This window comes from Glycomyces buryatensis (assembly GCF_004912275.1).
GTDB lineage: Bacteria > Actinomycetota > Actinomycetes > Mycobacteriales > Micromonosporaceae > Glycomyces > Glycomyces buryatensis.
On the sequence record NZ_STGY01000083.1, the window covers coordinates 168,011 to 278,966 of the forward strand.

The following is a 110,956-nucleotide window of genomic DNA, read 5'->3' on the forward strand; positions in this document are numbered from 1 at the left end:
TTGGTCTCTTGTTGCAGCGTCGCGCCGGCGTATGAGACGCCGCCGACGATGAGGACCCAGATCGCGAGGACGAGCCATCGCAATCTGAAGGATTCTCTGCCCAGACGGTAGAGGAGGGTGGCCACGGTGGGTGCTCCATTCGTGCTTGATCACCGGCTCCGCCTGTACGGGTGTGTGGCGGCGGAGCCGGTCGGGTGGTGTTCGCCGACGTCATCGGCGGCGGGTTTCCTGGTTTCGATCCCGCCTGGGCGGGATCGGGGTCTAGCTATGGGATGTGGTTGTGGGTCCGGTGATGCCCTGGTCGATCAGGGCGAAGGCCTCGGTGATGGCCTCGGCGAGGGTGCGGCCGGCGGGATTGGCGATCCAGTGCTCGTTGGCGGTCTTCATCGCGATGAGCGCGTTGCCGAGCAGCAGCTTCGGCAGCATGTCCTGCGGGTCGGTGCCGGTGGCGTCCGCGACGATGCCGAGGGCCTCCTTGAACAGCTCCATGAACTGCCCGGCCTGGTACTTGATGAGCTGGGGCGAGTTGTGGATGAGTTCCTCGCGGCACTGCATCTGGGTCAGGTCGAACCGGTTGTCCAGGTCCAGTGCGATGCACGAGTCGCGGAACGCGTCCCAGACCCGCTGGTGGGCCACGCGCTCGCGCAGCCCGGCGAGGAGCAGGCCGGTGAGCTCGTTGAAGTCGTAGAGGAAGGCTTCCTCTTTGCTGGGGAAGTAGTTGTGGAAGGTGCGCGTGGAGACCCCGGCCTCGGCGGCGATGGCGTCGGCCGTGACCGCGTCGAGGCTGCCCTTCTCCATGGCGAGGCGGAGCGCGGCCTGGCTGAGGGCCGACTTGGTGGCGGCCTTCTTGCGTTCGCGGAGTCCCCGGACGTCTTCCATGCGGCAACCCTAATCGGGGTTATCGCCGTTTACAAGATTCCTTCAAGGAAATTTTGCACCAACTGCAAGTTTTCTAGGTGAGAGGCGCCACGCTGGAGACGCCGCCGCATTCCCACACCCGCACCGGCGCTTCTGCGCCGTTCGGGTCGACGCGCATTACCACTCCCCCGTGCTGGCACGCCACCAGCAGCGTCCCGTCGTCACCGAGGACCGCGTCACGCGGCCAGGAGGCCCCGACCGGGACGGATCGGATGAGCGCCGGAGCGGCCGGGTCGATGACGGCGACCTGGTCGGTGCCGCGGATGGTCACGTACACGAGGCCGAGCCGGGGGTCGGGCACGACGGCCGCCGGGTAGGGGCGCGGGGCGTCCTCGGGCAGGCCGATGTCCGGCAGGGCCGCCAGGTCGGCGGTGTCGGTGTCGGGCAGGGGGATCGACGGGCCGAACGAGAACGTCCCGAGTCCGGCGTCGAAGGTGCCGACGGCGACGGCGTTGGCCAGTTCCCCGGCGAGCACCGCCCGGTCGTCGATGAAGGCCAGGTGGCGGGGGCCGAAACCGGGTTCGAGCTCGGTGGAGGCCACCGGATCGAGCAGGCCGGCCTCGGTGAGGCGGAACGACCAGATCCGGTCCGAACCGAGGTCGACCACGAGGACGAACCCGCCGTGGCACACGACCTGGTGGGCGTGCGGCCCGGCCTGGCGCTCGGCGTCGGGCCCGGAGCCCACGAGTTTGTGGACGACGGTGGACTCGCCGAGCGAGCCGTCCGCCTCGATCGGGAAGACCGCGACCGATCCGCCGCCGGCGCTGCCGTAGTTGGCCGCCAGGAACCAGCGCCCGCTCGGATCGACGGCGGCATGGCACGGATTGTCCCCGCCGGTCGGGCGCGAGGCCCCGTTCCGGTCCAGGGTGAAGTCGGGTCCGAGGCGCCACGACGCCGCGTATCCCGGCTCGGTCTCGGTGAGGGAGTACACCGCCGAGTCGGTGACGCTCACCCACGAGGGGTTCACCACCGCCGCTGGAGTGCCGAGTCCGTCCGGCCCGGCGACCACCAGTCCGGGGCCGCCTTCGGTCGTGTAGTCGCCCAAGAGGTACCGCATGGACCCGATCATAGTGCGCCGCCCGACCGGCGGCACCGGCTCGCCGTCCCGAACCGACCTAGACTCGTAGGCATGAGCGATGACCAGTGGCGCGAGAAGCTGACCAAGGACGAATATCGAGTGCTGCGGCAGGCCGGCACCGAGGCGCCGTGGACCGGCGAGTACGTCGACGAGAAACGCCGCGGCGTCTACCGCTGCCGCGCCTGCAATGCCGAACTGTTCGCCTCCGACACCAAGTTCGACTCCCAATGCGGGTGGCCCTCCTTCTGGACCCCGATGGCCGGCGACCGCGTCCAGCTCATCGAGGACCGCAGCGCCGGCATGGTCCGGACCGAGGTGCGCTGCGCCAACTGCGAATCGCACCTGGGCCACGTCTTCTATGGCGAGGGCTGGGACAACCCCGAGGACGCCCGCTTCTGCATCAACTCCATCAGCCTGACCCTCGAACCGGAGTCTGCCGAGGGCTGAGCGGTGCTGGACCGGTGCCCGTCCCACGAATGCGGGCGGCCGCTAAGCTCACCTCTGCACACCCTTCCCCCACAAAAGCGAAGAGAGGGCCGAGGTGGAACTCGGAGCACTGATCGCGGGCCGTTACCGCGTGGAAGAACGGCTCGCAGCCGGAGGCATGGGCGAGGTGTGGCGCGGCACCGACATGCGGCTGAACCGCACCGTGGCCATTAAACTACTCCACTCGGGACTGTCCAGCAACGACCGGTTCCGGGCCCGCTTCCACCAGGAGGCCCAGGCCGTCGCCGCGCTCCAGTCGCCCGGCATCGTCGGGCTCTACGACTACGGTGAGGAGGACTCTCGCGAGGGCGTCGTCTCCTACCTCATCATGGAGCTGGTGCGCGGCCGCTCGCTCGCCGACATCATCTCCGAGCGAGGACGCCTGTCCCCCGCCGAGACGATGAAGATCGTGGCCACCGCGGCCGAGGCGCTCGACGTGGCCCACCAGGCCAACATCATCCACCGCGACATCAAACCCGCGAACCTGCTGGTGGACGAGACCGGCGCGGCCAAGATCGTCGACTTCGGCATCGCCGCGGGCGCCGCCCAGGCCGGGCTCACCGAGACCGGCACCGTCATGGGCACACTCGCCTACGCCTCCCCGGAGCAGCTCCAGGGCTCGCAGCTGACCGGCGCGACCGACATCTACTCGCTCGGCATCGTCGCCTACCACTGCCTGGCCGGCCGGCCCCCGTTCTCCTCCGCCGAACCGACCGCGGCCATCACCGGCCACCTCACCGGCACTCCCGCGCCACTGCCTCCCGACGTGCCCGCCCCAATCGCTCAGATCGTCATGCGCTGCCTGGTCAAGGACCCGCGCCAGCGCTTCGGCTCGGCCGGCGAACTCGCCCAGGTCTGCCGCTCCGGCGGCGCGGGCGGCACTGGGGGGACCACCGCGATCCTCCCGCCCGCCAACCCCTCCCCCGCCACCCGGCCCATCGCCGGAGGCATGGCGCCCGGCATGGCCCCCGCGAGCACCCAGATCATGGGCCAGAACGACTACAGCTCGCCGCCGAACGAGCGGCCCCTGCCGCCGCCGCGCGAACCGGAGGAGTCGCGCCGCAGCCCGGCCGTGCCGCTGGTCCTGACGCTGGTGGGGGTCCTGATCCTGGTGGTGGCACTGATGATCTGGCGGCCATGGGAGAAAGCCGAGGACACCCAGGCCGGTGGCAACGACCTCGCGACCACCGCCGAGGCGTCCCCGTCCGATGAAGGCGAGGACGAGGGCGAGGAGACCACCGAGGACTCCGAAGACGAGGGCCAAGAGGAGCCGGAACCGTCCACCGCCGAAGAGACCACCGAGGAGGAGTCCGAGGAGCCCGAGACGCCCACCGCGGTCCTCCCGGATGTGATCGGCTACGACCTCCAAGACGCGGTCGACGAGCTCCACGGACTCGGATTCACCGACGTCACGGTGTATTTCGTGGACGGCGAAACCGATGGGGAACTCTGCCTCGTCACCCAGCAGGAACTGTCGGGCGAAGGCGGCGTCGGCGAAGAGACGCCGCTCGACAGCGCGATCCAGCTCTACTACTACCCCGACGAGGCGAACTGCAACGCCTGACCCGGTACCTCACTACCCGGAGACGGCGTTGCCGTCGGCGTCCAAGACGAACCAGGCGTCATTGACGTTCTGGCCGCCCACGTCACCGGGAGCGACGTCGCTCGCCCAGTAGTACAGCGGGTGGCCGCCGTAGGTCACCTGGGTCTTGCCGTCGTTGCGCCCGGTCGTGCCGACCAGGCCGTCATCGAGGTCGTCTCCCTCGATGGCGGGATCACCCTCCGTCAGCAGCGGCGGCCACTGGCTCTCACAAGTGTCGTAGCAGGTCGAGGTCCCGGCGGTGTCCGCCGTGAACAGATACAGGCTCATGCCCGCGCCGTCGACCACGATCGGGCCGAGCGACGAGTCCGCCACGGACAGCGTCGCAGCATCGACCGCTTCGGAGGTGCCGCCGTCGGTTCGGCCGTACCCGCCGCCACCGGTGTCGGTACCGTCGCATCCGGCCAGTGCCGAGGCACCGAGCAGGATACCGGTCGCGGTAGCGGCGAAAACGCCGCGGATTTTCAATGTCCTACCCATATATCGACGCTATGCCTTACACCCCGTCCCGTCCGGCGAACGGGCCTCCTCGTCACCAAGCCACAATGTTCGACATGCCGGTCCTTCCCGAACTGCCGATCCGAGCCTCACTCCCCGAGCTGCTGCGCGCCGTCGAACGCACCGGGACGGCCGTGCTCGCCGCCCCGCCCGGCACCGGTAAGACCACGCTCGCGCCGCTGGCGCTGGCCGGGCTCCTGGATGACGGGGACCGGCCGCGCAGGGTGCTGGTGGCCGAGCCGAGACGGCTCGCGACCCGCGCGGCGGCGACCAGGATGGCGGCGATCCTCGGCGAGAAGGTCGGCGAGCGCGTGGGTTATCAGATCCGGGGCGACTCCCGGCGTTCGGCGGCCACCCGCGTCGAGGTCGTGACCACCGGGGTCCTGCTCAACCGGCTTCTGGCCGACCCCGAGCTCCCCGGCGTCGACGCGGTGATGCTCGACGAGTGCCACGAGCGGCATCTGGAGACCGACACCGCCTGCGCGTTCCTCATCGAGACCCGGCAGGTGCTGCGGCCCGACCTGGCGATCGTGGCCGCCTCGGCGACCGCCGACGTGGCCCTGTGGACCTCCCTGCTCGACGGCGCCCCGGCGATCGCCTCCGAGCCGATGCGCCACCCCGTCCAGATGCACTGGGCCCCGCCGAAAGAGCGCATTTCCCCGCCCGAAGGACTGCGGGTCGACCGCCGCTTCCTGGCCCACGTCGCGCACGTGGTCGACCGGGCGCTGGCCGCCGATGAGGGCGACGTGCTGTGCTTCCTCCCCGGCGCCGGCGAGATTCGGCGGGTCGCCGAACAACTCGCTTACCTCGATGTCGATATACATCAGTTGCACGGATCGGTGTCGCCCGCCGAACAGGACGCGGCCATGCGCCCCGGTAGGCGGCGCAGGGTGGTGCTGTCCACCGACATCGCCGAGTCGAGCCTGACGGTGCCGGGGGTGCGGATCGTGGTGGACGCCGGTCTGGCGCGGCGCCCGATCATCGACCACGCGCGCGGTCTGCCGGGCCTGACCACGACCACGGCGTCGCGGGCCTCCTGCGCACAGCGAGCGGGCCGGGCCGGTCGCGAGGCCCCGGGCGCGGTGTGGCGGTGCTGGAGCGAGGCCGAGCACGTGCGGCGCCCCGCCCAGCCGACGCCGGACGTGGCCTCGTCGGATCTGACTTCCTTTGCACTGCAAGCGGCCTGCTGGGGCACACCGGTGGCGGACCTGGCCCTGCCGGGGCAGCCGCCGACCGGAGCGCTGGAGGCCGCCGAGACGACGCTGACCTCACTGGGGGCGATCGAGGAGGACGGTACCGCGACCGCGCGGGGCCGGGCCCTGGCCAAGGTGGGCCTGCACCCGAGGCTGGCGCGGGCGCTCATCGACGGCGCCGCGCGAGTGGGGACCGAGAAGGCCGCGGAGGTCGCGGCGCTCCTCGGACTCGACGGCCGGGGCCGGGGCGACGACCTCCTGGCCGAATGGCGACGCCTGCGCTCGACTCGGGACCGGCAGTGGCAGAGCGAGGTCAAGCGGCTGAAACGCGGCGCGCCCGACGTCGAGAGGCACGTGAGCGACGACGAGGCGGCCGCGACGGTGATCGCCCTGGCGTTCCCCGAGCGGGTGGCGAAACGAACGGGGCAGGGGACGGCGCCCGCGCCGGTGCGCGGCACACGGCGGGGTCCATCGCAGTCCGGGCCGCCGCTCGCCCCGGGCCAGTGGCTGACGGTGGCCGGGACCGGGGCGGTCATCGCCGAGGGATCGTCGCTGGCGGGAAGCGAATGGCTGGCCATCGCCGACGCCGACCGCTCCCCCGTCCGCGCCGCGGCGATGATCCGGGCCGCCGTCCCGATCGACGGCGATCTCGCCCGCGAGCTCATCGGCGCCACCCGCACGAAGCGGGTGGAGTGGGACGCCGAGCGGCGCGACGTGGTCGCCCGGGAGGTGACCGCGCTCGGCGCGATCGAACTGGCGTCGAAGCCCCTGGCCAGACCGGAGCCGGCCCTGATCGGCGCCGCCCTCGCCGAGGGCCTGCGCGCCGAAGGGCTCGGTCTCCTGCGCTGGTCCGAGGACACGAAGCGGCTGCGGGCCCGGATGGCGTTCTGCCACCGGCAGATCGGAGACCCGTGGGTCGACGTGAGCGATGCGGCGCTGCTGGCCGGTACCGACTGGCTGGAGCCGTGGTGGTCGCGCGCTCGGCGCCGCTCCGACCTGGAGAAGCTGCCGGTGGGCCAGGCGCTGCGGAACCTGCTGCCCTGGCAGGCCGGGATCGACGAGACGGCGCCGGAGGCACTCGCGGTGCCGTCGGGCCGCCAGGCACGGGTGGACTACACCGAGGAGGGCCCGGTACTGGCCGTCAAGCTGCAGGAGATGTTCGGCGCCACCGATACGCCGCGCATCGCCGGGGCGCCGGTCCGGCTGCACCTGCTCAGTCCGGCGGGGCGGCCGCTCGCCGTGACCGCCGACCTCAAGTCGTTCTGGGAGGGCCCGTACCAGCAGGTGCGCAAGGAGATGCGCGGCCGGTACCCGAAGCATCCGTGGCCCGAGGACCCGTATTCGATGGAGGCGACCGCCAAGACGAAGCGGCGCTTGGGATAAGGCCCTAGACCGACTGGAGCCAGCCCCAGTCCTCGACGGGCAGCAGCAGCCAGGTCCCCCAGATGGCGGCCGCGATGGTCGCCAGGGAGAACAGGAATATCCAGCCTCCCGCGGGAAGCGCGGTGATGCCCGCGAGCTGGTCGGCGTCCGAGGCGCCGGAGCCGCGACCCCGGCGGCGGCGCGCCCCCAGTTCGAGGACCGGCTTGACGGCGCCGAGCAGCAGCAGCCACGCGCCCACATACGCCGCGACGGTCTGCACGATCGCATTGCCGTACCAGGTCGCGGCGAACACGCCCGCGCCGACCACCAGCAGCGCCAGGGCGCCATACCAGTTGCGGATGAACGCCAGCATGATCGCCAGCGAGATCAGGGTGATCCACAGCAGCGCCACGATGTAGCCGGCGCCGGTGAGGGCAGCCGCGCCGAGACCGATGGCGGCCGGAGCGATGTAGCCGGCGAAGAGCGTCATGGCCGCACCGAAGCCGGTGGGCTTGCCGCGCGAGAACGTCAGTCCCGAGGTGTCGGCGTGGAGGCGGATGCCGGTGAGGCGGCGGCGCATGAGGACTGCCATGAGCGCATGGCCGCCTTCGTGGGCGATGGTCACCAGTCCGCGGCTCCAGCGCCACACCGGCGCGTACAGCACCATCGCGGCGGCGGCCGCGAGGCAGCCGAGCATGACGCCGACCGGAGGGGCGGTCTGGGTCTGCGTGAGTTTGTCGATGACGGTCTCGAAGAATTCCACAGGGCCTCGCGGTGCTTGAAGAAAGGGGTGTAAATGGCGCGCGGTGAAGAATAACCATACGGGCCCACCCGTCGCCCACCCCCACCCGAATCGGAGTGAACTCTGCATCGTCCACCCGTCGCTCCCACCCCCCACCCGTACCGGAGTGAACACTGCATCAAAGAGCCGCCTCTCCCGCCACCACCCGAACCGAGGTGAAGCCGGTCCCCGCCGTCACCCGTTCGGGTCGCCGGGACCCGAACCCGAGGGAACGCTTTCCGGGCCGGACGTATGGTAGAAGGGGAAGATGAGGCACCTCCTGATGGAAGGACGGCCCACATGGGCACGGACGACCGCCCTGATCCGCATCTGAGCTTCCTCGAACTGACCGATCAGATCGTCGAAGACCTGGCGATGCACAACCTCAAGGCCCGCGAGAAGCTGCGGGAGGGGATCGCCTGGCTGGAGGCCCGCCGCGCCGACGCGTCCACCGCCGAGAACGCCGACATCGAGATCCTCCTCGCCCAATGCCATGACGGGTTGCGGCGCATGGAGTCCCTGCGCAACACCTATCAGGACGTGCGCGCGATCAATGCCGCCGCCCACGCGGAGCACATCGAGTGGCTGGAGAAGCGGATGCTCGGCGGCACCGAGTCCCCTGAGGAGCTGCGGGCGCGGTCGCGGCGGTTGGCGCGGTTGCGGACAGAGCGTCAGGACCGCCTCAATGAGCTGCGCGAGCACAGCCGCGAACGGCAGGAACGGCGCCCTGAACTCGACGACTGAATTGTCGATATTGACACATTTAGATGAGTTGCGGTAGAAAGAGGTTGTCCTCCTTCGAGAGAGCGCTCTCTCGATCCCACTCCACCTTGGGAGCAACCATGTCCACCGTCCAGCCATCCACGGCGGGGGCCGCACCCCGCAGACGCCGCCACCTCCTCATCGCCGCACTTGGCGCCTGCGCCGCACTCGGCGCCAGCGCCCTCGCCGCGACCGACGCGGGCGCCGACCCCGCGCCTCCCGAAGCGGCACAGGAATGGAACCTGACCTGGTCCGACGAGTTCGACGGCGCCGCCGGATCGCAGCCGTCCACTGACGACTGGCAGTACGACCTCGGGCACGGCTACCCCGGCGGCCCCGACAACTGGGGCACCGGCGAGATCGCCGCGCACACCGACGACCCGTCCAATATCGCTTTCGACGGCGAGGGGCACCTGTCGATCACCGCCCTGCGCGACGAAGCCGGCGCGTGGACCTCGGCGCGCATCGAGACCGCCCGCACCGACTTCCGGCCCGGCGAGGGCGGGGCCCTGCGCGTCGAGGGCCGACTCCAACTCCCCCAGGTCACCGGGGACGCCGCACTCGGCTACTGGCCCGCGTTCTGGGCGCTCGGCTCGCCCTATCGGGGCAACTACCAGAACTGGCCGGGCGTCGGCGAGTTCGACTTCCTGGAGAACGTCAACGGCCTGGACTGGGCGTTCGGAACCCTCCACTGCGGCACCGCCCCCGGCGGTCCGTGCAATGAGAACAACGGTCTAGCGGGCGAGACCTATTGCGGCGGTTCGTGCCACGACGGCTTCCACACCTATGCCTTCGAGTGGGACGAGTCCGGCGAGACCGCACAGCTGCGCTGGTACGTCGACGACGAGCAGTACCACTCGATCTCGGAGGCCGACCTGCCCGCCGACACGTGGGCGCAGCTGGCCGACCACGCCGGCTACTTCATCCTGCTGAACCTCGCCATCGGCGGCGCCTTCCCCGACGGCGTCTCGGGGACCGTGACGCCGACCGCCGCGACCGAGCCGGGCCACTCGATGCTGGTCGACTTCGTCCGGGTGTACAACCGGTAGATGGCAAACACTGATCACGGTCGGCCCACGTTGGAGGCCGTCGCCGCGCGGGCGGGCGTCTCACGCGCGACGGTCTCGCGGGTCGTCAACGGGCAGACCACGGTCGACCCGGGCCTGCGCCGGTCCGTCGAGGCCGCCGCCGCCGAACTGGGCTACGTGCCCCACGCGGCGGCGCGCAGCCTGGTCACCCGCCGGACCGACTCGGTCGCCCTGATCGTGCCCGAGTCGCCGACGCGGGTGTTCTCCGACGACCCGTTCTTCCCCGGCGTCATCCGGGGGGTCGCGGCAGAGCTCGAAGCGGAGGGAAAGCTGCTGGTGCTCATGACCACCGGGACGAGCACCTCGCACCGGCGGGTCGAGCGCTACGCGGCGGGCGGGCACGTCGACGGCGTCATGTTCGCCTCCGTCCACGACGACGACCCGCTGCCGGGCCTCGTCGCGCGCGGCGGCGTCCCGGTGGTGTGCAACGGGGCCGTGCCGGGACTGGATGCCCCGTATGTCGACGTCGACCACGTCGGCGGGGTCCGGCTCGCGGTGGAGCACCTGATCGCACAGGGTCGGGGGACGATAGCGACGATCGCCGGCCCCCAGGACATGGTGGCCGGGCGGCAGCGGCTGAACGGCTATATGGCCACACTGGCCGAGGCCGGACGGCAGCCCGTCCTCGCCGTCGGCGACTTCACCCACGAGTCGGGGGCGGCGACCATGCGGCGACTACTGGTCTCCGAGCCCGAACTCGACGCGGTCTTCGCCGCCTCTGACCTCATGGCCCAGGGGGCGCTCGCCGCTCTGCGCGCGGCGGGCCGGTCGGTTCCCGGCGACGTGGCGGTGATCGGCTTCGACGACATCACCTCGGCCTCCTATTCGGATCCGCCGCTGACCACGGTCCGCCAGCCGATCACCGAGATCGGCCGGACCATGGCGCGGAAGATGTTGAGCCTGCTGGAGGGTGAGGCGGTGGCGGCCGAGACGATCCTGCCGACCGAGCTGATCGTGCGCGAATCCGCCTGACCGCGGAGAGGAGGGCGTGCGAAACCGCACGCCCTCGCTCGCGGTCCCGGGGCTCGGGATCACGTGAACAGGCTGACACCCCCGGGTCCGACGAGTAGGCCGACGACGATGAAGACGATGCCCATCAGCAGTCGGCCGCGGAAGATGGTGTATATGCCGTAGACGACCAGGATGACCGCCAGAATCCACAGAATCATTTCCATGTGAGACGGTTACCCGCCCGCGCCCGGATCATGTTGCCGCGGCGCGTTTAATTGCGAGTCGATCGAGCTCGGCCGCCGTGCCCGCTTCGGACGCGGAATGTCGCACCCGCGTGCTCCACTTGAGGTATGACGGTCGCCGTAGTGCCCGGCCGGGGCGCCGAGGGGTGGACCATGAGCCTGCCCGGCGGGAGCATGGACTACCACGCCGACCTGGCCGCCGCCGTCACCGCGATCGAGGCCGAGCGCTCGCCGCGCTGGGTCATGGCCGAGGCCGCCCGCGACTATCCGCCGCTGCTGGAGGCCGGGGCGAGGCTCGGCCGGTGCCGGGACCTGCGGCTGTCCGAGCGAATCCTCTCGCGTGCCGAGGAGCACGAGGCACCTGCCCATGTCATCGAGACCGACCCCGACGCCGGGACCCTGTTCGAGCGCGAGCCCGAACCGGTCGACGGCCCGGCCATCCTCACCCGGCTCCAGGCCGTCTGGCTCGACCAGCAGCGCCGCGTGCGGGCCACCGAGATCCCGGGGCTCGGCATGCTCCTGGCGGCCGAATCCGCCGGCGGGCTCATCGCCGCCGAGATGAGCCGCACCGGTGTCCCCTTCGACACCGGCGTCCACGACGAACTCCTGCGCGAGCTGCTCGGCCCCCGCCCGGCGAAGGGCATGCGTCCGCGCAAACTCCAGGCCCTGGCGGACAAGGTGACCGACGCGTTCGGCCACCAGCTCAACCCCGACTCGACCAAGCAGGTCCTGGCGGCCTTCCACGCCGCCGGACTCGACGTCAAGACCACCCACCACTGGGAGCTCAAGGACGTCGACCACCCGGCCGTCGAGGCGCTCAAGATCTACAGGGAACACGCCCGGGTGTGGGGCGCGTTCGGCTGGAACTGGGCCGATGACTGGATTACGGAAGGCCGCTTCAAGCCCGTGTACATCGTCGGCGGCGCCGACACCGGCCGCTGGGGCACCGACGGCGGTGGCGCCCTCCAACTCCCCCACGCCGTCCGCGAGGCCATCCGGGCCGAACCGGGCTGGAAGCTCGTCGCCGCCGACGCCGCCCAGCTGGAGCCGCGCCTGCTCGCGGCGATCTCCGGCGACGAGGCCATGATCGCCGCCACCGTCGCCGACGACCTCTACACCGAGCTCGCCCCCGACCTCGGCGGCCAGCGCTCCAAGGCCAAGATCGCACTCATCTCCGCGATGTACGGCGGCATGGCCGGCGACGCGGCGGCCCTGGTCGCGCTCATGCGCGAGCGGTTCCCGGCGGCGTTCGACAAGGTCGAGTCCGCCGCGCGCATCGGTGAGAAGGGCGGCATCGTCCGCACCTGGCTGGGCCGCACCGTCCCGCTGCCGGGCCCGCGCTGGTGGTCGGACCTCAACTCCGAGAAGGGCGTCCAGGTGGCCAGAGGCCGGGGCCGGTTCACCCGCAACTTCATCGTGCAGGGCACCGCCGCCGAGTGGGCGCTCGTCGTGCTGGCGCTGCTGCGGCGGCGCCTGCATGAGGACGGCCTCGGTGAGCTCGTGTTCTACCTGCACGACGAGGTCATGGTGCACTGCCCGGCCGAGCACGCCGAGGCGGTGTCGGCGGCGATCGAGGCGGCCGCCGATGAGGCCACCCGGACCCTGTTCGGCGATATACCGGTGCGCATCCCCTTGCGGCCGAAGATCGTCGACAGCTACGCGGAGGCGAAGTAAGCACACCACGATCTATGCTCCGGCGATACGGCACACTCGCCCGGTTTCGTCGCTCACGCCACGTTCGTCCCCGGTTCCCCGCCGCGAGTCGTAGTACCGCGGTAGGAGGAGGCGGCCGCAAGTTCCGACCCAAACCCGATGGGAGAGCGACACGATCGCCGTACCGTTCAGACCATGATCGAAATCGAGCACTTGACGAAGCGCTACGGCAAGAAGACGGCCGTGAACGATCTGACGTTCACCGTCAAGCCGGGCGCCGTGACCGGATTCCTCGGCCCGAACGGGGCCGGGAAGTCCACCACGATGCGCACCATCATGGGCCTGGACGCGCCGACCGCCGGTATCGCCCGCGTCAACGGGAAGCACTACTCGGACTTCCGGGCCCCGCTGACCGAAGTCGGCGCCCTGCTGGAGGCCAAGTCGGTCCACTCCGGGCGCAGCGCCTACAAGCACCTGCTGGCCCTCGCCCACACACATGGGATCCCGAAGCGGCGCGTCCGCGAGGTGCTCGACACCGTCGGCCTGACCGAGGTGGCGGGCAAGCGAGTCGGCGGCTTCAGCCTCGGCATGGGCCAGCGGCTCGGCATCGCCGTCGCCCTGCTGGGCGACCCGGCCGTGCTGATCCTGGACGAGCCGGTCAACGGCCTCGACCCAGACGGCGTGCGCTGGATCCGCGAGCTCCTCAAGGGACTGGCCGCCGAGGGGCGCACCGTGTTCCTGTCCTCGCACCTGATGAGCGAGCTGGCCCAGACCGCCGAGCACCTGATCGTGATCGGACAGGGCAAGCTCCTGGCCGACACCACCGTCGACGCGTTCGTCAACAGTCGCGGCGCCTCCGTCCGGGTGGTCTCGCCCGAGTCCGCCAAGTTGGCCGAGACCCTCCAGGGGCCCGGCATCACCGTCACCAGCCCGGAGTCGGGCGTGCTGCTCATCGAGGGCACCGAGGCCGCGGTGGTCGGCGAGGCCGCCGCAGCGCACGGGGTCGTCCTGCACGAACTGCGGGCCGAGCACGCCTCGCTCGAGGACGTGTTCATGGAGATCACCGCCGGAACCGTCGAATACCACCAGAGCCAGGAAGGGGTGGCCGCGAAATGACCGCCGCAACCATGACCGACAGCCCGGCGATCTTCACGCCGCGAAGCGAGTACAAGCTCAGCGGCATCGGGCTGCTGCGCAGCGAGTGGACCAAGTTCTGGTCGCTTCGCTCCAGTTGGATCGTGCTGCTGTGCGCGGCCGTGTTCGCCGCCGGCATCGGCCTCGCCGTGGCCGCCACCTACAGCAACGTCGGGGACCAGGGGTCGATCCCCGCGGACCTGCGGGCCGAAGCCGCGCTCGGGACCACCATGTTCGGGGTGGCGCTCAGCTCGATGTTCGTCGCCGTGCTCGGCGTCCTCGCGATCACCGGCGAGTACTCGACCGGGTCGATCAGGTCCACGATGTCGGCCGCACCCAAGCGCCTCAGCGTGCTGTGGGCGAAGGCGGCCGTCTTCGGCGCTGTCGTCATCGTCATGTACACCGCGATGGTGTTCGTGACCTTCTTCGCGGCCAACGCGCTGCTGTCGGGCACCGACCTCGCCGGAGTGTCGCTCGGCGACGAGAACGTGGTGCGGGCCCTGTTCGGCTACGTCGCCATGGTCGCCTATCTGGGCCTGCTCGGCCTCGGCATCGGCGCGATCCTGCGCAACTCGGCCGGTTCGATCGGCTTCTACGTCGGCGTCATCATGATCCTGCCGAACCTGGCGACGCTCCTGCCGTGGAACTGGGTCTCGGATGTGGTTCCCTACACGCCCGGCAATGTCGTCAACTCGATCGCCTACATCGACACCAGCGGCCTGGACCTGTCGTACGGCGAGTCGTGGCTGTGGATGGGCATCTGGCTGCTCGTGACCTACGGTCTCGCGGCGTTCATGCTCAAGCGCCGAGACGTGTGAGAATGCTGCCGTGACAGGCGGCGTGAACCTCCCCCAGAAGCGGGGACTGTGGCAGCGGATGTCGGAGTATGACTCCCGGCATCCGCTGCTTTGGAATCTCCTCCCGATTGCGTTTTACGTCTTCGTTACCGGGCTGGCCATGATCGCCAGCAGTGACGCGCTTCGGCACCCGCTGCTTCAGGTCGCCGTGACGGTCGTCCTCATCGGCTCGCTTGCATGGCGACGCAGATACCCGTTCACGGTGGTGATGGTCCAGCAGGTAGGGCTCCCGTTCATCGTCGTCCTCGATCTGTCCGGCACAGACGCCGCACTCCTGGCCTCCGCCGGTGCCGTCGGATTCATCATGTCCCTCTTCAACCTGGTGCTGCGCAGCCCGGTGAAACTGGTATGGCTGGGCGTCGGTGTCTCGATGCTCGGATCGTTCGCCGACTGGTGGGCGAATGAACCCTCGCATTCGGCTCTCGCGCTGCTGGGAACCGTGTTCGAGTCGGCCTCCGTCATCGGACTCGTCGTAGCCATCGGCGCCCTGGTGCGGACGCGGCGGAACTATCAGGAATCGAATCGCGAACAGCACGCCCGCGAGGCGGTGGCCGAGGAGCGCACCCGCATCGCCCGCGAGATGCACGACATCATCGGGCACAACCTGGCGGTCATCAACGCGCTCGCGGACGGCGGCGCCTACGCGGCGAAGTCCTCACCGGACCAGGCCAAGCAGGCGCTCGAGGCGATCGGGCGGACCAGCCGGGAGGCCCTGGGCGAGCTGCGCCGGGTCCTGTCGGTCCTGCAGTCCGACGACGACACCGAGCTGGAGATGGCCCCGCAGCCGGGACTCGCGGAGCTGCCGGTGCTGGTGGAGCGCGTCCGGGAGGCCGGGCTGCCGGTGATGCTGCGGACCTCGGGCGAGCCGTGGGCGATGTCGGAGAACCAGCAGCTGGCGGTGTACCGGACCGTCCAGGAGGCACTGACCAATGTGTTCAAGCACGCCTCGGGCAACCGCCGAGCCGAAGTGTCGCTGGATTATCGCGACGACGGGCTCGGCGTCATCGTCACGAACTCGGGTTCCCATGTCGTGGGCAGTGGGGCGAATCGCGGTCTGGCGGGGCTGGCCGAGCGCGCCGCGGCCTTCGACGGGACAATGACGGCCGGGCCGCAGTCGGTCGGGGGCTGGCGGGTGGCCCTGTGGATGCCGAAGAACGGTTCGGATTCCGGCCCACAAGCTTCGCCGAGTGAGGGATAGACACCGTGACCACGTTGCTCATCGTCGATGACCACCCCTTGCAGCGCATGGGGTTTCGCATGCTGGTGGAGAGCCAGTCCGACTTCACGGTGCTCGGGGAGGCCGACAACGGCGCCGACGCGGTGCGCCGCGCCGCCGAGCTGGGGCCCGATGTGGTCCTGATGGACGTGCGCATGCCGGGTCTGGACGGCATCGAGGCGACCCGGCGGATCATCGCCTCCGGCGGGCGCAGCCGGGTGCTGGTGCTGACCACTTTCGACCTGGACGAGTACGCCTATGCGGCGCTGCGGGCCGGGGCGAGCGGGTTCCTGGTGAAGGACGCCCAGCCCGAGGAGCTGCTGGCCGGCATCCGGGTCGTGGCGGCCGGCGACGCGGTCGTCGCGCCGAAGCTGACCCGGCGCCTGCTGGACCGCTTCGCCGACCAGTTCCCGGTCGAGGGCGAGCAGGACACGGGTGCCGCCCACGCCAAACTGGAGGTCCTGACCGAACGCGAACGCGAGGTCCTGACGGCGGTCGGCAAGGGCTGGAACAATACCGAGATCGCCGAGCGCTTCCACCTCGCCGAGTCGACCGTGAAGACCCACATCGGCCGCATACTCGCCAAGATCGAGGCCAGGGACCGGGTGCAGGCGGTCATCTTCGCCTACAACACCGGCCTGGTGAACCCTGAGAACCGGTGAGGCCGTTCAGAGTCGGGTGAAGGCCAGCAGGTCGCACTCGGACTCGACCGGCCTGGGGACGGTCTCGGCGGCCGCATCGGCCTGCATCGCGGCGAGCCCGGCCTCGAACTCCTCGTCGCTCAGGTGCTCGTAGACCGACAGGGCCCGCATCTGCTGGCGCTCGACGTAGTCCGCGAGGCTGTCGGCGGAGCGGTGGTGGACCTCGGTGAGCGAGGCGAGCTCGAACCCCGCCTCAGCGAACAGGGCCGTCGTCTCCTCCAGGCTCGGGAACACCTCCCGGTCGATCTCGCGCGTGCGCGGGAAGTAGTCGTAGATCAGCAGGTCCTTGATCCGATCGGACAGCGTCGTCGCCATGAGCAGGCGCGCGCCGGGCGCCAGGACCCGCCCGATCTCGGCCAGCGCCGCGGGCTTGTCCGGTACGTGGTGCCAGACCAGAAACATCAGGGCGAGGTCGGCGACGCCGTCGGCGAGCGGCAGGTCGTCGGCCGAGCCCTTGACGTAGGTGACGGACGGGTGGGCGGACTCGGCCTCGGCGACCTCCCGCATCCGCCGGGACGGTTCGACCCCGATCACCGGGGCGGCGAAGCCCTCGGCGAGGAGCGGAGTGAACCGCCCGGTCCCCGAGCCGATGTCGAGGATGGTCCGCACCGGCCGCTCCCCCGCTTGGAGGGCGAAGGCCCGCAGCCAGTTGGCGCGGCTGACCGGCAGCAGCGCCCTGCCTCTGGCGTATCCGGCGTGCTGGGTGGTGTCGTAGTCGACCCGTTTGAGCATGTGCTGGTTCCTCCTGCCAAAGGAATTCGGGTCCCGCCGCCGCTTAGACGGTGGGCACCCAGAAGCGGAGCTTGTCGCCCCGCTGGTCTTCGAGCACTCCCCCGTTGCGTTCGATGGCCTTGCGCGAACCGACGTTGTCAGCGTCGCACGTGATGAGGGCCTTCTCGACGCCATATGCCGCGATGCGCGGCAGCGCGGCGGCCAGCATCGCGGTCGCGTGTCCCCGGCGGCGTGCGGTGGGCCGGATGTCGTAGCCGATGTGCCCGCCGATCTGGAGCAGGTGCTCGTTGAGATAGTGGCGCAGCGAGATGCGGCCCAGGTACTCGTCGCCGTCGACCCACCACAGCATCGTCATGGTGACGAAGTTCTCGGGCGGCTCGGTCTGCCAGCGCGCCTCGTCGGCCAGATACCGCTCCACCCACTCGCCGACCCATTCGCCGCCCCGGGCGGGGATGACGTAGTCGCGGATCATCTGCCCGGTGAGCGAGTGGTCGTCCTCGCTGCCGCGCCCTTCGGCGATGAATTCGTCGACGGCCTCGCTGAAGCTCGGGGCGAGGCGTGCGGTGGGCGAGATGAGTTCTGGCATGGTTTCGACGTTAGGACACCCACGGCACTGCGGGCAACCGCAATTCGCCCCGTTGTCGCGCCCGTCCATTGCACGCCGAAGTCGCCTGCGTGCGAAGAGAACGTAGCCTCCCGGTCACGTTCGGCAGGTACCGTTGCGGATCGGAATAGAGGAGGTGCGCATGGGCGCTGATGTGACGTTGTCCGCCGAAGTCTTGCTGTTCGACATGGACGGGACGCTGGTCGATTCGACCAAGTCGGCCGAGGACGCCTGGGTGCGGTTCGCCGCGCGCCATGGGATCGACGCCGAGAAGATCGTGGCCGTCTCCCACGGCCGGCCCACGATCGAGGTGGTCGCCCAGTTCGCGCCTCCGGGCCTGGACATCCAGGCCGAGACCGACCGGATCGAGAGCGAGGAGATCGACCGGACCGAGGGCATCACCGAGATCCCGGGCGCGGCCGCGCTGCTGGCGTCGCTCGATCCCGAGCGGTGGGCGGTGGTGACGTCGGCATCCCGGCCGCTGACGGTCAAGCGGCTGCCCGCCGCGGGACTGCCGCTGCCGAAGGTCCTCATCACGGCCGACGACATCGTCCGGGGCAAGCCCGATCCCCAGGGATATCGAATGGCGGCCGAGGCGCTCGGTTTCGACGCGGCGAACGCGGTGGTCTTCGAGGACGCCGAGGCCGGTCTGCTCGCGGGCAGGGCCGCGAAGGCGGCCACGGTCGTCGTCGGTGACTACAACGGCTTGGCCGCCGAGGGCCTGCCGAGGATCGCGGACATGCGGTCGGTCCGGGTCACCCCCAACGGCACCGGCCTGGGCGTCTCACTCGGATAATCCGAGACGTGGTCAGCCGACCAGTGCCGGTCGGTGCTCAGACGACCGACTGGGCGGCGTCCATCGTGGCGACTCGTGCGGCGCGCAGGCGCCCGGCCAGGTCCCGCGTCGGGCCGCCGCGCAGCAGCAGGACCAGCCACGGGTCGTCGTCCATGCGGGCGGCGCTGACCAGGGCCAGGGCCATGATGTGGGCGCACACCTCGCGGGTGTCGGAGCAGCCGCAGGAGGTCGTGATGATGTTGTGCGGCTCGGCGGCGAACTTCTTGGGCAGCAGGCGCATCCCGGCGCTGGAGAGCACTTCGTCAATGCGTTTCGGCAGGCGTCCGGCCAGCAGACCGGCCACACAGGAGGGCGACAGCGACAGGGCCGTCATTCCCGCGTTCCAGGTCGTGTTGTCGTACACGGGAATGCGGATCTCGGCCTCGAAGGTCCCGTTCGCGTCGGCGACGGTGCCCGAGACGGATCCGGGGTCGATCGACATCCCGGAGACGGCGCTGTGCCCGGCCAGGGCCCGGCCCTTGACGATGCGCTGGTCGGGGTAGTTCAGGCCGATGGTCTCCAGAGCTCGCCACCATTTGCGTCCCCACCAGGTCTTGCCGTACGGGTCGCTCACAGGTGGCCTCCGTCTTCGTCGAGCTCGATGAGCTTGCGCAGCTGGGTGTCGTCGAGTTCGCCGAGCCAGTCCTCGCCGTTGCCGACGACGGCGTCCGCGATGGCCCGTTTGCGGTTGAGCAGTTCGTCCACACGCTCTTCCAGGGTGCCGGCGGTGACGAGCTTGTGGACGTGGACGGTCTGAGTCTGGCCGATGCGGTGGGCCCGGTCGGTGGCCTGGTCCTCGACGGCCGGGTTCCACCACCGGTCGTAGTGGACGACGTGGCTGGCGCCGGTCAGGTTGAGGCCGGTGCCGCCGGCGCGAAGGGAGATCAACAGGATCGCCGGTCCCTCGATGGTCTGGAAGTCGTCCACGAGGTTGTCGCGGGCGTGCTGGTCGAGCCCGCCGTGCAGGAACGGGGCGGCCGTGCCGGTCTCGGCGGCCAGGTGCTTGGAGAGCAGCTCGCCCATCTGCCGGTACTGGGTGAACACGAGGGCCTTGGCCCCCTCGTCCACGACCTCGCCGAGCATCTCGGTGACGCGGTCGAGCTTGCCGGAGCGCTCGGCCAGTCCCCCGTCGCCGACCCCCACGGCCTGGGCGGGGTGGTTGCAGATCTGCTTGAGCTTGGTGAGGAGCTTGAGGACGCGGCCGCGGCGGGTGATGCCGTCGCCCAGGCCCTCGTCGAAGGCCTCGCTGATGGCCTCCTTGTAGAGCCCGGCCTGCTCGTCCGTCATGGTGCAGACGACGGTGCCCTCGATCTTCGGGGGCAGGTCGGCGGCGACCTCTTCCTTCAAGCGGCGCAGGACGACCGGGTCGATACGGGCGCGTAGGAGCGCGGCCGCGACCGGGTCGCGGCCGATCTCGATGGGGTCGGCGAAGCGGCGTTTGAAGTCGGCCTGGGTGCCCAGCAGGCCGGGGTTGACGAACTCGGAGATCGACCACAGCTCGGCGAGGTGGTTCTCCACGGGCGTACCGGTCAGCGCGACGCGGACGCGGCCGGTGAGGTCGCGGACGGCCCCGGCGGTGCGGGAACGGTGGTTCTTGATGGCCTGGGCCTCGTCGATGACGACCGTGTCGAAGCTGATCGAACGCAGCAGTTTGATGTCGCGCAGCGCGATCGAGTACGAGGTGACGACGATGTCGGCCTCCATCAGGGGACCGGCGTGCTTGGCGCGCTGCGGCCCGTGGTGGAGGTGCACGCGCAGCTGCGGGGCGAAACGGCCGACCTCTCGCTGCCAGTTGCCGACCAGCGAGGTCGGACAGACCACGAGGTGTGGTGCGAACTGCCGGAGCGAGACCCCGTCCGGTTCGGGTTGCGGGTCGAGCGACGGCTGCGGGCGCGCGCCCGTGCGGCGGACCAGCAGCCCGATCGACTGGAGGGTCTTACCGAGACCCATGTCGTCGGCGAGGATGACGCCGGCCCCGCCCTCGGCCGCCGCTTCGAGCCAGGCGATGCCGTGGGACTGGTAGCGGCGCAGGTCGGCATTGACGCGGACGTCGCCGGGGTCGGTGTGCTGGGCGGTGATGAGGCGCAGGTTGAGTCCGGAGTCCGAGCGCAGGAGTTCGGTGAAGGACTCCACGAAGGCGCCCACGGCGGCCTGCTTGGTCCACACGTGGTCCTCGGAGTGGACCGCCGAGTGGCCCTCGGCGGGCAGCTCCGCGGTGATCCGGTCGAGGTCGTCGAACTTGTCGTCGTCCACGGCGTTGGCAATGCGTGCCCACACCGCCACGGACTCGGTGATGTCGGGGCGCGAGGCGATCCGCGTCAGGTTGGCGACCACGGGACGGACCGGGAGCGCGACACCCTCGACCAGCCTCAGCTCACCGTCGAGATAGAGCTCCGCCTCGACCAGGTCGCCCGGCGGAAGTCCGAGTTCGGCCGCGGCCGCCTCAGGACGATCGCCACCATAGAACAACAGCCGCCCGTCGGAGGGCGCGGCGTGGTCGGGGAGGAAGGTGGCGTGCAGATCGCTGGGTGGCAACGAGGCTCCTACGGGTTCGCGGCAGACGAGCCATTTTGCCACAGGTCGGGGTGCTAACCCAAACGCCGAGGAGCGTACTGGACGGTTTCGGTCCCTTCGTCGCGAAAACGGGGCGGACCAAGGCGGTCCGCCCCGTCAACCCCAGAGCAAGGTCTTTCATGTTCGAACGCGTGGAGATTATCGATAAGTTCGAACACTGTCAATACATGAATTGGTAGGAAGGGGACCGTCCGGACGTCCTGCCCACGCTTTGGACGGGGCCGACGCGGATGGTCCGGGTCCAGGTCGGACCGGTAGTCTGGAAACCCCTTTCAGACACACCCGAAGCCCCACCCTCCGGCATCGCAGGCGATGCCCGCCCGAGAGTCAGGAGCCATGAATGGACGTGTTGTGCCTGGGTGAGTCGATGGTCGTGCTCGCCCCCTCCCCGGTCGGTTCGTTGCGTCACGCACGCGAGACGACCCTCGGAGTGGCCGGGGCCGAGTCCAACGTCGCGATCAGCCTCGCCCTGCTCGGCGCCGACGCCGCCTGGCGCGGCAAGGTCGGCGACGACCCCTTCGGCCACCGCATCCTCGACGTCCTACGCGAGGCCGGAGTGGACTGTGAGGGCGTCGTCCCGGACCCCGACCACCCCACCGGCGTCTACTTCAAGGACCCCGACCCGCAGGGCACCACCGTCCACTACTACCGCAAGGGATCGGCCGCCTCCACCATGCGGCCCGGCCACCTCGACGGCGAGCCGTCCCCGCGGATCCTCCACCTCTCCGGCATCACCGCGGCCCTGTCCCCCGAGTGCCACGCGCTCGTGCGCGAACTCCTCGCCGGCCACGCCGACGACTCGCCCCTGGTCAGCTTCGACGTCAACTATCGCCCGGCGCTGTGGCCGGTCGAGACCGCCGCGCCGATCCTGTCCGAGCTCGCGAACGCCGCCGGCCTCGTATTCGTCGGACTGGACGAGGCCGAGACCCTGTGGGGCTGCAAGACCCCCGACGACGTCCGAGAAGTCCTCCCCGACCCCCCTTACCTGGTGGTCAAGGACGGCGGCAACGGCGTCACCCTGTACTCGGGCTCCAGCATCCACTTCAGCGCCGCCGAACCGGTCGACATCGTCGAACCCGTCGGCGCCGGGGACGCCTTCGCCGCCGGATTCCTCTACGGCCGCTTGCAACACGCCTCCGAAGAGGCCTGCATGCGCCTGGGCCACCTGCTGGCCGCCGGCGCCCTCCAGACCACCGGCGACCTCGCCGCCCCTCCCAGTCCGCAGACCGTCCGATCCATCCTGGAGCAGCGATCATGAACCAAGCCGAGTACTTCGACGGCCTCTTCAAGGGCCAGCGCGTCATGGCGATCTGGCGGGGCCTGCCCGCCGACGAGACCGTCGGGCTCTCGAAGGCCATGTGGAAGGCCGGAATCGACCTGGTCGAGGTCCCGATCGGGCAGCCGGGCCAGGAGGCCGCCCTGGCGGCGGCCGTGGAGGCCGGGGCCGAGTACGGGCACCCCGTCGGGGCCGGCACGGTCGTCTCGACCGGGCATGTCGCCCGCGCCGCGGCCGCCGGTGCCGCCTACACGATCGCGCCGGGCCTGAACGCGGCCGTCCTGGAGGCCTCGCACGCGGCGGGGATGCCGCATCTGCCGGGCGTGGCCACGGCCTCGGAACTCCAGCGTGCGGTGGAGCTGGGCTGCAAGTGGGTGAAGGTGTTCCCGGCCTCGTCGCTCGGCGCGGACTGGTTCAAGGCGATGTCCGGGCCGTTCCCCGACGTGCGGTTCGTCGCCACCGGCGGCATCGGCCCCGACGAGGTCGACCGCTACCTGGCGGCCGGGGTGTCGGCGATCGGCATGGGCTCGGCGCTGTCGGACCCGGAGAACCTGAAGAAGCTCCTCGGCTAGCGGGCCGAAAAAGCAGACGGGAGGGCCGAGGGCCCTCCCGTTTCGTTTTGGGTGTCGCTCGTGCTCGCGGCTAGAGCTTGCCGAGCAGGGAGATGACCGGGTATCCGTCGAGGCGGTCGCGGCCGGAGAGGACGCCGATCTCGAGCAGTGCCGCGCAGGCGGCGACGGTGCCGCCGAGGCCTTCGACGAGTCGGATGCCGGCGGCCATGGATTCGCCGGTGGCGATGACGTCGTCCACGAGCAGGACGCGGTCGCCGGGGGCGACGGCGTCGGCGTGCATTTCGACGCGGACTTCGGCGTATTCGCCCCGGTAGTTCTCGACCGCGGCGCGGCGGGGCAGCTTGCCGGCCTTGCGGATCGGGATGAGGGGCTTGGCGGTGCGGTCGGCCAGGGGCGCGGCCCACAGGAAGCCGCGGGCGTCGAAGGCGGCGATGGAGTCGTACGGGTGGGCGTCGCAGGCCGATTCGAGCGCGTCGATCGAGGTGCGGAACGCCTCCGGCGAGGCCAGGAGCGGCGTGATGTCTCGGAAGCCGACGCCGGGTTCGGGGAAGTCGGGCACGACGGGCACAAATTCGGTCAGGTCCACGCAGGCAAGATTAGCCTGCGCGGACCCGGCGTACGAGGCACTGTGCCGTGCCCGACTCAGTTCGGTTTAGTAGCCGGGCTGCTGCTGGTAGCCGCCGCCCTGGAACTGCTGCTGCGGCTGCTGCATCCGCTGCTGGATCGCGATGACGACCTGGTTCTGCTGCGACTGCACGTAGATCGAGCTGAAGCCGATGAGGGCCAGGAAGGTGGCCAGACCGGTGCTGAACATCGGCTGGAGGCCGACGGCCTGCTGCTCGGCCTTGACCGAACCGCAGAACTTGAACCAGTTGATGATCGGCCAGATGTAGAGCGTGAACACGCCGAAGAACAGCGAAAGGATGACGTTGGCTCCCGTGCGGTTCTCCGGGTTCTGCGGGTTGATCGAGCGAACTTCCTCGGTCACCTTGTACATCCACACCATCCCGTAGATGCCACAGGTGATGATGGACAGGATCCACACGCCGAAGGGGCTGCGCGTTTTAGCTTGGGGCATAAGAATTCTTTCCTTTTTAAGACGGGAGGGGGACTGGCCGCGGAACTGCCGGGCGGGCGGTCCCGCGATTCGATTTGAACCCGGTTCAGACTAGCGGACGCTCGCACTATCAATTGTGGATGGTGCAGGTCAACCCTTCAGTCCGGTCTGGGCGACGCCTTGGACGAGGAACCGCTGGAGGAACAGGAAGACGAACACCAGCGGGAGGATCGCCACGGCGGCGGCCAGGAAGAGCTGGTTCAGGCTGACCGTCTGTGCGGTCATGAACGTCGACAGGGCCACCTGGACCGTCCAGGACTCGGGGTCGCGGCCGATGACCAGCGGCCACAGGAACGCGTTCCAGGAGCCGACGAAGGTGATGACGGCGATCGCGGCCATGAAGCCCTTGGAGTTGGGTACGACGATGCGCCAGTAGGCGCCCCAGTAGCTGAGTCCGTCGACGCGGGCGGCCTCTTCGAGTTCCTTTGGGAAGGACAGGAAGTACTGGCGGCACAGGAAGGCCACGAAGGCGTTGAACAGGGTCGGGATGATCAGGCCCCGGTAGTCGGAGACCCAGCCGAGGCTGGAGACCATCACGAAGCTGGGCAGGAAGGTGATCGCGCTGGGGATCATGAGGGTCGCCAGGATCGCGTAGAAGACCTTGTTCACGTGCTTGTAGGGGATGCGGGCGAGGCCGTATCCGGCTGTGGAGCACAGGAACAGCGTGCCGACGGTGGTCGCGATCGCGATGATCGCGGAGTTGAGGAGGCTGCGCGCCATCGGCACCGCCGGATTGTCGAACAGGGTCTGGAAGTTCTCCCAGTGCAGCTCGGGCGGGAACCACATCCAGCCGGGCGCGGTGATCTCGGCGTCGCTGGCGAGCGCGTTGCGCACGATCAGGTAGAACGGGATGAGGAACAGGATGGACAGGGCGCACAGGACGGCGAAGTTGACCGCCCTGGACGCCTTGGATCCCGCTCCGGGCCGGTAGCCGACGGGACGGCGTCCTTCCTTGACGATGGTCATGGCGCTACTGCCCTTCCGATCTGCCGAAGCCGAGGAACTTGCCCTGGAGGACCGTCACCAGGGCGATGAGGAGCGCCAGGATGAGCGCCCCGGCCGAGCCCTTGCCGAGGTCTTGGACGGTGCCCAGGGCGGTGTTGTACAGGTACATCAGCGGCGGTCTGGCGTAGGCCTGATTGCCGATGAGGTTGTAGAACTCGTCGAAGGCCTGGTAGGCGGCGATGAGGATGAGCATGAGGACGGCGACGGACGTGGCCCGCAGCTGCGGCAGCGTGATGTGCCAGAAGGTCTGCCAGCCGGGCTTGGCCCCGTCGACGTAGGCGGCCTCGTAGAGGTGCTCGGGGATCTGCTGGAGCGCGGCGATGAACAGGATCATGTAGAAGCCGCACTGGATCCAGAGCCTGAGGGTGACGATGACCAGCCAGTACCAGGGCGGGCTGGGGTCGAACAGCCAGGCGATGTCCTCGATGCCGAACAGGTCGAGGATCGAGTTCGCCATGCCGTAGCGGACGCCGTTGAAGATCGACATCTTCCATACCAGCGACGCGACCACGTAGGAGCACGCGAAGGGCAGGAAGAACACCGACCGGAAGAACGACCGGGCCAGCCGCACCTTGTTGAGCATGAGCGCCAAGGCGAGCGAGGAGGCGAAGGTCAGCGGGACGATGAAGGCCGCGAAGACGGTGAAGGTCCCCAGGCTGTCGATGAACGCGTCGTCGCGGAGCATCGCGACGTAGTTGTCCAGGCCGACGAAGTCCTCGGACGCCGGCGAGACGGTATTGCGGGCCTCGAAGAAGGAGAGGTAGGCGCTCCAGATGACCGGGATGTAGGTGAAGACCAGCAGCCCGGCGACGAAAGGTCCGACGAAGTACCAGAAGGTCAGGGTGGTCCGCCAGCGGCCCGCGCGGCGGGCCCGGGAAGTGCGCTCCCCGGTGCCCGCCCGATCGGCCGGGGCGGTCTCGGTTGAGACGGCCACGATTCCTCCGTCGCTAACCGAAGATCGAGTCGAGCTCGGTCTGGATGGTGCCCTGGGCCGCCTCGAACTCGGACTCGGGGTCGGCGCCTTCGAGGACGATGCGGGTCATCATGTCGTCCACGGCGGTCTCCATCGTGGGAGTCCAGTTGGGGTTCTCGGCCCAGCCGTACTCCTCGGAGATCCGCACGGCCTCGGCGGCCGGCCCGTCGGCGAGCGCCTCGGCGTTGGCGCGCATGGACAGCCGCGGCGGAATGTGGAAGCCGTAGGAGAGGTTCCAGTCGAGGATGTACTCCTCGTTGTCGATCCACAGCCACTTCGCGAAGGCCTTGGCCTCGTCCACGTGCTCCGAATTGGCGTTGACGAACGTGTCCCAGCCGCCGTTGAAAACCGTGGGGTTGCCGCCGTTGAAGCCGGGGACCGGCATGATGGCGACGTCGTCGCCGTGCGCCTCCTGGATCGCGGGCAGGGCCCACAGGCCGCACCACTGGATCGCACACAGCTCCTGGATGAACGAGGACGGGTCCCAGGCCTCGGTCGGGGCGCCGACCAGGAGGGAGCTCGAGTCGTGCAGCTCCTTGACCTTGAGGGCCCCCGCGAGCACGGTGTCGGCGTCGAAGCCGATCTGGTTGTCGTCGGTGAGCAGGGTCTGCCCCGCGCCGAAGACGATCGACTGGAACATCTTGGTGGCCGAGTCGTCGTTGCCGAGGAAGATGCCCTTGACGTCGCCGGTGGTCAGCTCGGCCGCGGCGGCGATCAGGTCGTCGAAGGTCTCGGGGACGCCCACGCCGGCCGCGTCGAACAGGGACGGGCGGTAGTAGAGGAACTGCGGGTCGTCGATCATGCGGATGCCGTAGACCTTGCCGTCGATCGTGTTGCGCGCCAGGTCGTCGGTGGTGTAGTCGTCCTTGACGTCCTCCAGGATGTCGTCGAGCGGGACGACCTGGCCGGAGTCGACCATGGAGCGGTTGAGGTGGCCCTCGAACACGTCCGGGTAGTCGCCGGGCTTGTCGGCGAGCAGGCCGGAGGACAGCACGGTCTCGTACTCGCCGGGCACCCAGTTGATGACGACGGTGGCGTCTTCGTACGCCTCGGCGTACTTCTTCACCGCTTCCTGGGTTCCGGCCTCGCCGTACTCGTGGTACCACTGGTAGAGCGTGATTCCATCGCCGTCGCCGTCGCCGCGACCGGTGTCGCCGCCGCAGGCGGACAGCGCGCCGGCGCCGGCGGTGAGCCCGCCGAGGGCCAGCATGCGGCGGCGGTTCATCGCCAGTCCTGCGAGCGCTTTCTCATATGGGTTGTTGCCTGAAGCCACCATGGCTTGCTCCTCGCTACGTTGAGAGGTCGGAAGGGTGCCGCTGCGACCCCGGATCTCGAACGACGCCGCTGCGGAAAATCGACAGCCGCCGATTCGACTTCCAGTCTTGCGAGGGCACGGGCCCTTTGTCAATGGGTTGATTTAAGTGTTCGGGTAACGATTTGTGTTCGAACTTGTTGAGAGCGGTCGTCTTTGTGATCCCGAATCCGGACATGGCACGACAAAGGCGGCCCCTCCGCTACTGGCGGAGGGGCCGCCGCAGTCTCATCAATGAGTCTAGGACGCAGGCTACTTCCGGTTGCGGGAACCGACCGTATTGATCAGGTTGAGGTGGCCCTCCAGGGCCAGCGCGGCCGCGCCGAGGCTCACCATGTTCCGTTCCTGGCGGTTGCGCAGTAGCCGCAGTGCGCCCAGCGGCGCGGCCATGGCCTGCTGCGGGAGCCGGCGTTCGAGCTCGGGTATGAGCGCGTCGCCCAGTACGCCGGTGACCCAGCCGTTGAGCACCACCAGGTCCGGATTGACCAGGTTCACCAGGTTGGCGACGCCCGCGGCCAGGTAATCCGAGACGGTCTCGACCGTGCGCAGCGCCGTGGGCTCCCCCGCCCTCCAGGCGGCGGCGAGGGTGGCCATGGCCTCGGTCTGGCTGCCCGAGTCGGCCCGTTCGTCGAGCTGGCCCCACTGCCACAGGATCGCGGGGGCGCCGACGTAGGCCTCGATGCATCCCTTCGCACCGCAGCGGCATTGCGGCCCGCCGGGGTTGATGGTGGTGTGGCCCCACTCCCCCGCCGAGTTCGTCGCGCCCCGGTAGAGCTGGCCGCCGAAGGCGAGTCCGGCGCCGACGCCGGTGCCCAGGACGAGGACGGCGAGGCGGTCGACGCCCCGGCCGTCGCCGAACCACAACTCGCCGACCGTGACGGTCTTGAGCGGGTTGTCCAGGTAGATCGGCACGTCCAGGCGCAGGCGTTCGCCGAGGAGGTCCCGGAAGGGCACGTCGTGCCAGTTCCAGTTCGGGGCGAAGCCCGACACGCCCCAGGTGACGTCGACCTGGCCGGGCAGGCTCACCCCGAGGCCGAGGATCGGCCGCTCCCCCAGGTGCTCGCGGACCACGTCCATGCCGGCCGCGATGTGGCCGATGACCTGGTCGGGGCTGTTCTCGGAGGGCTCCATGCGCTCCTCGACGCGTTCGATGACGGTCATGGCGAGGTCGTAGACCTCCAGGTGCACGTACGTCTCGGCCACGTCGACACCGATCAGGACGCCGCCGCCGACGTTCGGCGAGAGCAGCGCCCGGGGCCTGCCGCCGCCGGAATCCTCGCGCCCGACCTCCACCACGACGCCGAGCTCGATCAGGTCGGTCACGAGATTCGAGACGGTGGCGACGCTGAGATCGGTCTCACGGGCGAGCAGCTGCCGCGATGTCGGGGCGTCCGCGATGAGGTGCCTGAGCACCGAGAAACAGTTGCGGAGGCGGATATCGCGTGAGGTCGACTTCATAATGGAAGCCTACGGCGGACCGGCCACTTTGTAAATGGGTTATATGAAGTGCTTTGGGAGGCGTTGCGCGCAAATCCACCTGGTGGCCTACAAGAAAAATCCGCCTGGTCTTAGGCTCGCCGCATGGAACAGAGAGCACTTGGCAGAACCGCCACCCCCATCGGCGTCGTCGGATTCGGCGCATGGCAGATCGGCGCCTCCTGGGGCGAGGTCAGCGAGACGGACGCCGACGCGGCCCTGGAAGCGGCGGTGGAGGCGGGCGTGACCTTCTTCGACACCGCCGACGTCTACGGCGACGGCCGCTCCGAGCGGCTGGTCGGGGCGCTGGCGAAGCGCCACCCGCACTTGACCGTGGCCACCAAGATGGGTCGGCGCGCCGAGCAGGTTCCCGAGAACTACAACCCGGACAACTTCCGGGCCTGGAACGACGATTCGCGCGCCAACCTGGGCGTCGACACGATCGACCTGGTGCAGCTGCACTGCCCGCCGACGCCCGTCTTCGAGTCCGAGGCCGTGTTCGACGACCTCGACGACATGGTCGATGAGGGCCTCATCGGCGCCTACGGAGTCAGCGTCGAGACCTGCGAGCAGGCGCTCGCGGCGATCGCGCGGCCGCATGTGGCGACGGTGCAGATCATCCTGAACCCGTTCCGGCAGAAGCCGATCGAAGCGGTCCTGCCCGCGGCGAAGGCCGCCGGGGTGGGGATCATCGCGCGGGTGCCGCTGGCGTCGGGGTTGCTGTCGGGCAAGTACACCGCCCAGACCCGGTTCGACGCGGACGACCACCGGAACTTCAACCGGAACGGGGAGGCGTTCGATGTCGGAGAGACCTTCGCGGGCGTCGACTTCGAGACGGGCCTGGCCGCGGTGGAGCGGCTGCGTCCGCTGGTGCCGGAGGGCATGACGTTGGCGCAGTTCGCGTTGCGTTGGATCCTGGACCAAGAGGGCAGCACGGTGGTGATCCCCGGTGCCCGGAACGCGAAGCAGGCCAATGGGAACGCGGCCGCGGCCGGTTTCGCGCCGCTGCCCGAGAACGTCCACGCCGAGGTGCGGGCGGTCTACGACGAGCTGATCCGGCCCCACGTCCACGACCGCTGGTAGCACAGCCGCGACCGCCGATAGGACCGCACCACAACGTAAAACGGCCCGCGAACCACTCCCGGAACGAGGCGGTTCGCGGGCCGTGCTCCCTCAGAGTTCGGTCACGACGCGCCGGGCGGTGACCGCGTCGGGCGCGTGCAGCACGGCGGCGGCCATGGCGGCGCACTCGGCCAGGGTGCGGGTGGCGAGTTCGGCGCGGACCTCCGCGACCGAGCCGGGCGACATGGACAGGCTGGTGACGCCCAGGCCGACCAGGACGCAGGCGAGCTGCGGGTCGCTGGCGGCCTCCCCGCACACCCCGACGGGTTTGTCCAGTTCGCGGCCGGATTCGGCGGCCAGGCTCACCAGTTCCAGCAGCGCGGGCTGCCACGGGTCGAGCAGTTCGGCCAGGTCGCCGTTCATGCGGTCGGCAGCCATCGTGTACTGGCCCAGGTCGTTCGTACCCAGGCTGGCGAAGTCGCATCCGTCCAACACGAGTCCCGAACGAAGCGCGGCGGCGGGGACCTCGATCATGGTGCCGGCCTTGGCGATCCCGTGGGCGCGGCAGGCCGCGGCGAAGGCGGCGGCCTCGGCGGGCGTGGACACCATCGGGGCCATGACCCAGACGTCGGCCTCGTGCTTCGCGGCGGCGGCGCTGATCGCGGTGAGCTGGTCCTCCAGCAGCGCCCGGCCCGCGTCGGAGTGGTCGGCCAGCCGGATGCCGCGCACGCCGAGCGCGGGATTGGGCTCGTCGCCGTGGTCGACGAAGGCGAGGGGCTTGTCGGCCCCGGCGTCCAGGGTGCGCACCACGACCTTGCGGCCGGCGAAGGCCGCGAAGACCCGCCCGTACGTCTCGGTCTGCTCATCGACGGTCGGGGCGTTCTCGCGGTCGAGGAACAGGAATTCGGTGCGGAACAGGCCCACGCCCTCGCTGTCGATCGCGGCCGCGGCGTCCAGGTCGGCCGGGGATCCGAGGTTGACCATCAGTTGGACGGTGTGCCCGTCGGCGGTGCGGCCGGGTCCCCTGCTGGAGGCCAGCGCCTCGGCGCGGCGGCGCTCGAATTCCAGGGCGGTCTCGACCCAGCCGGGACCCGGATCGATCGTGACCATGCCGGTGCGGCCGTCGACCAGCACCTTGACGCCGTCGGCCAATCCGGTCGCACCCGCGCAGGCGACGACGGCGGGAATGCCGATGGACTTGGCCAGAATCGCGGTGTGGCTGGTCGGTCCGCCCTGCTCGGTGACCACGGCGACGACCTGCTCCGGGTCGAGCGTGGCGGTGTCGGCCGGGGCCAGGTCCGCCGCGACCAGCACGAACGGGTGGCCGGGGTCGGGCAGGCCCGGCATGGGCTGTCCGAGCAGCACGGCGACAGTGCGGTCCCGCAGGTCGTCCAGGTCGGCGGCGCGTTCGGCCATGTAGCCGCCGACGGCCTCCAGTGCGGCCCGGAAGAACCCGTAGGCCTCGATGACCGCGTGCGGCGTCGACTTGCCGCCGGCCAAAGCCTTTTCGACCTGCGCGGCCAGCGCGGGATCGCGCGGCATCATGGACTGTGCGAACAGGACGTCGGCGGACGGCCCGGTGGCCGCCGCCGCGCGGGCGTCGAGGTCGGCGGCGACCGCTTCGAGGGCGGCCTGGGCCGTCTCCAGTGCGGCGGCCGGGTCGGCCTCGGGCCCGGTGTCGGCGGGCGGGGCGGGCGTCGGGGCGAGCCTGGCTACCGGCGCGTACGCGGCGCCCGGGCTCACTCCGATGCCGTGGATTTCGACGGCCATGTCATCGCTCCTAGGCGTCGTGGTCGGTCTTCAGCTCGGCTTCGAGGGCGTCGAGGGCTTCCTCGGCGCCTTCCCCCTCGGCGGTGAGGATGACCTCGTCGCCGCCCTTGGCGTCCAGGGTGAGGATCATCAGCAGCGAGGCGGCGTCGACCGGCTCGGTGCCCTCCTTCGCGACGGTGACCTTCACCGGCTGCCTGGCGGCGGCCTGCGCGAACAGGGCGGCCGGGCGGGCGTGGAGGCCCACTTTGGAGCCGACTACTACGCGACGTTCGGACATTGCGGTTCCTTCCATTGCGGATCAGATGGCGAGCACGTGCTCGTCGGCCTCGGCGGCGGCCTCGGAGCGGGCGACGGACTTGAGCGCGAGCACGGCGATGCAGGTCGCGGCCGTCCCGGCGAGCAGAGCCACGAGGAATCCGCCCCAATTGCCGATGAGTCCGATGACCCAGATGCCGCCGTGCGGGGCCCGGAGCGTCGCTTCGAAAGCCATGGAGACCGCGCCGGCAACGGCGCCGCCGATCACGGTCGACGGGATGACGCGTAGCGGGTCGGCCGCCGCGAACGGGATCGCGCCTTCGGTGATGAACGAGGCGCCCAGCAGCCAGGCGGCCTTGCCGGCCTGCCGTTCTCCCGGCGTGAACCGCTTGGGACGCACGACGCTTGCGAGCGCCATACCCAGCGGCGGGACCATGCCGGCAGCCATGACGGCGGCCATGATGGTCAGGTCGCCGCTGGCGAGGGCGCCGACGCCGAACAGGTAGGCGACCTTGTTGACAGGGCCGCCGAGGTCGAAGCCCATCATGGCGCCGAGCAGCAGGCCGAGCAGGATCGCGTTCGCGCCGGAGAGCCCGGCGAGCCAGTCGGTCATGCCGTCCTGGGCCGCCGCGATCGGCTTGCCCACGACTACGAGCATGATGAACCCGACGACGAACACGCCCACCAACGGGATCACCACGATCCGCATGATGCCCTGCAATGCCTGGCCCGGCTTGATGAGCTTGAGCGCCATGACGACCGCACCGGCGAGCAGACCGGCGACCAGGCCGCCGAGGAAGCCCGCGCCGATGGCGACGGCCACCAGGCCACCGACGACGCCGGGCGCGATACCCATGCGGTCGGCCATGCCGAAGGCGATGTAACCGGCCAGGATCGGCACCAGCATGCCGAAGGCGGTCGCACCGAGGTACATCAAGACCCCGGCGATCCCGGCCTGCGTGAGGATGTCGGTCGGATTGGCGATGGCCTCGTAGGTGACGCCTTCGAACTCGCCGCCATAGACCTTTTGGTTGACCTCTGCGCCCCCGATGACGAAGGCGAGCGCGATGAGAATACCGCCGGCCGCGACGAACGGCAGCATGTAGGACACACCGGTCATCAGCCACAGGCGCAGTTTCGCGCCGGGGCCGAGTCTCGGCGCGGCCGCCGTCATCGGGGCGACACTCGCCGCGATCTTGGGGGCGGGTGCGGCTTCGGCCATGGCCACGGCCTCTTCGACCATGGCGGCGGCGTTGTTGATGCCCCGCTTGACGGGGCCGGAGACGGTGGGCTTGCCGGCGAAGCGCTCCTTGTCGCGCACGTCGACGTCGGCGGCGAAGATGACCGCGTCGGCCTCGGCGATGTCCACCGGGTTGAGCGCTTCGGCGCCGGCGGCGCCCTGGGTCTCGACGTGGATTTCGTGCCCGGCCGCGATGGCGGCCTGTTCGAGGGCCTCTGCGGCCATGTACGTGTGGGCGATCCCCGTGGGGCACGAGGTGACTGCTACGAGCTTCATTGTTCGAGCACCTTCTTCTCTGCTTACGGCCGTAGGGCCTCGGTGATGAGGATGGACACGGCGGCGGCGTCGGGCGCGCCGCGCAGCGAGTCCTTGAACGACTGGTGGACGAGTTTGCGGGCGAGTTTGGCGAGGATGGTCATGTGCTCGCTGCCGCCGCCTTCGGGGGCAGCGATGAGGAAGACCAGGTCGGCGGGACCGTCGGCGGCGCCGAAGTCGATGCCCTCCTTGGTGGCCCGGCCGAAGGCCAGGCTGGGGGCGGTGACGTGGGCGCTGCGGGCGTGCGGAATGCCGATGCCGCCCTCGATGCCGGTGGGCATCTGCTCTTCGCGGGCGCGGACGTCGGCGAGGAAGCCGTCGACGTCGGTGACGCGCCCCGCGTCGGCCAGGAGGCGCGCCAGTTTGGCGGTGGCCTCGTGGCGGTCGGCCCCGGTGAGGTCGAGGTCGATCAGTGCGGCACTGATGAGATCGACGGTGTCTTCGGACGACATATGGTGTCTCCTTCGTGTCTCAGCTGAGGATCCGGCTCGCGGCCGGGGCGGCGGTGGTCTCGACGGCGTCGAGGTCGATGTCGTGGGGCGCGGGCATGATGGAGCCGGGCAGGGCGACGGCGGCGGTCCCCCAGGCGACTGCGGCCGCGAGCGCGTTCGGGCCCTGCCCTCCGGCGGCGAGGAATCCGGCCAGGGCGGCGTCTCCGGCGCCGACGGTGCTGGCGACGGGGCGCGCCAGGGGCGCCTTCGCGTGCCAGACTCCGCCCGCTTCCACCAGGATCGCGCCGTCGGCGCCAAGGCTGGCCAGCACGGCTCCGGCTCCGGCGTCGCGCAGTGCCTCGGCGGCCTTGACCGCGTCGCCGAGCGTGGCGATCGGCATCCGGGCGGCCTCGGCGAGTTCTTCGAGGTTGGGTTTGACCAGGTCGGGACCGGCCGCGAGGCAGGCCTCGAAGGCGGGCCCGGAGGAGTCGACGACCGACTTCGCCCCGGCGGCGTGGGCGCGGTCGACCAAGGTGGCGTAGAAGCCGGTGCCGACTCCGGGCGGCAGCGAGCCGCAGCCGGCGATCCAATCGGCGCCGGAGCGGGCGGCGGCGTCCAGGAGCGCGGCGGCCTCGGCCGCATCGAGCACCGGCCCGGCCTCGTTGAGCTTGGTGACGGTGCCGTCCGCTTCCGCCAGGGTCAGGTTGGAGCGCACGCCCCCGGCCACCGGAACCTCGGTGACGGGGACGCGGGCCGCATCGAGCAGTGCGATGAGCTCGATCCCGGCATGGCCGCCCGCGGACAGCACCGCGCGGGTGGCGCGTCCATTGGCGACCAGGGCACGGGAGACGTTGACGCCCTTGCCTCCGGCGTCGACGCGGGCGTTCTGGGCGCGCTGTACCTCGCCGCGCCGCAGCCGGTCGACCTCGATGGTCCGGTCCAGGCTCGGATTGGCGGTGACGGTGACGATCATGCGCGCACCACTTTCAGGTCGGCGGCCTCCAACTCGGCGACGAGGTCCGCGTCGAGACTGGAGTCGGTGATGAACGTGTCGACCTGGTCGAGCGTGCCGAAGCGGGCGAGGCAGTCGTTGCCGACCTTGGTGTGGTCGGCCACTACGACGGTCTTGCGGGAGGCGCCGATCATGGCGCGCTTGACGGCGGCTTCGCCGGTGTCCGGAGTGGTCAGGCCGCGTTCGACGGAGATCCCGTTGGCACCGATGAAGGCCACGTCCACATAGGTGTCGGCCAGGGCGCGCAGCGCCCAGTCGTCGACGGCGGCCATCGTGCGGCCGCGAACCTTGCCGCCGACGATGAGGACGGTGAGGCGGGGCTTGGCGGTGAGGAGGGTGGCGATGGAGACGGAGTTGGTGACGACGGTGAGTTCGCGGTCAGCCGGGAGTGCTTCGGCGATGCGGGCGGTGGTGGTGCCCGAGTCGAGCAGGATCGCGCCCTCTTCGGGGACTTCGGCGAGGGCGGCGTGGGCGATGCGCTCTTTGGCGTCGGTCTGGACGGTGTCGCGGGCGGCGACGGTGGGTTCGAATCCGAGGCGCTCGAGAGGGATGGCGCCGCCGTGGACCTTCTTGACCACGCCCTGGTGTTCGAGGGCGGTCAGATCGCGGCGAATGGTCTCGGTGGTGACGTCGAAGTCGACGGCCAGAGCGCTGACGTCCACGCGTCCATCGGTGCGGGCACGTTCGGCGATCAGCTGCTGTCGCTCTTCTGCGAACATGTTGTTTCACCCCCGTTTCATCTTGATTCATTTGGTTATACATGGCTTCATGTGGCATCGTCAAGCCTCGGGGGACGGACTTGGCGATTGGGTCGGGGTTGAATTCCCCTCTGACCTCGAACGTTACTGCCCCGCAGGGTTCTAGGTTGCAAAACAGCCACGGTCGAACCCGAGCCGTGACCACATGTTTCAATGCGGGGTATGCCGATCACGATTCAAAGCGGGGACATCACCGAGCAGCGCGCCGACGCGATCGTCAACGCCGCGAATTCGTCGCTGATGGGCGGCGGCGGGGTGGACGGCGCGATCCACCGGGCGGGCGGGCCGCAGATCTTGGCCGAGTGCCGGGAGCTGCGCGATTCCCAATACGTGCAGGGCCTGCCGACGGGCCAGGCGGTCGCGACGACCGCGGGGAACCTGAAGGCGCGCTGGGTAATCCACACGGTCGGGCCGGTGTATTCCACGGAGGAGGACCGGTCGGCGCTCCTGGCCTCGTGCTACCGGGAGTCGCTCCAGGTAGCCGACACTCTCGGCGCGGATTCGATCGCCTTCCCGGCCATTTCGGCCGGTGTCTATGGCTGGCCGGCGGAGTCGGCGGCCCGCATCGCGATCGACACGGTCCGCGAGGCGGACACGTCGGTGACGGACATCCGCTTCGTCCTGTTCAACCGCGCGGTCCTGGACGCCTTCCAACGCGCCGCCGCCGAATCCTGAGCATGTCGGACCCCGCCGGTACGGTCGAAGGCCCGCGCAGGGACCGACCGAAGGGGTTTATCCATGACATCGCTGACCAGGGACGCGTTCGAGGCCGCCGAACGGTACATTGCCCTCAATGCCAGGCTCATCGACCGGCTCCGCTTCGCCTCCCGCTTCCATGACGCCGCGGCCGACCCGGTGCTGGAGGCCGTGCGCGCCTACCAGAACCCCGACGGCGGCTTCGGCAGCGCCATCGAACCGGATCTGCGTGGCGCGGGCAGCCAGCCCCAGGGCATCGAAATGGCTTTCTGGGCACTCGACGAAGCCGGCGTCTTCGACGAGTCGACCGTGTTGCGCGCCTGCGATTGGCTTCAGGCGAATGCCACCCCGGAGGGCGGTGTGCCGTGGGTGCTGCCAAGCGTCGTCCACGACCAGCGCGGCCCCTGGTGGCAGCCGCAGGGCGAGCGGCCTCCGGCGGCGCTGAACCCGACCGCGCCGATCGTCGGGCTGATACAGGCCCACGGCGTCGAGCATCCTTGGGTCGAGGCCGCCGGCGAGTTCTGCTGGCGGGGAATCGCCGCGCTCGACGAGATCGGTTCCTATGACACAATGTGCGTCCTGGCGTTCCTCGAACGCACCCCCGAACGGGAGCGAGCCGAGTCCGAGTTCAAGCGGCTGAAGGCATCGCTCCGAGCCACAGCGGCGCTCGACCCGGACGCGCCGGGCCATGTCCACTCCCCGCTCGACCTCGCCCCAAGCCCGGATTCCCTGGGCCGCAGCCTCTTCACCGGTGCCGAGATCAACCTTCATCTCGACGCGCTCATCACCGCCCAGGGCGAAGACGGCGGTTGGGCGCCGAACTTCGAGATGTGGACTCCGGTCGTGGCCCACGAATGGGGCGGCTACCTCACCCGCATGAGGCTCACGACGCTCCAGGCCTACGGCCGCATCGCCTGAGTGCGCAACGCCCTCAACGGTCAGTCGCCTTCTTCGCCGCGGGGCCTGGCCATGACGATCACGGCCACGACCGTGCCGGCCAGCAGGATCACCGCGACGTAGATCGGTTCGACCGATAGCAGCGCGCCGATTGCCGAGGCCAGGAATGGCGCCGCCATTGCCACCAGCACGACCAGCGCGATCCACCGTGCGTATCGCCGCATTCCCTGCATTCGGTCCCCTTCCCGATTCCGTTCCCGAGCTTACCCATACGACCCTGAAGGACACCTGAAGTCCGATCGCGCCGCATTGTCGCCGCAGGGCGGTCGCGTCCGCTATGTTCGCCGGATGGAGCGAGCATCGAGCGATCTGGGCCCGGGGCCACCGGTCCGGCGGCGAGTGGTCGTCCACGGCCGGGTGCAGGGCGTGTTCTTCCGTCAGGAGTGCCGGAACCGGGCCGAGTCGCACCACGTGAACGGCTGGGTCCGCAATCGACCGGACGGCACCGTGGAGGCCGTCTTCGAGGGCCCGGCCGCCTCGGTGGAGGCGATGGTCGATTGGACCCGCGGCGGGCCGCCGCTCGCCGAGGTGGTGCGGGTCGAGGTGACCGAGGAGGAACCCGAAGGCATGCCGCACTTCAGCGTCCGCCACCGGTGACGGCCGCCCGGCGGCGTCCTCAGTCGACCCAGTACGTGTCGTGGTACTCGAAGAACGCGCGGCGCTCTTCCTCGCTCAGGTCGCCGAGCGTCGCCAGGCCTTCGAAATAGCCCTCGCGCGGCGCGCCGGGCGCGAACAGGAGCAGCATCGAGGCCGGTTCGCCCGACTCGTTGCGGAAACCGTGGATGCCGCCCTCGGGCACGAACAGGAAATCGCCCTGCTTGGCGTCGACCCACTTGGTGCCGTTAAAGAGGCTCACCGTGCCGGAGAGAATGTAGAACGACTCCGAAATGGTCTTGTGGAAGTGCGGGTCGGGACCGGAGCGGTTGGCGCTCATGTTCCATTGGTAAAGCCCGAACTGCCCGCCCGTGGAGGCGCCGGTGGCCAGGTAGTCGGCCGAGCCGTTCACCTTCGCGAACACCAGGTTCGCCGCCTCGTCCGCCGCGCGGAAGACAGTGTTGATCTCGCCGGTGTCGCCGTGGTACTTCGGTTCTGGATAGGACACGGGGCCTCCTGACATCGGTGCGGATGATCGGTCCTCATAATACGGATCGGCGCGCCCGGAAGCCGGGCGCGCCGATCGAATTCGAGGTCATCGGCGGTGAAGCAACGCCAGCAGCCGGCCCGTCTCGGCCCGGCGGGCCCACGCGATCGCGACGAAGAGTGCGCACAGGACGGCGGTCGGGGTGAGCATGGCCAGGGGCGCGTCCATCACGACGAGGTTGGTGTAGCTCGCGCACACCATGACCAGGGCCAGACCCCCGGCGGCGAGACTGGACAGTCGCGGGATCACCAGTCCGATCGCGCCGGCGAGTTCGACGGCGCCGGTCAGGATCCGGAACCACGGGGCGGCGCCCATCGCTTCGAACCCGGCGACGGCGGCCTCGGCACCGGCCAGCTTGGGGACGGCGGCCCACACGAAGAAGGCCGAGAGGAGGACCTGGAAGGCCCAGAGCGTGATGTTCCAGCCGCGGCGCGGAGTCCGGGCGACGGCATTGACGGTGGCGGTGGTGGTGGGGTTGCCGATGACGGTGAACGTGGCGTTGGCGGTCTGCGCGGTCATGATGATCGTCCTTTTGGAGAGGTGCTGGTTTGCGTACACCCCTAGGTCGATCGGGCCGACCGCGTTTCGACACCTCGGCAGAAGTTTTCTGGAAAAACTTCTGCCGGCTCAGTTCGTACGCGTATTGGGCAGGTGATCCCCCAGGTAGCCGATCCAGACCCGGCCCGTCGTCCCGCCCGCGTCGTCCAGAAAATGCATCCTCGGGGCCGGCGAACCGACCTGCTGGAGCTTGATGTGGGAAGGCATGTAGATCCGGCCCGACGGATCGATCGACTCCGGCACCCGGAACGTGCGCGCGTCGCGGAACTTCGACCGGCCGCTGACCGTCTCCGATTCCTTCATGGACACCATGGTCGGCGTGATCGCCGGTTTCCCCGGCAGCGGACGGCAGCACCAGTCATAGAACCCGCCGGTGAAGCGCCCCTCCGCGCGGGCGGCCGCGTAGGCGTCGAGGGCGCGCAGGGCGTCCCAAGTCTTCGCGGTCCAGCGCCGCCGCAACCGGGGATGGGTGACATCGAGCTTGGCGACCTCGGCGTCCAGCGTCTCGGGAAGTTCGAGGTGCTCGAGCCTCGCGCGAGCACGCAGCACCACCTCCATGAGGCTGTCAGCCTCCCACACCTCTCCTGGCTGCTCGACCCCGTAGACGGGATCGGCGTGCTCGGCCAGGCGCGCCTCCAGCCACCGAATGCGTTCGACCCCACGGCGTTCGGCATCGAGTATCAGCTTGTACTCGGCTTCGAGCTGGTCGTACTCGCGCCGCAGCCGGTCGAGTTCACGCTTGTGGTGATCGCCGCGGCTGCGCCTGTCGCGCAGCACATTCGTCTCATCTATGGCACCGACCAGCGCCTCCATCTGCGTCGACAACCCCCGGACGAGCCGCGCGGTCTCCGTGTCACCGGATCCGATATCGAGCGCATTGAGGATGCCGTCCTCGAGTTTCCCGGTGACCAGGTCGCTGACTCGGTCCGCGATTCGATCGGCCTCGCGACTTGGAATCTCCGAAGACGCGGACGTCCCGGCCGGTTCCGGCAGGTCTATCTGGGTCGATTCGGCCGCTTCGGCCTTCCTCGGTTTCGGCACCGGCGATTCATTGTCTGCGGCGGAGACCGGCGGGCCCGATTCGGCGACGCTGACCCTCGGTTCGGCGCTCATCGGCGCCGGCGCCTTCGGATTGCGGGCCCGGATGAGCTCGGCCGGGTTGGGCGGGGCGGCGTGAAGCTGGTCGGGCGCGAGTTCTCCGGCGAGGACCCGGTCGATGCGGGCGTCGGCCTGGCGTACGTCGGTCGGCAGCGGTCGGTGGACCGCGAAGTCGATGACGCCGTCGAAGACCACCTCCAGTGCCCGGGCCCCCTGGTCGCGCAGGGCCTTGCCGCCGCGAGGCTGGTGGCGCATCGGGTAACGCTCCTCGCCGGGTCGCAGCCCGGGCAGGTAAGTGCGCAGCCCGCCGCCGAACACGGTCAGGTCCGCGCCGAGGCGCCGGTTGAGCAGGTCTTGGGCGGAGACGTCATAGAGGCGGGCCACCACCGCGATGCCGGCGAGGCGCTCGGCCAGCAGGTCCGCGTGGCCGGCGACGATCTCGGCGTCGGAGCGGTCGACGGTGAGGACGATGACCGGGACATTGCGGCGCGGGTTCACGAGCCAGTTCAGCAGCTGGTCGACCTCGTCGCGTCCGATGAGGTGGGCGGCGGCCTCGAGTGGAATGGCCCCGTCGGTGGCGCGCCCGGACTCCAGGAAGCGCGGGAGGAGCGCGGGTGCGCGGACCGGTTCCGCGTCCTCGGAGAGCTCGCCTTCGATGGTGAAGGCGACCCATCCGCCGCCGCGGGCGTCCTTGGCCCAGGTAGCGGTGGTGCGCAGCCGTCCCGGCCCGGTGGGGAGGTCTACGCGATAGCGCCCGCAACTCTCGGAATCGGCCAGCGCGATCCGGGTCCGACCGCGGGAGAGTTCGACGTGTGTCGATCCGTCGTCGTCGAACGGGACCCATTCGGCGAAGCGCCCGCGCAGTCTCGACCCGAGTCGGTCGCCTCCGTCGCGGAGGACTGCCTGGTAGTACAGCGTCACGGTGCCTCCCCATGTGCATGCTGAGGGCACATGCTAGTCCAGCGGGGCTCGTGAGTCGTCCCCCAATTCTAATAGGGACAGTGGAAGAGTCGTGGTCCGACCGCCGGTAGGTCGTCGGCGGGGTGCTGCGGCGTTCGGCGTACTCGTCCACCGCTGAACGCACTCTGACGGGGCCGCTCGAGTCCCGCGACCCACCGCACATTCCGCTCAGTGAGATGAAGGTTGTTCGCTCAGGTCGGGCAATCCTAGAATTCCTACTAGATTGATCAAATATATCGGATAACTAGAAGATCGAGGCCCAATGAACACTGTCAGACGACGCAGCGTCCTCGCTGCCGCAGGCACCGCCCTCACCGCAGCCCCGGTGCTGGCCGCCTGCGGTTCGGACGACGCCTCGGGCGGCGAGGGCGCAGGCGGCGTCATCCGGCTCGGATACTTCGGCAACATCACCCACGCCCCCGCCCTCGTCGGGCTCCAGGCCGGCGTCTTCGAGGACGCCCTGCCCTCGGAGGTGACGATCGAGACCGAGGTCTTCAACGCCGGCCCCTCGGCGATCGAGGCGCTGTTCTCCGGCGCCATCGACATCTCCTACATCGGACCCAACCCGGCCATCAACGGCTGGGCCCAGTCCGGCGGCCAGGCCCTCCACATCGTCGCCGGATCGACCTCCGGCGGCGCCGGACTGGTGGTCGGCGAAGGCATCACCTCCGCCCGAGACCTGGAGGGGAAGTCCGTCGCCACCCCGCAGCTGGGCAACACCCAGGACGTGGCGGCCCGCTACTGGCTGCGGGAACAGGGATACGAGACCGACGAGAACGGCGGCGGCGACGTCTCCGTCGTCCCCATCGACAACTCCGAGGTCGCCGCGGCCTTCGACGGCGGCACCGTGCAGGCCGCCTGGGCCGTCGAGCCGCGCTACTCCGAACTCGTCCTCGACCATGGCGCCCACATCTTCCAGGACGAGCGGGAGCTGTGGGAGGGCGGCGAGTTCGTCACCGTCCACATCATCGTCGCCACCGAATTCCTGGAGAACAACCCGGAACTGGTGAAGGCCTTCATCACCGGGCACCTCGCCGCGATCGACTACATCACCGACTCCCCCGAGGAGGCCCAGACCGCCGTCAACGATCACCTCGAAGCGCTCTCGGGCAACCGGCTCACGGACGAGGTCGTCGCCTCCGCCTTCACCACCCTCAGCTTCACCGCCGACCCGATCGCCGCCTCCCTCAAGGGAAGCGCCGACCACGCCACCGAGGTCGGCCTCCTCGACGAGGTCGACCTCACCGGCATCTACCGCCTCGACCTCCTCAACGAGGCCCTCACCGAACGCGGCGACGCCGCAGTCTCGGCAGGTGACCTCGCATGAGCCTCACCCGGCAAGCGACGCCGGCGGCGACGGCCCGGGGCGCGGCCGTGGCACTCCACGATGTCGTCAAACGCTACGGCCGCGGCCCCGGCGCCGTCACCGCCCTCGACGGCGTCTCCCTGAACGTCGAGCCCGGCCGGTTCACCTGCCTGCTCGGCGCCTCCGGCTGCGGCAAGAGCACTCTGCTCTCCCTCGTCGCCGGACTCGACGAACTCACCGCCGGCTCCATCGACCACGTCGACCGGCCCGTCGCGATGATGTTCCAGGAATCGGCGCTGTTCCCCTGGCTCACCGTCTCCGGCAACGTCGAGATCGCCATGCAGGTGAAGGGCGTCGGTCGGGCGGAACGACGCCGGCGCGCGCGGGAACTCCTCGAGGTCGTTCGGCTCTCGGGCTTCGCCGACAAGCGCCCGCACGAGCTCTCCGGCGGGATGCGCCAGCGGGTCGCCCTGGCGCGGGCGCTCGCGCAGGACGCCTCGGTGCTGCTCATGGACGAGCCGTTCGGCGCGCTCGACGCGATGACCCGCGACCTGCTCCACGATGAGCTGGAACGGATCTGGCGCGAGCGGAACCTGACGGTCCTGTTCGTCACCCACAACGTCCGCGAAGCGGTGCGCCTCGGCGACCAGGTGGTGCTGCTCAGTTCACGTCCTGGCCGGGTGCTCGAGACCTTCGATGTCGGCATCGAGCGGCCGCGGCGGATCGACTCCGCCCCGGTGGCCGAGCTGGCCGCCGAGATCACCGATGCCCTGCGAGCGGAGGTCTCCCGCCATGCCTAGTAAACAGGAGGCACTGCAACCGGACGCGCTGGAACCGGACACATTGGAATCGGAACCGCAGGACCGGTCGGCCGAGTGGGTCTCCGGGCTCGATGAGCTGGATCGGGTTCCGGTCACCGAGACGCGTCTGGGCCGCGTCGGGGCCGGGCTGTGGGCGGCGACGTGGCCGAAGGTCCTCGCCCTGGCACTGGTGATCGCCGCCTGGCAGGTCATCTTCGAACTGGAGCTCAAACCCGCGTGGACGCTGCCTGCGCCGCTGACGGTCTGGGAGGACCTGTCGTCGTTCGTGGTCACGGCCGAATTCTGGACGGCCATCCGGATCACCATGTGGCGGGCGCTGACGACCTTCGCGCTGGCGCTGGCGGTCGGGACGGTCCTGGGGATCGCGGTGGCGCGGTTCAAGCCGCTGCGGGCGGCGATCGGCTCCCTCATCACCGGGCTGCAGACGATGCCCTCGATCATGTGGTTCCCCTTGGCGATCCTGCTGTTCCAGATCTCGGAGTCGGCGATCGCGTTCGTGGTGGTCCTGGGCGCGGTGCCCTCGATCGCCAACGGCCTGATCTCGGGGATCGACTACGTGCCGAAGGAATGGCGCCGGGTGGGCGCGATTCTGGGAATGCGGGGCCTGACCCTGTACCGGCACGTGATCCTGCCGGCGACGCTGCCGTCGTACGTTTCGGGTCTCAAGCAGGGCTGGGCGTTCGCTTGGCGCTCCCTCATGGCCGGTGAACTGCTGGTGATCGTGGCGGGGCAGGGCTCGATCGGCGCGCTCATGCAGGGCGCCCGCGAGTTCAACAATGCGCCGCGGGTCCTGACTTGGATCATCGTGGTCCTGCTCATCGGCATCGCCGTGGACGCGATCTTCAGGACCGCCGACAGCCGCATCAAGCGGAAATGGGGCCTGGCCGAGGTCCGCTAGCGCTTCCCCGCCGGGCGCCACGGGGGCCCGGCGGGGGCTGCCCAGTGCGGGGCGATCGCGGCCGCGGGCCGCGATGGTGTCGACAAAGTACTCGCCGTCCGATTACGCTCAGTACCGTTCATGCATATACCCCTTCAAACCGCTCCGATCCACCCGGAAAGGACACCCATGCCCCACCTTTCAACCCTCAACGGCGGCAATAAATCCCGAGCACGCCTACTGGCCGCGATAGGCGCCGCCCTCCTCCTCGCGGTGGGCGCCTGCACCGATTCGGGCGGCGATGCCGCCACCGGCTCCGGGTTCGAGGACTGCGAATCCGAGCCCACGACCTGCAACTCCGGTCCCCGCCGGGACGGCGGCGACCTGGTGTGGGCCGTCGGCGGCGCCTGGGAGGCCTGGGGACAGGCCGACGTCTACGGCTCCAGCCTGGCGACCTCGATCATCAATCAGCCCCTGCGCCCGACGGTCTTCACCTATGACCAGAACGGCGAGATCCACTACAACGACGGCATCTACTCCGAAGGGCCCGAACTGCTCTCGGAGGAGCCGCTCCAGGTCGCCTACCATCTCAAACCGGAAGCGACCTGGGGAGACGGGACGCCGATCGGCATCGACGACTTTCTGTGGCACTGGAAGGCCACTTCCGGCGACGAGGCGCAGTGCGCCGAATGCGCGCCCGCCAGCGACTACTACGGCTCGAACGTCGCGAGCATCGAGGAGGGTGGGGAGAACACCGTCGTCGTGACCTATAAGGACGGTTTCCTCGACGGCGAGTGGTTCGCCATGCAGGTGATCACGCACCCGGCCCATATCGCCGAGGCCCGCGGGTACCCGGACTGGCGGACCGACCCGCAGCAGATGGCGGACTCGATCGCGGACTTCTCCCAGAACCCGCCGCTGGACTACAGCGCCGGGCCGTTCAAGATGGTCGACGCGAAGCTCGGCGAGTGGGCCGAGTACGAGCCCAATCCCGAATGGACGGGATCGCAGCAGACCACGCTGGACTCGTTGACGCTGCGGTACATCGAAGGCGCCGAGGCGATGGTGACCGAGTTGCGGCAGGGCACCATCGACGGCGCCGCGCCCTCCAGTTTCGATCCCGAGCTGCTCGATCAGCTCGCGGGCGAGGAGGGCGTGCGCTACAACGTCGCGCCCCAGTCGGGTTGGTCGCACATCGACGCGAATATCAAGAACGAGTTCCTGTCCGACGAGGCCCTGCGCCTGGCGGTCTTCACCGCGATCAATGCCGACGAGGTGAACCAGCGGGCCTACGGTGCCGCATACGAGGACATCGAGACCATGAAGAGCGTGCCGTTCCGGCCCGAGTCGCCTTACTACACCGACCAGATCGGGGATTCCGGGCTCGGCTCGGGCGACACCGACGCGGCGCGCGCCATCCTGGAGGACGCCGGTTACACGTGGGAGGACGACGTGCTGCACACCGCCGAGGGCAAAGCGGTGACACTGACCTACCGCGCCGGCCTGGACGGCAATTCGTTCGCCCCGATCATTCTCGACCAGGTCATCGCGACCCTGGAGGGCATCGGCATCGCGGTGGAGAGCGATCCCGTCCCGGCCGGGGGTCTGAATACAGTCCTCACCGAGGGCGACTTCGACCTGGTCCAGTTCGACTACATCGAGACGCCGCTGTTCACATCCGCGGCGGCCGACTACTGGGGCGAGGGCAACTACCTGGGCTACCAGAACGACGAGGTCGACGCGATCGTGGACGAACTGGCGACCACCCTCGACCTGGACCGGGCGGCCGAGCTGACCAATGAGGCCGCGACGATCGCCCTGGGCGACGCCGTGCAACTGCCGCTCGCCTGGGCACCGGCCCTGATCATGGTCAGCGACGACGTCGTGAACGTCCGCGACAACTGGGCGACCACCATGCGCGCCTTCTCCAACGTCGGCGAATGGGGCTTCCGAGACGAGGAGGCCGCCGAGGAATGAGACGGCGATCGCCTCGGATCTGGCCGCGCGAGGATCGTGCGCGGGCATGATCTCGGCGTCGACCGGGAAGGCCGTTACTCCGACCGGCTAGCGCCAGAACGCAACGGGGAAGCCGCCTTCGGGACTCGAACGAGACCTGAAGGCGGCTTGCCGCGTCCGCGGGAAACCTCAGGTGCACTGTTCCTGGAGGATCGACCGGTCGAACCGGCGGGCGGTCAGGTCCTCGGCGGTGATGAACCAGTAGGCATGCGTGTAATCACCGCACCAGAGCTTCGTGTCAGCGAATGGGAAGAATTGCAACAGCAACCGCCAGCGCGCCATTTCAGCCGTCACCGCGGCCTCGCCGCGGTCCTCCCCCTCGAACACGCCATATTGGACCAGCTCTTCGAGGGTGTCGTTCTGGAGTGAGAAGTGGTGACCGCCCAGGTGGGTCCCGGCATTTCCCCAGAGTTCTAGGTCGATATTGAAATCGTCGCCTTCGAGCACCGCCAGTACATCGGTGTCGGAGTCACCGTAGCGCTCGAACCAGGCATGTGCGGGCATCCAGGGCCCGCTCAGGGCGATCCGGGCCGTCAGTGGTTCGGCCTCGGCCACGCAGTGCAGCCGCGCCGGATGCGGGCGGGGACTCACGGGAGTGCCTTCGGGCAGGTAGACGACCCGGTGCGAGTTGTGGTCAACGCCGTCGGTGTAGCCGATGGGGGTCGCCGAACTTTCCCAGAGCTGGCCGTCGGCCAGGAAGAACAGCAGCTTTCCCGACTCGGGCAGGTCCAGGTCCAGGTCGAGGCGTGGCAGGGCCGCGCAGTCGATCGTCGCCCACAGCGTCAGCGGACCGTATTCCTCCCATTCGGGCCAGGCCATCTCCTCGGGAAGGAATGCCTCGCCGCCGAGATATCCTACTGTGGAGTCGCCGTCGGCTGCGTGCTCGAGATAGACGGCCGGTTCGAGCAGTTGCCGCCAGCGTTCGTGCGCGGACTTGGGCAGGTGGGCCTCGCCGATTTCGATCAGCCTGTCGCGCTTGGTCTCAGAGTTCATGGCGTCCATTCAATCGCACCCCTGCGACAATCCCGTCAGGGGCGACTGCGCTCACCTTCAGACCTCCGGCCTACTGCGCTCACCTTCAGACCTCCGGCCTGAAGCGGTACCCCATGCCCGGCTCGGTCAGCAGATGGACCGGCCGCGACGGGTCCGCTTCGAGTTTGCGGCGGAGCTGGGCCATGTACTGGCGCAAGTAGTTCGTCTCGCGGTCGTACGACGGGCCCCACACGCGGTGAAGCAGCTCGCGCTGACTCACCAGCTTGCCCGGGTTGCGCAGCAGGATCTCCAGCAGCTGCCACTCGGTCGGCGTCAGCCGCACCTGCTCCCCCGCCCGCCGCACCTGGCGCGCGGCCAGGTCGATGACCGCGTCACCGAGTTCGGTGATCGGCTTCTCGGGCTCGCCGCCGCCGCGCCGGGCCACCGCGCGCACCCGCGCCAGCAGCTCGCCGATGTCGAACGGCTTGGTCACGTAGTCGTCGGCCCCGGCGTCCAGCGCCGCGATCTTGTCCGTGCTCGCCGCCCGGCCCGACAGCACCAGGATCGGCGCCTTCGTCCAACCGCGCAGGCCCGCGATGACCTCGGTGCCGTCCATGTCCGGCAGGCCCAGATCGAGCACGATCAGGTCCGGGAGCACCGCCGCGGCCTGCCGCAGCGCCTGCGCCCCGTCGATCGCCGTGCTGACCTCGTAGCCGTGCGCGGCGAGATTGATTCGCAAGGCCCGCAGGATCTGCGGCTCGTCGTCGACCACCAGCACCTTGATCATTCGTCCCCGCCTTCCACGGACTCGCGCTCGACTCGATCTGCCGGGGCCGGTCGCTGCGGCAACGTCAGCACCATCGTCAATCCGCCGCCCGGCGTCGCCTCCGGGACCAGGGAGCCGCCCATCGCCTCCGCCAGGCCCCGTGACAGCGCCAGCCCCAATCCGACGCCGGTCGTATTGTCCCGGTCGCCGAGCCGCTGGAACGGCGTGAACATGAGCTCCTGATCCTCCTCGGGCACGCCCGGGCCGTGGTCCGAAATGCGCAGTTGCACCAGTTCGCGGTGGGCGCTCGCGCCCACCTGCGGGGCCCGGCCCTCCGGGCTGAACCGCAGCGCGTTGCCGATGACGTTTACCAGGATTCGTTGCAGCAGACCGGGATCGGCCATCACCTCGGGCAGGTCGGCCGAGACCCGCACCGCGACGTCGGCGGCCGCCTCGCCCAGCTCGTCCAGGGCCGGCGGCACCGCCTCGTCCAGCGCGATCGGCACCGGGCTGGCACCCAGCACTCCCGCCTGAAGGCGGCTCATGTCGAGCAGGTTGTCCACCAGGCCCGACAGCCGCGCCAGCGACGCCTCCGCCGCCTCCAGCAGCTCGTCCCGCTCGTCCGCAGTGAAGAGATCCCCGGTGGACTTGAGGCTGCTCACCGACACCCGCGCCGACGCCAGCGGCGTGCGCAGATCGTGCGAGACGGCCGCCAGCAGCGCCGTCCGCAGCTTGTCCGTGTCGGTCAACCGCTGCACCGCTTCGGCCTGCCGCTCCAACCGCTCCTGCTCCAGCGCCGCGGCCGCGTGCATCGCGAACGCCTGCGCGATCCGCCGGTCCGGCGCCTCCAGGGTGTGCCCGCGCAGCGCCAGCGCCAGGTCGTCATTGATCGGAATGTCGTTCTCGGCCACGCCCGGGCTCTGGCACGGCGCGCCCGCGCAGGCCAGGGCCCGCCACGACTTGGCGTCGTGCCGCTCGGTCGGGCCCGCGCCCGGTTCGACTCGCTCCAGCAGCGTCACCGAGTCCAGCGAGAACGTCACCCGCAGCTGTTCGAGCAGGTCGGACACGCGATGGTGGGAGCGCAGCACGTTCCCGGCGAGGGTCGCGAGGGTCTGGGCTTCGGCGCTTGCTCGCGCGGCCAGCCGGGCGCGGGCCGCCGAGAGGTTGACGACGCTCGCGCCGCCGATTGCCAGGGCCACGAAGATGACCAGAGAGACGATGTGCTCCTGGTCGGTCATCTTGAACGTGTAGTAGGGGACGGTGAAGAAGAAGTTCAGCAGGAAGAACCCGGTGAGCGCGGCCAAGAGGGCGGGCCACATGCCGCCGGTGAGGGTCAGGCCCATGACGGCGGTGAGGACGATGAGGATCATCGTGGTCAGCGACAGGTCCTCGCGCAGCGGCACCAGTGCGGTGACGAGGGCGGGGATGCCCAGCAGCGCCAAGGTGATTCCGGTCCAGCGGCGGCCGGATCCGATGAGGCCGCGGCCGGCCCGGACCCGGCGGGCGCTCGCGACCTTCTCGTGGGTGACGAGGTGGACGTCGATCGGCCCGGATTTGGCGGTGGTGGTGACGCCGACACCGCGCGAGAGCACCTGGGCGAAGCGGCCGCGGCGGGAGGCGCCGAGGACGAGTTGGGTGGCGTTGGCGCCGCGCGCGAATTCGAGCAGCGTCTCGGGGATGGAGTCGCCGACGACCTGGTGGTAGGAGCCGCCGAGGTCTTCGACGAGGCCCTGTTGGCGGGCCAGGTTGCGGGCGTGGCGGGCGCTGGTGAGGCCGTCGCCCGAGGCGATGTAGACGGCCTTGAGGTCGGCGCCGCCGCTTCTGGCGGCGATGCGGGCGGCGCGGCGGACGAGGGTGTCGCCCTCGGCGCCGCCGGAGAGGGCGACGACCACGCGTTCCCTGGATTCCCAGGTGGCCTTGATGTCCTCGGCGGCGCGGTACTTCTCCAGTTGGTCTTCGACCTTGTCGGCCAGCCACAGCAGCGCGATCTCGCGCAGCGCGGTGAGGTTGCCGACGCGGAAGTAGTTGGCGAGCGCGGCGTCGATCTTCTCGGGCGGGTACACGTTGCCGTGGACCATGCGGCGGCGCAGCGCCTCGGGGGTGATGTCGGCCAGTTCGATCTGGTCGGCGCGGCGGACGACCTCGTCGGGGACGGTCTCGCGCTGGGGTACGCCGGTGATGGCGGCGACGACGTCGTTGAGGGATTCGAGGTGCTGGATATTGACCGTCGAGATGACGTCGATGCCGGCGTCGAGGAGTTCGTCGATGTCCTGCCAGCGCTTGTCGTTGCGCGAGCCGGGAATGTTGGAGTGGGCGAGTTCGTCCACGAGGGCGATGCGGGGGGCGCGGGCGAGGACGGCGTCGACGTCGAACTCTTCGAACTCGGTGTCGCGGTAGGCGAGGGTTCGCCTGGGGGTGGTCTCGAGGTCCTTGATGAGCGCGGCGGTCTGGGGCCGGCCGTGGGTTTCCACGAAGCCGATGACGACGTCGGTGCCGCGTTCGGCGCGGCGGTGGGCCTCCTCGAGTGCTGTGAAGGTCTTGCCCACGCCGGGGGCGGCCCCGAGGTAGATCCGAAGTTGGCCACGTGTCACAGCCATTAAGAATCCTCCGTCTTTCTCGGGGCCGCCAGTCGGTCGTGCGCTCAGGTGAGCGGGAACTCTTCGTCGAGGGCCAGGTTGAGTTCGAGGACGTTCACGGCGGGTTCGCCCATGAAGCCCAGGAAGCGGCCGTCGGTGTGGTCGTCGATGAGGTCCAGGACGGTGCCGGAGTCGGTGCCGCGTTCGGCCGCGATGCGCCCGGCTTGGAGCTCGGCGTATTCGGGGCTGATGTGCGGGTCGAGGCCGGAGGCGGAGGCGGTGACGGCGTCGGCCGGGACGGCCGGGTCGCCGCCCGCGTCGCCCGCGATGGGCGTGACGATGGCGGCCGAGTGGTCCTCGCCGTATTCGGCGCACTCGACCTCGGTGCCCTCGTAGACGGCGAGGAACGGGGACTCGACGGTGCCGCACTGCTCGTTGAGGCTGACGACGCGGGTGACGTCGCCGCCGGTGCCTTGGGAGTAGTAGACGCCGAGGACGGCGCCGACGGCGCTCTCACCTGAGGGTGTGCAGTAGGGGCGCGAGCCGTCCACGCCTTCGCGGGCGCCGATGGTGAACGAGCGCTCGCACACCTGCGTGAGCAGGCTCTGCGCGGCGTTCTCGTCGCCGTCCCAGCCCAGGGCGGGGTCCGGCTGTGCGTCCACGACGTCTTCGGGGCCGAGGTTCGACGCCGAGGTGGTGAGGGGGTCGTAGCCGTCGCCGGCCGCGGAGGGCCGCGATTGGAAGTAGGACAGGACGGCGTCGCCTTCGTCGTCGGTGAAGGACTGGCCGAGGAGCGAGGAGCCGATGACGTAGCCGTCCTCGTCGTAGACCAGGGAGCCGTCGGCTTTGTCCGAGAGGCCGGGGAGCTGGGCGACGGCGAGGATCGCCAGCGGGTAGAGGATGCCGGTGATGACGGTCAGCGCCAGCAGGGCGCGGAAGGCGGCCAGGTGCTGGGTGATCCAGCGGGGGAGACGTTGCATTAGGCGATCCCGGGAATGAGCGCGACCAGTAGGTCGATGAGTTTGATGCCGATGAACGGCGTGATGATGCCGCCGAGGCCGTAGACCAGGAGGTTCCGTCGCAGCAGCGACGAGGCCGATCCGGGCTTGTACGCGACGCCCTTGAGCGCCAGCGGGACCAGGGCGATGATGATGATCGCGTTGAAGACGACCGCCGAGATGATCGCCGACTCGGGGCTGGCGAGGCGCATGACGTTGAGCGCGTCGAGTCCCGGGTACACGGCCGCGAAGATCGCGGGAATGATCGCGAAGTATTTGGCGATGTCGTTGGCGATGGAGAAGGTCGTCAGGGCGCCGCGGGTCATCAGCAGCTGCTTGCCGATGGCGACGATCTCGATGAGCTTGGTCGGGTCGGAGTCGAGGTCGACCATGTTGCCGGCCTCTTTGGCCGCGGAGGTGCCGGTGTTCATGGCGACGCCGACGTCGGCCGCCGCGAGCGCGGGCGCGTCGTTGGTGCCGTCGCCGGTCATGGCGACCATGCGGCCGGCGTCTTGTTCGGACTTGATCCGCTCCAGCTTGTCCTCGGGTGTGGCCTCGGCGAGGAAGTCGTCGACGCCGGCCTCCCCCGCGATGGCCGCGGCGGTGCGCGGGTTGTCGCCGGTGACCATGACGGTGCTGATGCCCATGGCGCGCAGTCGTTCGAAGCGTTCGGCCATGCCCTCCTTGACGACGTCCTTGAGGTAGATGACGCCCAGGACCTCGGCGGGCGAGCCTTCGCGGTGCTCGGCCACGACCAGCGGCGTGCCGCCCTCGCGCGAGACCTGGTCGACCAGGTCGTCCACGCGCGGGTTCGGGGAGCCGTCGTGTCTCTTGACCCATTCGATGACCGAGCCGGCGGCGCCCTTGCGGATGCGGTGCGGGACTTCGGTTTCGGCGAGGTCGACGCCGCTCATGCGGGTCTGGGCGGTGAACTCGACCCAGTCGGCGTGCGAAAGTTCGCCCGTGTGCCTTTCACGCAGGCCGTAGCCCTCCTTCGCGTAGACGACGATCGAGCGGCCCTCGGGGGTCTCGTCGGCGAGGCTGGACAGCTGCGCGGCGTCGGCCAGGCGCTGTCCGGCGACGCCGGGGACCGGTAGGAACGAGGAGGCGCGGCGGTTGCCGTAGGTGATCGTGCCGGTCTTGTCGAGCAGCAGCACGTTGACGTCGCCCGCGGCCTCGACGGCGCGGCCGGACATGGCCAGCACATTGCGCTGGACGAGCCGGTCCATGCCGGCGATGCCGATGGCCGACAGCAGGGCCCCGATGGTGGTGGGGATCAGGCAGACCAGCAGCGAGACCATGACGATGCCGGTGACGCCGTCGCCGTCGAGGACGGCGGTGTCCGGCGCGGCGGCCATGTACTCCTTGGAGTAGATCGCGACCGGCTGCATGGTGACCACGGCCAGCAGGAAGATGATCGTCATCGCCGACAGCAGGATGTTGAGCGCGATCTCGTTGGGGGTCTTGCGCCGTTCGGAGCCTTCGACGAGCGCGATCATGCGGTCGAGGAAGGACTTGCCCGGTTCGGCGGTGATCTCCACGACGACCCAGTCCGACAGGACTTTGGTGCCGCCCATGACGGCGCAGCGGTCGCCGCCGGATTCGCGGATGACCGGCGCGGATTCGCCGGTGATCGCGGACTCGTCCACGCTGGCGATGCCGGTGACGACGTCGCCGTCACCGGGGATGATCTGCCCGGCCTTGACAAGCACCAGGTCGCCGCGTTTCAAGTCGGGGGCAGCCACTTCGAGCACGTCGACGTCGAGCGAGGCGATGTCCGTGTTCTGCGTCTTCAGTTTGTATGCGGGCGTGTCGGTCTTGGCCTTGCGCAGGCTGTCGGCCTGGGCCTTGCCGCGGCCCTCGGCGATCGCCTCCGCCGCGTTGGCGAACAGGACGGTCAGCCACAGCCACACCGTGATCAGCCACGCGAACACGCTGGGATCGACGATGGCGAGCAGCGTGGTGAACACCGCGCCGATCTCGACGATGAACATGACCGGGTTGCGCCACATCAGGCGCGGGTCGAGTTTGCGGAGCGCCTCGGGCGCGGATTTGATCCACTGTGCTGGATCCAGGAGGCCGTTGCGGGTCTTCGGCGCCACAGTTGCCAGGTTCGACATTTGCGGACCTCTCTATTGCAGTCCCTCGGCCAGGGGGCCGAGAGCCAGGACGGGCAGGAAGGTCAGCGCGACGAGAATGACGGTCACGCCGACGACCATGCCGACGAATAGCGGTTGGTGGGTGGGGAACGTCCCGCCCGAAGCCGGGGTGGGCCTCTGCCTGGCGAGCGATCCGGCCAGGGCGAGCGCCAGGATGATCGGCAGGAACCGGCCGAAGAGCATGCACAGTCCCAGCGCGGTGTTGAACCACGGCGTGTCGGCGCCGAATCCGGCGAAGGCCGAACCGTTGTTGTTCGAGGCCGAGGTGAAGGCGTACATCATCTCCGAGAGCCCGTGCTGCCCCGAGTTCGCCATCGACTCCAGATTGGAGGGGACGGCGATCGACGCGGCGAGGCCGATCAGCAGCAGCGCCGGGGTGACCAGGAAGTACATTCCCGCGAGCTTGATCTCGCGGGCGCCGATCTTCTTGCCCAGGTACTCGGGGGTGCGCCCGACCATGAGGCCCGCGATGAACACGGTGATGACGGCGAGCACGAGCATCCCGTAGAGCCCCGCGCCGACGCCGCCGGGGGCGACCTCGCCGAGCATCATGTTCAGGATGAGCATCCCGCCGCCGAACGCGGTGTAGGAGTCGTGGAACGAGTCGACCGAGCCGGTCGAGGTCAGGGTCGTGCCGGCCGCGAACAGCGCCGAGTCGGGGACGCCGAAGCGCACGTCGCGTCCCTCCATGGCGGCGGTGACGGCCTGCGGGACGGTGCCGTCCGCGAACGACTCGAAGCCGACGACCAGTCCGGCAGAGACGATCGCGATGACACCCATGGCGGCGGCGATCGCCAGGCCCTGGCGCTTGTCGCCGACCATGCGCCCGAAGGTGCGCGGCAGCGAGAACGGGATGGCCAGGAACAGGTAGATAATGATGAAGTTCGTCCACGACGTCGGATTCTCGAACGGATGCGCGGCGTTGACGTTGTAGTAGCCGCCGCCGTTCGTGCCGAGGTCCTTGATGGCCTCCTGGCTGGCGACCAGGCCACCGGTGATGATCTGGGTGTCGCCCGTGGCCGTGGTGGCCGTGGTGAAGTCGCTCAGGTTCTGGACCGCGCCGCCGGCGATCAGGACGATCGCACAGGCCGCGCTGATCGGGATCAGCACCCACAACACGATGCGGGTCAGGTCGACCCAGAAGTTCCCGAGCTTGTCGGTCAACTTGCGGGCGAACCCTCTGACCAGGACGATGGCGACGGCGATGCCGACGGCCGCGGACACGAAGTTCTGCACCGCCAGACAGGCGGCCTGCACCGCGATGCCCATCGTGGCCTCACCGGAGTAGGCCTGCCAGTTCGTGTTCGTGGTGAAGCTGACCGCGGTGTTCCATGCCAGCGGTGCGGGGACGCCCTCGAGGCCGTTGCTGTACGGCAGCAGCGACTGGAGCCGCAGGAAACCGTAGAGGAACACGACGCTCACGGCCGAGAACGCCAGCACGCTGCGGGCGTAGCCGCCCCACCGCTGCTCGGTGTCGCGTTTGACGCCGACGAGCCGATAGATGCCGCGCTCGATGGTGTTCTGAAAGCAGGGCCGGTCGTGCTCGCGGGTGACCGTGCGGTAGATGTAGTCGCCGAGGGGGCGGTAGGTGGCGGCGAGGGCCGCGATCATCGCGACGATGAAGATGACTCCGGCCGCGCTGGTGCTCGTCTCGGCCATCAGCGTTTATTCCGGTTCGGGGTGCGGGTGGGGCGACGGGTGCGGGCCATCAGAAGCGCTCCGGCTTCAGCAGCGCGAAGACGAGGTAGACGCCGACGGCGATGGCGAGGATGCCGCCGATGAGGTTGGCTGCGCTCACAGCTTCTCCGCCGCCTTGACGACAAGGCCCAAGGCGATGAATCCAATCACCGTCAGCGCCAGATAGGCAAGATCGGGCATTGCTTCCTTCTTCTCAATGGACTTCGGGGGGCGCGGCGTATTCCCGCGTCACCGTTCGAGGAGGTGTCCCGACCGGCGAAACCGAGTGAACGCCGCCGCGCGGCCGCCGCCCACAGGTCTGACGCCTTCAATACGAGGGCCGCGCGGATCTTGACGCGCTCTTGACGGGTCGGGTCCCGCATCGTGACCCACTGAACGGTGCACTCGTCCCAATGCCGGGACACGCCTGTTTTGCGGTGTTAAAACCGACTTGTGCGCCGCCGACTCCGGCGGCCGACGCAGAGGGGGAAGGTCCGCATGAGCAAACTGATCGCCGTGGCGTATCCGGACGTGGCAACCGCCGATACGGTGCTGTCCAAGCTCGCCGACATGCAGAAACGCGAACTGATCCGGCTCGACGACGCGGTCGTGGTCGAGCACCGCGAGAACGGCAAGATCAAACTCCACCAGTCGAACTCGCTCGTCGGCGTCAGCACGGCGGGCGGGGCGCTGTGGGGCGGCCTGATCGGGCTGCTGTTCTTCGCCCCGCTGCTGGGCATGGCCGTCGGCGCGGCGGCCGGTGCCACCGGTGGGGCCATGACCGATGTGGGCGTGGACGACTCGTTCATGAAGAACCTCGGCCGGGAACTCGAACCGGGCGCGGCCGCGCTCGTTCTCCTGGTCCGCTCCGCCACCGAGGACAAGGTCCTCGGCGAGCTCGGAGGCCAGTACCAGGGCCGGATCATCCAGACCTCGCTCTCCAGCGAGGAGGAGCAGCACCTGCGCGACCTGGTCGAGGCCGCGCGGCAGACCGGCTGACGGCACACCGTGGCGGGACCGGATACCCAGATCCGGCCCCGCCACGTCGCACGTCCCCCTCCCCGAATCCCCATTCGCGCCCCGTGCCCGCTTAGCGCGCTTACGCTCGCTCTCGTGAAGGCGACCGGGCGCACCGAGGGCGACATGCAGGGCTACCTCAGGTCCTACGTGCTGCCCGAAACCCCGTGGCACCGCATCGCCGCCGGGCACCCCACCACCGTGCTGTGGCTGCGGCTGCTGCCGCTCATCCTCCTCGCCGTCACCGTGCCGATCGCCTTCGTCACCCCGGTCATGATCCCGTACGCCAACTACGCGCTGGTTCTGTTGCCCGCGTTCACCGCCCTGGTCAACGGCCCCGTCGCCACCACCGCCGCCACGCTCTTCGTCATCGCGCTCGTCAGCGCCGGATCGGGAGCCCTGGGACTCCTCCCCTACCCGCAGAGCGCCTGGACCGACCTCCCGCCGATCGCGTTCGTCGGCCTCCTGTGCGCCGCACTCGCCTGGATCAGGAACCGGATCGTGATGCGGCTGCTGGAAATGACGCTCGTGGCCGAGACCGTCCAGGGCGCCATCCTCCCCGAACTCCCCGAGCACGTCGGCGGGCTGCGGGTCGCCGTCGCCTACCGCACCCACGAGGGCAGTCCCGGCCTCGTCGGCGGCGACTTCTACGAAGTGCAGGACACCGACCAGGGCATCCGGGCGGTCGTCGGCGACGTCCAGGGCCACGGCCTCACCACGGTCCACCTCACCGAGGCGCTCCTGGGAACCTTCCGGGAACGCGCCCTCGACGACCCCGACCTGGAAACCCTCGCCGCCCACATGGAACGGCGCGTCCGTCTCCACAACCGAGGCCGCGACGACTGGGAGCAGTCGTTCGCGACCGCCGCGCTCATCGAGATCACCCCCGGGCACGACACCGTCCGCATCGTCCTGTGCGGACACCCCGCCCCGCTGCTCGTGCGCGACAGCGCCACTCCGCTCAACGTCCGGCCCATGCCGCCGCTCGGCCTGGCCGACTTCGGACTCCAGCGCACCGAGGTCCGCGAGGCAACGCTCATGCCCGGCGACCTCATCGTCGCCTTCAGCGACGGGCTGATCGAGGGCCGCAATGCCGACGGGCAGACGTTCCCGCTGATCTCCATGCTCAACGCCCACATCGCCTCCGGGATCAGCGACCCGGACCGGCTGCACCACAAGCTCAAGGCCGACTTCCAGGGCGGCGGCTACGTCCGCACCGACGACCTCACCGTCCTCATCGTGCAGGTCCCCCGGCCGGGCCGTCGGTAGCGCCGCCTAGGTCTCTTAGTGGGCGGTACCCGCCGATCAGGCGGTCTTCCCGTACGGGAAGAACGACGCCAGTCCCTCGGAAAGCGGCGCTTCGGTCCGGATGAGCTCCCATTCGGGGAACCGCTTCGCGACGTCCGCGGTGAACTCGCGTCGGCGCACGTGTCGGGCCGTCAGGCTCCCCGGGAAGTTCGTGGAGTAGGTGAGCACGAACCGATCAGCGCTGCCGAAAAGCTTCGACAGGTAGGCGTCGTAGTCGGTGTCGACTGGGAAGTGGAAGAGCACGTCCATGCTCAAGGCGAGATCCCGGCCTTCCGAACGGTCGATACCGTCCGCCAGTTCGAAGCGATAGCAAGGCTGCGCCGCAAACCGCTCGCGCATGCGCCGCACAATGGTCTCGGAGACGTCGACGCCCAGGTACGAGGCGCCGTGCAGGTCGATCTTCTCGAGGACCTGACCGTCTCCGCAGCCCCAGTCGATCACACTGGCAATCTGCCGCTCCTTGATGAGGTCGCTGACATACTGCGCCTTGTGGGCGCCCTGTTCGCCGCGCGATCCCTCGTCTGAGTCCTTGCGCCCCGGTAACGCCGCTCCCAGTAAACGGTTGGGGTGTAGCCCAGCCGCTCTCGGAGGCGGTCCGATCGCACGCTGCGCGTCAGCCGCTCCGTCAGCGCCCGGTCCGAGAAATTGTCGGCGAGGTAGGACCAGGCCGACGACTGCTGCGACGCATACCGGTCCGGATCGGACATCAGCGCCTCCGCGATGGACGCGACCTAGTCGGGCTCGCAGTAGACCGCGGCGGGCCCGAACGTGGACCGGAACCGCGGGTCCATGATGACCTGCACGCCCGCGGCAATGGTGCCGAAGTGGTGGGAGGTCCAACCGGGCGGTATCGCCCCGAGGATGCGTTCGATCGCCTCGTGGCCTCCCAGCATGTGAACCTCCAGGTCCGCGGCGGTGGGTTAGGCGGCGCGGAGCCGCTTGGCCATGTTCGGGAACTTCGTGATGTGGTCGCGGCTGTGCCGCCCGATCCGGAGCGGATCGTCCTCCCGCCGGAGCCTTCGGTGTTTGGGCGTCCACTCGGCGATTTCGATGGTCTCGTACCAGAAGTCGTCTGCCAGTTCGATTCCGGCGAGCTCCACACCACATGGGCCCCCTCGCGGGGCCCATGTGTTCGTCTGTGACCGCTTGTGAATGGCCGTGACCGTTCTCAGGCCGGTACGACCGCTGGCTATCGCGGTGTGGACGTTCGACTCCGATTGTGCGTTCACCTGGCGGATTTCGGCCCTGTGCGCGCGGACGCGCCGGGGGCTTCTTCGTAAACGGCCGAGCCGGTCTCGGTCTTCGGGGAGCTCGCGCCCGAACGGCTCCTGGCATGCGCGCGGGCCCAGACCGAGGACGAGCAGGCCTTCAGCGATCCGTTCTATGAGCACGCCCGCGAAGGGGCGATCGAACGCTACGAGCAGTTCCTGGCCGCCTATTGTCACACTGGTACTCGGGTGATTCGCAAAAGCCCGCCCTTGAATTACGCAAAGAGCACGTGAAGGTGCCGCCTAGCTTCGGTTGAAACTAGGCGGCAGCGGCCGTTTGCGTTCGCGGTCAGGAACGGACGGTGAACTTAAGCCTGTTGCTCTCCCCGGCGCCGTTGGACACCAGGATCTGCCCGCCACCGGCGGGCAGGCCCTGCGGGACCCGCACCTTCACCTGGTGGTCCTCGCCGCGGTGGACGATCTCGCCGCGGCGAGAGTCATGCCCGATTTGGAAGGTGCACTTGTCCACCGATGCCAGGTGGTTGCCCCTGATGGTGATGGTGTCGCCCTCCCTGCCGGACTCAGGCGACGCCTGATTGATGTCGGGCGCCTGGTAGGCGACATCTTCGTTGGGTCCGGGTCGCTGCTGTGCCTGTGTCATCTTGTTCCCCCGTAATCGATGACCGACTCTGGATGATCCGAGAGTCGCTCACATCAGAGTCTGCGGGAGGAGGAAGCCGGCGCGGCAAAACCGTGAAACTCGAACTGTCAGAAATGCGACACAACCATCCCATGCCCGCCCACCTGCGCTAGCCGATCCCCGTCCTCGGTCATGCCGCCGAGGACTCAATCGCCCGGAACCCTTGGCGAGCCAGTGCCGGGTCTCTACAAGCTCCGTCAGGTCCAGATCATGAGTTTTCCTTAGAGCGATACGGTCGCCAGTGAGCTGCTGGTCCCCAAGGTCCCCTGCGCTTGTGGCCGCTCCTTACTGTCCATTATGGATCATTAAACCAAGAGCCGTTGGAGTGGACAACAAGGGTCGACGAGGGCTCTTGACAGAGCGCATCATCTGGCCCCGAACTGGGCAGGCGCTTCTTGAACAGGGATGCCAAATGGGTTTTGTCGGCTTCACACGCGAGGGTCCACTGGTTCGATCCCAGTATCGACCACTTGTGGACCCCTGTGTCCGTTTGTGACCGGCTGTGTAGGGCTGTGATCGGCCAGTGGGGTCGATGTTCGAGCCGGCGTTTGTTCCGGACGTGACCTGTTCGGTGGACTGTCCCCGTGGCTCGCGGCCGGTATCGTCAAGGCATGGTGACGGCCCCCTTCGCCCACTCCTTGCCCGATCACCGCGATGCTATGCGCGCGGGGACGATCCGTTGCCGAATCTGCAAGCTCGGGCTTGCCGGACCCGTAGCGGTCGGCTGCGCGGTAGCGGTGGTGGGGCCGTGATCGAGTTCGGTGCGCTCGCCGGATCGGCGGCGAAGTCCCTTGTCCAGCAGTTGGCCCGTGGCGTGGTCGCGGGTCGCGGTCGGCAGCGGTTGCGGGCCGGCAAAGATTCCTCGGATCTGCAGAAGGCCCTGGTCGCGATCGATAAGGACGGTGTCGATGATGCCGCTCAAGAGCTGTTCACCGATCCCGAGGAGCAGGAGAGCTTCCGCCGCGGGTTGATCGATCAGGACCGGGGAGCGTGGCCGCTGGTAAACGGCACCTATCCGGGAGATCTGGTCGCCGTGGCCTGCGGGTGGGTGGCGCCGCTGCTGGCCGCAGTCGACGAAGGCGGCCGTGTTCCGGCCGTCCGATCCGATCATCCGTGGGTAGAGGCGGTATCGGTAGCGATCATGGGGCGGTTGCAGCATTGGGCGTTGCGCGGCGACAGCGCCGTCACGCCCATGTGGCAGGCGTTCCTGACCGAGACCGAAGCGGCAGAGGTCTTCGACCCGGGCAAGGTCCCGCCGCGGCTGGAAGAACTGCATCGGGAGTCGCTGTTCGACATCCTGCAGTTCAAGCACCGTTCGGTGCAATTCGTGACCGAAGGGCTCCATGATCGCGAAGCGGCGGCAACGATCACCTGGGTCCGGGATGGTGAGGGGGAACCGGGGATAGCGGTCGGGGTGATCACCGGTTGGGCCGGGACCGGCAAGTCGCGGTTGGCCGCTGAAGCCTGCGACCGCCTGGTCGATGCGGCGCCGGAGTGGCAGGCCGGGTTCGCAGACTACGCAGCGCTACCCGCAGTGGCAGTGCCGCAGCGGCCGATGCTGCTGGTGTGCGGCTACCCCTAAAAGGCCACCAACAAATGCCACCGAAATTCGGACTCGGCGCCGAAGGTGGCCGGGCGGCGGATCGCGCCGACGTGGTCGCACAGGTACTCCCACACCTCGTGGGTGCTCTCATCGGCGCCGGATACCAGCTCCTTTCGGTCTCAACTCCCCGTCCTGAGCTGGAAGACCCTCCGCGTCTTGGAGCTGGCGCCCCGCTTGCGTTCGAACTTCGGGAGCGATTCAAGCAGGCCCTCCGCGTCGAAGGCGGAGGTGCCGATCGAGGTCGCGGTGTGTTGCTGCGAGCTGCCGGCGTTCGATTCGGTGTCGACGCTCGGTGTGCCGTGTAAACCCGACCCGCCTTCAGCGCCATCGATGATCTCCTGCGCCGTCTCAACAGCTTGGGCAAGAATCGACTTCACCCCGTCGACCTGGCCGGCTAGCCCGCTCATGTGTCGCGCGTCAGTCTTGAACCCGAGTGCCCCAGTCTCGCTCACCAACGTGAAGTGGCCGACCCTCGAGCGGACTCGCCAAGCTCGCCAACGACTGAGCCGCGTCGGCACGGCCCCGCTGTCGGAACGCCGGGAACGGGGCGTTCGGCCGTCCAGGCCGCGAACGCCTATCCGGCGGCGAGGACCTTTCGCAGCACCGGCGCGAACGCCTCCGGCTGCTCGGCGAACCCGGCGTGCCCGCCGGGGAAGCCGACCGGCTCGACACCGAGCAGGTCGGCCAGCGCAGTCGAGGTCGGGAAGGTGGTCAGGCCGTGCGAGTGCTCGCCGATGCCGACGACGATTCTCGCCTTCCGAAGCGCCTCGATGTCCGGCTCGTACCGCACCGTGTGCAGCAGCTCGTGCGCGAAGAACCGGGAGCCGTTGGCGATGTCCTGCTCCGAGGGCTCCTGCTGCGGGGGCGGAGCGTCGTCCTCGCCGAAGCCGGCGTCGGCCATGAACCGCCCGAACGCCGCGCCCAGTCCGTCGCGGTGGAAGATCTCGACGTTCTCCCGGGTCGAGGCCAGCCGGTCCTCCGCGTCCGGCAGCAGCGTCAGCAGCGGCGGCTCGTGCGCGACGACCGTGCCCACCCGGTCCGGGTGCCGGGTCGCCAGCGCGAGCGCGGTGACCGCGCCGCCGCTGGAGCCGAGGACGTCGGCCCTGTCCGCTTCGAGGTCGTCGAGGACGGCCGCGACGTCGTCGGCGCGCAGGTCCGGTGTCGAGTCCTGCTCGGGATCGTTCAGGCGGCTGTTCGAGATGCCGCGTGGGTCGTGGGTCACGACCCTGTACCGGTCGGACAGGAGCTCGGCGATGGGCGCGAAAGCGGCGGCCTCCATCGGGGACCCGAGCGCGAGCAGCACGGGGCCTGAGCCGCGGACCTCGTAATAGAGCTCGGCGTCGCGGACGGCGAGCGTCTTGGCGGTAGTCATGAGATGTTGCACCTTTCTGGTCGTCCTCTCTAAGGGCAGACGACGCGGCCGTCTCGGATTCATCGGTGCGCCGGATACGGACTTCGAAACCTACAGCGCTCGAGCCTTGGGGTTACCATTGCCAACTCGGTTCCCTGCCGCTTAGCCTGGTCGAATCCCGCGGAGGCAGGGCGGCGAGCGGAGGCGCTGGCGGCCGCCGAGCGGGCGGTGGCGATGCGCGAGGAATTGGCCGAGGGCAACCGCGCCGCTTACCTGCCCCACCTGGCGCGGTCGGTGTGGATGACTGCCCATGTCCGGCAGGTTCTCGGCGTTGAGCTGGACGCCGCGCTCGTAATACTGCGACCGCGGGATCGGCCACTACCGCGAACTGAGCGAGGCCGAACCCGACGTTTTCAGCGACGACCTCGCGGCGGTCGAAGCACTGCGACGGACCCTGATCGAACAACGCGTCGAGCCCGCCGACGCCGGTGAAGCGCCTATGTGGCGCTTGCAGACGGAGCGGACCAGCCGCTTGACACTGCGGAGACTGATCTGAACCCTCTCCGTTCAGATCAGATCGCCCGAGTTCGAAGCTGCAGCCCTGACTTCCGGGCGTTCGCGATCAAGCGCTTGACACTTCGGTCGCTGATGCCATACTGGACAGCGAGGGTCTTCTGCGGCACGCCGTGGTTGTACGCCATAAGGATAGCTTCACGCTGTTCAGCTGTGAGCCGCCGATTCAGTGATCGCGGGGGCACCGGTGGCGCATCGTCAAGGGCGGGCTCGCAGTCGGAACGCGGCTCCCATGAGGGGCCTGAATCCGAGAGCCAAGACTTGACAGGCTCCGCGAGGCGATCCAGTGAGCCGTCTAGCTGGGGGTTTGGGTTCGCATAAGCGTGCAGTACCTCCACCCCGCACCGGCCCCCTCATGGTGCCCATGTGATCGCCTGTGACCGGCTGTGGCCGGCAGTGGCCGGTCACAGGCGATCATGTTTCGCGGCTCTTGTTTGCCGCATCTCAATGCCGGCGGCGGGTTCGATTGCCTTGAAGTCCACAACCAGACATTCAGGCAGTAACATCTCATGACAGATGATCCAGGTTTGGTTATCACTGGTTACAACCAAAACTCCCCCACTGCACCCCTCCCCTTCATCACCCTGAGAAGGAGGGTCCCGGCAAAGTTGGTGGAGGGTGATGGATTCCGTTGGGACGTAACGGAAGGGCAGGTTCCTCATTAGGTGAGGTGTTCTCACACGGCCGCGCCGAAGGATCCTGCCGTGGCCGAATCCTCCACCACCCCTGAGCTGATCGCAACTCTCGCCGAGTCCGTCGAAGGCCTGAACCTCGCCCCTGGCAGCCTGCTGGGGCTCTATGACCTGGTCGAAGACCCGCGCAATCCACGCGGAGTGCGTCACCCGATCGGGTTGCTGCTGGCGATCGCGACCGCGGCAGTGGCCTGCGGCAACCGCTCGTGGGAAGCCATCGCCCAGTGGGCGACCGAAGTCGCTCCCGACCGCATGGACCTCACCGCCTACCGGCACGGCATCCCCGACGAATCGACCTTCCGCCGCACGCTCTCCGAAGTCGACGGCCAAGCGGTCGACAACGCCCTCGGCTCCTGGATCTGGGCGCACCTGCCCGAAAGGCCCGGTCTGCGGGCGGTGGCCTTCGACGGCAAGGCCACGCCGAATCCGCGATCCGGGACGAGTGCTAACGGTGCTGGCACCGCTCGGCCGCCACGATGCGGGTAGGCCGGGCACTTCCACTTGGCGTTAGGAGGTTCGGAGCCACTTGTCGATCCGTCCGATTCCGGGCGGCAACACGCCGGACGGCCGTCTGAATACCCTGATCGCGCCCATCGGCACCCGTAGGATCGGCACATCCACCGAGCACCTCAAGTCGTTCGAAGGAGCCGCAGTGAGAGTAGTGAGCGTCGTAGGGGCACGACCCCAGCTGGTGAAGCTCGGGGCGATCGCGGCGGCATTCGCCCACGATGTCGACGAGCACCGCATCGTCCACACCGGCCAGCATTACGACGCCGACCTGTCCGACGTGTTCTTCGCCGGACTCGACATCCCCGCCCCGGACTACTCGCTCGGCGTCGGATCGGGCAGCCACGGCGCCCAGACCGGCGCGATGCTCGCCGCGCTCGATCCGATCCTCGCCGATGAGCGCCCCGACTGGGTTCTCGTCTACGGCGACACGAACTCGACCCTGGCCGGCGCGCTGGCAGCGGTCAAGCAGCACCTGCCCGTCGCCCATCTCGAAGCCGGGCTCCGCTCGTTCAACCGCAGGATGCCCGAGGAGCACAACCGCGTGCTCACCGACCACTGCGCCGACCTGCTGCTCGCCCCGACCCCGGAGGCCGTTCGGCACTTGCGGACCGAGGGTCTGGCCGACCGGTCGGTGTTCGTCGGCGACGTCATGGTCGACGTGTGCCTGCGCAACCGCGACGCCGTCCTAGCCGACACTGAGATGCGGCCGCGCCTGCCCGCCGGCATCGACCCCGACGAGCCGTTCCTGCTCGCCACCCTGCACCGGGCGGAGAACACCGATGACCCCGAGCGGCTGCGCGAGCTGCTTGACGCGCTGGCCTCGCTGCCGCTGCCGGTGGCGCTCTTGGCGCACCCGCGGCTGGTCGCCAGGGCGGAACAGTACGGGCTCGACCTCGGCGCGGGAGCACTGCGAGCTGGACGTCCACTGCCGTATGCGCAGCTGGTGTCCGCGATCCTGGCGTCGGTCGGCGTGTTGACCGACTCGGGCGGGCTCCAGAAGGAGGCGTTCCTGCTCGGCCGGACCTGCACCACTCTGCGACGCGAGACCGAATGGGTCGAAACCCTCGCCGACGGCTGGAACGTGCTGGCGCCCGATCCGGGCGACGTGACGGCCGGTAAGTGGGCCGCACTCGCCACCCGACCCGCGCCGGACGTCAGACCGGCCTCGCCCTACGGCGAGGGCAAGGCGGCGTGGGAGGTCCTCGACGTGCTCCGCGGCGAGGCCCAGGGAGGCCGGGAGCTCGGGTGCGTCTGATGACCGGCCGCAGCGATCTCGCCGACGCACTGATCGAAGACCGCCATGGCATTCCGTCCGCGTCTTCTCCACAAGAGCTCGATCGTCGTGGTCGCGAATATCGCAAGAGGACGTCCGCGAGGTAATCGCACCGCCAGACGCCGCCGTGTCCAAACCGAGAGACGACATCCAATGCCGAGTTTCCCAGCCGGATCGACGCTTCTGCACGTTGGGCCGCCGAAGACGGGCACCACTTCGCTGCAAGACGCGCTCGACGCCGCCGACGAACGACTCCGTGAACTCGGGGTCGCCCTGCCCGGCGGCTGCAGCAATCCCACTGTCGCCGTGAACGGCGGAACCGGGGTGTTCAAAGGCCCCAACTACGATCAGGCCTGGCGGGGACTCGTGGACGCGGTGAAGCGGAGCGAGAGCCGCATCCAGGTGATCAGCAGCGAGCACTTCGCGCACGCACGTGCCGACGACGCGCGGCGAATCGTCGAGACGCTCGGCGGTCCGACGGTCCGCGTCGTCATCACGCTGCGACCGCTGCAGGAGATCCTCCCGTCGCTGTGGCAGCAGTTCGTCCAGTCCGGTGAGGCCGACCCCTTCCCGATCTGGCTCAAGCGGGTCCTGTCCGACCTGCCGACCGATGAGCACAGTGACCGGTACCTGACGCAGATCTGGCAGCGGCAGTACATCGAGCGCTGGGCCGCCGCGGCTGGGCCCCAGAACGTCACCGTGGTCGTCGTCGACCGGCACCGGCCCGAGGACCTGCTGCGCCAGTTCGAGACCATGATCGGCGTGTCCGAGGGGCTGCTCACCATCCCCGAGCGACGCCGCAACGAGTCGCTGAACCTCGCGGAGGTCGAGCTCCTCCAGGACTGCTACGCCGAGCTCCGCGATCTGGGATGGGCCAAGCACGACGCCCGCCGCTACCTGCTGTTCGGGGCCGCCACGCGGATCCGGACCACCCAGACCCAGCGGCCGACGGCACGCGACATCGTCACCCCGGACTGGGCCCAGGAGCGGGCGGTGGAGCTCGGGACCGAGCTCGCCGCGCTGCTGCCGACGATGGGCGTCGACGTCGTCGGCGATCCCACGAGGCTCAGAGGGGCCGTGGTCAGGAAGAGCGTCGAGCCCATCCCGCTCGACTCCTCGGCCGCGGTCCAAGCCGTGATCGGCGTCCTCCAGATCGCCGCGGAAGACCGCGACCTCGCCGCCAGATCACGCGAAGGGGAACAAAGCGAGACCGATCGGGCGCTCCGAGCCGCGACGACCCACTCCAAACGCGTCGAGCGCGAGCTCCGAGCGGAGCGGGCCAAGGTTGAGGAGGCCTTGAGGCAGCGGGACGCGCTCGCTGCCATCCCGGACGCCGTGCGCACCCGTTCAGCGGAGCTGCTGCGCATCCTGCGGCGCCGCGCCATCCGGAAACTCTGGCCGCGAGCTCGTTGAGGACCCGGCGCGTCGCCCGGCGAGACGCCGGATTGTCGCGCCGGCTCCATGGCTGAGGAACGACCGACGGGGGCCTCAGCCCTCGATGGAGTTCAACGCTCACCGTCGAGGAACCGGCCGAGCACCGCGGCCGTCAATCGTCCATCATGGACGACACGTGCGTAACGGGTGGAGGCCCGGCCGATCTCGCGAGCGCGATCCCGGTCCTCCAGGAGCGAGAAGAGCGCCTCGGCCAAGGTCGGCGGGGTCGCGTTGACGATCGGCAGTTCGGGCCCGTATCGCTCGGCGGAGGTCTCGCCGATGTAGGCGATGACCGGCCTGCCGGCCGCCATCGCCTCGCAGCCGAGCGTGCCGTAACTGCCGATGCCAATCTGATCGATGACGATGTCGGCGGCGGCGATGTGCTCGCGCATCCGCGAGTGCGGCACGTTCTCCAGCATCCGGAATTCGATCACACCCCGCTCGTGCAGGTCGCTGAGCACCGGCATGGCCTCCTGGGTGCCCTTGGTCCAGCGTCGTGACGGGGCGTGCAGCACCACCGGGACGGCGCGTTCCATGACCGGGGACGAGCACTGCCAGAAGTCGACGTCCACCACCAACGGCGCCCAGACCGCCTCGGGCAGGTCGTCCAAGAGATCCGGGGTCGTCACGTAGATCGGGCAGCCACTCTCACGCGCGACCTCTCCATTATGTCCGGTGATCGTCACCAACTTCTGAAAGAGGTCGTCAGGGGCGTGCCGAAAGGCCGACCACTCGTGGCGCTCCAGGTGCTCCCGGGGCCGCCGCACCTCGCTCCCGTGGGAGAGCAGCGCCGTGGTCATGCCCATATTGCGCAGCATCGGCAGATCGGCGCCGAAGTCGTGGCCGTTGAGCCGCCCGAAGGCGGGCCGGAAGGCGTCGATCAGCAGGTGGGTATATGAGGCGACCCGCTGCACCTGTTCGAGCTGGTGGCTCTCGGTGAACATGGTGGCGCGATCCACCCGGACGTCGGCGGGATAGCCCCGTGCGTCCCCTTCAGTGACGATCTCAACGCCAACTTCGGGCCGGGCTTGGCACAGTGCTCGGGCGAAACTGCTCAGCTGGCCGGCGAAGTTCGCGGTCCCCATGCCCAGTCGAACCTCACGGTGGCCTGTCGGGGGCCACGGTGTGGCGCTGCCGAGTCGGAAGTCGGCGGCCGCGGCGGCCAGCTCGTAGCTGCCGGCCAGGGCTTTCTCGACCGCCATGGCGAGGCTGCCCGGATCGTCCGCCGTGTAGAGCTCACCGACTCGGTAGTGCGAGAACAGCCGTTCGACAGCCTCGGACCGGGCGACGACTACCGGGGTGCGTGCCTGCACGAAGCGGTAGACGGCCGGCGGCACCTGTCCTTCCGGCACCGAGGTTCCGACGATCCCGACGTCGGCCGCGGCGAGCAGCTCCCGCGGGTCGCCGTCACGGGTGACCGGGCGGATCCGTTCGTCGAGACCGGGATATTCGGCGCCGTCGATCGAATGAATCGTCATCAGGCGCCCCGTCGGGAGCTTTTCGAGCGCGGCCACGGCTGTCCCCAGCGCGTCCTCGTTCTCGAGTTCGCCGTACACGGCCAGGAGCGGCACATCGTCGGGACAGTCAATCGTGCCGCGGATGCCGCGCGCGACGTCAACAGCGTGGCGCTGCTCGACCTGGGCGAGGCGGACGGCGGCCCCGTGACGCGGGCGGCACCCGAGTCGCTCGTAGAGCTCGCAGTAGCGCTCAACCTGCCGCTCCCAGGAACGATCATCGAGGACCGCTGGGTTCCGGTAGGCGCTTTGGTAGGCCTGCTTGTCGCTGATGACCTTGCGCAGCGCGGCGGCCAGGGAGGCCGGTTCGGAGGGGTCGAAAACTTCGCCGTGTCCCAGCTCGGCGATCTCGGCGGCCATAGCCGGAAGGTCCGATACGACCAGCGGCAGACGGGCGTGCATGTACTCGAAGTACTTGTTCGGCAGTGCGACCTCGTGGTTGAGGATGCCCGTTCGCATCGGGTGGATCCCGACGTCGGCGGTGCTCATGAACCGGGGCAGCACCTCATACGGCACATAGGTCATGAGGTGCAGCCGATCGGCGAGGCCGCTCTCGTCGCCGAGTTCGATGAGCGACTTCATGTAGGGGGAAGTCAGGGAATTGACGATGAAGGCCATGTGGACTTCGGGCAGATCCGTCAGGGCCTCGATGATCACCTCGAGGTTGCGCTCGGGGTTGGCGCCGCCGCAGTAGACGGCCAGCGGCGTCTCGGAGTCCAGGCCGCAGGCGGCACGCACGTCGGGGAATTCGAGGTCCGCATCGTCCTGGTCGCCGCATGAACGGTTGGCGGCATTGAGCACCACGGTGGGTCGGCGCTCCAGGTCGTACTCGCGCTCCAGCATCTCGGCGATCGCCGGCGAGACCGTGACGACCTCGTCGGCGAAGCCGATGTGCTCGCGCTCGTAATCGGAGAGGGCGGCGAGCTGGTCGGGAGGGAAATTGTCGCAGCCGGGGATGTATTCGTGCGCGTCATAGACGATCTTGACCGGCTTCCCTTCGCGCTCCAAGTGGATCTTGACACGGGCGGCGATGCCGAGGGGACGAATGTCGTGGGCGTGGATGACGTCGGGTTCCAGGCGCAGTATGGCGCCGCGCAGGGCCAGTTCGAAGCGGCGGTTGACGTGGTCGATCGCGCGCCACGAACGCGCGCCGGTCAGCGTCCTGCGGGTCCACAGCTCGAGCCGGGAGATCAGTGGATGCGGCACGCGGCCGAACTTGAGGGCGGCGGCGGTCTGCCTGGTGCGGAGGTCGAGCCAGCTCCGCTCGAGCTTGCCGCGGGCCTGGGCGGCCAGGGCGCTGGTAGGGCCGGTTCTGACACCGCGGGTGCGCCGCACCCGCATCCGACGTCCGTATCGGAGAGCTTCGACGTCGATCCAACCCAGTCGCTTGCGCCTCTCGGCGAGCGTCACCTCGGCCCAGGAATGGTAGGCGAGTGGGTAGCGCATGTGCTTGGCATGGTCGGCCCACCGTTTGGGAGGGGGCAGTTTCGGGATGGGAAGTCGCAACACGTGGACGTCTCCGTGCTGGTATTCCTCGGTGCGATTGCCGGTGGTGACGCCCAGGAGGTGAACCTCCAGGCCCTGTTCGGCCAGCGATCGCGCGGACTTCTGCACTCGCGAGTCGCCCTCGATTCCGTTGGCGACCACCATGACGACCCGTTTCATCTGAGCTCGGTCCTCTGCCATAACCCGATCCCTCCATACCGTCGCCATCGCGCTTTCCCCGAAGCGTGGACGACTACCCCATTAGATGTGAGTGATAATCATTCGATTTCGTTGACGAGCTTCGTCGGTCATCGACCCTTCTCTCCGAGTACCTTGCGGTACAAGCTGTGCAGATGTGCCGACTGCTTCTCCCAGGTCCATTCGTCCACCAGCCCCGGCCGCTCATAAGCAGCGCGGTAGTGGCCGGGGTCCGAGAGCACCGTCTTGACGGCCCGCACGAAGTCCTCGGTGTCCCCGGCCCGGAAAACCTCGCCCTGGCCGGTCTCTCGCACCGTCTCGGCGATGGTCTTGACGTCGCTGACGACGAGCGGGAGCCGTGCGTGCGAGTAGTCGAAGAACTTGGTGTTCAACGAGATCTCGTGGTTCTGGTGGTGATGGTTGGGGCTGACGCCGATGTCCGCCGCGGCAATGAAGGGCACGATCTGCCGGTGCGGCACGTGGGGAAGCACGTGCAGCCGGTCCGCGACACCGAGCCGCTCGGCCTGGGCCACCAGGCCGCGCACGTACGACCAGTTGTGGTGGGAGACCACAAGCGCGGCGTGGAGGTTCGCGACCGCCGGAAGGGCGTCGACCATGATGTGCAGCCCGCGCTGGACGAGCGGTACGCCGCTGTAGACCATCAGGGGCGTGTCCGGGCCGATCCCGCACAGGCCGCGCAGGTCCGGTATCTCCTCGTCTTCGCCGGGGCTTTCGCTCAGGTCGGGGGCGTTCATGACCACCGTCGGCCGCTCGGTCAGGCGGTGCCGCTCCACCAGGAGGTCTGCGAGCGGTTCGGAGACGGTGACGACTGCGTCGGCCCAGGGGGCGTATTCGTTCTCGTGCGCGATCTGGGCGGGCTTCCACCAAGGATGGTTGACCCAGGGTTTCATGCCCGGCAGGTATTCGTGGACGTCCCACACCAGTTTGACCGGGCGGCCCTTCGCGCGGGCCCGGACCGCCTCCCGAGCGCCGACGCCGAGCATCTGAAAGTCGTTGGCGTGGATCAAGTCCGGTTTCAGTTGATCGATGACGGGGCCAAAGGCGAGTTCGAAGTCCCACAGGCCCGGATCCAGCCGTCGCCACGCTCGGTCGCCCATGACGATCTTCCAGAATGCCATCGACAAGTGGTCGAGTGGCGCGTTCAATTCCTTGCGCCGCCGGCGCAGCCGCTCGGTGCGGCGGGCGCGCAGATCGGCCCAGTCCCCGGCCAGACGCACCGTCACCCGCCTGGGAAGGAGCGCCGCGCGGCGCAACCGGGCGGCCACCGGGCTCTGGCGACGCGTGGCGATCACCTCGCGCGCCTTCATGAGATCGATCTCGGCACGCCGTGCCTCGAGCTGACGCTGCCGGTAGATCTCCATGGGCCCCAACGGGTATGCGATGGGGTCGCGCAGCCAGTGGCTGCGCAGTTCGTGGCGGCGGCGCGCGAGACCGCGCCGCATCGGGACCAGCCTCACCTCGGCTTCACCGAGCCGCCACATCCTCGGCTCGGTATCCGGCGAACGGCCGAGCAGGACGACCTCCCAACCTGCGGCGGCCGCGTGCTGCGCCTCCTTCTGGACCCGTGAGTCACCCTCGACCCCGTTCTGCACCAGCATCACAATGCGGCCCCGGCTGTTGTCCATGGCGAAACTCCCGTTAGATGGCATCGGCAGTCTCGCAGCGTATCCACACAACGGCCCACGAGAGTGAAGACACGCGCGGCGCCGAATTTCGATAGCCGAACGGGAATAGAGCCCTACCGGTCCCCCATGTCGTCGGCGAAGCGACGCTGCCACGTTTCGAACCGCGCATCACCTGTGATCTCGAAGAGCGCAGCCTGTTGCTTCACAGTTCGAGCCGGGCCATAGTCGTCATGGCACGGCGGCGTGAGGTCGTAGCAGTTGATCTGCCCGGGCCGCCGGAAGGCCGGGAGATAGGCGAGTACCGACTCGGCACCACGCAGAATCGCGTCCTCGAGCGTCGGGTCGCGGTCATGCCGATCCCATAGGTAGTAAAGCCCGGTGACGGCATGGATGTGACCATTGAGGATCATTGACTCGGTTTGCGGGACCTCCTCATACCAACGGAAACCCTCCGGAGTCTCGCGGGCGAACCACAGGTCCTCGCGTGGGCCCTCGACGCCGTAGGCGGCCGCCAGTTCCCAAGCCGTGTCGAGGTACCGGCTGTCGGGCCAACATTCATGCAGCATTACCGTGCCTGCGATCACGCTGCCGTTTCCCAGGCCAGAAGTCCATCCGCGAGGGATGGTGACACCCTCGTAGTTGTGTTCGAACTTATAGACCACGAATCGTGCGCCGTCGACCACTTTGGTAAATTCGAGCATTCGATCGAACAGTTCCTCAGCGATTCTTTCGGCATTCTCGCTGGGCGGGTTGTCCCGTTGCCATGCGCACAGTAGTGCGGCGTTGCGGACGTAGTACCACGGCGCGAAAGGTTGCTTATACCCTTCAGGCCAAGGCATCGGCAGCGCTTCGTCGAGCGGATCGTCGGTCGGCTGCCAACCCGTTGGTGCTTCGGCCGACGCCAATTGCTCCGGGTCCTCTCCCGGAACAAGCTCGAGTTCGCCGACATCCGCAGGAGCTGCCGCCCGCAGCGCCTCATCCGCATCAGACGAGCAGCCACCCGAAAATACCAGTAGCGCAACGATTGCAATCGTTGCGGAGACAGATATTCGCAAAGAACTCTTCATGATTGCACCCACTTGACTGTCAGCGGCAAGAAACTGGATGAAGCGATTTCAGTGGCCCATTATAGATAAAACGCATCGCCGTGAGGCTATCGTCGAGGCCGTGTCTATGAATTCGGTGTCCAGTCGCGGATGATCGCCAGCTGGATCTGGAAGTGCTTGTCGAACGAGCCCATGCCGATTTCGGCGGCCTGGGTGACCTCCTGGCCCCGTTCCAACGAAAGGCCTCCCATGGCGAAGCGGACCGAAGTGATCCTCATCGACGACATCGACGGCAGCCCCGCCGAAACAACGGTCAAATTCGGCGTCGACGGACAGCTCTACGAGATCGATTTGTCCGGAGCTAACAACGATGAACTCCGCCGCGGGTTGGCGAAATTCATTCTGAACGGAACACGTCTCGGCAAGGTCCAAGCAGCTAAGAACCGCGGCCCCGTTCCCACTGGGATCCGTCAGCCGGCCGGTATCAACCGCGGCAGGAACATCGCAATCCGCAACTGGTGCAAGCAGCAAGGCATCGAAGTGAACTCGCTCGGGCGAATCCCGCAGGCAGTCATTGCCAAGTTCGACGCTGCCCACGCGGCCTGAGTATTAAGAGCATGTCCTGACTGGCGCCGCACAGTTCGGAAGGACGTGTGGCTCCAGCATGGGCCGTGTAGGTTCGGTGCACTGCGCGAGAGGCGGTGATGGGGCATGGGTCCGGCCGACGAGTCCGTCTCCCTCGGAGTGGGACACCAGACCGGCAGTTCTCGGGTGATGAGGGGCCAATACGAAGCACTGAGAGCCACGTACGAGACGACCCCAGTCCAGGTCCCGCGTCCCCCGCGCGACAGCAGCCTGGTCGAAGTTCGCTGCGACCATTGCGATGCCGTGCTGTCGGTGCTCGTCCTCAGCGTTCGCCGCACGATTCTGAAGCGGTGGCTCTGGGCGACGATGATGGCTCTCGGCCTGCTGCTCATTGCCTGGCTCCTCTACGAAGGGTTCTCGAACCACTTCGATGGGGACCGTCGCTTGGTCGTCGGCTCCCTGGTCGCCCTCCTGGCCGGGTGCACGGCCACCGGCACCGGTCTCGGCCTACTGGTGATGGAGCACGGACTCCGACTCGAGGCCTGCTCGTCGCATGATGCTCCGCATGCACTGCTCAGCCGTCACGGTGGCGAGCTCGGCACTGTCACGCGCAGCGGCGAGGTGCGCGGGGTCATGGGCCTGCGTCGCGGTCGCCGCTGAAGCCGAACGGTCCAAAGTCGGCAACTCACTGCCGGTCGTAGTCGTCGACCTGGACTCCAGCGATCTTCTGGGCTTCCTGGACGGCTTTCACCCATGCCCGTTCAGGGTCGCTCATGCTGCGCATGACCGGCCGCAGGCCCGTGTTGATGACGCGAAGTCGAGTGGTGGTCCGGGATCCGCTCATGGCTTCGTCCTCCAGGGGGTGCGGTGAGGCCGCCATCCGATCCCGCGTACGGCGGCCCCGGGGGGTCAAGTCTGGGAGGCGACAGTTTGCCTGCCCGGGTATCCGCCATGGTTTCATGTTTTCAACGAATTCATACGGGCCAGTTTCGCTGACCTCGAATCCGGTGAACCGGACTCCGTTGCGGTCGCTGTGGCCACGGCGCGGCCCTGAAGGTGTGATGGCCCCACTCAGTTCGGATCAGGCCCAGGGCGATGGTGCTCACTGGACACGATCCGTCCATCACGGCAAGGTCCTTCTGCGCCACTCCGTGGCTGTACGCCATCACAATCGAAACGCCGCTCCCATGAAGGGCCCGAATCCGAGATCCGTGGCTCGACAGGCTCTGCGAGGCGATCCAATGCGTTGTCTATCTGGGGATTTAGGTTCGCATAAGAACGCAGTACCTCCACCTTGCCGGGAATGGCTCATTGAAGGTTCGTGGGTTCGAGTCTCGCACGGTCGGCCTGTCGCGGTCGATGCTCGTGAAGTGCGTCCCCGCGCCTCATGCGAGCACTGGCCTTCGCGTGTCTCGGGTGTCCGTTCAGTCCGTCCCCACTCACCACCACCCAGCACGACCGCAGCAGAATGAGCAGGTCCAGCCGCAGGCTCTGCGTCACCGAATACATGAGATCGTGATCAGTACGCCTGTCCCAGTCGAGACTGTTCCGACCTACCGTCTGCGCCCATCCCGTCAATCCCGGTAGCACGGCGAGCCTCCCCAACTCACGGGAACCATAGCCCTGGGCCCGTTCGGGCAGATGCGGACGCGGACCGACCAGGCTCATCTCTCCCCTGGCGACGTTGATCAGCTGCGGCAGCTCGTCAACCGAGAGCCGTCGCAGAATCCTGCCCACCCTGGTGATCCACGCGGCGTCGGGGACCTCCGACTCCGGTGCCGCGCAGGTGCTCATGGTCCGGAGCTTCAGCATCCTGAACGGTCGGCCCCGCAGGCCGATGCGAACCTGACGGAAGAAGACGGGCCGCCCGTCCTCGCAGAGGATCGCCACTCCGGCGACGGCGACCACAACGAGAGCCGGTATCGCGATGAGGCACAGCACCGTCCAGTCCAACAAGCGTTTGCCCCTATAGGAGTGGGGAGCGAGTGGGACGAGCGTTCGAGAATCGACGGCTGCCGGTCGACGCCTTGCCGCCCGCTTCCCTAGACGTTTTGACGCGCACATTGAACAAATTCCTCCAAAGTCGAGTGTTCTGCCTACTAGCGACACTGCTCAACTTATAGTCCCTTCTACGCAAAAGGGTCTGAATACTTCGGTTGGTGGGCGACGGAAAGGGCACAGCGGTCGTGTCGGATGGAACGAGAACTGCTTTCGGAAATCCTGAACGTGAAGGGATGCGGCTGGGTGTCATCAGCCCCTGTTACGACCCCGAGACCGGTTCGGCGGCAGTCGCCGGAGGGATCTGCCGTTCCCTCGCAAAGCTCGGCCACGACGTGCATGTGCTCACCGGTTTCCCCAACTACCCGACCGGCGCGATCTATCCCGGCTACCAGATGAAGCGCTACCTCTACGAGCACCGGGCCGGCGTGCACGTCCACCGGGTCCCCCTGCTGCCGAGCCACGACCGCTCGGCTCTCAGACGGGCACTCACCTACCTGTCCTTCGCGGCTTCGGCGTCCGCGAAGTGGAACGTCCTGCGCTCGATGGACGCCTGGCTGGTGATCTCCTCGCAAGCCACGGTGGCCTTCCCGGCCATCCTTGCGCGGCGGCTCTTCGGCCGCCCTTACGTGCTCTACATACAGGACCTGTGGCCCGATACCGTCCTCGCAAGCGGGTTCATCCGCCAGGGCCGACTGCTCGACCTGACGGCGCGCGCCATCAGCGGGTTCTGCGAGGCCTCCTATCAACGGGCCTCGGCCGTCGCCGTGACCGCTCCGGGGATGGCCGCCGTCCTGCGCCAGCGGAGCGTCCCCCCGGAGAAGATCACGGTGGTGCCCAACTGGGTCGACGAGGGGATCTTCCGTCCCGTTCCCCGCGATGAGCGACTGGCAGCCGAAACCGGCCTCGACGGGTTCGTCGTCATGTACGCCGGCAGCCTCGGAGATGTTCAGGGTCTCGAGACCGCCATCAAGGCACTGAAGTTCCTTCCCGATCTGCCCGACCTCCGCTTGGCGTTCGTCGGCAGCGGTGTCGCAGAGGCGAGGCTGCGCGCGCTGGCAGAAGGGGACGAGCGGGTGCGCTTCCTCGGTTCCCACCCCGTCGAGCGCACGGTGCAGCTCATGGCGCTCAGCGACGTCCAGCTGGTCAGCCTGCAGGACCGACCGCCGTTTCACCACATCCTGCCCAGCAAGCTTCAGGCCGCGATGGCCTGCGGAAAACCGATCATCGCCTCCGCCCCCGGCGATGCCGCGCGCGCCGTCCTCGAGTCGCGCGCCGGTCTCGTGGCGCCTCCTGGCGACCCCGCTGAACTTTCATCGGCCATGCGACTGCTGCACGGCTTCAATCCCCTGATCCGCGAGGCGATGGGGCACTTCGGAAGGGAGTACTACATGGACGAGATGTCGGCTCAAGTGGGCGGCTCGAGGCTGTCGGACCTCGTGACCTATGCGCTCGGAGGGAACCGGGGATGAAGGAGGATCTGGCTGGCAAGACGGTGCTCATCACCGGCGGCACAGGAACGTTCGGCAAGACGATGGTCGCTCGGCTGCTCGCCTCCGACTGCGCCGAGATAAGGGTGCTGAGCCGCGACGAGGCCAAGCAGGACGACATGCGGCTGCGGCTCCGCGACGAACGGCTGCGCTTCTACATCAGCGACGTCCGCGACCACGACGGTGTCCTGCGTGCCTGCACGGGCGCGGACCACGTCTTCCATGCCGCGGCGTTGAAGCAGGTGCCCTCCGGCGAATTCTTTCCGCTCGAGGCGGTGCGCACCAACGTCATGGGCAGCGCGAACGTCATCGACGCCGCACGGGCCGCGAACGTGCGCAGCGTGGTCTGCCTCAGCACCGACAAGGCCGTGTACCCGATCAACGCGATGGGCATGTCGAAGGCGCTCATGGAAAAGGTCGCCCAGGCCTACGCCCGCATGGTGTGCACTGGTGACACGGTCGTCTCGCTGGTGCGTTACGGCAACGTGCTGTGCTCACGCGGCTCGGTGGTACCGGCGTTCGTGCGGCTCATCAAGCAAGGGTCGCCGCTGACCATCACCAACCCGAACATGACGCGCTTCCTCATGTCGATCAATGATGCGATCCGACTGGTGGAACACGCATTCAACGCCTCACGACCCGGCGATCTCTACGTGCACAAGGCCCCGGCGAGCACCGTCGAGGACATCGCGCGGGCGGTGGCGCGCATCTTCGATGTCGAGCTCAAAGCCGACATCATCGGCACCCGCCACGGCGAGAAGCTGTTCGAGACGCTGGTGGGCGACGAGGAGTCCGCGCGGGCGGAGGACCAAGGCGAGTTCTTCCGAATTCCACTCGACCAGCGGGGTTTGAACTACTTGCCGACCGGCGGCAGCGGCCGTGGAGCTCCGGAAGCAACTGCCGTGGGCTACACCTCCCACAATGCCAGGAGACTCGACGAGGACGCCGTCGTCAAGCTCCTGCTGCAGACCCCGGAGTTCCGGTCCGAGATGCCGACCCAGCGCGTCCCGGAGACGGTATGAGGATCGCCGTCACCGGACCCGAGGGATTCCTCGGCTGGCATCTGCGCTGCCTGGCATTCAGCCGCGGCATCGCATGCGTCCCCATCGCCAGGTCGCTGCTCGGCGACCCGGAGCGGCTCGACGCCGCACTCGACGGCGTCGACGCCGTCATTCACTGCGCAGGCGTCAATCGCGGCACCGATGCGGAGGTCACCGACGGCAATGCCGAGGCGGCCGGCCGCCTCGCCGAAGCCGTGCGGCGCCTCGATCGTCCGGTGCGGGTGGTCTACGCCGATTCGGTCCGCCGCAGTGACGACACCGCTTACGGGCGGGCCAAGCGCCGTGCCGCGGCGACGCTCGCCGGGACCGGTGACACCGCAGCGGCGTTCTCGGACGTCGTCCTGCCCAATCTGTACGGCGAGCACGGGCGGCCGCACTACAACTCGTTCGTTGCGACCTTCTGCCACGAGTTCGCCCAGGGACGGCGTCCGACGGTCGTCCAAGACGGCGAAGTCGCGCTGCTGCACGCCCAGGAGGCGGCTGCAGTGCTGCTCGAGGAGGCGGGCGCGTCGGGGCGCCGGTTCGTCGAGCCGAAAGGCGAGCCGCGATCGGTGACCGAGACGGCGGCACTGTTGGAGGAGTTCGAAGTCGAATACCGGGACGGCAATCTGCCGGAGCTCACCGGCCGGTGGCGGACCACGCTGTTCAACACCTACCGTTCGCACCTGTTCCCCGCCCGCTATCCGGTACCGCTCACGCAGCACGTCGACGGCCGCGGCGCGCTCGTGGAATGCGTCAGAGTCTCCGCTGCCGGGGGCCAGGCGTTCGTCTCCTCGACCGTCCCCGGGGCGGCGCGAGGCGAACACGTGCACTTGCGAAAGTTCGAGCGCTTCGTGATCGTGTCGGGGAAAGCCGAGATCGCCGTGCGCCGGCTCTTCTCCGACCGCATCGTGCGGTTCCAGGTCGACGGCGCCGATCCCGTGGCCGTGGACATGCCGACGATGTGGGCGCACCGGCTGACGGCGTTCGGGGACCAACCGGCCCTGGGGTTCTTCTGGAGCAACGAGCGGTACACACCGTACGACGCCGACACCTTCGCCTGCCCGGTCGACGACCCGAGCGAGGCGACATGACCAAAGTGCTCACCTTCGCCGGGACGCGGCCCGAGCTCATCCGCCTGTCGCGGGTGATCGACCGTCTCGCGGCCACGCTCGACCACAAACTGGTCCACACCGGCCAGAACTGGGACCCGCTGCTGCGCGACGTCTTCTTCGCGGAACTAGGGCTGCCCGAGCCGGACCACCAGTTCGCCGTGGACCCGTCCACGCTCGGGCGCGCCCTCGCCGACATCCTCGTGAACGCCGAGCAGGCCATCGCCGCCGAGCGGCCCGACGCGGTCCTCGTGCTCGGCGACACCAACAGCTGCATCGCGGCGCTCATGGCCCGCAGGATGCGGATCCCGGTCTACCACATGGAGGCCGGTAACCGGTGCTTCGACCTGAACGTGCCTGAAGAGACCAACCGGAGCCTCATCGACCATGTCGCCGACTTCAACCTGGTCTACACCGAACACGCGCGACGGAACCTGCTCGCCGAGGGGATCCATCCGCAGCGGATCCTCCTGACCGGTTCCCCGATGCGCGAGGTCCTGGACCACCATCGCGCCTCGATCGCGGCCTCGGACGTGCTGCGCCGGCTCGGCGTCCGCAGCGGCGAGTACTTCGTGGCCAGCGCCCACCGGGAGGAGAATGTCGACGATCCCGGCCGGTTGCTGAGCCTCATCGCCTGCCTTCGCTCGGTGCACGTCAAGTGGGACCTGCCCGTACTGGTGTCGACCCATCCTCGGACCCGCAAACGGATCCAAGACCTGGTCGCCGACGCCGAACTCGACGGCGTGACGTTCTGCGAGCCGTTCGGCTTCTTCGACTACATACGGCTGCAACAGGAGGCGCGCTGCGCGCTCTCGGACAGCGGCACCGTCAGCGAGGAGTCGGCGATCCTGGGCTTTCCGGCGGTGACGCTCCGAGACTCAATCGAGCGGCCCGAATCGCTCGACGCCGGGTCGATCGTCGCCACCGGGCTCGATCCGGCCGGGGTGGTCGAAGCGGTCGCGACCGTGGTCGCGCAGCACTCCCGGGAACCGGTCGGCTGCGCCGCGGAGTACGAGATCGACGACACCTCCAGGCGCGTCGTCAACTTCATCCTGTCGACGGTTCGCAGGCACCACGAATGGGCCGGGATCCGCACACGAACAGAGAGGACGGTGCATTGAGCGGAGTGCTCCTCGACACCGCCGGGGGCGGCGTCGGCGGCGCCGCCCGCTGGCGGCGCGAGCTCGACGACTACCTCGCCGGCGCCACGACGCGGCCAACCGTGATCGGACGTTCGCAGTACCTGACTCCGGCCTGGCTGGTCCGTCGCGAGTCGAAGGCCAGAGGCGCCGACGTCGTCGTGGCGGCGAACTCGGCCTCGTTCGCCCTCAGCGGCACGCAACGCCGGGTGCTGCTGCGTAACGCCCTGCACTTCCTGTATCCGCATGAGGAGCACCTGCTGCGGCCGATGCCGCGCAGTTTCAAGGCCCAGATCCCGGTGATCCGCGGGCTGCTGTCCCGGGCGGACCTGATCGTCGCGCCCACTTCGGTGATGGCGGAGCGGGTCGTACACCACGTGCGCGGGGTGCGCGGCCGGATCGTGGTCCGCGCCCATCCGACGAGTCCCGCCGGGCCTCGGCGTCCCACCGACCGGCCGTTCGTGCTCGTGCCGGTCATGCCTGCCCCGTATAAGGATCTGGTGTCGGAGTTGCGGGCCCTGCTGGAGGCGGTCGACCGCACCGGGCGGGATCTGCGGGTCGTGGTCACCGCCGCCCCGGAGCAGCTGCCGACGGACGTCGCCGCCCACCCGACGGTGGAAGCACTCGGGACGGTGCCGACGGCCACTACGGCTCGACTGTGGAGGTCGGCGGCGGCCGCGTTCTTCCCGTGCACTGTGGAGGCGTTCGGCTATCCGCTCGCGGAGGCCAGGGTCCACGGCGTGCCGGTGCTGTCGCCGGACGGCCCGCAGGCCCGCGAGATCGCCGGCCGCACCCTGGTCCCCTATCGGTCGGGTGACCGCAACAGCCTGGCCGACGCTCTGGAGCAATGCGCCGAGCCGGTCGTGCCCGAGCCCCGCGCCTTCGACGCCGAGGCCTACTTCCGGTGGCTGCTGGGGGAGTCCACCGAAGCCAAGGGCGGCAGGACATGACCGCTTCGACCGGGATCCGCGGCGGTTTCGCCCGATCGGTGGCCACCACGGCGGCGTGCAATGTGGCCACCGCCGTGGCGTCCGGCGTGGCGGGGATCCTCATCGCCCGGGCGCTCGGCCCGTCGCTTCGCGGCGAATACGCGGCGATCATGGCCTGGTTCGCAGTCGTCCTAGTCGTCGGCCAGCTGGGCCAGACCGCCGCCACAACGTACTTCGTGGCCCGGGTTCCCGATCGCGCCCGCGACTACCTCGCGACGTCGCGCAACCTCATGGTGGCCTCGGGCTCGGTCACGCTCCTGGCCGGAATCGCTTGCGCCCCGCTGCTGGCGCCAGAGGACGACACCGTGGTGCTGGCCTACCGGCTGATGTTCGCCACCTGCCTCGCCAGCTTCGCGGGAGCGGGCTACGTGTTCGCGCTGCACGCCGCCCGACTGCCCCGCTGGAATCTGGTCCGGATCATGCAGCCGCTCGCGTTCCTCGCCGTCGTCGGCGTGCTGCACCTGTCCGACGAACTCGACCTGCTGACCGTGGCGGCGGCGCTGTCGGCGACGGTGGTGGCGCAGTCGATTCTGGCCTATGTGCTGTGCCGGGGCCTCGGGCTGACCGGCGGCCGCAGCGAGTCGGCGCTGGCCGCGCCCATGTGCCGTTATGGACTCTCGCAGCTCGCCGGAAGCGTCCCCGCGGCGATCACCGCCCGCCTCGACCAGATCGTGCTCTCGTTCCTCGCGGCCTCTGCGGCGCTCGGCAACTACGCCGTGGCCGTCTCGCTCACCGCCATCGCCGTGCCGCTCGTCGCCGCATTCGGCAACGTCGCGTTTCCTCGGCTGGCGTCCCGGGTCGGTGCCGCGTCGCGCCTCGACGCAATGCAACGGCAGACGCTACTGGCCAGCGCCGCGGTCGGAGTCGTGGTGACGGTGCCGCTGGTCGTGCTGGCCCCGACACTGATCCCCGCGCTGTTCGGACCCGGGTATGCCGAGGCGATCCGCTTGCTGTGGCTGCTCGCGCCCGGCGGGGTCCTGCTCGCCTGCGCCCAGGTCGGCGCCGACCTGCTGCGTGGCCACGGTCGGCCGCTGGACGTCGCACAGGCGCAGTGGATCGCCGCCATCGTCATGATCGTGCTGCTCGTCGCTCTGGTCCCGACATGGGGGGCCATGGGCGCCGCGGTCGCTTCGAGCGCGGCCGCCGCCACTGCGCTGCTCCTCATGCTCCGTTCGCTGGCCCGGAACAGCTCCGCAGCCGAGCCCGAACTTGCCACAACCGAACTCACCAGGAGGACGCGATGACACCGACACGACAGACGGCGACCTGGGCCGTCGACACGCTCGGCGCCGTGATCGGACGGCGGCAATTGGTGCGAGCCGCGCGCTTCGCACTGCACCGCGCCCGACTCGATGTGCCGAACGATCCCAACCGCAACGGCGAATACGCACTCCAACGCTGGATGCTCGACGCGACCCGGCCGGACGCGCCGATCACGGTGCTCGACGTGGGCGCCAACGTCGGCGCCTGGTCGCAGTCCCTGCTGCGACAGGCCGCGCTCACGGGGCGACTCGAGCGGCTGCGCTTGCACGCCTTCGAACCCGCTGGGCACACCCATCAATTGCTCTCCGAGCGGATCGGTGAGCAGGCGCAGGTCAACCGGCTCGCTGTGTCCGATCTCTGCGGGACAGCGACCCTGCACGTGGTGGCTCCCGGAGCCGGGACCAATTCGCTGCATGGCGACCTGGTTGCGCCCATGTCCACCGAGAAGGTCGAGACCACCACTGTGGATGCCTACATCCGAAACCAAAACATCAAGCATGTCGACCTGATCAAAGTGGATACCGAGGGACACGACTTCGCTGTCCTCTCAGGCTGTCTGCGCACACTGCAGACCCGGGCCGTCTCACTCGTGCAGTTCGAGTACAACCACCGCTGGATACAGGCCCGTCAATATCTCAAGGATGCGTTCGAGCTGTTGGAGCCGCTCGGCTACCGGATCGGGAAGCTCACGCCACGCGGCATGGAGCCCTATCTGGGATGGGACCCGGACCTGGAGACCTTTGTCGAAGGGAACTACCTCGCCGCCACCCCCGAGACCGCCAACCGGCTGCCGCAGGTCGCATGGTGGAAGCCACGCTGACGGCGCTGCTGCCGAATCCATTGACGCCAAGAATGGAGAACACCATGCACATTGGAATGATCGGCCGCCGCGGCCCCGACACGTTTCAGGCCAACATCGGCGACGGCCTGGTGGCCATGGGCCACCGAGTGACATATCTGGGCCTCGGCCGACCCCAGGTCAAGAGTCGCATCGTGAACCGGGCCGCCGACCTCGCGGCGTTGGCCGTGGACCGGCTTGACGAGCGCCTCCAGCGCGGCCTGGTGCGCACCGCCCTCGAGTCCGAGTGCGACGCTGTCATCAACACCTATGGCGGCCTGGCGGCCGGCACCGTCGCCGCGCTGCGCCGCCACGGACTGCCCGTGGCCCTGTGGTTTCCCGACGCTGTGTCGAACCTCGGCCGGCAAACGATGCTCATGGCGCCGTACTCGGCAATCTTCTTCAAGGACGAGCTGCTGGTCAGGCGGCTGCGAGACACACTCGGTCTGCCCGTGTGGTACCTCCCTCAAGGCTGCAATCCGCGCTGGCACCGACCGATCGGCGAACCGGGGGCCAGGCGCGTCATAGCCGTGGTCGGCAACTGCTACCCGAGTCGTGCGGTGCTGCTGCAACGGTTGCACGATGCCGGCATTCCCCTCGTGATCTATGGCGCCAGGCCGCCCAAGTGGGTTCACGGCTCACTGCCGCTGCGGGCCCACACCGGATTCCCAGTGGTGGCCAAAGAAAAGGCGAGGGTCTTCCGAGAAGTGGCCGGAGTACTGAACAACCTCCACCCGGCCGAGATGGACGGCGTCAACGCCCGCCTGTTCGAGGCCACCGGATCAGGAGCGGCCGTGCTGTGCGAGCGACGCCCCTCACTCGGTGACCTGTTCGATCTCGACTCTGAGGTCCTGCCGTTCACCGACTTCGACGAACTGGTACACCAGGCCAAGCGCCTCCTCGACGACTCGGACCTGACACGGCAGATCGGCGACGCGGCCAGCAAGCGCGCCCATGCCGAGCACACCTACGAGCAGCGCCTCCCGGAAGTCCTGGAGCGCCTGTCATGACCGCGGCATTGCGGGCGCAGCGCGATGAGCCGGTGCGCGCCGCCCTCGTCCTCGACCATCCCGCGCAGTACTTCGCGCCCGCCTTCCGGCTCCTGGCGGCCGACCCTAGGCTCCGCACCCGCGTCTACTACTGGAACCACGCCCCCGACGGCACCTACGACCCGGGGTTCGCCCGCCACGTCCGATGGAACACCGACCTGCACGGCGGATACGACTGGTGGTCCTCCTCGCGCCCGGCATCCGACTTGGGCCGTGCCGCGGATCTGCTGCGGCACCTCGGCCGCGACCGACCCGAGGCCGTCCTGTGCTTCGGATGGGCGACCCCGGCGGCGCGCCTGGGCATCGTGCACGCCGCGGCCACCCGAACGCCGCTGCTCTACTTCGGCGACACCAATCCGCGATCACCGGTGAAGGGCCGCCTCCGGCGCCTCCGCGGCCTCCTGCTGCGCGTCATGTTCCGCATCGCGGCCGGCGCCGTCGCAACGGGCGCATTTAACCGCGAGTTCTATCTCGCCCACGGGATGGCGCCCGACCGCGTCCATCCAGGCGTCTGCCCCGCCTACGTCGACCGGTTCGCGGCGGCGCAGCGCGTCCCCCGCCGCATCGAGGAGGCCCGGCCGGTCGTCATCGGATTCGCGGGAAAGTTCACCCGGGTCAAGGGGGTCGAAGACCTGGTAGCCGCCGCGCGACTGCCCCGCGACGAGCCGTGGGAACTGCGGCTCATCGGCGACGGTCCACAGCGGCCGGAGATCGAGGCGCTGGTGGACGAGCACGGCCTGCGCGGCAGGGTCCGGTTCCTCGGTTTCAAGAACACCGACGAGCTGCCCGCACTCTTCAGTGACATCGACATCATGGTCATGCCCTCGCGCTTCGAGCCCCGCGGCCTCGTGGCGATCGGGGCCATGGCCGCCGGCGCCGCAGTGATCGTCAGCTCGGCCACCGGCGTCTGGGAACCGGGGGACGCCGTCGAACACGACCGGTCCGGACTGGTGTTCCCCGCCGCCGACGTCGACGCGCTCGCCCAGTGCCTGCAGCGGCTCATGAGCGATGGAGCGCTGCGAACCCGATTGGCACGCGAGTCACAGGCGCGTGTCGTCGACCTGGGACCCGACGGCTTCGCCGCCACCGCGGCCGCCGCCCTCCTCACCGTTGCGAAGGACCGCCGATGACACTCCTGGACGCGTCGGCGCCGACGCCCACCCGATCGCACAAGGCCAGACTGCTCGGTGTCGTCGCGCTGGCGGTGGCGGCTGGAGCGATGTTGCTGCCAAGCGGATTCTTCCCGCTGGGCGTCCGCGACGAGCTGGTGGTCCGGGCCTTGTCGGTCACCCTGCTGGCGTTCGCGGCGCTCCTGCTGATCACCGGCCTCCCCGGCAACGAACAGGGGATCAGCCGCTGGAGGCTCGGGCCCTGGTATCTGCTGTGGTCGGGCCTCGCCTTCGGGCTGGCGTCCCTGACCTGGTTGGGGCCGCAGACCGGCTCGGCCACCCGGATCGCCCTGCCCAGCGTCGTGGAGGGACTGGGAGTGCTGGGGCTGGGCATCGTGGCCTGGACCGCGGGATATGTGCTCGGTCCGCCCCGCGGACTCCGCGACGCGGCCAGGAGCGGCCTGTCGACGGTGCTGCGCGGCACCGGCACCACCGTCCGCGGCGGCCTGCTGCCTTGGGCGTTCTACGCGGTCGGCTCGGCCGCCCGGCTCACCGGGGCGCTCCTCACCAACAGGTTCGGCTATGTCGGTGACCCGAGCGAGCTGGTCACCTCCGCGAACGCCTACAGCCAACTGCTGAGCCTGCTGTCCACATTCGCGCTCTTCGGCATCGCGGCCGCGGCGTACCGCGTCTTCAACCCGGCGATCCGCAGCGGCAACATCACACTGTGGACACTGGTCGCCGCCGAGGTCGCCGTCGGAGCCGTCGCCGGCAGCAAGGGCGCGGTCTTGCTGGCGCTGGCAGCGGTTCTCATTCCCTATGGCGCACTGCGGGGCCGGATGCCGCTCAAAACGCTCCTGATCGGCGCCGTGCTGTTCCTCTGGATCGCCGTCCCGTTCAACGACGCCTACCGCCAGGCGGTCCGCGGCGACGTGAATTTGACTCCCTCGGAGGCCGTCACCGCCGCGCCGCAGATCCTGACCGACACCATGACGGCCAAGTCGCCGGTCGAGACGGTCGGCGATTCCGCGGAATCCATGCTCAGGCGCGTCCGCGAGATCGACAGCATCGCGATCATCACTCAGCTGACGCCAGAAACGATCGCCTACCGCAGTCCGTGGGAGTTCGCGGTCGCTCCCGCGGTGGGGCTCGTGCCGCGCGTGATCTGGCCCGACAAACCGATCTTCGCCAACGGCTACGAGTTCTACCAGGAGTACTACGGGGGTTCCCGCACCACATACACCTCCACGGCGATCACCGGCCTTGGCGACCTGTACCGGCATGGCGGACTGTGGACGGTGGCGGCGGGGATGATCATGCTCGGAGTCGGATGCCGACTCTTCGACCTCGTGATCCGACCCGAAGCCGATCCGCGGGCGCTGTGCTTCACCATCTGCTTCCTGCCCGTCGTCGTCAAGTCCGAGATCGACATCGGCCTGCTGCTCACCGGTATCCCCGGCGGCATCCTCGTCGCCGTCGTCGGAGCCCGACTGATATGCCGCCGCAGCCCGATCACCGCCGAGGAGAGCCGATGAAACGCACCGTCCTACTCGTTGCCCCGTCCCGCGGCCTCGGCGGCGGCATCGAACGCTACGCCGCCGCCATCGAGGCCACCCTGCAGACCAGCGGGATCGCCTGCAGGCGAATGGATCTGCGCGCCCCCGATCGACTCGGGGGATTGACCTCCAAGGCCCGGTTCCTCGGCGAGGTCGGCCGGGCGGTCCGGTCGAGCAGCACCCCCACCCGGCTCGTCCTGGCCCATCGCAACCTGCTGCCCGTCGTCTATCCGGCGGCCCGACAGCGCCACTACGAGGGCACGACCGTGATCCTCCACGGACACGAGACCTGGTCGGACCAGCGGCGACGGGCGTGCCGGATCATGCGCCGCGCCGATGTGCGCGTCGTCGCCGGCAGCAGTTTCACCGCCGGCGCCATCGCCCCGGTCTGCCGCGCGGGTGTGCTCCACCCGGGCATCGCCGCCGACTGGTACCGGACGCTCGTCGACGCGGCACGACCCGAACGCGCGCATACCGGACGCTTCGACCTGGTCACCGCATTCCGCCTCGGGGACTGGAAAAGCAAGGGGCTGCCGACCCTCCTCGAAGCGCTCGAGCTGCTCGGCGACGACCGCGTCCAGCTCACCGTCTGCGGGACCGGGGAGGTCCCGTCCGATCTGCGCGACGCGCTCGCCGCGCGCCCGTGGGCCACGCTCGCACCGAATCTCACCGACGGCGAACTCGCCGAGCGACTGGGGCGAGCGGACCTGTTCGTGCTGGCCACCCGTACCCGGTCTGGAGCGTCCGCGAGCGGAGAGGGATTCGGGCTGGCGATGCTGGAGGCGCAGCTTGCGGGAACGCCGGTCGTTGCCCCCGCATACGGGGGCAGTCACGACGCGTTCCAGCAGGGATTCACCGGACTGTCCCCTGTCGACGAGTCGCCGCAGGCGCTCAGATCGGCGATCGCGACGATCCTGGACGACGACCGTCTGCGATCACGCATGGCGCGGGCCGCGGCCGCGTGGTCGCGGAATCGATTCGACCCGGCCCACTACTCCGAGCAGCTGATACGAACGCTCCTCGGCAATTGCAACGACAAGATCGGAGACTACCGATGAATGCCAACAAAACCCTGGGACGCCAGGTGCAAGCGATCCCGGTGGTGGGTCCGGCACTCGCCCGAACCGTCATTGCGGTCCGCGACGGCCGGTTCCCCGGATCGGCCCAGTACTGGGAGCAGCGTTACGCACGCGGTGGCGGCTCGGGGGAGGGGTCGCGCGGCATGCTCGCCGAAAGCAAGGCGAAGGTGCTGAATCGACTCGTCGCCGAGCAACGCTTCGAGTCCGTCATCGAGTTCGGCTGCGGCGACGGAGACCAGCTCGCACTCGCCGACTATCCCCGATACCTCGGGCTCGACGTGTCGCCCACGACGCTGCGGCGCACCATCGCCAGATTCACGGACGATCCCTCGAAGAGCTTCGCGCTCTATGACCCGGAATGTTTCGCCGACCGCGCCGGACTCGTCACCGCCGACCTGGCCCTCTCGCTGGACGTGATCTACCACCTCGTCGAAGACCATGTCTACGAACTGCACCTGCGGCACGTCTTCGCCGCCGCCCGCCGACAGGTGGTCCTGTTCACGAGCGACGCCGACGATCCCTGCGTTGCAGGGACGTTCGCGCCCCACGTCCGCCATCGGCCGGTGGCCCGGGACGTCGCGGAGCGCTTCCCCGAATGGCGACTGCGTGAACGCATCGAGAACCCGCACGCCTACCGCAAGGTGGGCCCGTCGGGCTCGTTCGCCGACTACTTCGTCTACGAGCCCGACGGCGCCTCAGCCGAAACGGCCCGGAGCGACGGCGAACAGGTCCGTCGGTGACTCGGCAGGAGGGTCGAGCGGATGCAGCCGTCCACGGCCGTCGGGCCGCATGAAGGTGTAGCCGTGCTCGCGGAGCAGCTCGGCCACCGGAACCCGGGACGCGGAGAGCAGACGTCGGCTCATGGAGTTCCATTCCAGTTGCAGCACAGCGATGCGCCGCTCGCTCAGGGCCCTTTGGGCGCCCTCGAGGACGAGCCGCTCCGCGCCCTCCACATCGACCTTCACGCCGGCGGCGCACCGGTCGCCGAGCACGTTGTCGAGCGTGTCGACCGCGATCTCCTCTCCAGGCTGGTCTCCGTCGCGCACCAGGTGATTCATCGCGTCATTGCCGCTGGTGAGACGCATCCGGCCGGGACGGTCGGCCAGTCCGCACTGGAGCACGGTGATCGGGAAGTCGTTGAGCGCGACGTTGCGCCGCAACCGCTCCGCGGCCGCCGAGCCGGGCTCCACGGCGAAGACCGTCGCACCGCGGTCCCCGGCCCACAGGGCGTAGGCGCCGACATTGCTCCCGACGTCGATGAACAGGTCGCCGGGGCTGAGCAGCCGCCGCCACGCCTGCATCTCGTTCCAGTCCGGTGGATTCGCATAGCGCGCACTTTCGACGCCGCCGTCACGTGCAGCTCCTCCCACATGCGCCCCCGCTCACCGATCCCGGTGATCACGGGGCGGCCAGGCGGGCCCGAACCTGGAAGTCGATGGCCCGGTGCACGGCGGCCAGGCGCCGATCGCGGTTGGCCGGATGGCTCCAGACGAATTCGAGCACCCCCCGGGCTTTGGCGAGTGCGCTCTTGGGCGTCTCGACGGCGGTGCCCGTCTCGCGTCGCTCGGATTCGTGCCGACCGTCGTGACGGCGAGGCATGGGGCCGTGCTGGTTCATCGCGGTTCCCTCCAGTAAATCTTCGTGAATGACATATAACAGAACGAATGCTGCTTAATATTCCAATCTAGATTCATTGCTCATTGGGGGATTCCGAAGTGGACTTGCGTTCGGGACTACGACTACTACGAGATAACTGGCTGCTGATCATTGCGGCCACCGTCATCGCCGTCGCTACGGCCGGCATCGTCACTTCGAACCAGACGCCGCAGTATTCGTCGCGCGTCACGTTCTTCATTTCCGCGTGGGCCGATCCGGAGGACCCGGCCTCTGCTTACCAGGGCAGCCTGCTTTCCGAGCAGAAGGTCAAGTCGTACGCCGAACTGCTGCGCACCCGCCGCGTCATGGACAGCGTCATCGACGACCTGTCGCTCGACCTCAGCGCCGACGAACTCACGGCGAAGGTCGCCACGGCCGTCGTGCCCGACACCTCGTTGCTCGAGGCCACGGTCACCGATCCCTCGCCCGAGACCGCCCAGGAGATCGCCCGATCGATCGGCGACCAGTTCGCGACGATCGTTCCGACGTTGGAGAGTTCGTCGGGCGCGGGGCGGGCGGCTGTCAACGTCGCGGTTGTCAACGACGCCGAGCTGGCGACGGTCCCCGTGAGCCCCAGGCCGGTCAGGAACCTCGTGCTGGCGGGGATCATCGGACTGCTCGCGGGCGTCGGGCTCGCCGCGGCCAGGCGCGCGCTCGACACCACGATCAAGACCGCTGAGGAACTGGAACGGCGCGCCGGTGTGCCGACGCTCGGCACCGTCGCCGCCGACCGGAAGATGACAAAGACGCCACTGATCGTGAGCGATCCCCACGGCCTCCGAGCCGAGGAGATCCGAAGGATCCGAACCAACCTGCAGTTCGTCGACGTCGACCGTCCGCACAAGGTGATCCTCGTTTCCGGCGCGCTCGGCGGCGAGGGCAAGACCACCACGGCCTGCAACCTCGCGATCGCGATGGCGGAGACCGGCAAGCGCGTCATCCTCATCGACGCCGATCTGCGAAAGCCCAGGGCGGCGACCTTCCTCGGCCTGCCGATCGGTGCCGGACTGACCGACGTCCTGGTAGGTGCCACCTCATTGGACGCAGCGGAGCAGGTGTGGGGAGAGGAGTTCCTCACGGTCCTTTCGAGCGGTTCCACCGCACCGAATCCCAGCGAGCTGCTCGGTTCGCAGCACATGCGCGACCTCCTCGACGAACTGCGGGAGACCTACGACATTGTGGTGGTGGACGGGCCCCCGCTCCTCAGGGTCGCGGACGCTGCGGCGACCGCCGCCGCCTGCGACGGCGTACTCCTGGTGGTGCGGCATGGCCGAACCCGCCAGGACCAGCTGCGAGAGTCGCTCGAATCGCTCCGCAACGTCAAAGCACCGGTCCTGGGAACCGTGCTCAACTTCGCTCCGGCGCCGAGTCACAAGTCCTATGGATACGGCAACCTCAATACCCAGCGGCGGCCTCTGGCGGAGGTGAAGACGAATGCCACCGACGTTCACGCAAGTCGCTGATGCCGAGCCGCTTCGGCCGTTCGGCATCCTCTACGTGTGCAGCGCCAACCTATGCCGCTCCGTGCTCGCCGAGCGGCTGACGCGCCTCTGGATCGAGAACCGGCCCGGCCTCTCCAGCGACCGGTTCACCGTCTCGAGTGCGGGCACCGATGCCACACCCGGCAACGAGATGCCACGCAGTGTCGCGCGATACCTGCAGCAGCGGGGCGCCAGTACCGATTCGTTCGCCTCTCGGCGACTGAGCCCGAGGCTCGTGGAGCAGGCCGACATGGTGCTCACCGCGTCCCGCCTCGAGCGCGATCGCGTCATCGCCACGGTACCGACCGCACGCTCCCGCACGTTCACCATCAAGGAGCTCGCCCGCCTGGCACCGCGGGCTGCGACCGATGAGACCGGGTCCGCGCTCGACATCGGCACGCAGGCCCGGTACATCATGGCGACGGCATTGACACTGCGCGGCCGGATCGCCGACCATGACGGCCGCGACGACGACGTGCCCGATCCCACTAGAGGCCGCAGGTCCTTCAATCGCTGCGCCGCGAGCGTCGACTCCGCTGTGGACACGATCCTGGAAGTGTTCGCGATCTCGTCCAATGTGTCTTCAGAAGTCGTTTGAGATGTTCCACTTCGCGTGATTTCCACGCCCTGACCGAGGAGGCCCAATGGCACGAGAGGACCGAGCCCCCTGGTGGGCGTTTGTATTGCTGTTCGGTGGCGCCCTTGCCATGGTGGTCGCCGGCGGCGGGTTCGTCGTCGGACAGTTCATGCAGTACACGACGGACAACGCGGTAAAGAAGGAGAACGTCCTCGGGGACAACCGCGTCGAGATCGAGGACACGGAGGAGGGTATCTCCGGCCCGCTCAACTTCCTGATCCTCGGGCTCGATGGGCAGGGCGCTCACAAGCGCACCGACACGGTCATCATGGCGCACGTAAACGCCGATCTGAGTGAGGTGTACCTGATCTCGATCCCACGCGATCTGTGGGTCGAGATCCCCGACTGCGGCTGGGGTGAGGGCCCATGCGAGTTCAAACTCAACCACGCTGGCACCGTCGGGGACTGGCACCACGCGCTGGACAACCTCAACGAGACGCTCTACAACCTCAGCGGGGTGCGATTCCACGGGGCGGCCACGGCGAACTTCGAGGGATTCATCGACTTGATCGACGTGGTCGGCGAGATCGAGCTGTGCCTGTGGCACGAGATCGCCTCGAGCCAACCCGGGAAGGTCTTCCCGAAGGGGTGCGCCGACTACGGGAAGGAGGAGGCCCTCTTCCTGGTGCGCGAGCGCGAGCAGTGGGACTGGCCATCGGACTGGGCCGAAGGCCGCGGCGGCGACTACGGCCGCGCCAAAATGCAGCAGCAGGCGGTCAAGTCGATCCTGGTCGAGGCCAGAGAGCAGGACTACCACCAGGACCCGGCCAAGGCGATCGAGCTGCTCAACGGCTTCGGTAAGCAGCTCACCGTGGATTTGGGCGAGGCCAGTCTGACGGACCTCATCATCGCGATGCGGGACGTCGACCCGAGCAAGATCACCTCGCTCAACGTGCCGTCCACCTCGGAGCCGATCACGTGGAACGGTGCGCCGCTGTCGACCGTCCAGATTCACGAGGGCGAGGAGCGGAGGGCGGCCGACGCACTGTGGGACGCCATCGAGAACGACACACTCGACCAGTGGACGGCCCGATACCCGAAATGGGTCTCCAGCGATGGCTGATCTGCTTACCTGAGCCGATGCAAGGAACGCGGTGGCACCGGCGGTGCGTCCACAACGGAGATTTCGCCGCCCCATCGGGACCGCTAAGAAGGGCCTGAAGACCGCTTGTCCGCCTCAAGCGAGTCTTCGAGGCGATCGAGAACTGCGTCTAGCTGGGCGTTTGGGTTCGCATAAGAATGCAGTACCTCCTCCGCGTGGTGCTCGCCGCGCGAGCGGCCCAGGGCGTGGTCGTCGGGTTCGCCGGGCGCTGGCCGGTGCCTGGCTCCGGCGGCGGCTTGGTGCGCGCGGATGGTCGTGGAGTCGACGCTGACCGTCCAGGTCAGGTGGCCTTCCACGTCGAGCAGGGCGAGAATGAGCTTCGTGATCTGTGCCCAGACGCCGGTCTGCTGCCAGGCGGCGAACAACTGGTAGGCCGTCGGCAAGGGACCGTAGCGCTCGGGCACGTCCCGCCAAGGCGAGCCGACCCGGACCCGCCAGGCGACGCCGTTGAACAGTACCCGTCGTGACCTGGTGATCGGCCGCCCAGTCGGGGCCGGAGTAGGGATCCACCGGCGCAGCCTGGCCCATTGCTTATCGGTCAGATCCCCGCGCCCTGCTACGCTCGACACAGAAGCCTCCTATTGAAATCCATTGCGACACAACAGATTCAACAGGAGCCTTCCTCAGTTCGTGAACACGACTTAGTGGCCGCCTTCGCCCTCTTCCAGGTATTCGCGGGGCAGCGGCTCGGGCGGCGTGCCGACCGGGACCCTCAGGGTCGCCTCGTCGCCGTTCGAGAAGGCGAACACGACCTCGACGCTCTCGCTCATGTTGAGCGACTTGCTCAGTCCCTCCAGCACCAGGTGGTCGCCCTGCGCCGGGAAGAGCCTGACGAAGCCGCCGGGCGCGATCTCGATCTCGAACTCGCCGGAACCGGCGGTCTCGTCCGATTCGTCCTCGGTCGCTTCGTCTTCCGGCGTCTCGTCTTCCGGCCCTTCGGGCTCGGGGGTCTCCTCCGAGGGGGACTCCGATGGGCTCGCCTCGTCCGTCGCTTCCTCACCGGGGCTCTCCTCGGCCTCGTCGGTGTGCTCCTCGGACGGGCTCTCCTCCGGCTCGGTCTCGATTTCGAGGGGACCGGTCGCCAGCGACACCGACTCCGCCGCGGGGCTCGTCACCGATTCCAGGACGATCGATTCCTTGCCCTCGTTCCCGATCCAGAGGTGCAGCGGGACGTCGTCGCCTTCCTCGTAAGCACCGGAGGCGCCGAACACGATCTGGACGTCCCGCAGGGAGACGTCTCCCGCGTCCGCATTGATGCCCGAGACCGCCGGCTGCGTGTCCGCCGTCTGCGTCACCTGCCCTGCGCTGCAAGCGGTCAGGCCCGACGCGACCAGCACCAGTCCCGCCAATCCGAATCCGACCGAGGTCCGACTGTTCTTCAGCATGTTCGACCTTGCCCCCCGACTCTCGTCCATCCACAAGCGCCACCCTAAGCACGACGCCAGGTCAGACGCGGTCACGACGCGCCAGCGACGGCCGGGCCTCCGCCCGGGGGCGGCCGAGCCGGGACCGCGCGGGGTCAAGATCACTCCGGTTCGGCGGCCATTGGAGCGAGGCGATACATAGGCTAGCCTTACCTACATGCCTGATGACGTCGGACTCAATGGTCGCGCGCTCCAGCTCGCCTACTACGGCGAGACCGTCGTGCACGGGGCCGACATCGCCCTGAGCGGCGGCCACGTCACGGCGCTCTTGGGCCCCAACGGGTCCGGCAAATCGACCCTGCTGCGCTCACTCGCGCGCCTGCACCGGCCCGAATCGGGCGCGGTCGCCTTCCCCGACGACTCCGATGCGATGGCCTTGAGCCCCAAGGCCTTTGCCCAACGCGTCTCGCTGCTGGCCCAGTCCCGGCCGGTCCCCGGCGGGATCCGCGTCATCGACGTCGTCGGCTACGGCCGCCACCCCTACCGGGGCCGGTGGCGCGCGGGCGACGAGGACGGGGCCGCGGCGATCCGCCGCGCCATGGACATCTGCGGCGTCGCCGACATGGCCGATCGCGGCGTCGAGGCCCTCTCCGGCGGTGAGCGCCAACGGGTCTGGCTCGCCTCCTGCCTCGCCCAGGACACCGGTGTGCTGCTGCTGGACGAGCCCACCACCTTCCTCGACCTGCGCTACCAGGTCGAGATCCTCGACCTCATCCGCGACCTCGCCGACGACCACGGCACCGCCGTCGGCGTCGTCCTCCACGACCTCGACCAGGCCGCCGCCGTCGCCGACCGCGTGGTGCTCCTCCACGACGGCCGCGTCGCCGCCACCGGGACCCCGACCGAGGTCCTGACCCCCGAGAACCTCACCCGCGCCTACGGCATCGACATCGAAGTGGCGACCGATCCCGCCACCGGCCTGCTCAGGACGCGCCCGATCGGCCGCCACAGCCGGCGGTTCGCCGCCAGCGCCTCGCAATAACCGAAGCACCCCGACACCCGAAGTATCCGAAGGAACCCGATGCGCACGAACCACCTCGCCCGCTCCGCCGTGCCCGCGGCGCTGGCCGCCGCCCTCCTCGCCACCGCCGCGTGCGGCACCACCGAGGACACCGGCGGCGGCAGCGATGACGCCTCCGCCGAGACCGGCCCGGTCTCCACCGTCGACTCGCAGGGCAGGACCGTCGAACTCGACGCCCCGGCCAAGGACGTCGTGGTCCTCGAATGGGCCGAAGTGGAGATCACCGCCGACCTCGGCGTCATGCCCGTCGGCGTCGCCGACATCGAGGGCTACCACACCTGGGCCGGCGCCGCCGTGCCGCTCGACGACACCGTCACCGACCTCGGCATCCGCCACGAGCCGTCCGTCGACGCGATCGCCGAGCTCAACCCCGACCTGGTCATCATGGAGATCGACGACGAGGTCATCCTCGACCAACTCGAGGAGTTCGTGCCCGTCCTCATCACCGAGGGCTCCAACGAGACCGACAACATCGCCCGCATGTGGGACGACGTCGACATGATCGCCGACCTCCTCGGCAAGACCGACGAGGCCGAGACGCTCAAGGCCGAATTCGACGCCAAGGTCGCCGACACCACCGCCGCCATCGAGGCCGCCGGCAACACCGACGTCCCGTACTTCATCGCCGACGGCTGGGACGACGGGTCCACCATCTCCATCCGCCCGTTCGGCCCCGGCTCGATGGCGGGCTCGCTCGCCGAGGCCGTGGGACTGGCCAGCGCCTGGAACGGCGAGACCGACGGCGCCTGGGGCCTGGGCAGCTCCGATGTCGAAGGCATGGCCGAATTCGAGGAGACCGAGCTCAACTTCATCTACAACAACTCGTTCAAGGACGACATCTTCAACGAGAAGCTCGTCGGCAACCCCATCTGGGACTCGCTGAAGTTCGTCGAGGACGGCACCATGTACCAGCTGCCCGACGGCGCCTGGACCTTCGGCGGCCCCGCCTCCGGTGAAGTCCTCCTCGACTTCTACGCCGAGGTCTACACCAGTTGAGCCAGACGCTGACGCCGCCGGCGCGACCGGACGCCCAGGCCGCGGAGAGGACCCGCCTCATTCCCACGGCGACGGTCTTCACCGTCACCATCGGGGCCCTGATCGCGTTGGCGGCCATGCATCTGACCCAGGGCACCTCCCAGGTCGACACCGGTGACCTGCTGCAATTGATCGTCGGCTCGGCCGACGAGGGCGTGTGGAACGTCCTGTCGGGATCGCGGCTCCCGCGGCTGGCCGCGGCCGCGCTGGTCGGGATCGCCTTGGGCGCCTCGGGAATCCTGCTCCAGTCGGTCGCGCGCAATCCGCTCGCGAGTCCCGACACCCTCGCGGTCAACGCGGGTGCGTACCTGGCGATCACGGTCGTCGTCGTGCTCGGCGTCAGCTTGCCGCTGATGCCCGACATCGGTGTCGCCTTCGTCGGTGCGGCCGGGACGGCCGCGCTCGTCCTCGGGATGTCGGCGGGCGGCGGCGCGGCCACCACTCGGCTCATCCTCGCCGGGTCGGCGACCGCGATGGCCGCGAACTCGCTGGTGACGCTGCTGCTGCTCCTGTTCGAGCAGGAGACGACGGGCCTGTTCGCCTGGGGTGCGGGGAGTCTGAACCTCACCGGCTTCGCCCCGGTGCTGCAGGCCCTGCCGCTGGTGCTCATCGCGATCGCGGTGTCCTTGGCGATTTCATCCCGGCTGGACCTGCTCCGCTTGGGCGACGACACCGCCGCCGGTCTCGGCGTCCACGTCCGGCGCACCCGGCTGATCGCCGTCCTGTGCTCGCTGCTGCTGGCGGCGTGCGCGGTGGCGGTGGCCGGACCGATCGGCTTCGTCGGCCTCGCGGCTCCGGTCGTCGCGCGCCTGATCGCGCAGCGGCTTCCCGATCTGCTCCCCCACCGGCTGCTGGTTCCCTTCAGCGCCCTGTGCGGCGCCATCGTCATCGTCGGCGCGGACCTGGGACTGCGGGCGCTGTTCGGCGCCGAACGCAGTCTCGTCATTCCCGTCGGCGTCACCACCACCCTGCTCGGCGCCGCCGTCATGGTGTGGCTGGCCCGGTCGATCAGGAGCTCGGGCGGCGAAGACCGCCCGGCGATCCTGCACGGTGCGGCGAACCGGGGCCGGATCGCGTTCGGCCTCATCGTCGCCGGGCTCGCCACCGCGGTGGGCGCGGCGGTGCTCGCCGGGATGCTCGCCGGGGACAAGCTGCTGCTCGCGGGCGACCTGTGGAACTGGATCCGCGGCCAGACCGGGTCGACGTACACGTGGATCATCGATCAGCGCTTCCCGCGCGTGCTCGCCGCGGCCCTCGCGGGGGCGGCGCTCGCGGGCGCGGGCGCGGTCACGCAGGGCGTGTGCCGAAACCCCTTGGCGGAACCGGGCCTTCTCGGCGTCACCGCCGGGGCCGGGGTCGGCGCGGTCACGCTCATCACGCTCTTCCCGGGTTCGGGCGCGTGGACGATCACCGGTGTCTCGGTCGCGGGGGGCCTGGGCGCGTTCGCGCTGGTCTACGCGCTGGCATGGCGTGGGGGCCTCGATCCGGCCCGGCTCGTCCTCATCGGCATCGGCGTGTGGTCGATCGGCATGGCCGCCATCACGCTCATCATTCTCGCCTCGGACCCGTGGAACACGCCGAAGGCCATGACGTGGCTGTCGGGCACCACCTACGGGCGCACCGCGGACCGGCTCTGGCCGCTCGCCTTGGCGCTGGTCGTGTTCCTTCCGCTGATCACAATGCACCGCAGGGAGATCGACCTGCTGGCGCTGGACGACGACACTCCGCGCGTGCTCGGGGTGCGGCTGGAGCGCACCCGGCTGATGCTGCTGATCTCGGCGGCGGTGCTGACCGCTGCCGCGGTCGCCGTCGTGGGCGTGATCGCTTTCGTCGGACTGGTCGCCCCGCACCTGGCCAGGGCCCTGGTGGGGTCGCGGCATTCGCGGGTGCTGCCGGTCGCGGTCCTGCTCGGGACGCTGCTGGTGAGCATTGCGGACACCTTGGGCCGCACCGTGATCGCCCCGGCCCAGATTCCGGCCGGGCTGGTGTGCGCCTTGATCGGTACGCCGTACTTCATCTGGCTGCTGTGGCGGGGGCGAGCCCGCGCGTAAGCATTGCGCCGCACTGGTGCTCGACGGCCGCGAGCTAATGCTCGCGGCCGTCGCCGTCTAGTGGTCGTCCCAGTGGCCGGCGTGGGCGGCGTGGCGGTGGCCGTCGTGGACGTAGTCCAGGTGGTCGCCGTGCTTCACGGCCTCGTGCCCGCAGGCCGATCCGTGCTTGTGTTCGTGCTGCTTGTGCTCGTGGTGGCCCTTGGTCTCGCATTCGTCCCAGTGGCCGGAGTGCAACGTGTGCAGGTGCCCGTCGTGGGCGTAGTCGACGTGGTTCCCGTGCCGGACCGCGGTGTGCCCGCAGCCGGCTCCGTGCTGGTGTTCGTGTTCGGTGTGCTCTTTGTGCGCGGCCATGGCCGCCTCCCCCGTTGTCCTGCTTCCTCCGGTCCGCCCGCCGGGCGGCCCAACCAGACATTAGCGTTCACGCATATCTCGGGGCCGGGAATCGGCGGAACCGCCCAGTCGCATTCACGACTGCGGGTCGCGATTGTGACGGGGGGCAAGTCCATCCTTACTAGAAATGAACACGGTTTTCATTTCGGTAATGTCCAGGCACGATATCCGCCCGATCCCCCTGGAGTCCTCCCGTGCCCGTGTCCCGCCGCTCGCTGCTGACCGCCGCCTCCGCCGCCCCCCTCCTCGGCGTCGCCGCCTGCTTCGCCGAATCCGGCGAGGGGGCCGAATCGTCCGGGCGCATCCGGGTCGCGCACATGCAGCCGCCCCGCTCGGGCCTGTCGCCGCTGACCGACGACGCCTTCAAGCTCTCCCGCTGGGCCACCGCCGAAACGCTGGTGGTGCTCGATGCGGACGGCAACGCCGTGCCCGCGCTGGCGACCGAGTGGACGCAGGACGGGGCCGCCTGGACCTTCACCATCCGGGAGGGCGTGAGGTTCCACGACGGCACCGACCTGACCCCCGAGGCGGTCGCGAACGCGCTGGAGGTCGCCGCCGCGGCCGCGCCGAAGCCGCGCATCCTCGACGGCGTCGACCTGACCATCGCGGTCGAGGGGAACACCGTCATCGTCACCACCGCCGAGGTCGACCCGCTCGTGCCCGAGCGGATGTCCTCCCCGCAGCTGTCCGTCCTGGCCGCGAAGGCCTACCAGGGCGACATCGTGAACCCGATTGGCGCGGGCACCGGCGCGTTCGTCCTCACCGCGGTGAACTCGACCGTCTCGGCCACCTTGGACCGCAACGAGGACTGGTGGGGCGGCGAGGTCGCCGCCGCCGGGATCGACGCGTCCTTCGTCCCCGACGGCACCGCCCGGGCCGGCAAGCTGCGTGCGGGCGAGGCCGACATCGTGGAGGCCATCCCGGTCTCCCAGGCCGGACTGCTGGAGGCCGACCAGATCACCGAGGTGCCCATGCCGCGCACCTGCACCCTCTACCTCAACTGCTCGACCGGGCCGTTCGCCGACGCCGGCGTCCGTGCCGCCGCGCGCGAGGCGATCGACGCCGAAACGCTGGTCGAGGGCGTCTACGACGGCCGCGCCGACCTCGCCGAGGGCCTGCTGGGCCCGGCGATCCCGTGGGCCGCGGACCGGGAGGGCCGCACCGCACCGGCCGCGGCCACCGAGCCGGCGTCGATCACCTTGGGCACCTTCACCGACCGCGCCGAGCTGCCCGACGTCGCCCAGGTCCTCCAGCAGCAGCTTCAGGACGCCGGATTCGAGGTCGAGCTCGACATTCGCGAGTACGCCAATATCGAGGCCGACGCGCTCGACGGCGCCTTCGACGCGTTCCTGCTCTCGCGCGCCACCATCCTGGACTCGGGCGACCCGGCTGCCTACATGTACTCCGACTTCGCCTCCGACGGCTCGTTCAACCTCTCCCAGCTCGCCGACGACACCGTCGACACCGCCCTGCATGAGGCCGCCTCCACGCCCACCGGCGAGGAGCGCCGCGCCGCGATCCTGGCCGCCGAGACCGCGATCCTCAATACCGACGCCGCCCTCCCGCTCCTCCACGAGCGGGTCATCCAGGGAGACGCCGCAACCGTGGTCGACTCGGTCAAGGACCCCCGCGAACGGGAGCTCGTCAGCCCCGACACCCACCTGGCGTGAGCTGAATGAAGACCGCCCTCGCCCGCGCGGCCGCCCTGGTCGCGCTCCTCGCCGTCGTCGGCCTCCTGCCGTGGCTCTCCCGCAACGACCCCGCGCTGACGGTGCTGCGCGCCAAGTCCGCCGAGCAGGAGGCCACTCCCGAAGCGCTCGAAGCGATCCGGGCCGACTTGGGCCTGGATGCCGGACCGCTCGCGCTGCTCGGCGACTGGGCCGCCGGACTCGTGCGCGGCGATCTGGGCACCTCCTGGGTGTCCGGCTACGAGGTGGGACCCGCGGTGACCGCCGGGCTCGGGACCTCCCTGACGCTCATGGCGGCGGCGCTGGTCGTCGCCCTCTCGATCGCCGCCGCGTTGAGCGCGCCGACGCTGGTGCGCGGCGCCCGCGGCACCCTCCCCGAGGGACGACCGGGCGGCGCGGTCGGCGCGATGCTGCTGGCACTGCCCGAATTCCTGCTCGGCACCGTCGGACTCATCGTCATCGGCGTGTGGTTCGGATGGCTGCCCACCTCCGGTTGGTCCGGCCCCCAGAACCTGGTCCTCCCCGCCGTCGCAATGGGCATCCCGGCCGGGGCCATGCTCGGCCGCCTCGTCGGCGACGCGCTCCCGGGCGCCTTCGGGGAACGGTGGGTGGGCCTGTGGCGCACCGCCGGAGTCGCCGAATCGCGCATCGCGCTCGGCGTGCTGCGCCGGGCGCTCCCGGCCGTGCTGCCGCAGCTGGGGCTCGTCGCGGTCGCCCTGGTCGGCGGGGCCGTCGCGGTCGAGACGATCTTCGCGATCCCCGGAATCGGGCGCACCGCGCTCGGCGCCGCCAAGTCCCAGGACCTGCCGCTCCTGCAAGGCTGCGTACTCGCGCTCCTGACGCTCGGGCTCGCGGCCGGAGCGCTCGCGCACTTCGCCCGGCGCCGCCTGCTCGGCGCCAGCCTGCGCGATGCCGCCCTCAGTCTCCCTGCGCCACAGCCCGGTCCGGCCTCGGCGAAGCGGTACGTCATCCCGGCGGTCCTCGCGGCCGTGCTCGTGACCGTCGTCGCCTGGGGCATGCTCCGCGACCCGCTCCACGTCGACGTGGCCGCGAAACTGCTCGGCCCGTCCTGGACGCACCCGCTGGGCACCGACTCGCTCGGCCGAGACGTCCTGGCCCGCCTCGGGCACGGCGCCGCCAATACCGTCGGCACCGCGATCGCCGTGTGCGCCTTCGGATACGTGTTCTCCCTGGCACTGAGCTTCGTGCCCCGCGCGGCGGCGGGCGTCGCCGACATCTGCAACGCCCTGCCGCCGGTCCTCATCGGCATCCTGGTCGCCGCCGCGATGGGGCCGGGCACGGCCGGTGCGGCCATCGCGGTCGCGCTGGTGTCATGGCCGAACCTGACCTCGCACGCCTCGGCGCTCACCCAGGAGGCGCGCGCCGCCGGATACCTGACCGCCCAGCGGGCCCTCGGCGCGAGCCCGCGCTGGATCCTCTTGCGGCACGTGCTCCCCGAAGTGGCGCAGCCGCTCGCGCGCCACGCCGTGCTCCGGCTCCCCGGCACCGCGCTCGCCATCGCCTCGCTCGGCTTCCTCGGCCTCGGCACCCAGCCGCCGACCCCCGAATGGGGTCTCCTGCTGGAGGAATCGCGCGCCTACGTCGAGACCGCGCCGGCCGCCGCGTTGGCCCCGGCCGCGGCCATCGCCGCCCTGGCCGCACTGACGGTGTCGGCCACGAACCTGGCCCACCTGCCGAAGCGAAAGGCGGCGCTCGCATGAGCAAGTCGATATTGGACGTCAGCGACCTGCGGGTGACCGTGCACGGGAACGAAGCGGTGCGCGGCGTCTCGTTCGCCCTCGAACCCGGCGAACGCGTGGCCCTCGTCGGCGCCTCGGGCGCCGGGAAGTCCTTGACCGCCAAGGCGATCCTCGGGATGCTCCCGGCCGGTTCGGAGACGTCCGGCGCCGCCCGGATCGACGGACGGGAAGTCCTCGGCGCCGGGCGCGAGGTGATGCGGGGTCTGCGCGGCCGTTCGATCGGCTACGTGCCGCAGGACGCGCTCACCGTGCTGAGCCCCGTCCACCGGGTCGGCGACCAGATCGCCGCAGCGGTCGAATCGGTCCAGGGCCTGGACCGGGCCGCCGCACGGCAGGCCGCCGTCGCCGCCCTCGACGCCGTCGGCATCCCCGAGCCGGAGAAGCGAGCCGACGACTACCCGCACCAGTTCTCCGGCGGAATGCGGCAGCGCGCCGTCATCGCCATGGCGACGGTCAACGCGCCCAGCCTGATCGTCGCCGACGAGCCCACCACGGCGCTCGACGTCGGCACCGCGCACCAGGTCCTCGACCTGCTCACCGAGCGGTGCGCCGCCACCGGCGCGGCGCTCCTGCTCATCACCCACGACCGCGCCGTCGTCCAGGCCTACGCCGACCGAGTACTGACCATGCGGGACGGACGCCGGGTCGAAACCCGGCCACCGGTCGAGGCGGCCGAGAAGCCCCGCTCCCCCGTCGCCGAACCGAAGCCGCTGCTCGAGGTCCGGGACCTGGTGGTCGAATACCCGGGCGGGCGCCGCGGCCTGCGACGCGGCAGGCCGCACCGGGCCGTCGACGGCGTCTCCTTCGACATCGCCGCCGGCGAGACCCTGGCCCTCATCGGCCAATCCGGCTCGGGCAAGTCCTCCACCGCCGGAGCCGTCCTCCACTTGCGACGTCCCAGCGGCGGCAGCGTCCACTTCGACGGGCAGGAACTGACGGGTCTGAACGAGAAGGCACTCCGCGCGGTGCGCCCGGCGATGCAGCCGGTCCTCCAGGACCCGTACGGTTCACTGAGCCCCAGGCTCACGGCCGCGCAGGCGGTCGCCGAGCCATTGCGCGTCCAGGGCAAATGGAACCCCGAGACGAGTCCGGCCCGCGTCGCCGAACTGCTCTCGATGACCGGCCTCGATCCCGAACTGGCGCAGCGGCATCCGCACGAGCTGTCGGGCGGGCAATGCCAGCGGGTGAACATCGCCCGCGCCCTCGCCGGCGAGCCGAAACTGCTGGTGCTCGACGAGCCGACCTCGGCGCTGGACGCGGACCTGCGCGACGGCATCCTGGATCTGCTCATCGACTTGCAGGAGCGCCTGGGCCTGGGCTACCTGTTCATCTGCCACGACATGGGCCTGGTGCGCGGCTTCGCGCACCGGGTGGCGGTCATGGAATCGGGCCGGATCACCCGGACCGGGCCGGCCGCCGAGGTCGAGCCGTCCACTGAGGCCGTTTCCTAGAGATTTCGCTAAAAGCGCCCGAACAGCCACGACCCCGGGGCGTCCTCGCCGATGCAGAAGCGCCTGACCGCGTCGATGATCTCGTCGGCCGTGACCTTGCCGTCGCCATTGGCGTCGAGCAGGCGGTCGGCGCGGTCGGTCTCCTCGGGGCTCATGCGGCAGGCGATCAACAGGTGCTCGAGTTCGGCCTCGTCCAGGACGCGGTCGCCATCGGCGTCGACCAGAGCGATGACGGCCTCGGCGAGGGGACGCACGGCGGTGGCGAAGCCATTGCGGTCGCCGTCACCCTCGGATTCCCTTGCCGCCCAGGCGCGGTACTCGGCCCCGCTGACGGTGCCGTCGCCGTCGGTGTCGGCACCGACCCGCACGGCGTTCCACAGTTTTCGGTAGCCGTCGCGGACGGCGGCGGCGCGCGGGGAACGGGGCGCCTCGCCGAGCGATCGGACCAGTCGCAGGGCGAAGGCGTCGTAGTCGTCCCGGGTGAGGCGGCCGTCCCCGGAGCGATCGAGCAGGTCGAAACGGCGAGCCGGAACATCGAGCCCGCCTGCCTCGGAGGCGGCCAGGTGCTTCCAGCCGAAATCGATCGCGTCGCCCTGGCCGGCCTCCAGCATTCCGGCGTGGTCGGCGCCGCCGTGGTCGCGGAAGTCGACGTGGTTGCCCGCCTTGTTCAACGCTGCAGCGAAGCGGCTGACCGGCCGGTGCGGGATGATCTCGTCGTCGATGCCGGCGGATATGTGGACGGGCCGATCCAGATAGGTCACCGGAACGCTCACCGCTTCGAGGATGGCGGCGATCTCGGGGACGGCGGCGATCCCGGTGGTCCCGGCCTCGTCGTTGGAGATGCCGCGGACGGCCCCGAACGCCTCCCGCAGGCTCGCCCCGGCGGCCCAGCGCAGGAGCTCGATGCCGATGGGCGTCAAGAACTCCGCGGGCGCGAAGTCGGGACGGGTGACGCCGACGCCGGCGAGGATGAGCATCACGATCGGCGACAGGGGCGCCGACCCGTCCGCGGTCAGCGACTCGACGAGGTCCCCCACGCAGGCGGCGGGGGCGACGGCGATGGTGCCGCGGTAGTCCAGTTCGGGCGCGTAGCCGGTGGCGATGTTCGCGACGTGCATGGCGACGTGGCCGCCTTGGGAGAACCCGGCGGCGAGCCAACCGGTGCCGATCGGGTGGCCGAGGCCGCGGACGGCCCGAACTGCGTCGATGACGTCGTCGGCGACGGCCTCGCCGTTGAGGTACGGGTGCGGGCCGGGGGTGGACAGGCCCTCGTAGTCGGGGGCGGCGACGGCGTATCCGGCGCCGAGCCAGCGGTCGACGTGCTCTCGTTCGAGGCGGGCGAGGCCGGTCCGGGACGGGGCGGACGCATTGCTGAGTCCGGTGGTGCCGTGGGCGAAGCCGATGACCGGCCAGCCCTCGTCGGGGGCGGTTCCGGTCGGGATGAACGCCGACCCGCTGACCAGGCGCCGTTCGCCGTCGTAGCCCATGCCCCGGTAGTGGATCCGGTGTGCGCTGGCGGCGGAGTCCGGCCACAGCTGCCTCGCGAGCGGGCGGTGGCGGACGAGGACGCCGGGCGACCAGTTCATTTCTCTCCTGTCGAACCTCAAGTGTCAGTTCATTGAGGACAGCAGGATACGAGTGGTCGCCCGGCGCTCGTGGGACGTCGGCGGTGCGTCGGCGTCAGCTCCGGTGGCGGGCGCGTTCGGCCCGCTCGTACTGGGCCGGGACCGGGTGCACGTCGCCCAGTTCGAGGGAGGCCCGGTGCGGCCAGTACGGGTCGCGCAGGAGCTCGCGGCCCAGCAGGATCGCGTCGGCCTCGCCGTCGGCCAGGATCTTCTCGGCCTGGCCGGGCTCAGTGATGAGTCCGACGGCGGCGGACGGCAGCCCGGCCTCCCGGCTCACGCGAGTGGCGAACTCGACCTGGTAGCCGGGACCGACCGGGATGTCAGCCTTGGGGACCATGCCGCCGCTGGACACGTCCAGCATGTCGATGCCGTGCTCCTTGAGGATCGCGGCCAGGCGCACGGTCTCGTCGGCGGACCAGCCCTCGGGCTCGGTCCAGTCGGTGGCCGAGAGGCGGTAGAACACGGGCACGTCCTCACCGACCGCCTCGCGCACGGCATCGGCGATCTCGACGGAGAGGCGGGTGCGGTTCTCGAAGGAGCCGCCGTACTCGTCATCGCGGCGGTTCGCGGTGGGCGAGAGGAACTGGTGCACCAGGTAGCCGTGGGCGCCGTGGATCTCGATGACCTCGTAGCCCGCGGCGATGGCGCGGCGGGCGGCCCGCGCGAACGCCTCGACCACGCCGCGGACCTCCTCACGGCTGAGCCCGCGCGGCGTCGCAAGTCCCGGGAACGCGACCGGGCTGGGCGCGACCGTCTCCCATCCCCCGTCGGCCTCGGACAGGGCGTCCCCGGGCTTCAGCTCGCCGACGGTGCTGGCCTTGCGGCCCGCGTGGGCGATCTGAATACCGGGCACGACGCCCTGTCCGCGCATGAACGCGGTGAGGCGACGATGGGCCTCGATCTGAGTGTCGTTCCAGATGCCGAGGTCGTAGGGGCTGATGCGGCCCTCGGGAACGACGCCGGTCGCCTCCACCAGAATCAGGCCCGGCCCGCCCGCGGCGCGGGAGCCGTAGTGCTGGAGGTGCCAGTCGGTGGGCGCGCCGGTCTCGGGTCCGGAGTCCGCCGCGCTGTACTGGCACATGGGCGCCATCCAGGCCCGGTTGGGGAAGGTGGTGCCGCGCAGGGTCAGCGGCGTGAAGAGATTGCTGGTCACTATCGATTCCTTAGAGCTGCTTGAGAAATGCGTCCGCCACGGGGGCGGATGAGGACGGGTTCTGACCGGTGATGACATTGCCGTCGACCTCGACGTGGGGCTCGAACGGCACGCCGACCACGACGTTGACGCCGGCTTCCCTGAGGCGGTCCTCCAAGAGCCACTTGGCCTTGGGTGCCAGGCCCGCCAGCCGCTCCTCCTCATTCGTGAACGCGGCGACCGTGCGGCCGGCGAAGGAGTTCACGCCATCGGTGTCGACGGCCGCGAGCAGGGCGGCCGGGCCGTGGCAGATCACGCCGACGGGCTTGCCGGCGGTGACGAACTCCGTCAGGGCGCGGCCGGAATCGGCATTGACGGCCAGGTCCTCCATGGGTCCGTGCCCGCCGGGCACGAAGACGGCGTCGAAGTCGGCCGTGACGATCCCGGCCAGGTCGACCGGCGTGGCGAACTCGGGCGCGGTCTCGACGATCGCCCTGATCTCGGCGGCCCGCGCGGCCCCGCCATTGTCGTCGTCGCTCAGGCTGCCCGCGTCGACGGGCGGAACCACGCCTCCGGGCGTGGCCACGGTGATCGTGTGCCCTGCGTTCTTGAAGGCCTCCAATGGGACGGCGGCCTCTTCGGCCCAGAACCCGGTGAGGTGCCGCGACCCGTCGTCGAGGGTCCACTCATTGGCGCCGGTCATGATGAACAGGATGTTCGACATGTCTCCTCCTCCTTCTATCGTTCGATCACTGGTCGAAGCTCGCGTAGTAGGACGCGGCCATGTCCTCCTCGCCGTGACCCAGCTCCGAGGCCCGGCGAAAACGCTCGGCCCCGGCCTTCGCCAGGTCGAGCCGGACTTCGTGGCGCTCGGCGGCCTCCACGATCAGCCGCGCGTCCTTGGCGGCGGTGTCGAGTCCGAAGCTGGCCGGAGAGAGCCGGTCGTTCAGCACCATCGAACCCTTGAGCTCCGCGTATCCCGCATCGAGAGGACCGCCCTCGATCAGCTCGAAGAACTGCCGCGGGTCGACGCCGAGCCCCTTCGCCAAAGCGAGCACCTCGCCGATCCCGTTGGTGAGCAGCAGGACCCAGCTGTTGGCGACGAGCTTGAGGCTGCTGGCGCTCCCGGCCGAGGCGTCCTCGCCGGTCCACACAATCCTGGCGCCCACGGCATCGAAGACGGCGTTCGCGGCCGCGTCGTCGCTCGGCCCCGCCGCGAGCACGGTCAGCTTCCCGGCCTCGGCGGGTTCCTTGGTGCCCAGCACCGGGGCGTCGAAGAAGACCAGCTCGTGCGCGGCGGCGAACTCGGACAGCGCCCGGTTCGCCTCCACCCCGGCGGTGGTCGACTGCACCCAGCGGGCGCCGGGCCGCAGACCGGGAACGGCTCGGCGCATGACGTCCAGCGCGGCGGGCCCGTCGTGGAGCATGGTGATGATGACGTCGGCGCCTTCGACCGCCTCGGCCGGGCTGCCTGCGACGTGCGCGCCGTGTTCGGCGAGCGGCCGGGCCTTGTCCTTGCTGCGGTTCCAGACCCGGACGGCGTGCCCGGCGCGGGCGAGGTTGCGGGCCATCGCGGCCCCCATGATCCCGGTGCCGAGGACGCTGACGGTCAGTTCGCTCATGCTTGCTCCCTTGGTCGTGTCGCTCAACCACCACATTACTTGCAAGCGCGGTATAATTGCAAGCGCTGATTATTGCCGTGTTACGTATATCGCTGTACGCTGGGATACAGCCACCCGAGGAAAGAAGGAGCACCATGAGCATCGCCCACGACGCACCCACTGCGCTGGCGCAGAACTGGTGCGCGCTGTCCTCGCTGCATGAGCGCATCGCCTCCCGGATCGAACGTAGGCTCCAGGCCGAGCACGAGTTGAGCGTTCGCGAGTTCTCGCTGCTCAATGTGTTGAGCCGGCAGGACGAGGGCAAGGGCGGCCACCTGCAGATGCGGCAGGTCGCCGACGCGCTCGTGCTGAGCCAGAGCGCCACGACCCGCCTCGTCACCCGTTTGGAGGATCGCGGCCTGCTCGCGCGCACCATCTGCGCCGACGACCGGCGCGGCATTTACACGAACGTGACCGAGGAGGGCGCGGCCCTGCTCCGGGCCGCCACGCCCACGAACGACGCGGCGCTGCGCGAGGCCCTGGACGAGGCCCGGCGCGACCCGGAGCTCAAACCGCTGGTCGACGCGCTCGAAGCGACCGACATGGCGTCCTCGGGCATCGGCTGACCCCGACCCGACGCGAAGGCCCGCCGCCGCAATGGATTCCATTGCGGCGGCGGGCCGCTTTCATTGCGCCCGTGACCAGGTGAGCGGCTAGCTGAGCGGCTCGGAGTTCGTGACCGCCTCGGTGAGAATCTCCAGGGCCTCGGCTCCGCCGAGGTGGGAGTAGATGGGTTCGGGGTTCCAGGAGTAGACCTGGCCGGCCTTGACCGCCGGGAGCGCGTTCCAGGTGGGGAACTCGGTCAGGTCCTCGGGCTGGAGGTTGCCGGCGCGGGCGTCCAGCAGGATCACGTCGGCCTCGTACTTGTCGGCGTTCTCCCAGGACAGCTCCTCCCAGTATCCGTCCTCATTGGGCTCTTCGGCCTCCACGAACTGGACGCCGAGCTCGGCGGCCATGGACAGGTCGGTGAACTTGGGGAGGTAGCCGACGTAGAAGACCTCGGGGTAGGCGTTCACGGGCATGACCTTCAGGGGCCGCTGCGCGGCGGCCTCCTGGAGCGCTTGGCCGGCCGCCTCGTACCGGTCCTGCGCTTCGACGACCTCCTGCGACTCGATGTCGGCGCCGAGCGCGACGGCGATCTCGGTGTGCCGCCCGATCACCTCGTCCAGGGTGCCATTGGAGACCTCGATGCCGATGGTGGGAGCCAGCTGCTCGACCTCCTCGGTGCGTTCCTCGGGCACGAACCACAGCGGGAAGCCGGCATAGAAGTGGGACACCAGGATCTCGGGCGCGACGGAGGCGAACTTCTCGATGTCGAACTCGCCCCAGGCGTTCCCGATAATGGTCAGTCCGTCGACCGGCATCCGCCCGGCCTGGATGTCGGGCGAGCCGTCGGCCGTGACGGTCGGGCCGAAGACGCCGTCGACGGTCACGCCGTAGTCATAGAGCGCGGCGGCCAGCCCGGTGAAGGCGACAATGGATTGCGGCTGCGAGTCGAGATCGACGGTCTGGTCCCGGTCATCGGTGAACGACCACGCCAGATCGGCGGTTTCCCCGTCCTCGGTCCCGTCACCGCATGCGGCCAGCAGCCCGCCGGAGGCGAGCGCGCCGCCCGCGGCCAGGAGCCCACGGCGGTTGAGGTGCAAGGGGATCGAAGACATGGGGAAACTCCTTCTCGGAAGATGACCGGACGTCACCTTTTTGATTAGGCTAGCCTAACTTAACCCCCGTCTTTCGAGAGGACCTCATGAGCCGGATTGAGAAGGCCGTGCTCGGCCCGCTGCGCGAGCGGGGTATGGCGAAGCGGGCCATCGGCGGGCGCGCCTACTGGATCAAGGGCCGGCCGATGGGTTCGGCGGGCACCCCAGTCGACGATTAGGCCGCGGGGCCGCGCACGGATTCCCAAATCCGTTCGGGCAGCACCTTGAAGGCCGGTTCGATATCGGCGCCGGGCATGCGAATGAGCCAGCGCGTGACGGTCTCGGTGATCGGGCCGATGATGAGGCATTCGAGCAGGTTCTGCGGCATGGGCCGGATGCGCCCGGCCTCGACGTGCGGGAGGACCCAGGCGTTGATGGCGCTGTAGTCGGCGGCATTGGCGGCCATGACCTGGTCCACATGGGAGGAAAGGGTGCCGAGGTAGGGCAGCGCGAGCATGAAGTGGGCCTGGTCGCGATTGTCGACGCACCAGCGCAGGTAGGCCGTGACCAGGGCCTGGATGCCGGTGCGGGCGGTGCGTTTGGAGCGCACCGCGGCGGCGAGTTCGGCGGTCAGTTCGGCGGTGGAGCGGGCATAGAGGGCGGCCGCGAGGCCGCTGAAGCTGCCGAAGTGGTGGTAGAGGCTGCCGACGCTCACGCCGCTGCGCTCGATGACGGCGGTCATGGTGAAGCCTTCGGGTCCGCGTTCGCCGTAGACCTCCATTGCGGCATCGAGGAGCCGTGCGACGGTCTCCTTGCCGCGAGCCTGCTTCGTCCCCATGCGACTCACCCCCGTGTTCTCGCCGGTCCGACGCCACAACTCTAGAAGCCGCCTCTAGTACGGAGGCACGGCGGGGCCAGGGGTGTTCAAGGATTCCCTGAGGCAGGGCGGTTTCGAGCACGGGGGAACGGGTCCGCCTCGG

At 69.2% G+C, this 110,956-nt stretch carries 109 protein-coding genes (1 of these 109 only partly in view); 53 read left to right on the top strand and 56 right to left on the bottom strand.

Annotated features, from left to right (window positions below):
- From FAB82_RS25595 to FAB82_RS25605, 3 genes are all read right to left on the bottom strand, one after another.
- A protein-coding gene (locus FAB82_RS25595; RefSeq protein ID WP_136537395.1) for an MMPL family transporter crosses the window boundary here: on the bottom strand, nucleotides 1-125 show its beginning. 2,116 nt of this gene lie to the left of the window's left edge; the window shows 125 of its 2,241 coding nt (coding positions 1-125); the start codon lies at nucleotides 123-125; its stop codon lies off the left edge, out of view.
- A 136-nt stretch (nucleotides 126-261) separates the two neighbouring features.
- Nucleotides 262-879, bottom strand: coding sequence for an acyl-CoA-like ligand-binding transcription factor (locus tag FAB82_RS25600; protein ID WP_136537396.1), 618 nt, complete (start codon nucleotides 877-879; stop codon nucleotides 262-264).
- A 73-nt stretch (nucleotides 880-952) separates the two neighbouring features.
- The gene (locus FAB82_RS25605) at nucleotides 953-1,975 is read right to left on the bottom strand and encodes a lactonase family protein (RefSeq protein WP_168801772.1); all 1,023 of its coding nucleotides are present in this window, start codon (nucleotides 1,973-1,975) and stop codon (nucleotides 953-955) included.
- 72 nt (nucleotides 1,976-2,047) lie between these two features.
- Between FAB82_RS25605 and msrB the strand changes: the two genes are divergently transcribed.
- Both msrB and FAB82_RS25615 read left to right on the top strand, forming a co-directional pair.
- Nucleotides 2,048-2,443, top strand: coding sequence for a peptide-methionine (R)-S-oxide reductase MsrB (msrB, locus tag FAB82_RS25610; RefSeq protein WP_136537398.1), 396 nt, complete (start codon nucleotides 2,048-2,050; stop codon nucleotides 2,441-2,443).
- A 94-nt stretch (nucleotides 2,444-2,537) separates the two neighbouring features.
- A complete protein-coding gene (locus tag FAB82_RS25615; protein ID WP_136537399.1) occupies nucleotides 2,538-4,046 on the top strand; it encodes a serine/threonine-protein kinase in 1,509 nt (502 codons plus the stop codon).
- Nucleotides 4,047-4,058: 12 nt separating this feature from the next.
- Here the strand turns inward: FAB82_RS25615 and FAB82_RS25620 are convergent, their stop codons facing one another.
- Complete coding sequence (locus FAB82_RS25620) at nucleotides 4,059-4,562, bottom strand: COG4315 family predicted lipoprotein (RefSeq protein WP_136537400.1); 504 nt, start codon at nucleotides 4,560-4,562, stop codon at nucleotides 4,059-4,061.
- 65 nt (nucleotides 4,563-4,627) lie between these two features.
- Between FAB82_RS25620 and hrpB the strand changes: the two genes are divergently transcribed.
- Nucleotides 4,628-7,156, top strand: a complete 2,529-nt coding sequence (gene hrpB, locus FAB82_RS25625) for an ATP-dependent helicase HrpB (protein ID WP_211116861.1) — start codon at nucleotides 4,628-4,630, stop codon at nucleotides 7,154-7,156.
- 4 nt (nucleotides 7,157-7,160) lie between these two features.
- On the opposite strand, the gene FAB82_RS25630 is transcribed toward hrpB, so the two are convergent.
- Entirely contained in the window at nucleotides 7,161-7,898 is a 738-nt protein-coding gene (locus FAB82_RS25630) for a M50 family metallopeptidase (protein ID WP_211116862.1), read from the bottom strand.
- 318 nt (nucleotides 7,899-8,216) lie between these two features.
- Between FAB82_RS25630 and FAB82_RS25635 the strand changes: the two genes are divergently transcribed.
- The 3 genes from FAB82_RS25635 to FAB82_RS25645 all read left to right on the top strand — a co-directional run bounded on the left by FAB82_RS25635 (nucleotide 8,217) and on the right by FAB82_RS25645 (nucleotide 10,738).
- A complete protein-coding gene (locus FAB82_RS25635; protein ID WP_136537403.1) occupies nucleotides 8,217-8,660 on the top strand; it encodes a hypothetical protein in 444 nt (147 codons plus the stop codon).
- Nucleotides 8,661-8,758: 98 nt separating this feature from the next.
- Entirely contained in the window at nucleotides 8,759-9,727 is a 969-nt protein-coding gene (locus FAB82_RS25640; protein ID WP_136537404.1) for a glycoside hydrolase family 16 protein, read from the top strand.
- Entirely contained in the window at nucleotides 9,728-10,738 is a 1,011-nt protein-coding gene (locus tag FAB82_RS25645) for a LacI family DNA-binding transcriptional regulator (RefSeq protein ID WP_136537405.1), read from the top strand.
- Nucleotides 10,739-10,797: 59 nt separating this feature from the next.
- Here FAB82_RS25645 and FAB82_RS27325 read toward each other — a convergent pair whose 3' ends face one another.
- Nucleotides 10,798-10,941, bottom strand: coding sequence for a GPGG-motif small membrane protein (locus FAB82_RS27325; RefSeq protein WP_168801773.1), 144 nt, complete (start codon nucleotides 10,939-10,941; stop codon nucleotides 10,798-10,800).
- A gap of 126 nt (nucleotides 10,942-11,067) precedes the next feature.
- Between FAB82_RS27325 and FAB82_RS25650 the strand changes: the two genes are divergently transcribed.
- The 5 genes from FAB82_RS25650 to FAB82_RS25670 all read left to right on the top strand — a co-directional run bounded on the left by FAB82_RS25650 (nucleotide 11,068) and on the right by FAB82_RS25670 (nucleotide 16,481).
- The gene (locus tag FAB82_RS25650) at nucleotides 11,068-12,633 is read left to right on the top strand and encodes a bifunctional 3'-5' exonuclease/DNA polymerase (RefSeq protein WP_136537406.1); all 1,566 of its coding nucleotides are present in this window, start codon (nucleotides 11,068-11,070) and stop codon (nucleotides 12,631-12,633) included.
- Between the two features lie 174 nt (nucleotides 12,634-12,807).
- The gene (locus tag FAB82_RS25655) at nucleotides 12,808-13,728 is read left to right on the top strand and encodes an ABC transporter ATP-binding protein (RefSeq protein ID WP_136537407.1); all 921 of its coding nucleotides are present in this window, start codon (nucleotides 12,808-12,810) and stop codon (nucleotides 13,726-13,728) included.
- The gene (locus FAB82_RS25660; protein WP_136537408.1) at nucleotides 13,725-14,564 is read left to right on the top strand and encodes an ABC-2 transporter permease; all 840 of its coding nucleotides are present in this window, start codon (nucleotides 13,725-13,727) and stop codon (nucleotides 14,562-14,564) included. The genes FAB82_RS25655 and FAB82_RS25660 overlap by 4 nt, the downstream gene beginning before the upstream one ends.
- A 10-nt stretch (nucleotides 14,565-14,574) precedes the next feature.
- Nucleotides 14,575-15,801, top strand: coding sequence for a sensor histidine kinase (locus FAB82_RS25665; protein WP_136537409.1), 1,227 nt, complete (start codon nucleotides 14,575-14,577; stop codon nucleotides 15,799-15,801).
- 5 nt (nucleotides 15,802-15,806) lie between these two features.
- Nucleotides 15,807-16,481, top strand: a complete 675-nt coding sequence (locus FAB82_RS25670; RefSeq protein WP_136537410.1) for a response regulator — start codon at nucleotides 15,807-15,809, stop codon at nucleotides 16,479-16,481.
- 6 nt (nucleotides 16,482-16,487) lie between these two features.
- On the opposite strand, the gene FAB82_RS25675 is transcribed toward FAB82_RS25670, so the two are convergent.
- Together FAB82_RS25675 and FAB82_RS25680 are read right to left on the bottom strand one after the other, a co-directional pair.
- Entirely contained in the window at nucleotides 16,488-17,252 is a 765-nt protein-coding gene (locus tag FAB82_RS25675) for a class I SAM-dependent methyltransferase (RefSeq protein ID WP_136537411.1), read from the bottom strand.
- A 43-nt stretch (nucleotides 17,253-17,295) separates the two neighbouring features.
- A complete protein-coding gene (locus FAB82_RS25680) occupies nucleotides 17,296-17,838 on the bottom strand; it encodes a GNAT family N-acetyltransferase (protein WP_136537412.1) in 543 nt (180 codons plus the stop codon).
- 160 nt (nucleotides 17,839-17,998) lie between these two features.
- Here FAB82_RS25680 and FAB82_RS25685 point away from each other — a divergent pair, with 160 nt between their 5' ends.
- A complete protein-coding gene (locus tag FAB82_RS25685) occupies nucleotides 17,999-18,652 on the top strand; it encodes an HAD-IA family hydrolase (protein WP_136537413.1) in 654 nt (217 codons plus the stop codon).
- Nucleotides 18,653-18,689: 37 nt separating this feature from the next.
- Here the strand turns inward: FAB82_RS25685 and FAB82_RS25690 are convergent, their stop codons facing one another.
- A complete protein-coding gene (locus FAB82_RS25690; RefSeq protein WP_136537414.1) occupies nucleotides 18,690-19,265 on the bottom strand; it encodes an SWIM zinc finger family protein in 576 nt (191 codons plus the stop codon).
- Complete coding sequence (locus FAB82_RS25695; protein ID WP_211116863.1) at nucleotides 19,262-21,226, bottom strand: DEAD/DEAH box helicase; 1,965 nt, start codon at nucleotides 21,224-21,226, stop codon at nucleotides 19,262-19,264. Before FAB82_RS25695 ends, FAB82_RS25690 begins: the two co-directional genes overlap by 4 nt.
- Nucleotides 21,227-21,605: 379 nt before the next feature.
- Here FAB82_RS25695 and FAB82_RS25700 point away from each other — a divergent pair, with 379 nt between their 5' ends.
- Together FAB82_RS25700 and FAB82_RS25705 are read left to right on the top strand one after the other, a co-directional pair.
- Complete coding sequence (locus FAB82_RS25700) at nucleotides 21,606-22,523, top strand: sugar kinase (RefSeq protein WP_136537416.1); 918 nt, start codon at nucleotides 21,606-21,608, stop codon at nucleotides 22,521-22,523.
- A complete protein-coding gene (locus tag FAB82_RS25705; protein WP_136537417.1) occupies nucleotides 22,520-23,113 on the top strand; it encodes a bifunctional 4-hydroxy-2-oxoglutarate aldolase/2-dehydro-3-deoxy-phosphogluconate aldolase in 594 nt (197 codons plus the stop codon). The genes FAB82_RS25700 and FAB82_RS25705 overlap by 4 nt, the downstream gene beginning before the upstream one ends.
- 70 nt (nucleotides 23,114-23,183) lie before the next feature.
- Here the strand turns inward: FAB82_RS25705 and FAB82_RS25710 are convergent, their stop codons facing one another.
- The 6 genes from FAB82_RS25710 to FAB82_RS25735 form a co-directional block, all read right to left on the bottom strand.
- A complete protein-coding gene (locus FAB82_RS25710; protein WP_136537418.1) occupies nucleotides 23,184-23,699 on the bottom strand; it encodes an adenine phosphoribosyltransferase in 516 nt (171 codons plus the stop codon).
- Nucleotides 23,700-23,765: 66 nt separating this feature from the next.
- Nucleotides 23,766-24,191: a DUF4234 domain-containing protein gene (locus FAB82_RS25715; protein ID WP_136537419.1), complete on the bottom strand. Its 426-nt coding sequence runs from the start codon at nucleotides 24,189-24,191 to the stop codon at nucleotides 23,766-23,768.
- Nucleotides 24,192-24,320: 129 nt separating this feature from the next.
- Nucleotides 24,321-25,196 (bottom strand): carbohydrate ABC transporter permease, encoded by an 876-nt coding sequence (locus FAB82_RS25720; RefSeq protein ID WP_136537420.1) that lies wholly within the window; start codon nucleotides 25,194-25,196, stop codon nucleotides 24,321-24,323.
- A 4-nt stretch (nucleotides 25,197-25,200) separates the two neighbouring features.
- Nucleotides 25,201-26,169, bottom strand: coding sequence for a carbohydrate ABC transporter permease (locus FAB82_RS25725; protein ID WP_136537421.1), 969 nt, complete (start codon nucleotides 26,167-26,169; stop codon nucleotides 25,201-25,203).
- A gap of 13 nt (nucleotides 26,170-26,182) precedes the next feature.
- Nucleotides 26,183-27,484, bottom strand: coding sequence for an ABC transporter substrate-binding protein (locus FAB82_RS25730; protein WP_136537422.1), 1,302 nt, complete (start codon nucleotides 27,482-27,484; stop codon nucleotides 26,183-26,185).
- A 288-nt stretch (nucleotides 27,485-27,772) separates the two neighbouring features.
- Entirely contained in the window at nucleotides 27,773-28,978 is a 1,206-nt protein-coding gene (locus FAB82_RS25735) for an ROK family transcriptional regulator (protein WP_136537423.1), read from the bottom strand.
- 123 nt (nucleotides 28,979-29,101) lie between these two features.
- Here FAB82_RS25735 and FAB82_RS25740 point away from each other — a divergent pair, with 123 nt between their 5' ends.
- Complete coding sequence (locus FAB82_RS25740) at nucleotides 29,102-30,079, top strand: aldo/keto reductase (protein WP_136537424.1); 978 nt, start codon at nucleotides 29,102-29,104, stop codon at nucleotides 30,077-30,079.
- 90 nt (nucleotides 30,080-30,169) lie between these two features.
- Here the strand turns inward: FAB82_RS25740 and ptsP are convergent, their stop codons facing one another.
- The 6 genes from ptsP to FAB82_RS25770 are packed head-to-tail and all read right to left on the bottom strand — an operon-like array spanning nucleotide 30,170 to nucleotide 35,800.
- A complete protein-coding gene (gene ptsP, locus FAB82_RS25745; RefSeq protein ID WP_136537425.1) occupies nucleotides 30,170-31,828 on the bottom strand; it encodes a phosphoenolpyruvate--protein phosphotransferase in 1,659 nt (552 codons plus the stop codon).
- Between the two features lie 10 nt (nucleotides 31,829-31,838).
- Nucleotides 31,839-32,105 (bottom strand): HPr family phosphocarrier protein, encoded by a 267-nt coding sequence (locus tag FAB82_RS25750; RefSeq protein ID WP_136537426.1) that lies wholly within the window; start codon nucleotides 32,103-32,105, stop codon nucleotides 31,839-31,841.
- A gap of 21 nt (nucleotides 32,106-32,126) precedes the next feature.
- Complete coding sequence (locus FAB82_RS25755) at nucleotides 32,127-33,599, bottom strand: PTS fructose transporter subunit IIC (RefSeq protein WP_136537427.1); 1,473 nt, start codon at nucleotides 33,597-33,599, stop codon at nucleotides 32,127-32,129.
- 23 nt (nucleotides 33,600-33,622) lie between these two features.
- A complete protein-coding gene (locus tag FAB82_RS25760; protein WP_136537428.1) occupies nucleotides 33,623-34,090 on the bottom strand; it encodes a PTS sugar transporter subunit IIA in 468 nt (155 codons plus the stop codon).
- Between the two features lie 19 nt (nucleotides 34,091-34,109).
- Nucleotides 34,110-35,042, bottom strand: a complete 933-nt coding sequence (locus FAB82_RS25765; RefSeq protein ID WP_136537429.1) for a 1-phosphofructokinase family hexose kinase — start codon at nucleotides 35,040-35,042, stop codon at nucleotides 34,110-34,112.
- Entirely contained in the window at nucleotides 35,039-35,800 is a 762-nt protein-coding gene (locus FAB82_RS25770) for a DeoR/GlpR family DNA-binding transcription regulator (RefSeq protein ID WP_136537430.1), read from the bottom strand. Before FAB82_RS25770 ends, FAB82_RS25765 begins: the two co-directional genes overlap by 4 nt.
- A 201-nt stretch (nucleotides 35,801-36,001) precedes the next feature.
- On the opposite strand from FAB82_RS25770, the gene FAB82_RS25775 reads away from it, so the two are divergent.
- Together FAB82_RS25775 and FAB82_RS25780 are read left to right on the top strand one after the other, a co-directional pair.
- Nucleotides 36,002-36,514: an O-acetyl-ADP-ribose deacetylase gene (locus FAB82_RS25775; protein ID WP_136537431.1), complete on the top strand. Its 513-nt coding sequence runs from the start codon at nucleotides 36,002-36,004 to the stop codon at nucleotides 36,512-36,514.
- Nucleotides 36,515-36,577: 63 nt separating this feature from the next.
- Entirely contained in the window at nucleotides 36,578-37,453 is an 876-nt protein-coding gene (locus FAB82_RS25780) for a prenyltransferase/squalene oxidase repeat-containing protein (RefSeq protein WP_136537432.1), read from the top strand.
- A 20-nt stretch (nucleotides 37,454-37,473) separates the two neighbouring features.
- On the opposite strand, the gene FAB82_RS25785 is transcribed toward FAB82_RS25780, so the two are convergent.
- Nucleotides 37,474-37,656 (bottom strand): hypothetical protein, encoded by a 183-nt coding sequence (locus FAB82_RS25785; RefSeq protein WP_136537433.1) that lies wholly within the window; start codon nucleotides 37,654-37,656, stop codon nucleotides 37,474-37,476.
- A gap of 124 nt (nucleotides 37,657-37,780) precedes the next feature.
- On the opposite strand from FAB82_RS25785, the gene FAB82_RS25790 reads away from it, so the two are divergent.
- Complete coding sequence (locus tag FAB82_RS25790) at nucleotides 37,781-38,089, top strand: acylphosphatase (protein ID WP_136537434.1); 309 nt, start codon at nucleotides 37,781-37,783, stop codon at nucleotides 38,087-38,089.
- A 19-nt stretch (nucleotides 38,090-38,108) separates the two neighbouring features.
- On the opposite strand, the gene FAB82_RS25795 is transcribed toward FAB82_RS25790, so the two are convergent.
- The 3 genes from FAB82_RS25795 to FAB82_RS25805 all read right to left on the bottom strand — a co-directional run bounded on the left by FAB82_RS25795 (nucleotide 38,109) and on the right by FAB82_RS25805 (nucleotide 41,210).
- On the bottom strand, nucleotides 38,109-38,594 hold the full coding sequence (locus FAB82_RS25795; protein WP_136537435.1) for a cupin domain-containing protein: 486 nt from the start codon (nucleotides 38,592-38,594) through the stop codon (nucleotides 38,109-38,111).
- Between the two features lie 87 nt (nucleotides 38,595-38,681).
- A complete protein-coding gene (locus FAB82_RS25800) occupies nucleotides 38,682-39,152 on the bottom strand; it encodes a DoxX family protein (RefSeq protein ID WP_136537436.1) in 471 nt (156 codons plus the stop codon).
- Between the two features lie 108 nt (nucleotides 39,153-39,260).
- Nucleotides 39,261-41,210, bottom strand: coding sequence for a hypothetical protein (locus tag FAB82_RS25805; RefSeq protein WP_136537437.1), 1,950 nt, complete (start codon nucleotides 41,208-41,210; stop codon nucleotides 39,261-39,263).
- A 301-nt stretch (nucleotides 41,211-41,511) separates the two neighbouring features.
- Between FAB82_RS25805 and FAB82_RS25810 the strand changes: the two genes are divergently transcribed.
- The 4 genes from FAB82_RS25810 (at nucleotide 41,512) to FAB82_RS25825 (ending at nucleotide 46,230) form a co-directional block, all read left to right on the top strand.
- Nucleotides 41,512-42,576, top strand: coding sequence for an aliphatic sulfonate ABC transporter substrate-binding protein (locus tag FAB82_RS25810; RefSeq protein WP_136537438.1), 1,065 nt, complete (start codon nucleotides 41,512-41,514; stop codon nucleotides 42,574-42,576).
- Nucleotides 42,573-43,355 carry an ABC transporter ATP-binding protein gene (locus FAB82_RS25815; protein ID WP_136537439.1) on the top strand — a complete coding sequence of 261 codons (783 nt, stop codon included), beginning with the start codon at nucleotides 42,573-42,575 and terminating at the stop codon, nucleotides 43,353-43,355. Before FAB82_RS25810 ends, FAB82_RS25815 begins: the two co-directional genes overlap by 4 nt.
- The gene (locus tag FAB82_RS25820) at nucleotides 43,348-44,274 is read left to right on the top strand and encodes an ABC transporter permease (protein ID WP_136537440.1); all 927 of its coding nucleotides are present in this window, start codon (nucleotides 43,348-43,350) and stop codon (nucleotides 44,272-44,274) included. The genes FAB82_RS25815 and FAB82_RS25820 overlap by 8 nt, the downstream gene beginning before the upstream one ends.
- Before the next feature lie 168 nt (nucleotides 44,275-44,442).
- Entirely contained in the window at nucleotides 44,443-46,230 is a 1,788-nt protein-coding gene (locus FAB82_RS25825; protein ID WP_168801774.1) for an ABC transporter substrate-binding protein, read from the top strand.
- 168 nt (nucleotides 46,231-46,398) lie between these two features.
- Here FAB82_RS25825 and FAB82_RS25830 read toward each other — a convergent pair whose 3' ends face one another.
- The 7 genes from FAB82_RS25830 to kdpF all read right to left on the bottom strand — a co-directional run bounded on the left by FAB82_RS25830 (nucleotide 46,399) and on the right by kdpF (nucleotide 55,538).
- Entirely contained in the window at nucleotides 46,399-47,262 is an 864-nt protein-coding gene (locus FAB82_RS25830; protein WP_168801775.1) for a DUF1963 domain-containing protein, read from the bottom strand.
- Nucleotides 47,263-47,347: 85 nt separating this feature from the next.
- Nucleotides 47,348-48,028: a response regulator gene (locus tag FAB82_RS25835; protein WP_136537443.1), complete on the bottom strand. Its 681-nt coding sequence runs from the start codon at nucleotides 48,026-48,028 to the stop codon at nucleotides 47,348-47,350.
- On the bottom strand, nucleotides 48,025-50,598 hold the full coding sequence (locus FAB82_RS25840; RefSeq protein WP_136537582.1) for a sensor histidine kinase: 2,574 nt from the start codon (nucleotides 50,596-50,598) through the stop codon (nucleotides 48,025-48,027). The genes FAB82_RS25835 and FAB82_RS25840 overlap by 4 nt, the downstream gene beginning before the upstream one ends.
- Before the next feature lie 50 nt (nucleotides 50,599-50,648).
- A complete protein-coding gene (locus tag FAB82_RS25845; RefSeq protein ID WP_136537444.1) occupies nucleotides 50,649-51,563 on the bottom strand; it encodes a potassium-transporting ATPase subunit C in 915 nt (304 codons plus the stop codon).
- Nucleotides 51,563-53,701 carry a potassium-transporting ATPase subunit KdpB gene (kdpB, locus tag FAB82_RS25850; protein WP_136537445.1) on the bottom strand — a complete coding sequence of 713 codons (2,139 nt, stop codon included), beginning with the start codon at nucleotides 53,699-53,701 and terminating at the stop codon, nucleotides 51,563-51,565. Before kdpB ends, FAB82_RS25845 begins: the two co-directional genes overlap by 1 nt.
- Nucleotides 53,702-53,713: 12 nt before the next feature.
- Nucleotides 53,714-55,399, bottom strand: a complete 1,686-nt coding sequence (gene kdpA / locus FAB82_RS25855; RefSeq protein ID WP_136537446.1) for a potassium-transporting ATPase subunit KdpA — start codon at nucleotides 55,397-55,399, stop codon at nucleotides 53,714-53,716.
- A 49-nt stretch (nucleotides 55,400-55,448) separates the two neighbouring features.
- On the bottom strand, nucleotides 55,449-55,538 hold the full coding sequence (gene kdpF, locus FAB82_RS25860) for a K(+)-transporting ATPase subunit F (RefSeq protein WP_136537447.1): 90 nt from the start codon (nucleotides 55,536-55,538) through the stop codon (nucleotides 55,449-55,451).
- A gap of 377 nt (nucleotides 55,539-55,915) precedes the next feature.
- Between kdpF and FAB82_RS25865 the strand changes: the two genes are divergently transcribed.
- Together FAB82_RS25865 and FAB82_RS25870 are read left to right on the top strand one after the other, a co-directional pair.
- Nucleotides 55,916-56,416 (top strand): DUF1269 domain-containing protein, encoded by a 501-nt coding sequence (locus tag FAB82_RS25865; protein WP_136537448.1) that lies wholly within the window; start codon nucleotides 55,916-55,918, stop codon nucleotides 56,414-56,416.
- 114 nt (nucleotides 56,417-56,530) lie between these two features.
- Complete coding sequence (locus FAB82_RS25870) at nucleotides 56,531-57,703, top strand: PP2C family protein-serine/threonine phosphatase (protein WP_136537449.1); 1,173 nt, start codon at nucleotides 56,531-56,533, stop codon at nucleotides 57,701-57,703.
- Between the two features lie 36 nt (nucleotides 57,704-57,739).
- Here the strand turns inward: FAB82_RS25870 and FAB82_RS27330 are convergent, their stop codons facing one another.
- The 4 genes from FAB82_RS27330 to FAB82_RS25880 all read right to left on the bottom strand — a co-directional run bounded on the left by FAB82_RS27330 (nucleotide 57,740) and on the right by FAB82_RS25880 (nucleotide 59,611).
- Nucleotides 57,740-58,183, bottom strand: coding sequence for a class I SAM-dependent methyltransferase (locus FAB82_RS27330; RefSeq protein ID WP_168801776.1), 444 nt, complete (start codon nucleotides 58,181-58,183; stop codon nucleotides 57,740-57,742).
- 290 nt (nucleotides 58,184-58,473) lie between these two features.
- Nucleotides 58,474-58,635 carry a hypothetical protein gene (locus tag FAB82_RS27335; RefSeq protein WP_168801777.1) on the bottom strand — a complete coding sequence of 54 codons (162 nt, stop codon included), beginning with the start codon at nucleotides 58,633-58,635 and terminating at the stop codon, nucleotides 58,474-58,476.
- A gap of 27 nt (nucleotides 58,636-58,662) precedes the next feature.
- Complete coding sequence (locus tag FAB82_RS27340) at nucleotides 58,663-58,842, bottom strand: hypothetical protein (RefSeq protein ID WP_168801778.1); 180 nt, start codon at nucleotides 58,840-58,842, stop codon at nucleotides 58,663-58,665.
- Between the two features lie 457 nt (nucleotides 58,843-59,299).
- A complete protein-coding gene (locus tag FAB82_RS25880; protein WP_136537451.1) occupies nucleotides 59,300-59,611 on the bottom strand; it encodes an IPT/TIG domain-containing protein in 312 nt (103 codons plus the stop codon).
- 787 nt (nucleotides 59,612-60,398) lie between these two features.
- Between FAB82_RS25880 and FAB82_RS25885 the strand changes: the two genes are divergently transcribed.
- Nucleotides 60,399-61,232, top strand: coding sequence for a hypothetical protein (locus FAB82_RS25885; RefSeq protein ID WP_136537452.1), 834 nt, complete (start codon nucleotides 60,399-60,401; stop codon nucleotides 61,230-61,232).
- A gap of 140 nt (nucleotides 61,233-61,372) precedes the next feature.
- Here FAB82_RS25885 and FAB82_RS25890 read toward each other — a convergent pair whose 3' ends face one another.
- The 3 genes from FAB82_RS25890 to FAB82_RS28970 all read right to left on the bottom strand — a co-directional run bounded on the left by FAB82_RS25890 (nucleotide 61,373) and on the right by FAB82_RS28970 (nucleotide 63,515).
- Complete coding sequence (locus FAB82_RS25890) at nucleotides 61,373-61,660, bottom strand: hypothetical protein (protein WP_136537453.1); 288 nt, start codon at nucleotides 61,658-61,660, stop codon at nucleotides 61,373-61,375.
- A 167-nt stretch (nucleotides 61,661-61,827) separates the two neighbouring features.
- Entirely contained in the window at nucleotides 61,828-62,625 is a 798-nt protein-coding gene (locus FAB82_RS25895; protein ID WP_136537454.1) for an alpha/beta fold hydrolase, read from the bottom strand.
- 551 nt (nucleotides 62,626-63,176) lie between these two features.
- Nucleotides 63,177-63,515, bottom strand: coding sequence for a sigma factor-like helix-turn-helix DNA-binding protein (locus FAB82_RS28970; protein WP_425461602.1), 339 nt, complete (start codon nucleotides 63,513-63,515; stop codon nucleotides 63,177-63,179).
- Between the two features lie 366 nt (nucleotides 63,516-63,881).
- Between FAB82_RS28970 and FAB82_RS25905 the strand changes: the two genes are divergently transcribed.
- The 3 genes from FAB82_RS25905 (at nucleotide 63,882) to FAB82_RS25915 (ending at nucleotide 67,065) form a co-directional block, all read left to right on the top strand.
- A complete protein-coding gene (locus tag FAB82_RS25905) occupies nucleotides 63,882-64,355 on the top strand; it encodes a transposase family protein (protein ID WP_168801779.1) in 474 nt (157 codons plus the stop codon).
- 166 nt (nucleotides 64,356-64,521) lie between these two features.
- Nucleotides 64,522-65,634, top strand: coding sequence for a non-hydrolyzing UDP-N-acetylglucosamine 2-epimerase (wecB, locus tag FAB82_RS25910; protein WP_136537457.1), 1,113 nt, complete (start codon nucleotides 64,522-64,524; stop codon nucleotides 65,632-65,634).
- Between the two features lie 171 nt (nucleotides 65,635-65,805).
- A complete protein-coding gene (locus tag FAB82_RS25915) occupies nucleotides 65,806-67,065 on the top strand; it encodes a hypothetical protein (protein WP_136537458.1) in 1,260 nt (419 codons plus the stop codon).
- Between the two features lie 92 nt (nucleotides 67,066-67,157).
- Here the strand turns inward: FAB82_RS25915 and FAB82_RS25920 are convergent, their stop codons facing one another.
- From FAB82_RS25920 to FAB82_RS25930, 3 genes are all read right to left on the bottom strand, one after another.
- On the bottom strand, nucleotides 67,158-70,286 hold the full coding sequence (locus FAB82_RS25920) for a glycosyltransferase family 4 protein (RefSeq protein ID WP_168801780.1): 3,129 nt from the start codon (nucleotides 70,284-70,286) through the stop codon (nucleotides 67,158-67,160).
- Between the two features lie 107 nt (nucleotides 70,287-70,393).
- The gene (locus FAB82_RS25925) at nucleotides 70,394-71,929 is read right to left on the bottom strand and encodes a glycosyltransferase family 4 protein (protein WP_211116865.1); all 1,536 of its coding nucleotides are present in this window, start codon (nucleotides 71,927-71,929) and stop codon (nucleotides 70,394-70,396) included.
- A 113-nt stretch (nucleotides 71,930-72,042) separates the two neighbouring features.
- The gene (locus FAB82_RS25930; RefSeq protein ID WP_136537460.1) at nucleotides 72,043-72,996 is read right to left on the bottom strand and encodes a D-glucuronyl C5-epimerase family protein; all 954 of its coding nucleotides are present in this window, start codon (nucleotides 72,994-72,996) and stop codon (nucleotides 72,043-72,045) included.
- A gap of 228 nt (nucleotides 72,997-73,224) precedes the next feature.
- On the opposite strand from FAB82_RS25930, the gene FAB82_RS25935 reads away from it, so the two are divergent.
- Together FAB82_RS25935 and FAB82_RS25940 are read left to right on the top strand one after the other, a co-directional pair.
- A complete protein-coding gene (locus FAB82_RS25935; protein ID WP_136537461.1) occupies nucleotides 73,225-73,581 on the top strand; it encodes a histone-like nucleoid-structuring protein Lsr2 in 357 nt (118 codons plus the stop codon).
- Between the two features lie 105 nt (nucleotides 73,582-73,686).
- Nucleotides 73,687-74,220, top strand: coding sequence for a hypothetical protein (locus tag FAB82_RS25940; RefSeq protein WP_136537462.1), 534 nt, complete (start codon nucleotides 73,687-73,689; stop codon nucleotides 74,218-74,220).
- Between the two features lie 25 nt (nucleotides 74,221-74,245).
- On the opposite strand, the gene FAB82_RS27345 is transcribed toward FAB82_RS25940, so the two are convergent.
- Nucleotides 74,246-74,404, bottom strand: coding sequence for a hypothetical protein (locus FAB82_RS27345; RefSeq protein WP_168801781.1), 159 nt, complete (start codon nucleotides 74,402-74,404; stop codon nucleotides 74,246-74,248).
- Between the two features lie 464 nt (nucleotides 74,405-74,868).
- Complete coding sequence (locus FAB82_RS25945; RefSeq protein WP_168801782.1) at nucleotides 74,869-75,516, bottom strand: sugar transferase; 648 nt, start codon at nucleotides 75,514-75,516, stop codon at nucleotides 74,869-74,871.
- A 278-nt stretch (nucleotides 75,517-75,794) separates the two neighbouring features.
- Here FAB82_RS25945 and FAB82_RS25950 point away from each other — a divergent pair, with 278 nt between their 5' ends.
- Genes FAB82_RS25950 through FAB82_RS26000 form a run of 12 tightly spaced genes read left to right on the top strand, consistent with a single transcriptional unit; the run spans nucleotide 75,795 to nucleotide 88,962 of the window.
- A complete protein-coding gene (locus FAB82_RS25950) occupies nucleotides 75,795-77,030 on the top strand; it encodes a glycosyltransferase family 4 protein (protein ID WP_136537464.1) in 1,236 nt (411 codons plus the stop codon).
- Entirely contained in the window at nucleotides 77,027-78,070 is a 1,044-nt protein-coding gene (locus FAB82_RS25955; protein WP_136537465.1) for a polysaccharide biosynthesis protein, read from the top strand. The genes FAB82_RS25950 and FAB82_RS25955 overlap by 4 nt, the downstream gene beginning before the upstream one ends.
- Complete coding sequence (locus tag FAB82_RS25960) at nucleotides 78,067-79,182, top strand: polysaccharide biosynthesis C-terminal domain-containing protein (RefSeq protein ID WP_136537466.1); 1,116 nt, start codon at nucleotides 78,067-78,069, stop codon at nucleotides 79,180-79,182. The genes FAB82_RS25955 and FAB82_RS25960 overlap by 4 nt, the downstream gene beginning before the upstream one ends.
- Nucleotides 79,179-80,321 (top strand): non-hydrolyzing UDP-N-acetylglucosamine 2-epimerase, encoded by a 1,143-nt coding sequence (gene wecB / locus FAB82_RS25965; RefSeq protein WP_136537467.1) that lies wholly within the window; start codon nucleotides 79,179-79,181, stop codon nucleotides 80,319-80,321. The genes FAB82_RS25960 and wecB (FAB82_RS25965) overlap by 4 nt, the downstream gene beginning before the upstream one ends.
- A gap of 5 nt (nucleotides 80,322-80,326) precedes the next feature.
- Nucleotides 80,327-81,289 (top strand): glycosyltransferase, encoded by a 963-nt coding sequence (locus FAB82_RS25970; RefSeq protein WP_246039856.1) that lies wholly within the window; start codon nucleotides 80,327-80,329, stop codon nucleotides 81,287-81,289.
- Nucleotides 81,286-82,572 (top strand): oligosaccharide flippase family protein, encoded by a 1,287-nt coding sequence (locus tag FAB82_RS25975; RefSeq protein WP_168801784.1) that lies wholly within the window; start codon nucleotides 81,286-81,288, stop codon nucleotides 82,570-82,572. The genes FAB82_RS25970 and FAB82_RS25975 overlap by 4 nt, the downstream gene beginning before the upstream one ends.
- The gene (locus FAB82_RS25980; protein ID WP_168801785.1) at nucleotides 82,569-83,411 is read left to right on the top strand and encodes an FkbM family methyltransferase; all 843 of its coding nucleotides are present in this window, start codon (nucleotides 82,569-82,571) and stop codon (nucleotides 83,409-83,411) included. Before FAB82_RS25975 ends, FAB82_RS25980 begins: the two co-directional genes overlap by 4 nt.
- Before the next feature lie 44 nt (nucleotides 83,412-83,455).
- On the top strand, nucleotides 83,456-84,439 hold the full coding sequence (locus FAB82_RS25985; RefSeq protein ID WP_168801786.1) for a CgeB family protein: 984 nt from the start codon (nucleotides 83,456-83,458) through the stop codon (nucleotides 84,437-84,439).
- A complete protein-coding gene (locus tag FAB82_RS25990) occupies nucleotides 84,436-85,608 on the top strand; it encodes a glycosyltransferase family 4 protein (RefSeq protein ID WP_136537472.1) in 1,173 nt (390 codons plus the stop codon). The genes FAB82_RS25985 and FAB82_RS25990 overlap by 4 nt, the downstream gene beginning before the upstream one ends.
- Nucleotides 85,605-87,122 (top strand): hypothetical protein, encoded by a 1,518-nt coding sequence (locus FAB82_RS27350; protein WP_168801787.1) that lies wholly within the window; start codon nucleotides 85,605-85,607, stop codon nucleotides 87,120-87,122. Before FAB82_RS25990 ends, FAB82_RS27350 begins: the two co-directional genes overlap by 4 nt.
- Nucleotides 87,119-88,201, top strand: a complete 1,083-nt coding sequence (locus FAB82_RS25995) for a glycosyltransferase family 4 protein (RefSeq protein ID WP_168801788.1) — start codon at nucleotides 87,119-87,121, stop codon at nucleotides 88,199-88,201. The genes FAB82_RS27350 and FAB82_RS25995 overlap by 4 nt, the downstream gene beginning before the upstream one ends.
- Nucleotides 88,198-88,962: a methyltransferase domain-containing protein gene (locus tag FAB82_RS26000; RefSeq protein WP_136537474.1), complete on the top strand. Its 765-nt coding sequence runs from the start codon at nucleotides 88,198-88,200 to the stop codon at nucleotides 88,960-88,962. The genes FAB82_RS25995 and FAB82_RS26000 overlap by 4 nt, the downstream gene beginning before the upstream one ends.
- Here FAB82_RS26000 and FAB82_RS26005 read toward each other — a convergent pair.
- Both FAB82_RS26005 and FAB82_RS26010 read right to left on the bottom strand, forming a co-directional pair.
- Nucleotides 88,918-89,592, bottom strand: a complete 675-nt coding sequence (locus FAB82_RS26005) for an FkbM family methyltransferase (protein ID WP_136537475.1) — start codon at nucleotides 89,590-89,592, stop codon at nucleotides 88,918-88,920. The two genes, FAB82_RS26000 and FAB82_RS26005, sit on opposite strands and share 45 nt — an antisense overlap.
- Nucleotides 89,593-89,620: 28 nt before the next feature.
- Nucleotides 89,621-89,839, bottom strand: a complete 219-nt coding sequence (locus FAB82_RS26010; RefSeq protein WP_136537476.1) for a hypothetical protein — start codon at nucleotides 89,837-89,839, stop codon at nucleotides 89,621-89,623.
- 98 nt (nucleotides 89,840-89,937) lie between these two features.
- Between FAB82_RS26010 and FAB82_RS26015 the strand changes: the two genes are divergently transcribed.
- The 3 genes from FAB82_RS26015 to FAB82_RS26025 are packed head-to-tail and all read left to right on the top strand — an operon-like array spanning nucleotide 89,938 to nucleotide 93,059.
- A complete protein-coding gene (locus FAB82_RS26015; RefSeq protein ID WP_136537477.1) occupies nucleotides 89,938-91,341 on the top strand; it encodes a tyrosine-protein kinase domain-containing protein in 1,404 nt (467 codons plus the stop codon).
- Nucleotides 91,313-91,957: an arsenate reductase/protein-tyrosine-phosphatase family protein gene (locus FAB82_RS26020; RefSeq protein WP_136537478.1), complete on the top strand. Its 645-nt coding sequence runs from the start codon at nucleotides 91,313-91,315 to the stop codon at nucleotides 91,955-91,957. The genes FAB82_RS26015 and FAB82_RS26020 overlap by 29 nt, the downstream gene beginning before the upstream one ends.
- A gap of 46 nt (nucleotides 91,958-92,003) precedes the next feature.
- Entirely contained in the window at nucleotides 92,004-93,059 is a 1,056-nt protein-coding gene (locus FAB82_RS26025) for an LCP family protein (protein ID WP_136537479.1), read from the top strand.
- An 83-nt stretch (nucleotides 93,060-93,142) separates the two neighbouring features.
- Here FAB82_RS26025 and FAB82_RS26030 read toward each other — a convergent pair whose 3' ends face one another.
- A complete protein-coding gene (locus tag FAB82_RS26030) occupies nucleotides 93,143-93,667 on the bottom strand; it encodes a transposase (RefSeq protein ID WP_136537480.1) in 525 nt (174 codons plus the stop codon).
- Between the two features lie 72 nt (nucleotides 93,668-93,739).
- Nucleotides 93,740-94,483 (bottom strand): copper chaperone PCu(A)C, encoded by a 744-nt coding sequence (locus tag FAB82_RS26035; protein WP_136537481.1) that lies wholly within the window; start codon nucleotides 94,481-94,483, stop codon nucleotides 93,740-93,742.
- A 196-nt stretch (nucleotides 94,484-94,679) separates the two neighbouring features.
- On the opposite strand from FAB82_RS26035, the gene FAB82_RS26040 reads away from it, so the two are divergent.
- The 3 genes from FAB82_RS26040 to FAB82_RS26050 are packed head-to-tail and all read left to right on the top strand — an operon-like array spanning nucleotide 94,680 to nucleotide 98,629.
- Nucleotides 94,680-95,504: an ABC transporter ATP-binding protein gene (locus FAB82_RS26040; RefSeq protein WP_136537482.1), complete on the top strand. Its 825-nt coding sequence runs from the start codon at nucleotides 94,680-94,682 to the stop codon at nucleotides 95,502-95,504.
- A 39-nt stretch (nucleotides 95,505-95,543) separates the two neighbouring features.
- On the top strand, nucleotides 95,544-96,539 hold the full coding sequence (locus FAB82_RS26045) for an ABC transporter substrate-binding protein (protein ID WP_136537483.1): 996 nt from the start codon (nucleotides 95,544-95,546) through the stop codon (nucleotides 96,537-96,539).
- Nucleotides 96,536-98,629 (top strand): iron ABC transporter permease, encoded by a 2,094-nt coding sequence (locus FAB82_RS26050; RefSeq protein ID WP_211116866.1) that lies wholly within the window; start codon nucleotides 96,536-96,538, stop codon nucleotides 98,627-98,629. Before FAB82_RS26045 ends, FAB82_RS26050 begins: the two co-directional genes overlap by 4 nt.
- Nucleotides 98,630-98,686: 57 nt before the next feature.
- Here the strand turns inward: FAB82_RS26050 and FAB82_RS26055 are convergent, their stop codons facing one another.
- Entirely contained in the window at nucleotides 98,687-98,980 is a 294-nt protein-coding gene (locus tag FAB82_RS26055) for a hypothetical protein (RefSeq protein WP_136537484.1), read from the bottom strand.
- A 233-nt stretch (nucleotides 98,981-99,213) separates the two neighbouring features.
- On the opposite strand from FAB82_RS26055, the gene FAB82_RS26060 reads away from it, so the two are divergent.
- The 3 genes from FAB82_RS26060 to FAB82_RS26070 are packed head-to-tail and all read left to right on the top strand — an operon-like array spanning nucleotide 99,214 to nucleotide 103,918.
- Nucleotides 99,214-100,689 carry an ABC transporter substrate-binding protein gene (locus FAB82_RS26060; protein WP_211116867.1) on the top strand — a complete coding sequence of 492 codons (1,476 nt, stop codon included), beginning with the start codon at nucleotides 99,214-99,216 and terminating at the stop codon, nucleotides 100,687-100,689.
- A gap of 5 nt (nucleotides 100,690-100,694) precedes the next feature.
- Nucleotides 100,695-102,428 carry an ABC transporter permease subunit gene (locus FAB82_RS26065; RefSeq protein WP_136537485.1) on the top strand — a complete coding sequence of 578 codons (1,734 nt, stop codon included), beginning with the start codon at nucleotides 100,695-100,697 and terminating at the stop codon, nucleotides 102,426-102,428.
- Entirely contained in the window at nucleotides 102,425-103,918 is a 1,494-nt protein-coding gene (locus tag FAB82_RS26070) for an ATP-binding cassette domain-containing protein (protein WP_136537486.1), read from the top strand. The genes FAB82_RS26065 and FAB82_RS26070 overlap by 4 nt, the downstream gene beginning before the upstream one ends.
- An 8-nt stretch (nucleotides 103,919-103,926) precedes the next feature.
- On the opposite strand, the gene FAB82_RS26075 is transcribed toward FAB82_RS26070, so the two are convergent.
- The 4 genes from FAB82_RS26075 to FAB82_RS26090 form a co-directional block, all read right to left on the bottom strand.
- A complete protein-coding gene (locus tag FAB82_RS26075; protein ID WP_136537585.1) occupies nucleotides 103,927-105,504 on the bottom strand; it encodes a lipase family protein in 1,578 nt (525 codons plus the stop codon).
- 94 nt (nucleotides 105,505-105,598) lie between these two features.
- The gene (locus FAB82_RS26080) at nucleotides 105,599-106,696 is read right to left on the bottom strand and encodes an NADH:flavin oxidoreductase/NADH oxidase (protein WP_246039847.1); all 1,098 of its coding nucleotides are present in this window, start codon (nucleotides 106,694-106,696) and stop codon (nucleotides 105,599-105,601) included.
- Nucleotides 106,697-106,706: 10 nt separating this feature from the next.
- Nucleotides 106,707-107,399 carry a type 1 glutamine amidotransferase domain-containing protein gene (locus FAB82_RS26085; protein WP_136537488.1) on the bottom strand — a complete coding sequence of 231 codons (693 nt, stop codon included), beginning with the start codon at nucleotides 107,397-107,399 and terminating at the stop codon, nucleotides 106,707-106,709.
- A gap of 25 nt (nucleotides 107,400-107,424) precedes the next feature.
- Nucleotides 107,425-108,333 carry an NAD(P)-dependent oxidoreductase gene (locus tag FAB82_RS26090; protein WP_136537586.1) on the bottom strand — a complete coding sequence of 303 codons (909 nt, stop codon included), beginning with the start codon at nucleotides 108,331-108,333 and terminating at the stop codon, nucleotides 107,425-107,427.
- 98 nt (nucleotides 108,334-108,431) lie between these two features.
- Between FAB82_RS26090 and FAB82_RS26095 the strand changes: the two genes are divergently transcribed.
- On the top strand, nucleotides 108,432-108,902 hold the full coding sequence (locus FAB82_RS26095; RefSeq protein ID WP_136537489.1) for a MarR family winged helix-turn-helix transcriptional regulator: 471 nt from the start codon (nucleotides 108,432-108,434) through the stop codon (nucleotides 108,900-108,902).
- 87 nt (nucleotides 108,903-108,989) lie between these two features.
- Here the strand turns inward: FAB82_RS26095 and FAB82_RS26100 are convergent, their stop codons facing one another.
- Nucleotides 108,990-109,997, bottom strand: a complete 1,008-nt coding sequence (locus tag FAB82_RS26100) for an ABC transporter substrate-binding protein (protein ID WP_136537490.1) — start codon at nucleotides 109,995-109,997, stop codon at nucleotides 108,990-108,992.
- An 86-nt stretch (nucleotides 109,998-110,083) separates the two neighbouring features.
- On the opposite strand from FAB82_RS26100, the gene FAB82_RS28470 reads away from it, so the two are divergent.
- On the top strand, nucleotides 110,084-110,215 hold the full coding sequence (locus FAB82_RS28470) for a hypothetical protein (protein ID WP_281276996.1): 132 nt from the start codon (nucleotides 110,084-110,086) through the stop codon (nucleotides 110,213-110,215).
- On the opposite strand, the gene FAB82_RS26105 is transcribed toward FAB82_RS28470, so the two are convergent.
- A complete protein-coding gene (locus FAB82_RS26105) occupies nucleotides 110,212-110,814 on the bottom strand; it encodes a TetR/AcrR family transcriptional regulator (protein WP_136537491.1) in 603 nt (200 codons plus the stop codon). The genes FAB82_RS28470 and FAB82_RS26105 overlap by 4 nt on opposite strands.
- Nucleotides 110,815-110,956 lie beyond the last annotated feature (142 nt).

Excerpts from the sequence above, each read along its gene's own strand:
- FAB82_RS25600 (WP_136537396.1), bottom strand. The coding sequence starts at position 879 with ATGGAAGACGTCCGGGGACTCCGCGAACGCAAGAAGGCCGCCACCAAG.
- FAB82_RS25605 (WP_168801772.1), bottom strand. The coding sequence starts at position 1,975 with ATGCGGTACCTCTTGGGCGACTACACGACCGAAGGCGGCCCCGGACTG.
- msrB (WP_136537398.1), top strand. The coding sequence starts at position 2,048 with ATGAGCGATGACCAGTGGCGCGAGAAGCTGACCAAGGACGAATATCGA.
- FAB82_RS25620 (WP_136537400.1), bottom strand. The coding sequence starts at position 4,562 with ATGGGTAGGACATTGAAAATCCGCGGCGTTTTCGCCGCTACCGCGACC.
- hrpB (WP_211116861.1), top strand. The coding sequence starts at position 4,628 with ATGTTCGACATGCCGGTCCTTCCCGAACTGCCGATCCGAGCCTCACTC.
- FAB82_RS25635 (WP_136537403.1), top strand. The coding sequence starts at position 8,217 with ATGGGCACGGACGACCGCCCTGATCCGCATCTGAGCTTCCTCGAACTG.
- FAB82_RS25640 (WP_136537404.1), top strand. The coding sequence starts at position 8,759 with ATGTCCACCGTCCAGCCATCCACGGCGGGGGCCGCACCCCGCAGACGC.
- FAB82_RS25645 (WP_136537405.1), top strand. The coding sequence starts at position 9,728 with ATGGCAAACACTGATCACGGTCGGCCCACGTTGGAGGCCGTCGCCGCG.
- FAB82_RS27325 (WP_168801773.1), bottom strand. The coding sequence starts at position 10,941 with ATGGAAATGATTCTGTGGATTCTGGCGGTCATCCTGGTCGTCTACGGC.
- FAB82_RS25650 (WP_136537406.1), top strand. The coding sequence starts at position 11,068 with ATGACGGTCGCCGTAGTGCCCGGCCGGGGCGCCGAGGGGTGGACCATG.
- FAB82_RS25655 (WP_136537407.1), top strand. The coding sequence starts at position 12,808 with ATGATCGAAATCGAGCACTTGACGAAGCGCTACGGCAAGAAGACGGCC.
- FAB82_RS25660 (WP_136537408.1), top strand. The coding sequence starts at position 13,725 with ATGACCGCCGCAACCATGACCGACAGCCCGGCGATCTTCACGCCGCGA.
- FAB82_RS25675 (WP_136537411.1), bottom strand. The coding sequence starts at position 17,252 with ATGCTCAAACGGGTCGACTACGACACCACCCAGCACGCCGGATACGCC.
- FAB82_RS25680 (WP_136537412.1), bottom strand. The coding sequence starts at position 17,838 with ATGCCAGAACTCATCTCGCCCACCGCACGCCTCGCCCCGAGCTTCAGC.
- FAB82_RS25685 (WP_136537413.1), top strand. The coding sequence starts at position 17,999 with ATGGGCGCTGATGTGACGTTGTCCGCCGAAGTCTTGCTGTTCGACATG.
- FAB82_RS25700 (WP_136537416.1), top strand. The coding sequence starts at position 21,606 with ATGGACGTGTTGTGCCTGGGTGAGTCGATGGTCGTGCTCGCCCCCTCC.
- FAB82_RS25705 (WP_136537417.1), top strand. The coding sequence starts at position 22,520 with ATGAACCAAGCCGAGTACTTCGACGGCCTCTTCAAGGGCCAGCGCGTC.
- FAB82_RS25715 (WP_136537419.1), bottom strand. The coding sequence starts at position 24,191 with ATGCCCCAAGCTAAAACGCGCAGCCCCTTCGGCGTGTGGATCCTGTCC.
- FAB82_RS25720 (WP_136537420.1), bottom strand. The coding sequence starts at position 25,196 with ATGACCATCGTCAAGGAAGGACGCCGTCCCGTCGGCTACCGGCCCGGA.
- FAB82_RS25730 (WP_136537422.1), bottom strand. The coding sequence starts at position 27,484 with ATGGTGGCTTCAGGCAACAACCCATATGAGAAAGCGCTCGCAGGACTG.
- FAB82_RS25735 (WP_136537423.1), bottom strand. The coding sequence starts at position 28,978 with ATGAAGTCGACCTCACGCGATATCCGCCTCCGCAACTGTTTCTCGGTG.
- FAB82_RS25740 (WP_136537424.1), top strand. The coding sequence starts at position 29,102 with ATGGAACAGAGAGCACTTGGCAGAACCGCCACCCCCATCGGCGTCGTC.
- ptsP (WP_136537425.1), bottom strand. The coding sequence starts at position 31,828 with ATGGCCGTCGAAATCCACGGCATCGGAGTGAGCCCGGGCGCCGCGTAC.
- FAB82_RS25750 (WP_136537426.1), bottom strand. The coding sequence starts at position 32,105 with ATGTCCGAACGTCGCGTAGTAGTCGGCTCCAAAGTGGGCCTCCACGCC.
- FAB82_RS25755 (WP_136537427.1), bottom strand. The coding sequence starts at position 33,599 with ATGAAGCTCGTAGCAGTCACCTCGTGCCCCACGGGGATCGCCCACACG.
- FAB82_RS25760 (WP_136537428.1), bottom strand. The coding sequence starts at position 34,090 with ATGTCGTCCGAAGACACCGTCGATCTCATCAGTGCCGCACTGATCGAC.
- FAB82_RS25765 (WP_136537429.1), bottom strand. The coding sequence starts at position 35,042 with ATGATCGTCACCGTCACCGCCAATCCGAGCCTGGACCGGACCATCGAG.
- FAB82_RS25770 (WP_136537430.1), bottom strand. The coding sequence starts at position 35,800 with ATGTTCGCAGAAGAGCGACAGCAGCTGATCGCCGAACGTGCCCGCACC.
- FAB82_RS25775 (WP_136537431.1), top strand. The coding sequence starts at position 36,002 with ATGCCGATCACGATTCAAAGCGGGGACATCACCGAGCAGCGCGCCGAC.
- FAB82_RS25780 (WP_136537432.1), top strand. The coding sequence starts at position 36,578 with ATGACATCGCTGACCAGGGACGCGTTCGAGGCCGCCGAACGGTACATT.
- FAB82_RS25785 (WP_136537433.1), bottom strand. The coding sequence starts at position 37,656 with ATGCGGCGATACGCACGGTGGATCGCGCTGGTCGTGCTGGTGGCAATG.
- FAB82_RS25790 (WP_136537434.1), top strand. The coding sequence starts at position 37,781 with ATGGAGCGAGCATCGAGCGATCTGGGCCCGGGGCCACCGGTCCGGCGG.
- FAB82_RS25800 (WP_136537436.1), bottom strand. The coding sequence starts at position 39,152 with ATGACCGCGCAGACCGCCAACGCCACGTTCACCGTCATCGGCAACCCC.
- FAB82_RS25810 (WP_136537438.1), top strand. The coding sequence starts at position 41,512 with ATGAACACTGTCAGACGACGCAGCGTCCTCGCTGCCGCAGGCACCGCC.
- FAB82_RS25815 (WP_136537439.1), top strand. The coding sequence starts at position 42,573 with ATGAGCCTCACCCGGCAAGCGACGCCGGCGGCGACGGCCCGGGGCGCG.
- FAB82_RS25820 (WP_136537440.1), top strand. The coding sequence starts at position 43,348 with ATGCCTAGTAAACAGGAGGCACTGCAACCGGACGCGCTGGAACCGGAC.
- FAB82_RS25825 (WP_168801774.1), top strand. The coding sequence starts at position 44,443 with ATGCCCCACCTTTCAACCCTCAACGGCGGCAATAAATCCCGAGCACGC.
- FAB82_RS25830 (WP_168801775.1), bottom strand. The coding sequence starts at position 47,262 with ATGAACTCTGAGACCAAGCGCGACAGGCTGATCGAAATCGGCGAGGCC.
- FAB82_RS25835 (WP_136537443.1), bottom strand. The coding sequence starts at position 48,028 with ATGATCAAGGTGCTGGTGGTCGACGACGAGCCGCAGATCCTGCGGGCC.
- FAB82_RS25845 (WP_136537444.1), bottom strand. The coding sequence starts at position 51,563 with ATGCAACGTCTCCCCCGCTGGATCACCCAGCACCTGGCCGCCTTCCGC.
- kdpB (WP_136537445.1), bottom strand. The coding sequence starts at position 53,701 with ATGTCGAACCTGGCAACTGTGGCGCCGAAGACCCGCAACGGCCTCCTG.
- kdpA (WP_136537446.1), bottom strand. The coding sequence starts at position 55,399 with ATGGCCGAGACGAGCACCAGCGCGGCCGGAGTCATCTTCATCGTCGCG.
- FAB82_RS25865 (WP_136537448.1), top strand. The coding sequence starts at position 55,916 with ATGAGCAAACTGATCGCCGTGGCGTATCCGGACGTGGCAACCGCCGAT.
- FAB82_RS27335 (WP_168801777.1), bottom strand. The coding sequence starts at position 58,635 with ATGCTGGGAGGCCACGAGGCGATCGAACGCATCCTCGGGGCGATACCG.
- FAB82_RS25880 (WP_136537451.1), bottom strand. The coding sequence starts at position 59,611 with ATGACACAGGCACAGCAGCGACCCGGACCCAACGAAGATGTCGCCTAC.
- FAB82_RS25890 (WP_136537453.1), bottom strand. The coding sequence starts at position 61,660 with ATGAGCGGGCTAGCCGGCCAGGTCGACGGGGTGAAGTCGATTCTTGCC.
- FAB82_RS25895 (WP_136537454.1), bottom strand. The coding sequence starts at position 62,625 with ATGACTACCGCCAAGACGCTCGCCGTCCGCGACGCCGAGCTCTATTAC.
- FAB82_RS25915 (WP_136537458.1), top strand. The coding sequence starts at position 65,806 with ATGCCGAGTTTCCCAGCCGGATCGACGCTTCTGCACGTTGGGCCGCCG.
- FAB82_RS25920 (WP_168801780.1), bottom strand. The coding sequence starts at position 70,286 with ATGGCAGAGGACCGAGCTCAGATGAAACGGGTCGTCATGGTGGTCGCC.
- FAB82_RS25925 (WP_211116865.1), bottom strand. The coding sequence starts at position 71,929 with ATGGACAACAGCCGGGGCCGCATTGTGATGCTGGTGCAGAACGGGGTC.
- FAB82_RS25930 (WP_136537460.1), bottom strand. The coding sequence starts at position 72,996 with ATGAAGAGTTCTTTGCGAATATCTGTCTCCGCAACGATTGCAATCGTT.
- FAB82_RS25935 (WP_136537461.1), top strand. The coding sequence starts at position 73,225 with ATGGCGAAGCGGACCGAAGTGATCCTCATCGACGACATCGACGGCAGC.
- FAB82_RS25940 (WP_136537462.1), top strand. The coding sequence starts at position 73,687 with ATGGGTCCGGCCGACGAGTCCGTCTCCCTCGGAGTGGGACACCAGACC.
- FAB82_RS27345 (WP_168801781.1), bottom strand. The coding sequence starts at position 74,404 with ATGAGCGGATCCCGGACCACCACTCGACTTCGCGTCATCAACACGGGC.
- FAB82_RS25950 (WP_136537464.1), top strand. The coding sequence starts at position 75,795 with ATGCGGCTGGGTGTCATCAGCCCCTGTTACGACCCCGAGACCGGTTCG.
- FAB82_RS25955 (WP_136537465.1), top strand. The coding sequence starts at position 77,027 with ATGAAGGAGGATCTGGCTGGCAAGACGGTGCTCATCACCGGCGGCACA.
- FAB82_RS25960 (WP_136537466.1), top strand. The coding sequence starts at position 78,067 with ATGAGGATCGCCGTCACCGGACCCGAGGGATTCCTCGGCTGGCATCTG.
- wecB (WP_136537467.1), top strand. The coding sequence starts at position 79,179 with ATGACCAAAGTGCTCACCTTCGCCGGGACGCGGCCCGAGCTCATCCGC.
- FAB82_RS25975 (WP_168801784.1), top strand. The coding sequence starts at position 81,286 with ATGACCGCTTCGACCGGGATCCGCGGCGGTTTCGCCCGATCGGTGGCC.
- FAB82_RS25980 (WP_168801785.1), top strand. The coding sequence starts at position 82,569 with ATGACACCGACACGACAGACGGCGACCTGGGCCGTCGACACGCTCGGC.
- FAB82_RS25985 (WP_168801786.1), top strand. The coding sequence starts at position 83,456 with ATGCACATTGGAATGATCGGCCGCCGCGGCCCCGACACGTTTCAGGCC.
- FAB82_RS25990 (WP_136537472.1), top strand. The coding sequence starts at position 84,436 with ATGACCGCGGCATTGCGGGCGCAGCGCGATGAGCCGGTGCGCGCCGCC.
- FAB82_RS27350 (WP_168801787.1), top strand. The coding sequence starts at position 85,605 with ATGACACTCCTGGACGCGTCGGCGCCGACGCCCACCCGATCGCACAAG.
- FAB82_RS25995 (WP_168801788.1), top strand. The coding sequence starts at position 87,119 with ATGAAACGCACCGTCCTACTCGTTGCCCCGTCCCGCGGCCTCGGCGGC.
- FAB82_RS26000 (WP_136537474.1), top strand. The coding sequence starts at position 88,198 with ATGAATGCCAACAAAACCCTGGGACGCCAGGTGCAAGCGATCCCGGTG.
- FAB82_RS26010 (WP_136537476.1), bottom strand. The coding sequence starts at position 89,839 with ATGAACCAGCACGGCCCCATGCCTCGCCGTCACGACGGTCGGCACGAA.
- FAB82_RS26020 (WP_136537478.1), top strand. The coding sequence starts at position 91,313 with ATGCCACCGACGTTCACGCAAGTCGCTGATGCCGAGCCGCTTCGGCCG.
- FAB82_RS26025 (WP_136537479.1), top strand. The coding sequence starts at position 92,004 with ATGGCACGAGAGGACCGAGCCCCCTGGTGGGCGTTTGTATTGCTGTTC.
- FAB82_RS26035 (WP_136537481.1), bottom strand. The coding sequence starts at position 94,483 with ATGCTGAAGAACAGTCGGACCTCGGTCGGATTCGGATTGGCGGGACTG.
- FAB82_RS26040 (WP_136537482.1), top strand. The coding sequence starts at position 94,680 with ATGCCTGATGACGTCGGACTCAATGGTCGCGCGCTCCAGCTCGCCTAC.
- FAB82_RS26045 (WP_136537483.1), top strand. The coding sequence starts at position 95,544 with ATGCGCACGAACCACCTCGCCCGCTCCGCCGTGCCCGCGGCGCTGGCC.
- FAB82_RS26055 (WP_136537484.1), bottom strand. The coding sequence starts at position 98,980 with ATGGCCGCGCACAAAGAGCACACCGAACACGAACACCAGCACGGAGCC.
- FAB82_RS26065 (WP_136537485.1), top strand. The coding sequence starts at position 100,695 with ATGAAGACCGCCCTCGCCCGCGCGGCCGCCCTGGTCGCGCTCCTCGCC.
- FAB82_RS26070 (WP_136537486.1), top strand. The coding sequence starts at position 102,425 with ATGAGCAAGTCGATATTGGACGTCAGCGACCTGCGGGTGACCGTGCAC.
- FAB82_RS26075 (WP_136537585.1), bottom strand. The coding sequence starts at position 105,504 with ATGAACTGGTCGCCCGGCGTCCTCGTCCGCCACCGCCCGCTCGCGAGG.
- FAB82_RS26085 (WP_136537488.1), bottom strand. The coding sequence starts at position 107,399 with ATGTCGAACATCCTGTTCATCATGACCGGCGCCAATGAGTGGACCCTC.
- FAB82_RS26090 (WP_136537586.1), bottom strand. The coding sequence starts at position 108,333 with ATGTGGTGGTTGAGCGACACGACCAAGGGAGCAAGCATGAGCGAACTG.
- FAB82_RS26095 (WP_136537489.1), top strand. The coding sequence starts at position 108,432 with ATGAGCATCGCCCACGACGCACCCACTGCGCTGGCGCAGAACTGGTGC.
- FAB82_RS26100 (WP_136537490.1), bottom strand. The coding sequence starts at position 109,997 with ATGTCTTCGATCCCCTTGCACCTCAACCGCCGTGGGCTCCTGGCCGCG.
- FAB82_RS28470 (WP_281276996.1), top strand. The coding sequence starts at position 110,084 with ATGAGCCGGATTGAGAAGGCCGTGCTCGGCCCGCTGCGCGAGCGGGGT.
- FAB82_RS26105 (WP_136537491.1), bottom strand. The coding sequence starts at position 110,814 with ATGGGGACGAAGCAGGCTCGCGGCAAGGAGACCGTCGCACGGCTCCTC.